This is a genomic window from Streptomyces sp. NPDC017943 (genome assembly GCF_044328425.1).
In the GTDB taxonomy this organism is placed as follows: Bacteria; Actinomycetota; Actinomycetes; order Streptomycetales; family Streptomycetaceae; genus Streptomyces; species Streptomyces djakartensis_A.
Genome location: NZ_JBIRHH010000004.1, coordinates 279,869 through 390,255 on the forward strand (window position 1 = coordinate 279,869; position 110,387 = coordinate 390,255).

113 protein-coding genes, 1 tRNA gene and 1 riboswitch (2 of these 115 running past the window's edge) are annotated in these 110,387 nt (G+C 73.3%); of the genes, 41 read left to right on the forward strand and 73 right to left on the reverse strand.

The annotated features are described in order from the left end of the window. The 6 genes in view from ACH4C6_RS14790 to ACH4C6_RS14815 are tightly spaced (at most 8 nt apart) and all read left to right on the forward strand, a layout consistent with a single transcriptional unit that may run on beyond the window. Window positions 1–129: the 3' portion of a DUF6907 domain-containing protein gene (locus ACH4C6_RS14790; RefSeq protein ID WP_398108961.1), read on the forward strand. It extends 252 nt beyond the left edge of the window; the window shows 129 of its 381 coding nt (coding positions 253–381); the start codon falls outside the window, past its left edge; the stop codon is at window positions 127–129. Further along, window positions 129–434, forward strand: a complete 306-nt coding sequence (locus tag ACH4C6_RS14795; RefSeq protein ID WP_398108962.1) for an HNH endonuclease — start codon at window positions 129–131, stop codon at window positions 432–434. Before ACH4C6_RS14790 ends, ACH4C6_RS14795 begins: the two co-directional genes overlap by 1 nt. Then, window positions 431–1,210, forward strand: a complete 780-nt coding sequence (locus ACH4C6_RS14800; protein ID WP_398108963.1) for a hypothetical protein — start codon at window positions 431–433, stop codon at window positions 1,208–1,210. The genes ACH4C6_RS14795 and ACH4C6_RS14800 overlap by 4 nt, the downstream gene beginning before the upstream one ends. Then, complete coding sequence (locus ACH4C6_RS14805; RefSeq protein WP_398108964.1) at window positions 1,207–1,353, forward strand: hypothetical protein; 147 nt, start codon at window positions 1,207–1,209, stop codon at window positions 1,351–1,353. Before ACH4C6_RS14800 ends, ACH4C6_RS14805 begins: the two co-directional genes overlap by 4 nt. A gap of 8 nt (window positions 1,354–1,361) precedes the next feature. Continuing rightward, window positions 1,362–1,883 carry a hypothetical protein gene (locus ACH4C6_RS14810; protein ID WP_398108965.1) on the forward strand — a complete coding sequence of 174 codons (522 nt, stop codon included), beginning with the start codon at window positions 1,362–1,364 and terminating at the stop codon, window positions 1,881–1,883. After that, window positions 1,880–2,296, forward strand: a complete 417-nt coding sequence (locus tag ACH4C6_RS14815) for a hypothetical protein (protein ID WP_398108966.1) — start codon at window positions 1,880–1,882, stop codon at window positions 2,294–2,296. Before ACH4C6_RS14810 ends, ACH4C6_RS14815 begins: the two co-directional genes overlap by 4 nt. A 913-nt stretch (window positions 2,297–3,209) precedes the next feature. Here ACH4C6_RS14815 and ACH4C6_RS14820 read toward each other — a convergent pair. Both ACH4C6_RS14820 and ACH4C6_RS14825 read right to left on the reverse strand, forming a co-directional pair. Next, complete coding sequence (locus ACH4C6_RS14820) at window positions 3,210–3,659, reverse strand: glycine-rich domain-containing protein (protein ID WP_398109346.1); 450 nt, start codon at window positions 3,657–3,659, stop codon at window positions 3,210–3,212. A gap of 158 nt (window positions 3,660–3,817) precedes the next feature. After that, entirely contained in the window at window positions 3,818–4,117 is a 300-nt protein-coding gene (locus ACH4C6_RS14825) for a hypothetical protein (RefSeq protein ID WP_398108967.1), read from the reverse strand. Window positions 4,118–4,367: 250 nt separating this feature from the next. Here ACH4C6_RS14825 and ACH4C6_RS14830 point away from each other — a divergent pair, with 250 nt between their 5' ends. Then, entirely contained in the window at window positions 4,368–5,132 is a 765-nt protein-coding gene (locus ACH4C6_RS14830) for a helix-turn-helix domain-containing protein (protein WP_398108968.1), read from the forward strand. Window positions 5,133–5,203: 71 nt separating this feature from the next. Here ACH4C6_RS14830 and ACH4C6_RS14835 read toward each other — a convergent pair whose 3' ends face one another. From ACH4C6_RS14835 to ACH4C6_RS14895, 13 genes are all read right to left on the reverse strand, one after another. Beyond that, window positions 5,204–5,944 (reverse strand): hypothetical protein, encoded by a 741-nt coding sequence (locus ACH4C6_RS14835; protein ID WP_398108969.1) that lies wholly within the window; start codon window positions 5,942–5,944, stop codon window positions 5,204–5,206. A gap of 14 nt (window positions 5,945–5,958) precedes the next feature. Continuing rightward, window positions 5,959–6,240, reverse strand: coding sequence for a hypothetical protein (locus ACH4C6_RS14840; RefSeq protein WP_398108970.1), 282 nt, complete (start codon window positions 6,238–6,240; stop codon window positions 5,959–5,961). A gap of 12 nt (window positions 6,241–6,252) precedes the next feature. Continuing rightward, window positions 6,253–6,960, reverse strand: coding sequence for a hypothetical protein (locus ACH4C6_RS14845; protein WP_398108971.1), 708 nt, complete (start codon window positions 6,958–6,960; stop codon window positions 6,253–6,255). Further along, complete coding sequence (locus tag ACH4C6_RS14850) at window positions 6,957–7,103, reverse strand: hypothetical protein (RefSeq protein WP_398108972.1); 147 nt, start codon at window positions 7,101–7,103, stop codon at window positions 6,957–6,959. The genes ACH4C6_RS14845 and ACH4C6_RS14850 overlap by 4 nt, the downstream gene beginning before the upstream one ends. Beyond that, the gene (locus ACH4C6_RS14855) at window positions 7,100–7,513 is read right to left on the reverse strand and encodes a helix-turn-helix domain-containing protein (protein WP_398108973.1); all 414 of its coding nucleotides are present in this window, start codon (window positions 7,511–7,513) and stop codon (window positions 7,100–7,102) included. The genes ACH4C6_RS14850 and ACH4C6_RS14855 overlap by 4 nt, the downstream gene beginning before the upstream one ends. Further along, window positions 7,497–7,874: a hypothetical protein gene (locus ACH4C6_RS14860; protein ID WP_398108974.1), complete on the reverse strand. Its 378-nt coding sequence runs from the start codon at window positions 7,872–7,874 to the stop codon at window positions 7,497–7,499. The genes ACH4C6_RS14855 and ACH4C6_RS14860 overlap by 17 nt, the downstream gene beginning before the upstream one ends. A gap of 86 nt (window positions 7,875–7,960) precedes the next feature. Then, window positions 7,961–8,155 carry a hypothetical protein gene (locus ACH4C6_RS14865; protein ID WP_398108975.1) on the reverse strand — a complete coding sequence of 65 codons (195 nt, stop codon included), beginning with the start codon at window positions 8,153–8,155 and terminating at the stop codon, window positions 7,961–7,963. After that, window positions 8,155–8,403: a hypothetical protein gene (locus tag ACH4C6_RS14870; RefSeq protein WP_398108976.1), complete on the reverse strand. Its 249-nt coding sequence runs from the start codon at window positions 8,401–8,403 to the stop codon at window positions 8,155–8,157. Before ACH4C6_RS14870 ends, ACH4C6_RS14865 begins: the two co-directional genes overlap by 1 nt. A 196-nt stretch (window positions 8,404–8,599) precedes the next feature. Continuing rightward, window positions 8,600–9,676 (reverse strand): AAA family ATPase, encoded by a 1,077-nt coding sequence (locus ACH4C6_RS14875; protein ID WP_398108977.1) that lies wholly within the window; start codon window positions 9,674–9,676, stop codon window positions 8,600–8,602. Then, window positions 9,673–10,521, reverse strand: coding sequence for a hypothetical protein (locus ACH4C6_RS14880; RefSeq protein WP_398108978.1), 849 nt, complete (start codon window positions 10,519–10,521; stop codon window positions 9,673–9,675). Before ACH4C6_RS14880 ends, ACH4C6_RS14875 begins: the two co-directional genes overlap by 4 nt. Continuing rightward, window positions 10,518–10,661 (reverse strand): hypothetical protein, encoded by a 144-nt coding sequence (locus ACH4C6_RS14885; protein WP_398108979.1) that lies wholly within the window; start codon window positions 10,659–10,661, stop codon window positions 10,518–10,520. The genes ACH4C6_RS14880 and ACH4C6_RS14885 overlap by 4 nt, the downstream gene beginning before the upstream one ends. A gap of 56 nt (window positions 10,662–10,717) precedes the next feature. Further along, complete coding sequence (locus ACH4C6_RS14890) at window positions 10,718–11,320, reverse strand: hypothetical protein (RefSeq protein ID WP_398108980.1); 603 nt, start codon at window positions 11,318–11,320, stop codon at window positions 10,718–10,720. Between the two features lie 135 nt (window positions 11,321–11,455). Next, window positions 11,456–11,821 (reverse strand): hypothetical protein, encoded by a 366-nt coding sequence (locus ACH4C6_RS14895; protein WP_398108981.1) that lies wholly within the window; start codon window positions 11,819–11,821, stop codon window positions 11,456–11,458. Between ACH4C6_RS14895 and ACH4C6_RS14900 the strand changes: the two genes are divergently transcribed. Together ACH4C6_RS14900 and xerC are read left to right on the forward strand one after the other, a co-directional pair. Beyond that, window positions 11,820–12,476: a helix-turn-helix domain-containing protein gene (locus ACH4C6_RS14900; protein WP_398108982.1), complete on the forward strand. Its 657-nt coding sequence runs from the start codon at window positions 11,820–11,822 to the stop codon at window positions 12,474–12,476. The genes ACH4C6_RS14895 and ACH4C6_RS14900 overlap by 2 nt on opposite strands. A 20-nt stretch (window positions 12,477–12,496) precedes the next feature. Beyond that, window positions 12,497–13,678 (forward strand): tyrosine recombinase XerC, encoded by a 1,182-nt coding sequence (xerC, locus tag ACH4C6_RS14905; protein ID WP_398108983.1) that lies wholly within the window; start codon window positions 12,497–12,499, stop codon window positions 13,676–13,678. 122 nt (window positions 13,679–13,800) lie between these two features. Here the strand turns inward: xerC and ACH4C6_RS14910 are convergent, their stop codons facing one another. Together ACH4C6_RS14910 and ACH4C6_RS14915 are read right to left on the reverse strand one after the other, a co-directional pair. Further along, a complete protein-coding gene (locus ACH4C6_RS14910) occupies window positions 13,801–14,280 on the reverse strand; it encodes a MarR family winged helix-turn-helix transcriptional regulator (protein ID WP_398108984.1) in 480 nt (159 codons plus the stop codon). After that, on the reverse strand, window positions 14,277–14,894 hold the full coding sequence (locus tag ACH4C6_RS14915) for a DJ-1/PfpI family protein (protein ID WP_398108985.1): 618 nt from the start codon (window positions 14,892–14,894) through the stop codon (window positions 14,277–14,279). Before ACH4C6_RS14915 ends, ACH4C6_RS14910 begins: the two co-directional genes overlap by 4 nt. 187 nt (window positions 14,895–15,081) lie before the next feature. Between ACH4C6_RS14915 and ACH4C6_RS14920 the strand changes: the two genes are divergently transcribed. The 3 genes from ACH4C6_RS14920 (at window position 15,082) to ACH4C6_RS14930 (ending at window position 18,026) form a co-directional block, all read left to right on the forward strand. Then, window positions 15,082–16,437 carry an aspartate aminotransferase family protein gene (locus ACH4C6_RS14920; protein WP_398108986.1) on the forward strand — a complete coding sequence of 452 codons (1,356 nt, stop codon included), beginning with the start codon at window positions 15,082–15,084 and terminating at the stop codon, window positions 16,435–16,437. Between the two features lie 115 nt (window positions 16,438–16,552). Further along, window positions 16,553–17,254, forward strand: a complete 702-nt coding sequence (locus ACH4C6_RS14925; protein WP_398108987.1) for a GntR family transcriptional regulator — start codon at window positions 16,553–16,555, stop codon at window positions 17,252–17,254. Between the two features lie 121 nt (window positions 17,255–17,375). After that, window positions 17,376–18,026, forward strand: coding sequence for a hypothetical protein (locus ACH4C6_RS14930; protein ID WP_398108988.1), 651 nt, complete (start codon window positions 17,376–17,378; stop codon window positions 18,024–18,026). A 9-nt stretch (window positions 18,027–18,035) separates the two neighbouring features. Here the strand turns inward: ACH4C6_RS14930 and ACH4C6_RS14935 are convergent, their stop codons facing one another. Together ACH4C6_RS14935 and ACH4C6_RS14940 are read right to left on the reverse strand one after the other, a co-directional pair. Further along, a complete protein-coding gene (locus ACH4C6_RS14935) occupies window positions 18,036–18,329 on the reverse strand; it encodes a hypothetical protein (RefSeq protein WP_398108989.1) in 294 nt (97 codons plus the stop codon). A gap of 136 nt (window positions 18,330–18,465) precedes the next feature. Next, on the reverse strand, window positions 18,466–19,749 hold the full coding sequence (locus tag ACH4C6_RS14940; protein WP_376326734.1) for an adenylosuccinate synthase: 1,284 nt from the start codon (window positions 19,747–19,749) through the stop codon (window positions 18,466–18,468). A 184-nt stretch (window positions 19,750–19,933) separates the two neighbouring features. Between ACH4C6_RS14940 and ACH4C6_RS14945 the strand changes: the two genes are divergently transcribed. After that, window positions 19,934–20,818 carry a diacylglycerol kinase gene (locus ACH4C6_RS14945; protein ID WP_398108990.1) on the forward strand — a complete coding sequence of 295 codons (885 nt, stop codon included), beginning with the start codon at window positions 19,934–19,936 and terminating at the stop codon, window positions 20,816–20,818. Window positions 20,819–21,107: 289 nt separating this feature from the next. On the opposite strand, the gene ACH4C6_RS14950 is transcribed toward ACH4C6_RS14945, so the two are convergent. The 19 genes from ACH4C6_RS14950 to ACH4C6_RS15040 all read right to left on the reverse strand — a co-directional run bounded on the left by ACH4C6_RS14950 (window position 21,108) and on the right by ACH4C6_RS15040 (window position 41,905). Then, window positions 21,108–22,328, reverse strand: a complete 1,221-nt coding sequence (locus ACH4C6_RS14950; RefSeq protein WP_398108991.1) for a cytochrome P450 — start codon at window positions 22,326–22,328, stop codon at window positions 21,108–21,110. Window positions 22,329–22,390: 62 nt separating this feature from the next. Beyond that, the gene (locus ACH4C6_RS14955; RefSeq protein ID WP_398108992.1) at window positions 22,391–23,056 is read right to left on the reverse strand and encodes a response regulator; all 666 of its coding nucleotides are present in this window, start codon (window positions 23,054–23,056) and stop codon (window positions 22,391–22,393) included. Continuing rightward, the gene (locus tag ACH4C6_RS14960) at window positions 23,053–24,387 is read right to left on the reverse strand and encodes a sensor histidine kinase (protein WP_398108993.1); all 1,335 of its coding nucleotides are present in this window, start codon (window positions 24,385–24,387) and stop codon (window positions 23,053–23,055) included. The genes ACH4C6_RS14955 and ACH4C6_RS14960 overlap by 4 nt, the downstream gene beginning before the upstream one ends. 95 nt (window positions 24,388–24,482) lie before the next feature. After that, on the reverse strand, window positions 24,483–25,166 hold the full coding sequence (locus ACH4C6_RS14965; RefSeq protein ID WP_398108994.1) for a response regulator: 684 nt from the start codon (window positions 25,164–25,166) through the stop codon (window positions 24,483–24,485). Next, window positions 25,163–26,539: a sensor histidine kinase gene (locus ACH4C6_RS14970; RefSeq protein ID WP_398108995.1), complete on the reverse strand. Its 1,377-nt coding sequence runs from the start codon at window positions 26,537–26,539 to the stop codon at window positions 25,163–25,165. Before ACH4C6_RS14970 ends, ACH4C6_RS14965 begins: the two co-directional genes overlap by 4 nt. Further along, window positions 26,532–27,740, reverse strand: a complete 1,209-nt coding sequence (locus ACH4C6_RS14975) for an acyltransferase (RefSeq protein ID WP_398108996.1) — start codon at window positions 27,738–27,740, stop codon at window positions 26,532–26,534. The genes ACH4C6_RS14970 and ACH4C6_RS14975 overlap by 8 nt, the downstream gene beginning before the upstream one ends. Next, window positions 27,733–28,650 (reverse strand): alpha/beta hydrolase, encoded by a 918-nt coding sequence (locus tag ACH4C6_RS14980; RefSeq protein WP_398109347.1) that lies wholly within the window; start codon window positions 28,648–28,650, stop codon window positions 27,733–27,735. The genes ACH4C6_RS14975 and ACH4C6_RS14980 overlap by 8 nt, the downstream gene beginning before the upstream one ends. A 245-nt stretch (window positions 28,651–28,895) precedes the next feature. Next, window positions 28,896–29,762: an alpha/beta hydrolase family protein gene (locus ACH4C6_RS14985; RefSeq protein ID WP_398108997.1), complete on the reverse strand. Its 867-nt coding sequence runs from the start codon at window positions 29,760–29,762 to the stop codon at window positions 28,896–28,898. 187 nt (window positions 29,763–29,949) lie between these two features. Further along, window positions 29,950–31,134: a kynureninase gene (gene kynU / locus ACH4C6_RS14990; RefSeq protein ID WP_398108998.1), complete on the reverse strand. Its 1,185-nt coding sequence runs from the start codon at window positions 31,132–31,134 to the stop codon at window positions 29,950–29,952. Then, window positions 31,127–31,957: a tryptophan 2,3-dioxygenase family protein gene (locus ACH4C6_RS14995; protein WP_398108999.1), complete on the reverse strand. Its 831-nt coding sequence runs from the start codon at window positions 31,955–31,957 to the stop codon at window positions 31,127–31,129. Before ACH4C6_RS14995 ends, kynU begins: the two co-directional genes overlap by 8 nt. Window positions 31,958–32,109: 152 nt before the next feature. Next, window positions 32,110–32,523 (reverse strand): DUF3151 domain-containing protein, encoded by a 414-nt coding sequence (locus tag ACH4C6_RS15000; RefSeq protein WP_369196665.1) that lies wholly within the window; start codon window positions 32,521–32,523, stop codon window positions 32,110–32,112. 418 nt (window positions 32,524–32,941) lie between these two features. Beyond that, entirely contained in the window at window positions 32,942–34,438 is a 1,497-nt protein-coding gene (locus tag ACH4C6_RS15005) for an MFS transporter (protein WP_398109000.1), read from the reverse strand. A 67-nt stretch (window positions 34,439–34,505) separates the two neighbouring features. Beyond that, entirely contained in the window at window positions 34,506–35,528 is a 1,023-nt protein-coding gene (gene fbaA / locus ACH4C6_RS15010; RefSeq protein WP_398109001.1) for a class II fructose-bisphosphate aldolase, read from the reverse strand. Window positions 35,529–35,665: 137 nt separating this feature from the next. After that, the gene (gene pyrE, locus ACH4C6_RS15015) at window positions 35,666–36,214 is read right to left on the reverse strand and encodes an orotate phosphoribosyltransferase (RefSeq protein WP_398109002.1); all 549 of its coding nucleotides are present in this window, start codon (window positions 36,212–36,214) and stop codon (window positions 35,666–35,668) included. Window positions 36,215–36,224: 10 nt separating this feature from the next. Further along, window positions 36,225–37,013 carry an aldose 1-epimerase gene (locus tag ACH4C6_RS15020; protein WP_398109003.1) on the reverse strand — a complete coding sequence of 263 codons (789 nt, stop codon included), beginning with the start codon at window positions 37,011–37,013 and terminating at the stop codon, window positions 36,225–36,227. A gap of 69 nt (window positions 37,014–37,082) precedes the next feature. Further along, window positions 37,083–37,979 (reverse strand): SRPBCC domain-containing protein, encoded by an 897-nt coding sequence (locus tag ACH4C6_RS15025; protein WP_398109004.1) that lies wholly within the window; start codon window positions 37,977–37,979, stop codon window positions 37,083–37,085. A gap of 122 nt (window positions 37,980–38,101) precedes the next feature. Further along, on the reverse strand, window positions 38,102–39,766 hold the full coding sequence (locus tag ACH4C6_RS15030; protein WP_398109005.1) for a polyamine aminopropyltransferase: 1,665 nt from the start codon (window positions 39,764–39,766) through the stop codon (window positions 38,102–38,104). A gap of 129 nt (window positions 39,767–39,895) precedes the next feature. Further along, window positions 39,896–40,423 (reverse strand): DUF2617 family protein, encoded by a 528-nt coding sequence (locus tag ACH4C6_RS15035; protein ID WP_398109006.1) that lies wholly within the window; start codon window positions 40,421–40,423, stop codon window positions 39,896–39,898. 1,200 nt (window positions 40,424–41,623) lie between these two features. Next, window positions 41,624–41,905, reverse strand: coding sequence for a hypothetical protein (locus tag ACH4C6_RS15040; RefSeq protein WP_398109007.1), 282 nt, complete (start codon window positions 41,903–41,905; stop codon window positions 41,624–41,626). 128 nt (window positions 41,906–42,033) lie between these two features. Between ACH4C6_RS15040 and ACH4C6_RS15045 the strand changes: the two genes are divergently transcribed. After that, window positions 42,034–43,233, forward strand: a complete 1,200-nt coding sequence (locus ACH4C6_RS15045) for a pyridoxal phosphate-dependent aminotransferase (protein ID WP_398109008.1) — start codon at window positions 42,034–42,036, stop codon at window positions 43,231–43,233. A 93-nt stretch (window positions 43,234–43,326) separates the two neighbouring features. On the opposite strand, the gene ACH4C6_RS15050 is transcribed toward ACH4C6_RS15045, so the two are convergent. Next, complete coding sequence (locus tag ACH4C6_RS15050; protein ID WP_398109009.1) at window positions 43,327–43,857, reverse strand: YbjN domain-containing protein; 531 nt, start codon at window positions 43,855–43,857, stop codon at window positions 43,327–43,329. Between the two features lie 177 nt (window positions 43,858–44,034). Between ACH4C6_RS15050 and ACH4C6_RS15055 the strand changes: the two genes are divergently transcribed. Continuing rightward, window positions 44,035–44,559, forward strand: coding sequence for a hypothetical protein (locus ACH4C6_RS15055; RefSeq protein ID WP_398109010.1), 525 nt, complete (start codon window positions 44,035–44,037; stop codon window positions 44,557–44,559). 22 nt (window positions 44,560–44,581) lie between these two features. On the opposite strand, the gene clpB is transcribed toward ACH4C6_RS15055, so the two are convergent. Beyond that, on the reverse strand, window positions 44,582–47,182 hold the full coding sequence (gene clpB, locus ACH4C6_RS15060) for an ATP-dependent chaperone ClpB (protein ID WP_398109011.1): 2,601 nt from the start codon (window positions 47,180–47,182) through the stop codon (window positions 44,582–44,584). Between the two features lie 138 nt (window positions 47,183–47,320). Here clpB and ACH4C6_RS15065 point away from each other — a divergent pair, with 138 nt between their 5' ends. Then, entirely contained in the window at window positions 47,321–47,737 is a 417-nt protein-coding gene (locus ACH4C6_RS15065) for a pyridoxamine 5'-phosphate oxidase family protein (protein ID WP_398109012.1), read from the forward strand. Between the two features lie 178 nt (window positions 47,738–47,915). Here ACH4C6_RS15065 and ACH4C6_RS15070 read toward each other — a convergent pair whose 3' ends face one another. Continuing rightward, window positions 47,916–48,251, reverse strand: a complete 336-nt coding sequence (locus tag ACH4C6_RS15070) for a hypothetical protein (protein ID WP_094054633.1) — start codon at window positions 48,249–48,251, stop codon at window positions 47,916–47,918. A gap of 370 nt (window positions 48,252–48,621) precedes the next feature. On the opposite strand from ACH4C6_RS15070, the gene ACH4C6_RS15075 reads away from it, so the two are divergent. Next, window positions 48,622–49,581, forward strand: a complete 960-nt coding sequence (locus ACH4C6_RS15075; protein WP_398109013.1) for a helix-turn-helix transcriptional regulator — start codon at window positions 48,622–48,624, stop codon at window positions 49,579–49,581. Then, window positions 49,578–50,564, forward strand: coding sequence for a helix-turn-helix transcriptional regulator (locus ACH4C6_RS15080; RefSeq protein ID WP_398109014.1), 987 nt, complete (start codon window positions 49,578–49,580; stop codon window positions 50,562–50,564). Before ACH4C6_RS15075 ends, ACH4C6_RS15080 begins: the two co-directional genes overlap by 4 nt. Here the strand turns inward: ACH4C6_RS15080 and ACH4C6_RS15085 are convergent. The 7 genes from ACH4C6_RS15085 to ACH4C6_RS15115 all read right to left on the reverse strand — a co-directional run bounded on the left by ACH4C6_RS15085 (window position 50,527) and on the right by ACH4C6_RS15115 (window position 58,535). Then, window positions 50,527–51,567, reverse strand: coding sequence for a LuxR C-terminal-related transcriptional regulator (locus tag ACH4C6_RS15085; RefSeq protein WP_398109015.1), 1,041 nt, complete (start codon window positions 51,565–51,567; stop codon window positions 50,527–50,529). The genes ACH4C6_RS15080 and ACH4C6_RS15085 overlap by 38 nt on opposite strands. A gap of 295 nt (window positions 51,568–51,862) precedes the next feature. After that, window positions 51,863–52,969 (reverse strand): sugar ABC transporter substrate-binding protein, encoded by a 1,107-nt coding sequence (locus ACH4C6_RS15090; protein ID WP_398109016.1) that lies wholly within the window; start codon window positions 52,967–52,969, stop codon window positions 51,863–51,865. A 281-nt stretch (window positions 52,970–53,250) separates the two neighbouring features. Beyond that, window positions 53,251–53,703, reverse strand: coding sequence for a heat shock protein transcriptional repressor HspR (locus ACH4C6_RS15095; protein WP_398109017.1), 453 nt, complete (start codon window positions 53,701–53,703; stop codon window positions 53,251–53,253). A 5-nt stretch (window positions 53,704–53,708) separates the two neighbouring features. Next, on the reverse strand, window positions 53,709–54,887 hold the full coding sequence (gene dnaJ / locus ACH4C6_RS15100) for a molecular chaperone DnaJ (RefSeq protein WP_398109018.1): 1,179 nt from the start codon (window positions 54,885–54,887) through the stop codon (window positions 53,709–53,711). A gap of 33 nt (window positions 54,888–54,920) precedes the next feature. After that, the gene (gene grpE, locus ACH4C6_RS15105) at window positions 54,921–55,577 is read right to left on the reverse strand and encodes a nucleotide exchange factor GrpE (RefSeq protein ID WP_398109019.1); all 657 of its coding nucleotides are present in this window, start codon (window positions 55,575–55,577) and stop codon (window positions 54,921–54,923) included. Beyond that, window positions 55,574–57,430, reverse strand: coding sequence for a molecular chaperone DnaK (gene dnaK / locus ACH4C6_RS15110; RefSeq protein WP_398109020.1), 1,857 nt, complete (start codon window positions 57,428–57,430; stop codon window positions 55,574–55,576). Before dnaK ends, grpE begins: the two co-directional genes overlap by 4 nt. Window positions 57,431–57,524: 94 nt before the next feature. After that, window positions 57,525–58,535: an undecaprenyl/decaprenyl-phosphate alpha-N-acetylglucosaminyl 1-phosphate transferase gene (locus ACH4C6_RS15115; RefSeq protein ID WP_398109021.1), complete on the reverse strand. Its 1,011-nt coding sequence runs from the start codon at window positions 58,533–58,535 to the stop codon at window positions 57,525–57,527. A gap of 243 nt (window positions 58,536–58,778) precedes the next feature. Between ACH4C6_RS15115 and ACH4C6_RS15120 the strand changes: the two genes are divergently transcribed. From ACH4C6_RS15120 to ACH4C6_RS15150, 7 genes are all read left to right on the forward strand, one after another. Continuing rightward, window positions 58,779–61,112 carry a (Fe-S)-binding protein gene (locus tag ACH4C6_RS15120; RefSeq protein ID WP_398109022.1) on the forward strand — a complete coding sequence of 778 codons (2,334 nt, stop codon included), beginning with the start codon at window positions 58,779–58,781 and terminating at the stop codon, window positions 61,110–61,112. 263 nt (window positions 61,113–61,375) lie between these two features. Next, window positions 61,376–62,896 (forward strand): VCBS repeat-containing protein, encoded by a 1,521-nt coding sequence (locus ACH4C6_RS15125; protein WP_398109023.1) that lies wholly within the window; start codon window positions 61,376–61,378, stop codon window positions 62,894–62,896. A 66-nt stretch (window positions 62,897–62,962) separates the two neighbouring features. Next, window positions 62,963–64,363 (forward strand): FG-GAP-like repeat-containing protein, encoded by a 1,401-nt coding sequence (locus ACH4C6_RS15130; RefSeq protein ID WP_398109024.1) that lies wholly within the window; start codon window positions 62,963–62,965, stop codon window positions 64,361–64,363. Window positions 64,364–64,398: 35 nt separating this feature from the next. Further along, window positions 64,399–65,817, forward strand: a complete 1,419-nt coding sequence (locus ACH4C6_RS15135) for an FG-GAP repeat protein (RefSeq protein WP_398109025.1) — start codon at window positions 64,399–64,401, stop codon at window positions 65,815–65,817. 131 nt (window positions 65,818–65,948) lie between these two features. Continuing rightward, the gene (locus tag ACH4C6_RS15140; RefSeq protein ID WP_398109026.1) at window positions 65,949–67,388 is read left to right on the forward strand and encodes an FG-GAP-like repeat-containing protein; all 1,440 of its coding nucleotides are present in this window, start codon (window positions 65,949–65,951) and stop codon (window positions 67,386–67,388) included. Window positions 67,389–67,440: 52 nt separating this feature from the next. Next, on the forward strand, window positions 67,441–68,868 hold the full coding sequence (locus ACH4C6_RS15145) for a VCBS repeat-containing protein (RefSeq protein WP_398109027.1): 1,428 nt from the start codon (window positions 67,441–67,443) through the stop codon (window positions 68,866–68,868). Between the two features lie 83 nt (window positions 68,869–68,951). Next, complete coding sequence (locus tag ACH4C6_RS15150) at window positions 68,952–70,001, forward strand: Yip1 family protein (protein ID WP_398109028.1); 1,050 nt, start codon at window positions 68,952–68,954, stop codon at window positions 69,999–70,001. 73 nt (window positions 70,002–70,074) lie between these two features. Here ACH4C6_RS15150 and ACH4C6_RS15155 read toward each other — a convergent pair whose 3' ends face one another. Next, window positions 70,075–70,572 (reverse strand): phosphoribosyltransferase, encoded by a 498-nt coding sequence (locus ACH4C6_RS15155; protein WP_398109029.1) that lies wholly within the window; start codon window positions 70,570–70,572, stop codon window positions 70,075–70,077. 52 nt (window positions 70,573–70,624) lie between these two features. After that, window positions 70,625–71,200, reverse strand: a complete 576-nt coding sequence (dcd, locus tag ACH4C6_RS15160; RefSeq protein WP_333932072.1) for a dCTP deaminase — start codon at window positions 71,198–71,200, stop codon at window positions 70,625–70,627. 545 nt (window positions 71,201–71,745) lie between these two features. On the opposite strand from dcd, the gene ACH4C6_RS15165 reads away from it, so the two are divergent. Further along, a tRNA-Gly gene (locus ACH4C6_RS15165) sits at window positions 71,746–71,819 on the forward strand. 139 nt (window positions 71,820–71,958) lie between these two features. Here ACH4C6_RS15165 and ACH4C6_RS15170 read toward each other — a convergent pair. Together ACH4C6_RS15170 and ACH4C6_RS15175 are read right to left on the reverse strand one after the other, a co-directional pair. Next, a complete protein-coding gene (locus ACH4C6_RS15170; protein WP_398109030.1) occupies window positions 71,959–72,402 on the reverse strand; it encodes a PIN domain-containing protein in 444 nt (147 codons plus the stop codon). Next, window positions 72,399–72,665, reverse strand: a complete 267-nt coding sequence (locus tag ACH4C6_RS15175) for a CopG family transcriptional regulator (protein WP_398109031.1) — start codon at window positions 72,663–72,665, stop codon at window positions 72,399–72,401. Before ACH4C6_RS15175 ends, ACH4C6_RS15170 begins: the two co-directional genes overlap by 4 nt. Before the next feature lie 152 nt (window positions 72,666–72,817). On the opposite strand from ACH4C6_RS15175, the gene ACH4C6_RS15180 reads away from it, so the two are divergent. From ACH4C6_RS15180 to ACH4C6_RS15190, 3 genes are all read left to right on the forward strand, one after another. Beyond that, on the forward strand, window positions 72,818–73,234 hold the full coding sequence (locus tag ACH4C6_RS15180) for a hypothetical protein (protein WP_398109032.1): 417 nt from the start codon (window positions 72,818–72,820) through the stop codon (window positions 73,232–73,234). A 44-nt stretch (window positions 73,235–73,278) separates the two neighbouring features. Next, window positions 73,279–73,866: a hypothetical protein gene (locus tag ACH4C6_RS15185; protein WP_398109033.1), complete on the forward strand. Its 588-nt coding sequence runs from the start codon at window positions 73,279–73,281 to the stop codon at window positions 73,864–73,866. A gap of 99 nt (window positions 73,867–73,965) precedes the next feature. Further along, a complete protein-coding gene (locus ACH4C6_RS15190) occupies window positions 73,966–74,184 on the forward strand; it encodes a hypothetical protein (protein ID WP_398109034.1) in 219 nt (72 codons plus the stop codon). A gap of 11 nt (window positions 74,185–74,195) precedes the next feature. Here the strand turns inward: ACH4C6_RS15190 and ACH4C6_RS15195 are convergent, their stop codons facing one another. From ACH4C6_RS15195 to ACH4C6_RS15210, 4 genes are all read right to left on the reverse strand, one after another. Continuing rightward, complete coding sequence (locus ACH4C6_RS15195) at window positions 74,196–74,420, reverse strand: hypothetical protein (protein ID WP_398109035.1); 225 nt, start codon at window positions 74,418–74,420, stop codon at window positions 74,196–74,198. A gap of 44 nt (window positions 74,421–74,464) precedes the next feature. Further along, window positions 74,465–74,698 carry a hypothetical protein gene (locus ACH4C6_RS15200; RefSeq protein ID WP_398109036.1) on the reverse strand — a complete coding sequence of 78 codons (234 nt, stop codon included), beginning with the start codon at window positions 74,696–74,698 and terminating at the stop codon, window positions 74,465–74,467. Window positions 74,699–74,786: 88 nt separating this feature from the next. Continuing rightward, window positions 74,787–76,139: a phosphatase PAP2 family protein gene (locus ACH4C6_RS15205; protein ID WP_398109037.1), complete on the reverse strand. Its 1,353-nt coding sequence runs from the start codon at window positions 76,137–76,139 to the stop codon at window positions 74,787–74,789. Window positions 76,140–76,255: 116 nt separating this feature from the next. After that, window positions 76,256–76,645: a MerR family transcriptional regulator gene (locus tag ACH4C6_RS15210; protein ID WP_398109348.1), complete on the reverse strand. Its 390-nt coding sequence runs from the start codon at window positions 76,643–76,645 to the stop codon at window positions 76,256–76,258. A gap of 372 nt (window positions 76,646–77,017) precedes the next feature. Here ACH4C6_RS15210 and ACH4C6_RS15215 point away from each other — a divergent pair, with 372 nt between their 5' ends. Continuing rightward, the gene (locus tag ACH4C6_RS15215) at window positions 77,018–78,562 is read left to right on the forward strand and encodes a SulP family inorganic anion transporter (RefSeq protein ID WP_398109038.1); all 1,545 of its coding nucleotides are present in this window, start codon (window positions 77,018–77,020) and stop codon (window positions 78,560–78,562) included. A gap of 146 nt (window positions 78,563–78,708) precedes the next feature. After that, a complete protein-coding gene (locus ACH4C6_RS15220) occupies window positions 78,709–78,993 on the forward strand; it encodes a DUF4190 domain-containing protein (protein ID WP_398109039.1) in 285 nt (94 codons plus the stop codon). Between the two features lie 105 nt (window positions 78,994–79,098). On the opposite strand, the gene ACH4C6_RS15225 is transcribed toward ACH4C6_RS15220, so the two are convergent. Beyond that, a complete protein-coding gene (locus ACH4C6_RS15225) occupies window positions 79,099–79,653 on the reverse strand; it encodes a CGNR zinc finger domain-containing protein (protein WP_398109040.1) in 555 nt (184 codons plus the stop codon). Window positions 79,654–79,698: 45 nt separating this feature from the next. After that, window positions 79,699–79,944 carry a hypothetical protein gene (locus ACH4C6_RS15230; RefSeq protein ID WP_398109041.1) on the reverse strand — a complete coding sequence of 82 codons (246 nt, stop codon included), beginning with the start codon at window positions 79,942–79,944 and terminating at the stop codon, window positions 79,699–79,701. A gap of 447 nt (window positions 79,945–80,391) precedes the next feature. Between ACH4C6_RS15230 and ACH4C6_RS15235 the strand changes: the two genes are divergently transcribed. Continuing rightward, complete coding sequence (locus ACH4C6_RS15235) at window positions 80,392–81,174, forward strand: TSUP family transporter (RefSeq protein WP_398109042.1); 783 nt, start codon at window positions 80,392–80,394, stop codon at window positions 81,172–81,174. A 233-nt stretch (window positions 81,175–81,407) separates the two neighbouring features. Here the strand turns inward: ACH4C6_RS15235 and cobN are convergent, their stop codons facing one another. Next, window positions 81,408–85,019 carry a cobaltochelatase subunit CobN gene (gene cobN / locus ACH4C6_RS15240; protein WP_398109043.1) on the reverse strand — a complete coding sequence of 1,204 codons (3,612 nt, stop codon included), beginning with the start codon at window positions 85,017–85,019 and terminating at the stop codon, window positions 81,408–81,410. A gap of 85 nt (window positions 85,020–85,104) precedes the next feature. Beyond that, window positions 85,105–85,178, reverse strand: a riboswitch (cobalamin riboswitch). 105 nt (window positions 85,179–85,283) lie between these two features. Between cobN and cobG the strand changes: the two genes are divergently transcribed. The 3 genes from cobG to ACH4C6_RS15255 are packed head-to-tail and all read left to right on the forward strand — an operon-like array spanning window position 85,284 to window position 88,896. Beyond that, complete coding sequence (gene cobG / locus ACH4C6_RS15245; protein WP_398109349.1) at window positions 85,284–86,741, forward strand: precorrin-3B synthase; 1,458 nt, start codon at window positions 85,284–85,286, stop codon at window positions 86,739–86,741. Next, window positions 86,738–87,412, forward strand: coding sequence for a precorrin-8X methylmutase (locus ACH4C6_RS15250; protein WP_398109044.1), 675 nt, complete (start codon window positions 86,738–86,740; stop codon window positions 87,410–87,412). Before cobG ends, ACH4C6_RS15250 begins: the two co-directional genes overlap by 4 nt. Continuing rightward, window positions 87,409–88,896, forward strand: coding sequence for a precorrin-2 C(20)-methyltransferase (locus ACH4C6_RS15255; RefSeq protein ID WP_398109045.1), 1,488 nt, complete (start codon window positions 87,409–87,411; stop codon window positions 88,894–88,896). The genes ACH4C6_RS15250 and ACH4C6_RS15255 overlap by 4 nt, the downstream gene beginning before the upstream one ends. 142 nt (window positions 88,897–89,038) lie before the next feature. On the opposite strand, the gene ACH4C6_RS15260 is transcribed toward ACH4C6_RS15255, so the two are convergent. Then, window positions 89,039–89,803 (reverse strand): cobalt-precorrin-6A reductase, encoded by a 765-nt coding sequence (locus tag ACH4C6_RS15260; protein ID WP_398109046.1) that lies wholly within the window; start codon window positions 89,801–89,803, stop codon window positions 89,039–89,041. 30 nt (window positions 89,804–89,833) lie between these two features. Between ACH4C6_RS15260 and ACH4C6_RS15265 the strand changes: the two genes are divergently transcribed. Beyond that, a complete protein-coding gene (locus ACH4C6_RS15265; RefSeq protein WP_398109047.1) occupies window positions 89,834–90,973 on the forward strand; it encodes a cobalt-precorrin-5B (C(1))-methyltransferase in 1,140 nt (379 codons plus the stop codon). A gap of 45 nt (window positions 90,974–91,018) precedes the next feature. On the opposite strand, the gene cobM is transcribed toward ACH4C6_RS15265, so the two are convergent. From cobM to ACH4C6_RS15305, 8 genes are all read right to left on the reverse strand, one after another. Next, window positions 91,019–91,768, reverse strand: coding sequence for a precorrin-4 C(11)-methyltransferase (gene cobM, locus ACH4C6_RS15270; RefSeq protein WP_398109048.1), 750 nt, complete (start codon window positions 91,766–91,768; stop codon window positions 91,019–91,021). Window positions 91,769–91,798: 30 nt separating this feature from the next. Then, the gene (gene cbiE, locus ACH4C6_RS15275) at window positions 91,799–93,040 is read right to left on the reverse strand and encodes a precorrin-6y C5,15-methyltransferase (decarboxylating) subunit CbiE (RefSeq protein ID WP_398109049.1); all 1,242 of its coding nucleotides are present in this window, start codon (window positions 93,038–93,040) and stop codon (window positions 91,799–91,801) included. Window positions 93,041–93,183: 143 nt separating this feature from the next. After that, window positions 93,184–93,627 (reverse strand): hypothetical protein, encoded by a 444-nt coding sequence (locus ACH4C6_RS15280; RefSeq protein WP_398109050.1) that lies wholly within the window; start codon window positions 93,625–93,627, stop codon window positions 93,184–93,186. Window positions 93,628–93,874: 247 nt separating this feature from the next. After that, window positions 93,875–94,978: a PucR family transcriptional regulator gene (locus ACH4C6_RS15285; protein ID WP_398109051.1), complete on the reverse strand. Its 1,104-nt coding sequence runs from the start codon at window positions 94,976–94,978 to the stop codon at window positions 93,875–93,877. Continuing rightward, window positions 94,965–96,287: a cation:proton antiporter gene (locus tag ACH4C6_RS15290; RefSeq protein WP_398109052.1), complete on the reverse strand. Its 1,323-nt coding sequence runs from the start codon at window positions 96,285–96,287 to the stop codon at window positions 94,965–94,967. The genes ACH4C6_RS15285 and ACH4C6_RS15290 overlap by 14 nt, the downstream gene beginning before the upstream one ends. Window positions 96,288–96,988: 701 nt before the next feature. Next, complete coding sequence (locus tag ACH4C6_RS15295; RefSeq protein WP_398109053.1) at window positions 96,989–98,485, reverse strand: SPFH domain-containing protein; 1,497 nt, start codon at window positions 98,483–98,485, stop codon at window positions 96,989–96,991. Between the two features lie 188 nt (window positions 98,486–98,673). Then, window positions 98,674–99,186 carry a hypothetical protein gene (locus ACH4C6_RS15300; RefSeq protein WP_398109054.1) on the reverse strand — a complete coding sequence of 171 codons (513 nt, stop codon included), beginning with the start codon at window positions 99,184–99,186 and terminating at the stop codon, window positions 98,674–98,676. Window positions 99,187–99,334: 148 nt separating this feature from the next. Further along, entirely contained in the window at window positions 99,335–100,009 is a 675-nt protein-coding gene (locus ACH4C6_RS15305) for a TetR/AcrR family transcriptional regulator (protein WP_398109055.1), read from the reverse strand. 115 nt (window positions 100,010–100,124) lie between these two features. Between ACH4C6_RS15305 and ACH4C6_RS15310 the strand changes: the two genes are divergently transcribed. Both ACH4C6_RS15310 and ACH4C6_RS15315 read left to right on the forward strand, forming a co-directional pair. Next, window positions 100,125–101,159, forward strand: a complete 1,035-nt coding sequence (locus tag ACH4C6_RS15310; protein ID WP_398109056.1) for a medium chain dehydrogenase/reductase family protein — start codon at window positions 100,125–100,127, stop codon at window positions 101,157–101,159. A gap of 124 nt (window positions 101,160–101,283) precedes the next feature. After that, the gene (locus ACH4C6_RS15315) at window positions 101,284–101,604 is read left to right on the forward strand and encodes a GYD domain-containing protein (RefSeq protein ID WP_398109057.1); all 321 of its coding nucleotides are present in this window, start codon (window positions 101,284–101,286) and stop codon (window positions 101,602–101,604) included. 44 nt (window positions 101,605–101,648) lie between these two features. Here ACH4C6_RS15315 and ACH4C6_RS15320 read toward each other — a convergent pair whose 3' ends face one another. From ACH4C6_RS15320 to ACH4C6_RS15330, 3 genes are all read right to left on the reverse strand, one after another. Continuing rightward, the gene (locus tag ACH4C6_RS15320) at window positions 101,649–102,326 is read right to left on the reverse strand and encodes a response regulator (protein WP_398109058.1); all 678 of its coding nucleotides are present in this window, start codon (window positions 102,324–102,326) and stop codon (window positions 101,649–101,651) included. After that, window positions 102,323–103,558 carry a sensor histidine kinase gene (locus ACH4C6_RS15325; RefSeq protein WP_398109059.1) on the reverse strand — a complete coding sequence of 412 codons (1,236 nt, stop codon included), beginning with the start codon at window positions 103,556–103,558 and terminating at the stop codon, window positions 102,323–102,325. The genes ACH4C6_RS15320 and ACH4C6_RS15325 overlap by 4 nt, the downstream gene beginning before the upstream one ends. 123 nt (window positions 103,559–103,681) lie before the next feature. Next, the gene (locus ACH4C6_RS15330) at window positions 103,682–105,889 is read right to left on the reverse strand and encodes an MMPL family transporter (protein ID WP_398109060.1); all 2,208 of its coding nucleotides are present in this window, start codon (window positions 105,887–105,889) and stop codon (window positions 103,682–103,684) included. Window positions 105,890–106,236: 347 nt separating this feature from the next. On the opposite strand from ACH4C6_RS15330, the gene ACH4C6_RS15335 reads away from it, so the two are divergent. Together ACH4C6_RS15335 and ACH4C6_RS15340 are read left to right on the forward strand one after the other, a co-directional pair. Next, window positions 106,237–106,440 carry a cold-shock protein gene (locus ACH4C6_RS15335; RefSeq protein ID WP_003991681.1) on the forward strand — a complete coding sequence of 68 codons (204 nt, stop codon included), beginning with the start codon at window positions 106,237–106,239 and terminating at the stop codon, window positions 106,438–106,440. Between the two features lie 149 nt (window positions 106,441–106,589). After that, window positions 106,590–108,026: a DEAD/DEAH box helicase gene (locus ACH4C6_RS15340; protein WP_398109061.1), complete on the forward strand. Its 1,437-nt coding sequence runs from the start codon at window positions 106,590–106,592 to the stop codon at window positions 108,024–108,026. 400 nt (window positions 108,027–108,426) lie between these two features. Here the strand turns inward: ACH4C6_RS15340 and ACH4C6_RS15345 are convergent, their stop codons facing one another. Beyond that, on the reverse strand, window positions 108,427–109,353 hold the full coding sequence (locus tag ACH4C6_RS15345) for an NAD(P)-binding domain-containing protein (RefSeq protein WP_398109062.1): 927 nt from the start codon (window positions 109,351–109,353) through the stop codon (window positions 108,427–108,429). A 52-nt stretch (window positions 109,354–109,405) separates the two neighbouring features. Between ACH4C6_RS15345 and ACH4C6_RS15350 the strand changes: the two genes are divergently transcribed. Next, window positions 109,406–109,756, forward strand: coding sequence for a winged helix-turn-helix transcriptional regulator (locus tag ACH4C6_RS15350; protein WP_398109063.1), 351 nt, complete (start codon window positions 109,406–109,408; stop codon window positions 109,754–109,756). A 152-nt stretch (window positions 109,757–109,908) separates the two neighbouring features. Here ACH4C6_RS15350 and ACH4C6_RS15355 read toward each other — a convergent pair whose 3' ends face one another. Further along, window positions 109,909–110,387, reverse strand: partial view of a MarR family winged helix-turn-helix transcriptional regulator gene (locus ACH4C6_RS15355; protein WP_398109064.1) — the 3' portion only. It continues 4 nt past the right edge of the window; 479 of the gene's 483 nt are visible here — the last part of the coding sequence; the start codon falls outside the window, past its right edge — the gene reads right to left on this strand; the stop codon is at window positions 109,909–109,911.

Below are 110,387 nucleotides of genomic sequence, written 5' to 3' on the forward strand. Positions count from 1 at the left end.
AACGGCGACAGCTACCCCTCGCAGCTGCACCGCCTGGAGGACATGGCGGCCGAGTTGGAGCGGCACGCCGAGGTGCTGCGGGAGTTCGCCCGCCGCCTGGCCGTGATCCTCGCCGGGGGTGAGTGGTGATGGGCACACACCGCCCCCGTGGCAGCGGCCACATGCGCGGCGCCAAGGGCCGCCGCAAGCGCCTGCGCCTCGCCGCACGAGACGGCGCGCGCTGCTTCTACTGCCGCGCCCCCTTCGGCGACGTGGCCGCCGAGGCAACGTTCGACCACTACGTGCCGTACGCCCTTTGGCCGACGAACCAGGCCTTCAACCTCGTCCTGGCCTGCGGCTCGTGCAACCTCCGCAAGGGCGACGCACTGCCGCTCGGGCTGCTCCTCGCACTGCGGCCGTGGCTCACCCGCCAGCAGATGGGGGTGGCGGCGTGAAGCGTGACCCCCTGCTCTGGGTCGCCACGGCGGCCGTGCTCACCGTGCTCGCCTCGGCTGAGTACGAGTTGGCCCGCGCGTGCGGGTTCGGCACCTACGTGGCCGCGGGCGTGCCGGCCGCGCTGGACGTGTACGCCCTCGCCGCCCTGCGGGCCCGCCGTGACGTCCTCGCGGTGGTGCTCTCGCTGATCGCCGTGAACGCTGCCTCCCACCTTGTCGAGGTCGGTCTGCTACCGGTGTCGGTGGCGCTCGTCGTGGCCGTGTCGGCGGTCGCCCCGCTCGTGCTGTGGCGCGTGCACCGGCTCTCGGAGCTGCGACCGGAACCGGCGGCGGAACCAGTTCCGGCCGTGGCGGAACCGGCACCGGAACCGGCGGAACCGATCACCGTGGAGCGCGCCCCGGAGCCTGTCGACATGGCCCCCGTCGGGCCCGTCCTCGGCCCCTGGCAGCCCGTGGCGGAACTCGCGGGCGGAACCGGCGGAACCGGCCCTGACCTGCTCGGCGATCACTTCGCGGCTGTCCGCAAAGCCATCGGCGAGGCCCCGGCGGAACCGGCAACGGAACCAGTTCCGCCCGCAGTTCCGCCGACCGGGACCGGCGCGGCCGACATCGTCTCCGAGGACACCGCGAACACCACCTTCGGCAAGCGCGTAGAGACCGTGCGGAACTGGCTCCAGACGGAACCGGAACTCACCGGCGGCGACATCGGAACTCGCCTCGGAGTCTCCGACGGCTACGGCCGGCGCCTGCTGCGCACCGCCCGAGGCGACTCGTGATCCCCGCCGCCTGCTTCGCGCTCGCCGCCCTCGCGGCCCTCGTCGGCCTCGTCCTGGTCGACACCCGCACCGTGCCCCCCGTGAGCGGCACGTGCGCCCTGATCCTCACCCTCGCCGCGCTCGGCGTGGCCCTCGTCCGATAGGACCCGCAATGCCTCCGCTCGACATCCCCACCTACGGGCTCGTCTCCCTCGGCGGCGTCACCGTCGGCCTGTCCCTCGCCGGATGGGACGTGACTTGCTGGTTCGCCTCCCACAAGAAGCGATTCACCATCAAGGCCCTGCGCCAGCTGCTGCCGTTCCTCGCGTGCATGGCCTACGGCACGCTGCTCATCCTCTCGGCCGGCGGACTCATCGGCGCTGCCGCCGACTGGTCGCTGTGGGGCACCAACCAGGTTGGCGAAGCCATCCTCGTGTACGGCGTCGGCGGCACCTCGCCGAACGTCACCCGCTCCTCGTTCCTCGCGCTCACCCCGGGCGGCCACGCGGTCGTCATCATCGCCACCGTGATCCTGCTCGCCGTGGCCTCCCGCCGCGGCTTCCGGCTCGACTTCGTGCGCGGCGTCCTCGCCGGGATCAGCCTCGGTCTGGCGTCCAGCGTCGCCGGGCTCGCCGGGTACGTCCTGGCGCCCGTGGTGAGCTACCTCGGTGACCTCGTCGCGGGGCTGGTGTGAAGGCCGGCCAGGCGGGCCGGACGCTCGCCCGCGGCACCTGGTTCTCGTTCGAGGCGTGGGCACGGTGGCTGTCCGGCGCGAGCCACAAGGACCGGTCTGGCGTCGTGCGCCTGGCGGTCGTCGTCGTGCGGCTGGTGCTGTCGCTGCTCGCCGCGTTGTTCTACGCGGGGACGCTGACCTACGCCCCGCACCTGATCTACGCGGCCCCCGTCGTGTGGGCGGTCACCGCGTGGCACATGTCCGATTGGTCCTCCCCTCCCCCACCGCCCTCTGAGCCCCTCTCTGGCGACGAATACGCAGTTGAGAGCACTCGTGTGCGCGAAGTGCGGCAGGGGCCGGGGGAGGGGATCACGATCTTCCCTGAGATCGAGTACGTCACCGGTCCGGCGCCTGCCGAGGAGGTGAACCGATGATCGCTCGACTCCTCGCCGCGGCCTACGACTACTGCGAGCACTGCGGCTGGTGGGTGCGGGACTGCCCGCACCGGTAGGACGCACGCACTACGGTTGTAGTGCCCATCCACGGCAACGGCCCCCGAGGCGGAGATTCTGTCCGCCTCGGGGGCCAGTCGCGTTACGGCTACGCGTGCGGATTCCTGCGGTCGCGGTACGCCTTCTGGCGGCACGCCGGACCGCAGTACCGGGAGTCGGCCCGGCCGGTGGTGATCTGCTGGCCGCACGCAGCGCACGGCCGCCCGCTCCCCTTCCCTCCGTTACGGCTACGCGTGAGAGACGTGGAGCATGCCCGCGAGCACGTCACTCGCTTGAGCAGGGGATCGCCGTTGCGCACCACCGGATGCCCGCAGGCGGCACACGGGGTGGGGGGTAGGGGGTCACCTCGGCCGACCATGCGCGTCCACACGTGCCGCGCCGTCCGTCGCTCCGATTCCGTTCGGGTTAGCCCCGTGTCGGGGTCGATGCCGCGGTCGTAGCAGGGCTGACAGATCAGCAGCAGGGCGCGGTAGAACTGGCGCCGGTGCTTGGTGGCGCCGTCGACGAGGTAGCCGGGGCCCTCGATGGCCGTCTCACACATGGGGCACTTTCTCTCACGCATAGCCGTAACGGTACTCGGGGTGGGAGTGTCTGTCACGCGTATCCGTAACGCGGAACGACCCCCGGGCGTACCGGGGGCCGTTCCTAGTGCTGTACCCGTCGCGCGGGCCGCGGGGGCTACTTCTGGTCAGGCTTCGGCGGGATGACGAACCCTCGCGCGGGCCTGGGCTGCGGGTCACGGGATTCCGGCTGCTGCGCGCGCTTCCACGCTGCGACCATCTCCGCATACCGCGCGTCGATCCATTCGGACACGGCGCCTCCCTTCACGGGCAGGCTATGCCACTCCGGGCTTCGGCTTGGGCGTGACGACGATGGTGCACTCCGGGGCGTGCTGGCACTTCGCCGCGACCGAGGCGAGTGTCTCATCCGAGGGCGGCCACCACAGCTCGCCGTCCGCCTCCCACCCGAGTTCCGCGATCTTCTCGCGGGTGCGGTCCAGGATCGGCGGATCGTAGTTGGTGGGGTCGTAGCCCGGGAAGTGGTGCACGAAGCCGCCGAGCGACTCGCACAGATCGGCGTACATCGCCGTGTGCAGGATGAGGGCGTGCCAGCCCTCGTCCACGATGCGCGACGGGGCGAGGCCGACGCCGGGGTTCTTCGCGCAGGCCGCGACGAACTTGAGGGCCTCGTCCACGATCCGGCCGGCCATCTCCTCGGACATGTCCGGGTTGGCGTCCATGACGGTGCCGCGGACGCTGCTGAACTGCTCGTCGGTGATGAGCATGCGGGCCAGTTCGGGTAACGCGTCGGGAGGCGTCGGGCCGGGGCCGGGGTTCGGGGGTACGGTCACAGTGATCTCCTTCGCTCGTGCGGATGGGGATGGCCCCGCCCGGGCCGGGGTTCTTCGCGGGACTCGCCGGCCCGGGCGGGGAGCTTGAGGGGTTACGGGCGGCGCCCCTGGCGAATGAGCCGGTTCAGGATCAGCCCGACTTCGCAGCGGCTCGCGTCGTCCGTGCACTGCTCGCACACGGGGGCGTGCTCGAACAGGCCGCGGTGCGCCCACGCGGCTGCGCAGCGCTGGCAGGCGCGAGGGAACCAGCTACCTGCCGGCGACTTCTGCTCGCCGAGGTCGACGGCCGTTGCCGCTTCCAGGGGGCCGTCCTCGCACCACACGCAGCGGGCGCCGCGTAGCTGGTCCTCGGTGGCGTCCGCGGCGGCGGGCAGCAGCAGGGCGGCTACCACGCTGGCGGGTACTTCGAGGGAAGCTCTGGGCGTTTCTGACGGCTGGGGTGCGGCGGCTGTACGGTGCGTCACGTCGACTCCTGGTAGTCGGCCAGCCCCGGGGCCGTTCGCGCGGTCGCCGGGGCGCTGTGTCACGGATCACGTTCGCGTGGTTACTCAGGGCGCGCGACGACACAGGGGGCGTCATACCGGCGACATGCGGGGCGTCATTTCGGTGTCACTCTGAGCGTGATCGGGCTACCGTCGAGGCATGGCCACTCCGAACGGAACCCTCCGAGCGGTCCGTATGGGTCTGCTCATGTCCCAAGACGAATTCGCCCGTGCGATCCGGGAGGCCGGCGACCAGGCGGGCGCCCCCAACGACGCCTCGAAGCGGCTCGTGCAGCGCTGGGAGTCCGGCACCACCACCGCGCCCCGCCCCGTGTACGCGCGCGCCCTGGAAGCCGTCACGGGCCTGCCCATCGAGGCCCTCGGCTTCCCCCCGGTCACCCTCGCCCGCATCGCCGACGACGGGCACGGCGGCCACGACCTCCAGGGCTCGCCCCTGGGCGTGCCGGTCGCCAACGGCTCACCGGCCCCGCAGACGGCGCCCCGCGGGAACTACTCGGGGATCTGGCTCAGCACCTACGAGTACGTCTCCAGCGGGCGCGGGAACCAGGTGTTCACCGGCAAGCACCACGTCGTGCTGCTCCAGCACGGCAACCGGCTCACCGGGCGCAGCCTGCCCGGCGCCTCCCTGAACCCGGACAGCCCGCTGACGCTCGACCTCCAGGTCGACGGGGGCACGGTCACGGGCACGTGGACGGAGCAGACGGCCAGCGAGGGCTACTACCGGGGCGCCCGGTACTTCGGCGCGCTACAGATGCTCGCCGAGCCCACCGGCCGCCGCATGGCCGGCAAGTGGGTGGGCTTCGGTAAGGAGTTCGACGTGAACACCGGGCCGTGGGAACTGCGGCTCCTGGACACGTCCACGGACAAGGGCACGCTCGCCTCGTACAACCGGCCACCCGAGTAGGCCCGCACACTCGGCGACGCAGCAGCGCCCGGCCCTCGAAGGTGAGGAGCCGGGCGCGGGTGCGTATGGGGTCAGGCAGCAGCGGGGGCGGTCGCGCGGGCGGCGTCGTTCGCCGCGTACGCCGCGGTGAGGGTGTCCAGCGGGGTGGCGGAGCCCGCCCCGGTGAGCCGCAACCCGTCGAGGGCCTGCCGCGTGGCGGTCAGGGCGCTCTCTGCGGCCAGGGTGGCGGCCAGTGCCTTCCCGGCCTCCCCCGGCAGCAGCGGCGCCAGGGCCTCGTCCAAGGCCCGTACGGCGGCCGTCGGGTCCGGGCGGTCACCCTGGGCCCGGTCCATGCCCTGGCGCTTGTCCTGCGCCCGCAGGTACGCCGGGTACTCCGCGCGCAGGGCGCGCAGCGTGTCCACGTCGGCGCCCTCGATGACCTCGGACAGGGCCGCGCCCGCGTCCAGTTGGCCACGCGCCCGCTCCCACGCGCGGGACAACCGCATCTCGGCGAGGAGCTGCTGTTGGGTGTCGCCGGGGGCGGAGTGCCGCTCGTAGGCGTCGCGGGCGATGGCGGCGGCCCGCTCCACCTCGTGGCCGATCCCGTCGGCCAGCGTGGCGCCGAGCTGCTGCGCCTGCTGCGCGAGTTCCCGTCGGCGGGCGTCCAGGCCCTCGGCCGAGAGGTTGGGGTCGGTGAAGCCCTGCGCGGTGCGGGCGGCGTCGGTGACGCGCTGCTGAGCCTGCGGCAGAACCGTGGTGGTGATCTGCCGTACGTGGTCGAGGGCGTCGGCCGCGGTGACCAGGTAGCGCTGAGAGAGGGCGTTGAGGTCCATGGGGGCCGTCCTGGTCAGTAGTTGCGGCGGTCGGGGTCGAGGGCGTCCTGTGTGGCCACGGCGGAGGCGTAGCCCTCGCGGTCGGCCTTCTCCTTCATCCATTCCACGCCGGTCAGGTACTCGGCGGGGGCCTCGGCGACGTCCTCCATGGGGTATCCGAGGTCGGCGAATCGGGCGATGGCCTCGGCGTCGTCGGTGTAGATCTCGCCGTGCACCCACCACAGGGCCTCAGCGCCGTGCAGCGTGTTCTCTGGGCCGTGGACGACCGGGCCAGCGGGGGCGGTGACCTTCTTCACGGGGGCTCCTGACTATGCGGCGGTGGACGCGGGCGCGTCCTCGGCGGTGGGCTGACGGGCGGTGTCGTGGGCCTGCTCGGCGAGCGTGGGCACGGCGGTGAACACCTGCTGCACGCGGTGCTCGGGGACGGCCAGGGCCTCGCCGACGGCGTGGGCCAGGCCGCTGGAGTGGGCGCCGAGGTGGACGGCTGCGGCGAGCAGGACGGCCGGCGGAACGGTGCGGGCCACGGTGCGGGGGTTGTAGACGATGACCTGTTCGCGGTCGCCGGCCACGCCGTAGCGCTCGCGCATGATGCGGAAGTCCCCGCCGAGCTGGTCGGTGATGGCGGTCAGCTCGGCGCCGAGTCCGGTGATCAGGTCGTGCCGCTGCTGCCCGATCGTGCACAGGCGGCCGATCGCGGCCACGGCGTTGCGCATGGCGTCGGCCAGTTCGCCCGCGTCGTCGTTCTTGACGAGGGTCACGGCCTGCTCGGCGACGGTGCGGGCGGTCTCGTGCCGGGCGGCGTCCTGCGCGGCGGCGTGCTTGCGTTCGGCGGCGGTGATGCGCAGTTCGGCGAAGCGGACGGCCTGGTGCGCCTCGGCGAGCTGCGCCGCGGTGACGTCTTGGTCGCCGTTCAGTACGCGTTCCTCCAGCGCGGCGGCGGTCTGCTCGGCCTTCTCCTTGTCGGCGTGCGCGGTGCGGATCGCGGCGGCGGCCTCGGCCGGGGTCATGGTGCTCACTTCGTGTTCTCCTTCCGGGCCCGGCCGGTGTCGCGGCTCATGGCCATGACCGCAGCGACGCCCCGCCGCAGCTCGGGGTCTGCGACGGGGCGTGTGGGCTTGCCCTGGTAGTGGCGGCCGATGGCCTCCTGAAGGTCCCTCATGGGCTTCTCCCGGTTCGGTAGGCGTCCAGGGACGCGGAGTCGATGAGCCAGGCCGGGCCGGCGCGGCGGGCCCGCACCCGGCCCGACCGGGCCAGCGTCCGCGCGTACTGGGCTGAGCACCCCAGGATCTCGGCGACCTGTCGCGCGGTCAGTTCCACGCTCGCAGCAGTCAGGGCGGGGGTTTCGGGGACGAAAGCGGGTCCGGCGCCCTGGCCTTGCACGGCGGCGGCGTGCAGCGCGTGCAGGACGCGGCGGGCTCCGGGGGACACCTCGCCCCCGTCGGCCCGCGCACGGGCCGTCAGGTCCCGCACGAGGGCCCGCAGCACCTCACCCGCGACCGAGGCCGGGACCATCACGGAGCCGTCCGGCCGCAGCAGGCGGGCGATGCCCGGGTCAGGCGGCGTCGTCATCGTCGGGCGCCACGGTGCGGCGGCCAGACGACCGCTCATCCAGCCGGGCGAGGATGCCGGCCGCGCGATGGTCGCCGCGGCGGGCGGCGGGCCGAAGCTGCGCCCTGAGCTTGTCTTCCTGCACCTTCAACGCGGCCTGGTGGCGGGCGCTCGTGTTCTCGGCGGCCTCAGCGTCGGCGGCGAGGCGGCCGAGGGTCTCGGCGGCCTCCCTGACGATGCGCTCCACCTCGGGCATGAGCTTCGGGTCGTGGCGGCCGGCCTCGCGGTTCAGGCGGGCGACCGCGCGGCGGAAGCGCGTGTTCGCAACGTCGAGCTGGTCACGGCCGGGGTAGTGGGGCCTGCGGGTCGGGGTGTCGGGCACGGGACGTCCTCCTTGTACATGTGCGCGGGCGACACGCGCGGGGGCAGCGGAACCGGATACGCGGCGGTTGGTGGTCGGGCTGTTGGTCATGGCTCGGTGGGTGGCTGGTTTCGGGTTTCGGCTTGTCGGCGGAGCTTGTTGGCGTGGCGTGCGGCGAGTCCTCGGCGGCGGGCGGCGGTGAGTTCGTCGCGGCGTTTCTTCGTGGCTTGGACGCGGATCTTGGCGGCGGCGATGCGGGCGGCTACGGCCTGCTCGACGGCTGAGTTCGACTCGGGGTTCATCAGGACTCCGTTTCTTCCGCGGGGTCGTGGTTGGGGCGGTAGACGACCTTCAGCTCGAACTCGGCGAAGCGCTGCGCGGGAACGAGCCAGGGGGTGATGCCTCGGCTGTCGGGGAGGATCGGTAGGAGGGTGGGGTTTCCCTCGTGGTCGGTGTCGGGTTGCCAGGCGATGACGGGTTCGAGTTCGCCGGCGCCGTCGCCCTGGAAGTGGACGTACCAGCCGGGGGCCGCGGGGATGAGGTCGGTCATGTGGACTTCCGTTTCGAGGGGGGGGTCACGCCCCCCTCCTTCTAAGAGGAGGGGGGAGCGTGAGACCCCTGGTGCGTGAGGGTGCGTGCAGGGGGGCGTGAGGCTGTGATCTGCGGTTTCCGTTTTGGCGTGAGGGTGCGTGAGGGGTGCGTGACCTTCTCGCCCGGTGAGGGGTGCGTGAGGGGGTCCGTGAGGGTCATGACGCCTGCTGTGACGGGACGTACGCCCGCCCGGGGAACCAGCGGGTTGGGTCTCCGGGCGCCGTGGGGTCGACCTTGGTCAGCAGGCCCTGGTCGACGAGCTTGTTGAGCCTGCGGCGGGCCTTCTCGCGGTCCGACGCGGTGGGCTTCTTGGTCTCGGCGAGGGCTGCGGCGGCGTCCACGGCAGTGAGGCCGTGGACGCCTTTGATCCGGGCCATGTCGAGGAGGTCGACGGTGTGCCGGACCGTGGTGATGCCGGAGGGGTGGTCGTGCAAGAGCTGGAAGGGCCCGACCTCATTCATCGGCTGTTTGAGGTGGCGAAAGGACACGATGGGGTCGCCCGCCTCACCCCACAGCATGATCACGGACCCTGAACCGGCCGTGATCCAGGTGGAGCCGTAGACGTCCTCCAGCTTGTTGGGCTCACCGCCGTTGGTGCCGGCCTTCTTCGTGTGGTGGTTCTCCAGCACCTGGACGCCCTCGGCGAGGGCCTTCTGCCGGGCGCGGTTGTACCCGGCGCCTACCTCGTCGGTCGAGATGCCGATCGCACCGTCCTTGATGGAGTCGACCAGGACCGTGTCGGCTCCGGCGCGCTCGCACATTGCGGCGAGGACTTCGGGCCGCTTCGCCAGGTCGTACGGCGGCGGCCCTTCCCAGATGACGAGGTGCTCGTTAAGGAAGGCTTCGTCATCCTCGCCGTAGATCCGGCGACCGGCCCGGCGTGCCTGCGCGGGCCGGTCCATGAGAAGCATGAGGACGCGCTTGCTGCCGGGCTGCACAGGCATGCCCAAGACGCTGTCCTGGAGCCCGAGGCGGCCGCGGATGATCTGGTGGGCGATCGTGGTTTTGCCGACGCCCTGGGGGCCCGCGAGGATCAGTGACTCACCCTCTGCCCACAGCACGTCACCGCCGTCCCCCCAGATGGCCGGGGGCGTCTCCGGGGCGTGCAGGAAGAACGTGCCGCCCGGGGTGAACGACTTGGGGAGGAGGTCCTCCTCCGGGGCGTTCTCGGCGGCCGTGTGGGCGTCGGATTCGGCCTTGACGTCCTCGGCCCACTCGGGGTTCTTCATCATGCGGCCACCCCCGGGTCCTGCGGGTGCGGGACCGGCGCCCACACCTGGAGGAACTCGGTGTCGGTGTGGCCGGCGGCGAAGTGGTCGTACGCGTCCTTGCCGGTGCGTGCCTGGACGACGTACACCGTGCGAGCCAGCCCGCGGAGGCTGTCCACGACGGCTACAGCGTGTTCCCGACCCTTCCCGTCCCGGTCGGCGACGATCGTGACGTCTGCGCCGTCGAGGTAGGCGGCGTGCTCGGCAGTCCACTTCCCGGCGCCGCCCGCGTTGCAGGTGGCGGGAAGTCCGTGGTCGACGAGCGCATGGACGTCCTTCTCCCCCTCGGCGATCCAGATGACCCGATCGGCTTCCTTGGCGGTGAGCAGCTCGGGGAGCCGGTACGGCACCAAGGGCACGAGGCGGGTGCCGTCCGGGCTGTTGAGGGACCAGCGGCGCCCGGACCGGGTGGACGTGTCGGGGCGCCACTGCGCGAAGTCCTTGTGATCGCATCGGGTGACACCGTGGACGACGGCGCCGTCGGCGTCGCGGTAGACGTACTGGGCGACGCGCTTGTGCCCATGCCGGCCGCAGGGCAGCCATGAGTCATCCGCCGGCCGATCGCGCTCGGGGAGGGGTTCGTCGTAGAGGTCCGCTTCGTTCCATCCGATCGCGGCGAGGAACTCCGTGTTCCCGCCGCACTTGTGGCAGTGGATGACGAGGGAGCCGTTGTTGCCGGGGCGGAAGGCCACGGTGTCCGGGGCGTCTCCGTCGTGGCAGATGCCCCGGGTGCGCATGGCCCCGCCCCGGTACAGGGTCGGTTCGCCCTTGTCCCGCAGGAGGTCGGCGAGCCGGTTGAAGGCGTTCACGTGGTGCGGTCCTTGCGGTCGTCGGCGAAGCGGTAGCGGATCTCCCAGAGCTGCCAGCCATGGGCGGACAGGCGGCGGATCTCGGCTTTCACCTCGCGGAGGGTGAGCCCGTACGGGTTGTGCAGGAGTGCGTCACGCATGCCGGAGGCCCCGGCGCCGCGGTGGGCGCCAGGGCTTCGGCGAGCGGAGCGGGCAGTCACGCGCCGGCCTCGTAGTCGTCCGCGGCGATCCCGTCCGCGACGTCGCACAGGGCCTCCAGCCGGGCGGCGAACGACCGCATCTCGGCGACGATCTCCCGCGCCTTCGCCGGGGTCACCGTGCCGGTGGTGTCGCCATAGCTCAGCCACAGCTGCGTGAACCGGCCGTCCACCGATCCTCCGGACACGAACCGGCCGTCGACCTCCACGGGCGGAAGCGTCTTCCAGTCGCTCACGACGACCTCGGCGGAGAACAGCGGCACGCCCGCGTTCTCCTCGGTCGTGTGCTGGTCGTCGATGTCCCGCATGGCCGACTCGATCGGGGCCGTGCGCCACGCGCCCAGCCCGTCGTCGTAGGTGAGGGTCTGCTGCGGCACGGTGAGCAGGCCGGCGGGCTGTACCGAACCGGTACCCCCTGCGGCGGGCTCGGCGAGGAGCGCGGCCACGTGCGGGTACTCGCGGGCGATGTACCGGTCAGCCGACTCCGCGGCCAGCTGGTCGGCGCGCTCCCGGGTGACCTCGGCGGCCTCGGCCGCGAGGAGCGGGTGCGGCCGGCCGGTCGGTGTGACAGCGGCGAGCATGCGGGCCCTGGTGTTCTGCATAATGGTGTCTCCGTCTCAGTTGAAGCCTCGGGGTCGCCGGCCAGCGATTAGTCCCGGGGCTTCGGCTGTGTGTGGGATGGAATGGGCCCCTGCCGCGTGGGTGCTGGAACACCTGCGGCCTGGTGGGGGCCCGCCTTACGCGGCTTCGAGCAGTCGCACGAGCGATGCGGTGACCACGCGCTTCGCGCCGTAGTCGAGGACCCTGACGGGGGCCTCGCCGCGCTTCACGAGCGCGTACATCTGGCTTCGGGAGATCCCGAGAGCGAGCGCGGCCCTGGTCATGTCCACCGTGGCTGGCCAAGTGCGGACTTCATCGAGTGTCGGCGGCGTCATCAGGCAGCCCTCTCGGTTGCGTGATCGATCTTCAGGCTCGTTGTACGTGTCAGAACGCGGACGATCTGGATTGAGAGTGCCCCACATGGATCGCCGAGTCAAGCGGCGGACGAAAATGCGTTTTCCTGCGTTGTGAAAACGCACGCCATATGGCAGGCTCAGGGGCATGGCAGATGAGTCGGAAGCGCCGCCCACAGTGGGCAGGGTCGTCGGAGAGAACCTGAGAGCCCTGCGCCAGGAGAGGCGCATCACCCAGGGGGCCCTGGCCGACAAACTGTTCCGCATGGGCCTCCCCTGGAAGCGCACGCAGGTCTCGGACCTTGAGAGCGGTAGGCGCGAGACCGTAGACCTGGGAACACTCGTGATCCTCGGGCAGACCCTCGGTGTGGAGCTTCGCGACTTCTTCGCGGGGGACAGCGACGTACTGCTCACCCCGCGGTCTAGCTACCCGGAGTCCTGGGCTAAGGCGAGCCGCGCCCAGCTGCGCGCCTGGCTTGCCGCTGAGGACTCAAGCCTCACCGTGATGGGCAGCGAGAACGTGCGAGCCGCGCTCGATCATTTCCGCCGGCAAGGACGGGACATCCCGATCGAGGCAGACCTTGCCTTTGCGGAGCGGTACGGCGTGGATGTCCGTGACGTCGTGAAGGCCGCCGAGCAGATGTGGACCGGCAGCCTCACAGAGGAACGCGACCGCCGGGTTGCCGCACTCGGCGACCTCCCAGTGGGAGAGCGCCAGGCGAAGCAAGGTCACATCACCCGGCAGCTGACCGCTGCCCTGGTGAAGTGGATGCGAGCTGATGGAACAGTCGGCGAAGAGGCGTAGCAGGGGCAGCAGGGGGAGTCGTGGCGGAGATCAAGAAGGTCACGCTGAAGAGCGGCAAGACCCGGTACCGCACGGTGGTCGACGCGGGCCGGGATGAGCACGGCAAGCGGATTCAGCTCACCATCACCCGGGACACCGCCAAGGAGGTGCGCGCCGAGCGCGACCGCATCCGCCACCAGCGCGACGCCGGCAGTCTCGTACTCCCCAGCAAGCTGACCTTGGCTGAGTGGATTGACGAGTGGCTGAAGCTGAAGGCACGCGACATCGAGGAGACCACCCTCAGCACCTACCGCTACGCGCTCACCCCGGCCCGCGAGCAGCTCGGGCACATTCGGGTCCAGGCGCTCACCGAGGACGACGTGCAAGCGTTCGTCGACCAGCAGGTGACCGGCGGCCGCAAGCGCGCCGGGGAGCCTGGCAGCACCCTGCGCGTGACGTACGTCAACGGCACGTTGCAGCGGCTCCGCGAGTGCCTCGCCCGCGCGGTCGTGCGCAAGGTGATCGTCTCGAACCCTGCGCAGTTCGTGAAGGTGTCCCTCGCGGACAAGAAGCGCGACCGGAGGGAGTACCGGCGCGAGAAGCCGTGGGGTGTCGCCGAGGTACAAGCGTTCATCAAAGGCATCGAGCAGGATCGGCTGTACGCCCCCCTGCTGCTAAGCCTCATGGGGCTGCGGCCGGCCGAGGTGGTCGGCATGCGCTGGTCGGACATCGACCTGAAGCTGGCCACGCTGGAGACAGCGAACACCCGGACCATGCTCGGCCCTCGGGTGATCGAGAAGGACGCCAAGACCGAAGCCGGTGAGCGGGTCCTGCCGCTGCCGTCCAAGGCCCTGGACGCGCTGAAGCGGTTCCGTGCCCTCCAGGCCCGGGAGAAGCTCGCCGCGGGCGAGGCATACAGCGAGTCGCCCTACGTGGCCGTGACCGAGCTTGGGGTGCCGCTGACGACGCGGCAGCTACGCGACTACGCGTACCGGCTCATGCGGAAGCTGGGCATGCGACGGGTGCGGCTGTACGACGCGCGGCACTCGTGCCTGACCTACCTCGCCGTCAACGGTGTACCGGACGTCGTCCTGGCTCGCTGGGCGGGGCACACATCGGCCACCTTCACCAAGGCCAAGTACGTCCAGCCGGACGTCGAACAACTGCGCTCAGCGGCGACCGCGTGGGACGCCTTCCACAGCGTAGATACCGCCGAGTCGTGAGAGATTGTGAGAGAGGAGCCCGTGAGTGCCACCCTAGATGGCCCCTGAGCTGCGCGAATCCCTCTGGTCGTTCTATCGATCGAGAATAGTGCCGGGCCGGGCCGGGGCGGCCCGGGCGATCTCTACGGTTCCGTAACAGGCGCGGCGGCCGGGCCCCGGGGCGGCCCCACCTGGTCGAGCACCTTGGACAGCCGCTCCAGCAGGGTCACGGCCCGGGCCAGCTCCGCCTCCCCGAACGCCTCGGCCAGCCGGTCGGCGAAGGCCGCGTGCCCGGGGTCGATCCGGGCCACCGCGGCCCGGCCCTCGACGGTGGGTGCGAGGAGCTTGGCGCGGCGGTGCGCCGGGTTGGGCCGGTACTCGGCGAGCCCCCGCTCCACCAGCAGGTCGGCGACGCGCTGCACGCTCTGCCGGGTGATGCCCATGGCGCGGGCGATGCCGGAGACCGGCAGCGGCTCGCCGAGGACCGCGCCCAGCACCTGCCACCAGGCGGCGGTGAGCCCGGCGGGCCGGGCCAGCTCCTCCGCCACGCCCAGGAACTGGCCGTTCAGCCGGAACACCCCGAGGGCACTGCGGCTGAGCAGGTCCTGCCGCTCGCCGCTCACAGCGCCCCGGCCCTCTCCAGCACGCCGTAGGCCGCGGCGTCGGAGTCGTGGAACAGCCGGTACCAGGCGTCCAGGACCTCGCCCTCGTGGACCCCGAGCAGGCCCAGGATCTCCCGGGCGAACGCGACCGGCTCGGTCGGTCCGGCGGTGACCAGGCCGCGGTCGGTGACGGCGTCCGCCTCGACGTACCGCCCGGCGCCCGCGTAGCCGGTCGCGGCCAGGTAGAAGGAGACCGCGCTGGTGTGGGCGCGGTCGTCGAGCAGGCCCTCGCGGGCGAGTCCGGCGGTGGCGCCGCAGATCGCGGCGACGGGCACACCCGCGTCGAGGAAGGACCGGGCCGTGCGCGCGAAGGGGGCCAGGTCGTCGCCCGTGTCCCAGAGGTCGGCGCCCGGCAGGATCAGCAGCGCGCTGTCCTCGGGCCGTACGTCGTCGAGGGCCAGGTCGGGCAGGATGCGCAGCCCGCCGGTGCTGCGGACGGGGGCGGTGGCCGGTCCGACCGTGCGGATCTCCCGGCCCGCCCGGGCGAGCTGGGCCGTGGCGTGGCCCGTCTCCCAGTCGGCCAGGGTGTCGTAGACGGCGAGATGGACGGGCTTGTGCTCTGCGGTGGGCTGCATGGCTCCTCCTCGGACCCTGCCGGGGGGTGCGGCCCTGCGACCGCGCCCTCTTGACAGCAAGCTGCCATCAAGACAGGACGCTGTCAATTGTCGGACGGTCCGCCTGGACAACCTGTCGCCAATTGCCGCCGACGGCAGACAGGCCGCCGATGTCACCGCCCGCCCCCCGGCGCCTACGCTCGCCCGCATGACCCCTCAGCCGAACCCCGAGGCCGGTGCCGCCGTCAAGGCCGCCGACCGAGACCACGTCTTCCACTCCTGGTCCGCGCAGGAGCTGATCGACCCGCTCGCCGTCGCCGGTGCCGAGGGGTCGTACTTCTGGGACTACGAAGGCCGCCGCTACCTGGACTTCTCCAGCGGGCTCGTCTACACCAACATCGGCTACCAGCACCCCGCGGTCGTCGCCGCGATCCAGGAGCAGGCGGCGCGGATGACGACGTTCGCACCCGCCTTCGCGGTGGAGGCGCGCTCGGAGGCGGCCCGGCTGATCGCCGAGCGGACCCCGGGCGACCTGGACAAGATCTTCTTCACCAACGGCGGCGCCGACGCCGTCGAGCACGCCATCCGGATGGCCCGGCTGCACACGGGCCGCCCCAAGGTGCTCTCGGCGTACCGCTCGTACCACGGCGGCACCCAGCAGGCCGTGAACCTCACCGGCGACCCGCGCCGCTGGGCCTCCGACACCGGCACGGCCGGCGTCGTGCACTTCTGGGCGCCCTACCTCTACCGCTCCCGCTTCTACGCCGAGACCGAGGAGCAGGAGTGCGCCCGGGCGCTGGAGCACCTGGAGACGACGATCCGCTTCGAGGGCCCCGCGACGATCGCCGCGATCATCCTGGAGACCGTCCCGGGCACCGCCGGGATCATGGTCCCGCCGCCCGGCTACCTCGCCGGGGTGCGCGAGCTGTGCGACACGTACGGCATCGTCTTCGTCCTGGACGAGGTCATGGCGGGCTTCGGGCGCACCGGTGAGTGGTTCGCCGCGGACCTGTTCGACGTCACGCCCGACCTGCTGACCTTCGCCAAGGGCGTGAACAGCGGGTACGTGCCGCTGGGCGGCGTGGCCATCTCCGGCGCGATCGCGGAGACGTTCGGCAAGCGCCCCTACCCCGGCGGTCTGACGTACTCCGGGCACCCCCTGGCGTGCGCCGCCGCCGTCGCGACCATCGACGTGATGGCGCGGGAGGGCGTCGTGGAGCACGCGGCCCGGCTCGGCGCGTCCGTCGTCGAGCCGGAGCTGCGGGCGCTCGCCGAGCGGCACCCCAGCGTGGGCGAGGTGCGCGGCGTCGGCATGTTCTGGGCGCTGGAGCTGGTGCGCGACCGCGAGACGCGGGAGCCGCTGGTGCCGTACAACGCGGCCGGTGAGGCGAACGCGCCGATGGCCGCCTTCGCCGCCGCCGCGAAGGGCAACGGCCTGTGGCCGTTCGTGAACATGAACCGGACGCACGTCGTGCCGCCCTGCAACATCGGCGAGGCGGAGCTGAAGGAAGGGCTCGCGGCGCTGGACGCGGCGCTGTCGGTCGCGGACGAATACACCGCGTAGACGGACACAACCCGTCAGTGGGCGACAAGCTCGGACGTCGTTCGAACGCGTAAGGTGGCGTGCTCGTAGTCAAGGACGAGCACGCCACCCCCCGCGACGAGGAGACGCCCTGACCATGCCCGGCAGCACCGGCAACGGCGCCGTGATGCGCAGCACCCTGCGCCAGCAGATCGCCGAAGCACTCCGCGACGAGGTGCTGGCCGGGCGGCTCCAGCCGGGGCAGGAGTTCACGGTCAAGGAGATCGCCGAGCAGTACGGGGTGTCCGCCACACCGGTCCGCGAGGCGCTCGTCGACCTCTCCGCGCAGGGGCTGCTCGACGCCGACCAGCACCGCGGCTTCCGGGTCCACGAGTACTCGGCCGAGGACTTCCGCGGCATGATCGAGGCCCGCGGCCTGGTCATCGAGGGGATGTTCCTGGCGCTGTCCGAGGGCCGCCCCAACGCCGTGCGGCCCCACGACCCGCGGGCCGCCTCCGTCGTCGCCGGGGTGCGCAGGCGCGGCGAGGAGGCGCAGCGAGCCGCCGCCGCCGGGGACCTCACCGTGCTGATCGGGTACGACCTGCGCTTCTGGCGGGAGCTGGGCGCCTGCTTCGGCAACCCCTACCTGGCCGACTTCCTGAACCGGCTGCGCGTGCAGACCTGGGTGTGCGCGGTGCAGCACCTGCGCCGGCTCACCGACCTGCGCGGCGCGCTGTGGGCGGGGCACACCGAGCTGGTCGACGCGCTGATCGCGGGCGACCACGACGCCGCCCGGGCGATCCTCACGGCCTACAACACGCACTCGCTCGCGCTGATCGAGCGGCTCGCCCCCCGGTGACCGGCGTCGAGGCGGTCCGTATGGGTATGGGACATGCACGGCGGGAGCCGTGACCGTGCCGCACCGCTACCCTTCTTGACCACCGTGCTACCCGACCACCGCGCTGAGCGAGGAGCCCTCTTTGGCCTGTGACCTGTGGCTGGTACCGCTCGTGGACGTCCTGTGCCACACGCCGGACAACCCCTTCGCCGAGGAACTCGCGCAATACGACAAGGTGCTCGCCGAGGCCGGGCTGCCGCCGGTGCCGGTGTACCAGTACATGCCGGGCCTGTCCGGCGACGTGGCCCCGGTCGCCGGCTTCGACTACGACGCGCTGCACTTCCTGCGCCGCGCCTACCTGTTGCAGGTGTGCGGGCTGCCGGTGACGCCCGTGGACGAACTGGGCGGCGACTACGAGCAGTTGCTGGAGATGTTCGAGTCGACGGCCCAGCAGTCGCACCTGGTGTGGCACTACGACCACGCGGGCGCCTACGTCCCGGTCGACTTCCCGAGTCCGCTCGCCGACGACGACCTCCTCGCGGGCGGCGGCCCGCTGGGCTCCTCGCACGCGCTGCTGCGGGAGCTGGAGGTGGTCGGCCCGGCCATCGGCATCGACCCGGCCAACCCGCCGGTGGCTCCCCGGCCGCCGCTCGCGCCCACGGAGCTGGAGGAGCCCGCCGTCCCGGCGCCCTACGACCCGAGTCCCTTCGCCCGGGAGCGGCACGTGTGGCTCGGGCTGCACGCGGCCGCGACCCGCAGCCTCGCGCAGGGCTCGATGATCGTCTTCAGCTGAGCCGGGCGCTCAGCGCCCCAGCTGGGACAGGCCCCTCTGGACGTCCTCGACGTTCATCACGGGCGTGTACGTGATCTCCGCGCCGAGGTTGAGGAAGAAGGGCTCGCTGAGGACCGGCATCTGGGCGCTGTCCTGCATGTCGAAGACCATGAAGGCCGTGCGCCTGCCGTTCTCGGAGGTGAAGTACGCCGCCTCCGGCTTGATCAGCTCCAGCGACTCCTGGAGGAGCTTGCCCATGGTGCCGTTCCGGATGGCCTCGTTGGCCTTCTCGGTGTCCATGCAGGCCTTGAGCAGTACGCGCATCGCACTCACCTTCCTCTGTGTCGACGCACGCGGGGGTGCCGCTTTCAGCCTATGCCCGTTCGGGGCGGGCCACCCGGCGGGAAGGAGCGCCGGCCGCCCCCCTGGGCAGGGGAGCGGCCGGCGGACGCGGAGCGGCTCAGAGGAACGAGTTGATCTCGATCGTCTCGTCGCGGCCCGGGCCCACGCCGATCGCGGAGATCGGGGCGCCGGACATCTCCTCCAGCGCCTTCACGTACGCCTGGGCGTTCTTCGGCAGGTCGCCGAAGGACTTGGCCTTGGAGATGTCCTCGCTCCAGCCCGGCAGCATCTCGTAGACCGGCTTGGCGTGGTGGAAGTCGGTCTGCGAGTAGGGCAGTTCCTCGACGCGCCTGCCGTCGATCTCGTAGGCCACGCAGACCGGGATCTGCTCCCAGCCGGTGAGGACGTCGAGCTTGGTGAGGAAGAAGTCGGTCAGGCCGTTCACGCGGGTCGCGTAGCGGGCGATGACCGCGTCGAACCAGCCGCAGCGGCGGTCGCGGCCGGTGGTGACACCGCGCTCGCCGCCGATGCGCCGCAGCGCCTCGCCGTCCTCGTCGAACAGCTCGGTCGGGAAGGGACCGGCGCCGACGCGGGTGGTGTACGCCTTGAGGATGCCGATGACCCGGCTGATCTTCGTCGGGCCGACTCCGGCGCCGGTGCAGGCGCCGCCGGCCGTCGGGTTGGACGAGGTGACGAAGGGGTACGTGCCGTGGTCGATGTCGAGCAGGGTGCCCTGACCGCCCTCGAACAGCACGACCTTGTCCTCGTCCAGCGCCTGGTTGAGGACCAGCACGGTGTCGGCGACGTACGGCGCGAGCTTGTCGGCGTAGCCCAGCAGCTCCTCGACCACCTGCTCCACGGCGATCGCCCGCCGGTTGTAGAGCTTGGTGAGCATCTGGTTCTTGACGTCGAGGGCCGCTTCGACCTTCTGCGTCAGGATCGACTCGTCGTAGAGGTCCTGCACCCGGATGCCGACGCGGTTGATCTTGTCCGCGTAGGTCGGGCCGATACCGCGTCCGGTGGTACCGATCTTGCGCTTGCCGAGGAAGCGCTCGGTCACCTTGTCCACCGTCACGTTGTACGGCGTGATGATGTGCGCGTTACCGCTGATGAGGAGCTTGGACGTGTCGACGCCTCGCTCGTTCAGCCCGTTCAGCTCGGAGAACAGGACCGACGGGTCGACGACGACGCCGTTACCGATGACCGGCGTGCAGCCGGGGGACAGGATTCCGGAAGGGAGGAGGTGGAGGGCATACTTCTGGTCGCCCACGACCACCGTGTGGCCGGCGTTGTTACCGCCCTGGTAACGCACCACATAGTCCACCGAGCCACCGAGCAGGTCGGTGGCCTTTCCCTTGCCTTCGTCACCCCACTGAGCACCGAGCAGCACAAGTGCGGGCACGCGCGTACACCCCTTCCGGGCGGGGCATGTCCATGGTCGAGGGCGTACGCGGAGGTCTCCGCCGCGTGCACCGCGACCACCGTTGGCCGCCAACCGTCGGACCGGATGCCCCGGAATAGACGAAGCCCCTGGCGCAATAGCGCAAGGGGCTCTTGCACAAAGATGCTACCCGAGGAAGCGAGGCATGGCCGAGGTGGCGACTTCCACGACGTCCGAGCAGCTGCTGGTGGTGGTCGACCCGGTCGCCCGAAGGTCGGACGGCGAGTCCGTCCGGATCGCGAAGGACGTGCTCGGCGCGGGCGCCGGCATGAAGCTGTGCCTGCCGGACGGCCCGGAGGAGTTCGCCCGGGCGCTGGCCCGCCGAGGCGCCCGGCGCCCGGTGGTGGTGGGCGACGACCGGGCCCTGCTGCGGGCGGTGTCGGTGCTGCACCGGCAGCGGGAGCTGGCGGCGTGCGGACTGTCGCTGGTGCCGGTCGGGGGCGCCCTGTCCCTGGCCCGGTCCCTGGGGGTGCCGACCGGGACGGTGGCGGCCGCGCGGGCGGTGCTCGACGGGGTCGAGCGGCGGATGGACCTGATGGTCGACGACAGCGACGGGGTGGTGCTGGGCGCGCTGCGCATACCGCCGCTGTCGCCCTCGCCGGGCGGGGCGGGCGAGCGGGAGCCGGTGGCCGACGCGGAGGACGCCGCGGGGCGGCCGTGGCTGCGGACCTGCCAGTCGCTCGTGCGCACCCTGGTCCCGGCGTCCCGCCCCGCGCGGCCGGTGTCCCCGCCGGAGCCCGGGCCGTCGCGGCTGCGGGTCGAGGTGGACGGGGAGACCCTCGTGGATCTGAACCAGCCGGTGGAGGCGGTGTCGGTGGCCCCGTCCGCCTCGGGCGTGGCAGCGGTGGAGGTCAGGCCGGTGTCGGTGGGCGCGGAGGCCTCACCGCTGCTCGCCGAGGGCCGCACCGTCACGGTCTCCGGGGCGCACTTCCGCTACCGGGCGGACACCCAGGTCTCGGGCCCGGTGCGCACGCGCACCTGGGTGGTGCGCGAGGGGGCGTGGAGCCTGACGGTCCCGGCGGGAGCGTGAGGCGGACCCGGCGGGAGCGTGAGGCGGACCCGGCGCGGGGCCCCTGGGCGACCACCGGCACCGGCACCGGCACCGGCGCCGGCGCCGGCGGGCGGTACCCGGCGCGGGCGTGAGGCGGACCCGGCGAGGGCGTGAGGCGGACTCGGCCGCGGGCCCTTGGGCGACCAACCACCGGCACCGGCGGGCGGTACCGCCCGCTGACCGGGCTGGCGGCGGTGCTCGTGGCGGGTGGGCTGGCGGCTCTGCGGCGGCGGGACCTGGTCGCGTGAGCCGTCTGCCCCCGCTCCGGTCACGCCACCTCGACGGCCAGCCCTTCCAGCCCCCTGATCACGAAGTTGGGCTTGCGGACGGGCTCCGCCGCCAGGCGCAGCGTGGGGGTCCGCTCCAGCAGGGCCCCCATCGACGCGGCCAGCTCGATGCGGGCCAGCGGGGCGCCGATGCAGTAGTGGATCCCGGCGCTGAAGGAGATGTGGGGGTTGTCCCGGCGGGTCAGGTCGAGGGCCGAGGGGTCGTCGAACACCGCCGGGTCGTGGTTGGCGGAGCCGAACAGCATGGCGATCTCCGCGCCGCGCGGGATCGTCGTGCCGGCGATCTCGATGTCGTCCAGGACCCAGCGCTCGAACAGCTGCAACGGGGTGTCGTAGCGCATCAGTTCCTCGACCGCGGAGGGGACGAGCGAGGGGTCGGCGCGCAGCAGCTCCAGCTGGGCGGGGTTGCGGAACAGGGCGTACCAGCCGTTGACCGTGGCGTTCACGGTGGCCTCGTGGCCGGCGTTCAGCAGCAGGACGCAGGTGGAGATCATCTCCTGCTCGGTGAGGCGGTCGCCCTCGTCGTGGGCCGCGATGAGACCCGAGACGAGGTCGTCGCCGGGTTCCTTGCGGCGCGTGGCGATCAGTTCGCGCAGGAAGGCGGAGAACTCCACGGACGCGCGGACCGCCCTGGCCGCCGTCTCCTCGGACGGGTTCAGCTCGTACATGCCGCAGATGTCGGCCGACCAGGGCCGCAGCGGGGCCCGCTCGGACTCCGGGATGCCGAGCATCTCCGCGATGACGGCGACGGGCAGGGGCTCGGCGACGTCCCTGAGCAGGTCGCCGCCGCCCGCGTCGGCCAGGGCGGAGACCAGCCGGTCGGCCAGGGCCCGCACGTAGGGCTTGAGGCGTTCGACCGTGCGCGGGGTGAACGCCTTCGACACCAGACGGCGGATGCGGGTGTGGTCCGGCGGCTCCAGGTCGAGCATGCCGTGGTCGTTGAGCGTGTGGAACGGCTCGTGCTCGGCCGGGGGCGCGCTGCGGCCGAACTCCTCGTGCGTGAAGCGGTGCTGGTACGTCCGGCCCAGACGCCGGTCGCGCAGCAGGGCCGAGACGTCCGCGTGGTGCGGGACCAGCCACTGGTTCGTGGGCTCGAACCGGTGCACGCGGCCGGCGGCCCGCAGCTCGGCGAGGGCGGGGTACGGGTCGGCCAGGAACGCCGGGTCCCACGGGTCGAACCCGGTGTCGGAGACAGCTGCCATGCACGGACGCTAGCCCGGCACACCCCGCGGTGACCAGGGGTGGCGCCCGCCCCTCCCGCCCGTCAGCCCGGGGTGACCAGCCGGGCCTCATAGGCGAACACCGCCGCCTGGGTGCGGTCGCGCAGGCCCAGCTTCACCAGGATGCGGCTGACGTGCGTCTTGATCGTCGACTCGGCGACCACCAGCCGCCCGGCGATCTCCGCGTTCGACAGCCCCTGGGCGATCAGGACCAGCACCTCCGTCTCCCGCTCGGTGAGGTCCCCGTAGGCGGCCTGGGCGGAGGGCATCAGGCGCGGGGTCTCGGAGAGCTTGGAGAACTCCGTGATCAGGCGCCTGGTCACCGAGGGCGCCAGCAGGGCCTCGCCCGAGGCCACCACGCGGACGCCGTCGGCGAGCTGGCGGGCCGAGGCGTCCTTCAGCAGGAAGCCGGAGGCGCCCGCCCGCAGCGCCTGGTACACGTACTCGTCGAGGTCGAAGGTGGTGAGCACCAGGACCTTCGCCGCGCTGTCCGCCGCGACGATCTCGCGGGTCGCCTCGATGCCGTTCAGCTCGGGCATGCGGATGTCCATCAGCACGACGTCGGGGGCGAGGTCGCGGACCTTGGCGACGGCCTCCAGGCCGTTCACCGCCTCTCCGACGACCTCCATGTCCGGCATCGCGTTCAGCAGCACCGAGAAGCCCTCGCGGACCATCATCTGGTCGTCCGCGATCAGGACGCGGATCGTCATGCCTCGTCCTCGTCCGGCAGGGCGACCGGCAGGAACACCGTCACCTCGTACCCTCCGTCGTCCGTGCGGCCCGTCGTCATCTCGCCGTTGAGCATCGTCACCCGCTCGCGCATGCCCGTGATGCCGTGCCCGGCGCCCGGGGAGGGCTTGATGAGGCCCGGCTCGGGCGGCGGGCCGTTGACGACGCGCAGCCCCAGGCCCCCGAGCACGTATCCGATCTCCACCCGGGCGGTCGCGCCGGGGGCGTGGCGCAGAGTGTTGCTCAGAGCCTCCTGGACGATCCGGTACGCCGACAGCTCCACGCCCGGCGGCAGCTCCCGCACGGCGCCGGTCACCGCCTTGTCCACGGCCGTCCCGGCCTCGCGCACATTGGCCAGCAGCGCGTCGAGGTCGGCGAGCGTGGGCTGCGGGGCGTCCGGGGCCTCGTAGTCCTCGGCGCGCACGACGCCCAGAACCCGGCGCAGCTCCGTCAGGGCCGCCACCGCGTTCTCCCGGATCGTGACGAACGCCTTCTCCAGCTCGGGCGGCGGGTTCTCCACCCGGTAGGGGGCCGCCTCGGCCTGGATGGCGACCACCGACATGTGGTGGGCCACCACATCGTGCAGCTCGCGGGCGATCGTGGTGCGCTCCTCCAGCAGGGTGCGCCGGGACCGCTCGTGCGCGGTGACCGTCTGCTGGGCGGTGACCTCCTGCGCGGCGCTCCGGCGGGTGTGCCACACGGTGACGCACAGCAGGATCAGGGCCGACAGGATCAGCATGGGCGCCGAGTTGGTGCCGTACATGTGGCTCGAGCCCATACCGGCGTCCGCGATCAGCGCGTACAGCGCGGTCAGCGCCCACATCCAGCCGGCGGTGCGGGGCCGGGTGCGTATCGCCACGACCGTCAGCACCGTCAGGTGGCACAGGAAGCTGCCGGCCTGCCAGGGCCAGTCGCTCCAGGTACTGCCGAGGGCGCCCGCGACGGGGGTGGCGGCCATGGACAGCCAGAACGCCATCACGGGCCGGACCATGGTGGCCAGCACCGGCAGCACGGTCAGCAGCGCCATGAACAGCACCGGGCCGTCGACGGTCCCCAGCAGCAGGCAGAACAGGGCCGCCGTGACGATCAGCGCGTGCGGGGTCCAGGTCGCGTACTCCCGCAGCCGTGGCGGCAGCCGCCGCACCCACCGGCCGTCCGGGCTCCTGCGGGGCAGCGGCCGGTAGGCGAAGGCGTCGTGGAAGAGGTCCTGCCGCAGTCCGCGCAGGGAGTCCACGGCCACCCGGTACTCCGGGCTGCGCGAGGGCGTCCCGTCCCCCGGCGCGGTGCTGTGCAGGTGAGTCGTCTCGGTCACGTACAGAACGGTAGGGGCACCCCGGGGTCGCGGTCGTCCCCAGTGAGAGGGGTCACCGCGGGTCCCTCTCAGGTACTACGCGCTCCCCCGGGGCGTCAGTAACCCGACGGCCGCACCAGCCCCGACTCGTAGGCGAACACCGCCGCCTGCGTCCGGTCCCGCAGGCCCAGTTTCACCAGGATGCGTCCCACGTGCGTCTTCACGGTCTGCTCGGCGACGCACAGGTGCCGGGCGATCTCCGCGTTCGACAGGCCCTGCGCGATCAGCGCGAGCACCTCGGTCTCCCGCCCGGTCAGCTCCCCGACGCGGTCCTTGAGCGGGGCGCGGGGCCGGTCGTCGAGTCGGGAGAACTCCGCGATCAGCTTGCGCGTGATGACCGGCGCGAGCAGCGCCTCCCCGGACGCCACCACCCGGACCGCCTCGGCGAGCTGCTCGGCGGAGGCGTCCTTCAGCAGGAACCCGGAGGCTCCCGCGCGCAGCGCCTCGTACACGTACTCGTCGAGGTCGAAGGTGGTGAGGACCAGCACCCGCACCCCGGGGTGAGCGGCCGTGATCACCCCGGTGGCCTCGATGCCGCCCATGCCCGGCATGCGGATGTCCATGAGGACGACGTCCGGGCAGGTCTCGGCGGTGCGGGTCACGGCCTCGGCGCCGTCGCACGCGTCGCCGACGACCTCGATGTCCGGCTGGGTGCCGAGCAGCACGGTGAAGCCCTGCCGGACCATCGCCTGGTCGTCGGCGATGAGGACCCGGATGGGGTCGCCGGTGCGGCTCGTCATGGTCGTCCTTTCCTGGGGGTGGTGGTGCGGCCGGTGCCCGGGGTGTCCGCGGGCGGGGTGCCGGGCAGGAACGCGGCGATCTCGAACCCGCCCCCCTGCGCCGGGCGCGCGGTCAGGGTGCCGCCCAGCATCGCGACGCGCTCGCGCATGCCGAGCAGCCCGTGGCCCGCGCCGGAGGACGGCGGCGGGGGCGCCGTGGGGCGGCCGTTGACGACCTCCACGCGCAGGCCGTCGGGCCGGTAGCCGAGCCGGACGGTGACGGCGGCGCCGGGCGCGTGCCGCAGGGCGTTGCTCAGCGCCTCCTGCACGATGCGGTACGCCGACAGCTCCACCCCCTGCGGCAGAGGGCGCCGCTCGCCGCTGATCTCGGTGGTGACCTCGCGGCCGGCGGCCCGGGTGTTCTCCACCAGCGCGCCGAGCCGGTCGAGGGTGGGCTGCGGGGCGTGCGGGACGGCCTCCTCGCCGGGTCCGGCCGGCGCGTCCCCGGGCCCGGGGTGCTCCGAGCGCAGCACGCCCAGCACCCGGCGCAGCTCGGTCAGCGCCTCCAGCGCGTTCTGCCGGATGCCCGCGAGGTTCTCCTTCAGCTCCTCGGGCGGGTCCTGCACGAGGTGCGGGGCGACCTGCGCCTGGATGGAGATGACCGACATGTGGTGGGCCACCACGTCGTGCAGTTCGCGGGCGATGCGGGTGCGCTCCTCCAGCAGGGTGCGCCGGGTGCGCTCCTCGGAGGTGAGCGTGGTCTGCTCCACGAGCTGGGCCCGGGCCACGCGGCGGCCGCGCAGGGCGGTGCCGACGACGACGACGACGGTCGCCAGGGACAGCATCAGGGGCCCGGTGTCGTCGTGCGCCACCCCGGCCGCGGCGCCCTGGGCGAGCCAGGTGACCAGTGCGGTCACGGCCAGGGCCGCCACCGCCGCGCGGGTGGGCACCCGCAGCGCCAGCAGCAGCAGCACGAGCAGCCCGGCGACGATCGCCGCCGCGGTCCAGGGCCAGGTGTAGGTCTCCGGGCCGTCCCCCAGCCGGGCCCGCACCACCGCGGCGCACAGCACGAACACGCCCAGCGACAGCCACCACGCCGGGACCGGCCGCCGCAGGCCGAGCACGACGGAACCGCCCTGCCCGATCGCGACCAGCAGGGCCGGGCCGAAGTCCAGATGCCCGTTGCCCTGGAGGTCGGCCGCGCTCCCGACCGTGACACCGAACGCCGCCAGGCACAGCAGGCCGTGCGGCAGCCACCGCAACCAGGTGGAGCGCGGCAGCGGATCGCGGCGGACGGTCCACAGGTCCGCGCGCAGCGCCCGCAGCCAACCGCCGGCGCGCGCCCGCAGCGCGCGGCCCACCCCCGTGTCCGTCACACGGCTCAGCCTAGACATGGCGGACCCCCGTCGCCGCACCCCGGTCGGCGGGCCGGTGCGCGCGCACCACCCGTGACCCACCGCCCGGCCCGCCGCCCCGCTCGAAGGACCGGAACGCGGCCGCGCACAGGGCGAGGGCGGCGGCGAACACCGGCAGCCACAGCAGCCGGGCCGCGACCCAGCCGGGGCCGTCGGGCACGGTGTGCAGCCCGGGGAGGCGGCCGGCGAGCAGGCCGGTGGCGGTGGTGGCCATGAGGGCCGTCTGGTGCCACAGGAAGACGGTCATCGCCGAGAGGTTCAGCAGCGCCACGGCCGCCCAGGCCAGGGGCCGGCGCAGGGCGCGGCGCAGCGGCCCGCGCAGCAGGAGGGCGAGGCCGCACTGGCCGAGCCCGAAGGTGACCGCTGCCAGGGTCGGCGGGTCCAGGTTGGACACGTCCTGGCCGGGGACGCCGACCATCGACGCGGGGTAGCCCGCGAGGGCGACCAGGGCCGTGGTCGTCACCGCCCCGCCCGCCAGCAGGATCCAGCCCACGCGGCGGCCCTCCAGCTCGCCCCGGCTCCAGGCGGCGCCGAGCGTGTAGGGCACGGCCCAGCCCGCCGCCACGTTCGCCCAGCCCAGCCAGGAGGGCCCGCCCGGGCCGAAGCGCAGCAGGTCCACGTGCAGGACGACGGCCAGCGGCCACAGTGGGGAGAGCCGGGCCAGCAGCGGGGTCGCCGCGGTCAGGCCCGCGAACACCACGAGGAACCACAGCGGGGACAGGGCGAGTTTCACCAGCGTGCGGACCGTCCCGAACTCGGCGCCCGACAGCAGCAGGGCGAGCGCGGCGCCCGTCCACAGGGTGAGGACGGCCGCCACGGGGGTGAACAGCCGGGCCAGCCGGGCCGCCAGCCAGCGGCGGTACGGCACCCCGCGCGCCCGCGCCGCGGCGTGCCCGCGGGTGGCGACGTGCCCGCCGACCAGGAAGAACACGGCGAGGGTCTGGAAGACCCAGGAGACGGGCGCGAGGGCGGGCAGGTGCTGGAGCGGGCTCGCCGCGCGCAGGGTGCCGCTGTCCGACACCAGCGCCGTGACCAGCCAGTGCCCGAGGACGACCCCGAGGACGGCGGCCGCGCGCAGGCCGTCCACGGCCCGGTCGCGGCCCGCGGGTGTGGCCGCGTCGATCCGCGCGGCGCGCGCGTGCAGCACCCGCCGGATCGCTCCTGCTCGCCTGTCAGTCACGGGTCACCGCCCCGGTCTCGCCCAGGACGATCCGGGCCAGGTTGGCCAGGGAGTCCGTCCCGGGCCGGAAGTAGTCGCTGTGGCCGCCGTCGCCCGCCGTGAAGACGCGGGCGCCGAACTCCGGCGAGACGGGGTCGGTGCCGAAGCCGACGGTGGTGCCGAACAGGCCGGCGTCGAGGTGCGGGACGTGCTCCACCCAGTCGTCGCCGCCGCGCGCCGCCCAGATCCGGGCGCGCGTGCCCAGAGCGGCGGCGGTGTCGGCGCCGGTGCCGGGGCTGCCGACCAGCGCGATGTCGTCCACGTCCAGGCCGGGCGCGGCCCGCCCGCACACCACCGAGCCGTAGGAGTGGCACAGCAGGGAGACGCGGGCCGCGCCGCCCGTCACGGCGCGCAGGTCCGCGACCAGGGCGCGCAGCCGCGGGGCCGCCCGTTCGGCCCGGCCGGTGGTGGCGACCGCCGTGCTGACCGTGCCGGGCGTCGCGTAGCCGAGCCAGGCCACCACCGCCGTGCGCGGACCGCCCGGCCCGCCGCGCCGGGCGAGCTGCCGTTGCAGGGCGGTGGCGGCGGCGCGGAACCGGCCGTAGGTGTCCAGGCTCGTGTCGGAGCCGGGGACCAGGACGGCGACGCGCTCGGCACGGCGGAGGTCGCCGAGGACCTCGGTCACCCGGCCGGGGCCGCGGCCGTCGAAGGCCAGGAGCCGGCGGGCCGGGGCGGCCAGGGCCCGGTCGGCGGCGGCCCGGTGCCGGTCGTGGTGCGCGGCGGCCATGCGGGCCGCCTCGGCGGCGTTGGCCCGGTTGGCCGCGTACGCCGCCTCCAGCGTCGTCGCGCCGGGCGGGGGGAGGGCGGCGGGGGCCGGAGCGGGTATCCCGGGCCGGACGGCCCCGGTCAGCGGCAGCACCAGCGCGCCCATGACCAGCGCCGCGAGCGCCGCCCGCCGCCCCCGTCCGGCCCCGCGGCGGTCCTCGTGTGCGCGTCCCACGCTCGTTCCCCCTCCCGCGCGCCCGGCGGTCGGGCGGCATGGAAGGGAAGGTACGGAGGCGGCGGTGTCGTCCGCGTCCCGCCGCGGAGCTCACCCGCGGGGTGGCTCTCAGGTACTACGGGTATGACCGGGGCCGGCTCATCGGGGCCGGCTCACCGGCGCGCCGCCTGCCCTGCTCACCAGGCCAGTTGGGCGATCTCCTCGACCACCACCGCGCAGGCGTCGGCCACCGGGTCGATCAGCGGGAAGTGCCCCACGTCCTCCAGCAGCGTCAGCCCGACCACTTCGCCGGCCTTCGCCGCCGCGTCCGCGTACGACTCGGCGACCGCCTGCGGCACGTCGAGGTCCGCGCGGCCCTGGACGACGGTGGTGGCGATGCCGGTGGGCAGCAGCAGGGCCGGGTCCGCGTACGGCTGCCGCTCGGCGACGTGCTCGTCACCGCCCAGGAGCTGGCGTACGGCGCCGTCGCACACGCCGAGCTTGTCGGCGACGCCGAGGTCCGCGATCGGGGCGAGGGCGACCACGCCGCGCAGGGCCGCCGGGGTGCCGCTGCGCCAGGGCGAGCCGGCCGGCAGGACGTGCCGGGCCACACCCCACAACGCCAGGTGGCCGCCCGCCGAGTGGCCGGTGAGGACCGTACGGCGCGGGTCGGCCTGCGGGAGCTGCGCCCGCACCAGCGCGGGCAAAGCGTCCAGCGCCGCGGCCACGTCGTCGAGGGTGTCGGGCCAGCGGCCCGCGACGGAGGCGTCGCCGGTGCCCCGCCGGTACTCGACGCTCGCCACGGCGAAGCCGTGCCGGGCCAGGAACCCGGCGAACGGGCTGATGTGCCGCCGGTCGTGCGGCGCCCGCCAGGCACCGCCGTGCAGCACCACCACGACCGGGGCGGGACCGCCCGGGCCGCCCTCGCCGCGCGGGGCGAAGAAGTCGATCACCTGGTCGGGGTGGTCGCCGTAGGCCGCGGTGGCGTCGGGGTCTACGGGCGCGTGGGAGAGGGCCGACTCCTCCTCGGCGGCGGCCCGTGCCGCTGCGGCGTCGTCCGTCATGCTCCACCCTTCCAGCGATGAGCCGTACACGGCGAACCGGTCGAGGGGGGTGCGCCGTTGGCCGGGACGGTACCAGGCCCGTGACATGCGCGGACCCGGGGATGTCACGCTCGGTGAGGACGGGTTGGGCGGTCCGCCGGCGGGCGGTGGGGCCGGGTCCGCGCGGCGCGTTCCCGGCCCCGGCCGCTCACCCCAGGGTCCGGGCCAGCACGCCCGCCGCCCGCTCCACGTCGGCGAAGCCCACGTACAGCGGCGTGAAGCCGAAGCGCAGCACGTCCGGCGGCCGGAAGTCGCCCACCACACCCCGCTCGATCAGGGACGTCATCACGTCCCCGGCGTCGGGGCAGCGCAGCGCGACCTGGCTGCCGCGCTCCGCGTGGGCCAGGGGCGTCAGGCACTCGACGCGTCCCTCGGGCACGTACTCCGCGACGCACTCCAGGAAGAAGTCCGTCAGGGCGAGGGACTTGGCCCGCACCGCGTCGACGGACACCCCGTCCCACACCTCCAGGGCCGCCTCCAGGGCGAGCATGGAGAGGATGTCGGGTGTGCCGACCCGGCCGCGCAGGGCACCGGCGGCCGGTTCGTACCCCGCCCGCATCCCGAACGGCTCGGCGTGCGAGTTCCAGCCGGGCAGCGGCGAGTCGAAGCGGTCCTGCAACTCGGCGCGTACATACAGGAAGGCCGGTGAACCCGGCCCGCCGTTGAGGTACTTGTAGGTGCAGCCGACCGCGAGGTCCACCCCGTGCTCGTCGAGCCCCACGGGCAGCGCGCCGGCGGTGTGGCACAGGTCCCATACCACGTACGCCCCGGCCGCGTGCACGGCGGCCGTCAGCGCCGGCAGGTCGTGCAGCCGGCCGGTGCGGTAGTCCGCGTGGTTGAGCAGGACCGCGGCGGTCCGCCCGCCCAGCACGCCCGGCACCTCCGCGGGGGTCACCGGCCGCAGGGTGCAGCCGGTCATGCGCGCGGCGGACTCGGCGATGTACCCGTCGGTGGGGAAGGTCGTGGCGTCCACGACGATCTCGTCCCGGCCCTCACCGGCCAGGCGCACCGCGCCCACCAGCGCCTTGAACACGTTGACGCTGGTGGAGTCGCCCACCACGACCTGCCCGGGCGCGGCCCCGACCAGCGGGGCGATCCGGTCGCCGATCCGCTCCGGCGCGGCCCACCAGCCGCTCTCCTCCCAGGACCGGATGCGCAGTTCGCCCCACTGCCGGCGCACGACGTCCGCCACCCGGCCGGGGACGACGGCCGGGAGCGCGCCAAGGGAGTTGCCGTCGAGGTAGACGACGTCGTCGGTGACGAACTCCGCCCGCTTGCCCGCCAGTTCGTCGACGGAGTCCAGCTTCTCCGCGCGCATGCTCAGCTCAGACATACGACCGCGCCGTCCACAGCTCGGGGAACACGTTCTTCTGCGCGCGCTTCTCCAGCCAGGCCACCCCGGCGGAGCCGCCCGTGCCGGTCTTGGCGCCCATCGCGCGGCGGGTGGCGACCAGGTGGTCGTTGCGCCAGCGCCACACCAGCTCGGCGACGTCGCTCAACGCCTCGCCCAGCCGGGCCAGTTCGTCGCTCTCGTCCCCCGAGTAGACGGCCGTCCAGGCGGCCTCCACCTCCGGCGCCGGCTCGTAGCGCCGTGCGACGTCGCGCTTCAGCACCGCCTCGGGGATGTCGTACCCGCGGCGGGCGAGCAGCCGCACGACCTCGTCGTACAGGCTCGGCTCGTGCAGCGCCTTCTCCAGCTCCGCGTGCACGCGCGGGGAGCCGCGGTGCGGGACGAGCATGGACGCCGACTTGTCCCCGAGCAGGAACTCCATGCGCCGGTACATCGCCGACTGGAAGCCGGACCCCTCACCGAGGGCGCTGCGGTACGAGTTGAACTGGGCCGGCGTGAGCTGGCCGAGCGGCTTCCAGGACGCGTCGAGCGCCTCCAGCTCGCGCACCGACCGCTTCAGCGCGGCCCTCGCGGTGGGCACGTCGTCGCTCCTCAGCGCGCGGGCCGCCGTCTCCCACTCGTGGACGATGACCGTGAACCACAGCTCCATTACCTGGGTGGTCACCAGGAAGACCATCTCCCCGGGATCGTCGGAGAGGGTGTGCTGGAGGTGCGTGAGCACGTCCGCCTTGACGTAGTCCTCGTACGGCGTCGTGCCGTGGAAGTCGAGATGCGGGGTCTCGGGCTCGTGAGCCTCGTGGGACATCGCTGTCTCCTGCAGATAACTCCGGGTAGCGGTCCGCCCCTGCCGATGCCGGCACGGGGGCCCCGGTCCCCACGGGGAATACTCCGCAATCGTGCCCCGGAACCGCAAGGCCCGCCTCCTGAGAGACGGGCCTCATACCGCCGGGGGGCCGTTCAGCCCAGGACCTGCGCCGCCGTGGGCGAGGAGTCCTTGAGGAACTGCGCGCAGCGCTCGTACTCCTCCTGCTCGCCGATCGCCTGCGCGGCGCGGGCGAGGGCGTGCAGGGCGCGCAGGAAGCCGCGGTTCGGCTCGTGCTCCCACGGCACCGGGCCGTGTCCCTTCCAGCCGTTGCGGCGCAGCGCGTCCAGACCGCGGTGGTATCCGGTCCGGGCGTACGCGTACGACTCCACGGCCGCGCCCCGCTCGAACGCCTCGTCGGCGAGCTGCGCCCAGGCGAGCGAGGAGGTGGGGTGCGCGGCGGCGACCTCGGCGGACGCGGCACCCGACGCGAGCATCTCGCGCGGCCCGGGGTCGTCGGGCAGATGGGTGGGGGGCGGGCCCCCGAGCAGGTTCTCGTGAATGGACATGCCCCAAGTCTGCGGCATCCGCCCCGCCGGGACCGCCGAGGCCACCCGGCACCGCCCCTTGGACGGCCATGGCCCCTCGCACCCGCAAGAGGCCCGCGCCCCTGCCGGGCCTCCCCCACCCCGGACCGTGACCGATCCGGCCCGCGCGACGAGCCACGGGCTGCGAGCTGCGAGCTGTGGGCAGGCCTTCCCCGGCCCGGGTCCCCTCCGCCTCGACGGCAGCCCCGGTTCGCCGACCGATCCGGCCCGCGCGACGAGCCACGGCCACGGGCTGCGGGCGATTCCGCCCCGCGGAGAGGGCTGCCGCCCCTGCCCGAGCCCCTCCCCCCCGGCAGCGGCCCAAGGCCGCCGGCCGGTGCTGCCCGCGCGACGAGCCACCGGCTGCGGGCTGCGCGTTGCGGGCGAGACCGCCCCCGCCCTACCCCAGCCTCCTCCTCGCCGGCTCGCCCTCCAGGGGCGGTGCCGTCACGCCGGCGTGCCGCAGGCACTCCGGGCGCCTGCACCCCGGCGGCGGCCTGCGGACCACCGCGGCGGACACCACCGCGCCTGCCACCAGCGCACCGGCGCACCACCCCATCGCCCGTCCGAAGGCCGCGTCGAAGGCCTCCGGCTCCCGGTACGCCTCCTCGCCCATTCCCGTGAGCAGCGGCAGCGCCGCCACCGCGACCAGCCCCGCCGCGCGGGCCGCCGCGTTGTTGACGCCGGACGCCAGCCCGGCCCGGGCCACGCTCACCGACCCGAGGACCGCCGCCGTCAGCGGCGCCACCAGCGTCACCATCCCCAGCCCGAGCACCAGCAGCGCGGGCAGCACGTCGGGCACGTACGACGCCCCCGGCCCGGCCCGCAGCATCAGCAACATCCCGGCCGCGCACAGCAGCGGCCCCACCGTCAGCGGGATCCGCGGCCCGATGCGGTCGGCCAGTTCCCCGGAGCGCGCGGACAGCAGCAGCATCAGCGCGGTCGTGGGCAGCAGGGCCGTACCGGCGGCGAGGGCCGAGTAGCCCACGACGACCTGGAGCTGGAGCGCGGCGAGGAAGAAGAAGCCGCCGAGGGCCGCGTACACGCACAGCGTCACCACGTTGACGGCCGTGAACTGCCGGGACGCGAAGATGTCCGGCGGCAGCATCGGGTCGGGCCGCCGTCGCTCGGTCACGACGAACGCGACGGCCGCGGCCAGCCCGGCCACCCCCGAGACCACCACCACCGCGCCGCCCTCCGGGGCCTTGATCAGCGCGTACGTCACCAACGCGAGCGCCGGCGCCCCGAGCACCGCCCCCGCCACGTCGAACCGCCCGTGGGCCCGCCCTCCCCCGGCGCCCTCCGGCCCGGCGGAGCCGCCGCCCGACTCGGGGACGTGCCGCAGCGCCACCGGCACGCACACCAGCGCCAGCGGCACGTTCAGCAGGAACACCCAGCGCCAGCCCGGCCCGTCCACCAGCCAGCCCCCGACGAACGGCCCGACGGCCGCGCCGACCCCGCCGAACCCGGACCACAGCCCCACGGCCCGCCCCCGGTCGTCGGGGTGGAAGGACGCCTGGATCAGCGCCAGCGACCCGGGCGTCAGGAGCGCGCCGCCCACCCCTTGCAGGGCCCGCGCGGCGATGAGCACGCCCGCGTTCGGCGCGATCCCGCACAGCAGCGAGGCCGCCGCGAACCACGCCACGCCGACGACGAACACCTTCCGCCGCCCGAACCGGTCCCCGAGCGCCCCGCCCAGCAGGATCAGCCCGGCCAGCGTGACCATGTACGCGTTGACCGTCCACTGCAGGACGGCCAGGTCCGCGTCGAGGTCGCGGCCGATGCGCGGCAGGGCGACGTTGACGACGGTCGAGTCCAGCATCGCCATGCCGGAGCCGAGCACGGTGGTGAGCAGGACCCACTTGCCCTGCGGGGAGGCCAGCCGGACGTCGGGCATGCAGGGAGCATACGGAAGAGCCCGGCACCCTGCCGGGTGCCGGGCTCGACGCGAGCGGGACCGGGGACTACTTGATCTTCGTGCCGGTCGAGCGCAGGTGGCCGCAGGCCTCGACCACGCGGGCGGCCATGGAGGCCTCGGCCAGCTTGCCCCAGGTGCGCGGGTCGTAGGTCTTCTTGTTGCCGACCTCGCCGTCGACCTTCAGCACGCCGTCGTAGTTGCGGAACATGTGGTCCGCGACCGGGCGCGTGAACGCGTACTGGGTGTCCGTGTCGATGTTCATCTTCACGACGCCGTTCTCCAGCGCGGTGCGGATCTCCTCCTCCGTGGAGCCGGAGCCGCCGTGGAAGACGAAGTCGAACGGAGCGGCCTTGCCGTACTTGGCGGCGACGCCCTCGTTCAGCTCCTTCAGCAGCTCGGGGCGCAGGACGACGTTGCCCGGCTTGTACACGCCGTGCACGTTGCCGAAGGACGCGGCGAGCAGGTAGCGGCCCTTCTCGCCCAGGCCCAGGGCCTCGGCGGTGCGGAGCGCGTCGTCGACCGTGGTGTAGAGGGAGTCGTTGATCTCGTGCGAGACGCCGTCCTCCTCGCCACCGGTCGGGGTGATCTCCACCTCGAGGATGATCTTCGCGGCGCGGGCCTGCTCCAGCAGCTCCTGCGCGATGGAGAGGTTGTCGGCGAGGGTCTCGGCGGAACCGTCCCACATGTGCGACTGGAACAGCGGGGCCAGGCCGGCCTCGACCCGCTTCTTCGACAGGGCCAGCAGCGGGCGTACGTACCCGTCGAGCTTGTCCTTGGGGCAGTGGTCGGTGTGCAGCGCGATGTTCACCGGGTACTTCTCGGCGACGATGTGCGCGAACTCGGCCAGCGCGACGGCGCCGGTGACCATGTCCTTGCTGTACTGGCCGCCAAGGAACTCGGCGCCACCCGTGGAGATCTGGACGATGCCGTCGCTCTCCGCCTCAGCGAACCCGCGCAGGGCCGCGTGCAGGGTCTGGGTGGAGGTCACGTTGATGGCCGGGTAGGCGAACTTTCCTGCCTTCGCCCGGTCCAGCATCTCGTTGTAGACCTCGGGAGTTGCGATGGGCATGCGTCCGCTCCTTGTATCTGCGGGTTGACGTACTGCTGTGTCTAACGGCCCTGACCTAGACCTTGGGGTGCGACGTCATCGTCGGCCCCATCTTTCCAGACTCGGCCGGGAGGTCCAGGTCGCTGTCCACGCCCTGGTCAGTCCAGGCCCAGCTCGTCCTTGGAGAAGGCGAAGAGGTACGGCACACCGGCACCCTCGCGGATCTTCTCCGCGGCACCGGTCGCCCGGTCGACGATGGTCGCGACGGCGACGACCTCCGCCCCGGCCTCGCGCACGGCCTCGACGGCGGTGAGCGGGGAGCCGCCGGTGGTGGAGGTGTCCTCGACGACCAGCACGCGGCGGCCGGCGATGTCCGGGCCCTCGACGCGGCGCTGGAGGCCGTGCGCCTTGGCGGCCTTGCGCACGACGAAGGCGTCCAGGCGCCTGCCGCGGGCGGCGGCCGCGTGCAGCATCGCGGCGGCGACCGGGTCGGCGCCCATGGTCAGCCCGCCGACGGCGTCGAAGTCCAGCTCCGCGGTCAGGTCCAGCAGCACCTGCCCGACCAGCGGGGCGGCCTCGCCGTCGAGCGTGACGCGGCGCAGGTCCACGTAGTAGTCGGCCTCGAGACCCGACGACAGGGTCACCTTGCCGTGCACCACGGCCTTGTCCTTGATCTGCTGCAGCAGCGCGCCGCGTGTGTCCGTCATGCCGCCCAGCTTAGAGGCGGCGCCAGCTCCAGGTGGTGGTGGCCTCCAGCGGCTCCAGGGGCGTGACCAGGCGCGGCAGGGTGTTGAGCCCGTTGGGCGGGCCGGTCTGCGGCTCCACGCACACCGCCTCCCGCTGCTCGTCGTAGACGACGACCCACTCCGCCCGGCTGGACACGGTCAGCTCCAGCTGCCCGGGCCAGGTCAGGGTGGCCTCGACGCCGCCGGGCATGCCGAAGCAGTCGTCCCAGGGGCCGGGCTTCGGGTCGAGGCGGTTGCCGGTGGGCAGGTGGTCGTCGCCGCGCTCCTCCTGCCAGGCGGGGGCGAAGTCGAGGGTCACGTCCTCGCCGCCGAGGTTGCGGTTGAACCAGGGGTGCCAGCCGATCTGCGCCGGGAAGGACGACGCGTACGTCTCCACCGAGATCGTCAGCGTCAGGGAGTCCGGGGTGAGGGCGGCGACCTGGGTGACGCGGCCCGGGTGCGGCCAGGGGTCGGTGAGCTCGCAGGTGATGACGGCCTCGGACGCGGACCGGCGGGCGGTGCGCCAGGCGGTGTCGCGGACGGTGCCGTGGATGGCGTGGGGCGGCGCGTTGAGCGGCAGCTGCCGCATCTCGGCGCCGTCGAGGAAGCGGCCGTCGCGGGTGCGTCCGCACCACGGCACCATCGGGAAGCAGCCGAACCGCTCGCCCTGGCGCAGCAGTTCCGCACCACCGATGCGCAGCCCACCGATCCGGCCGCCGTTGCCCGGCTGCACCGTCGCCTCCGCGTCACCCGCGGTCAGCGTGATCTCTTCGTCGCTCACGGGACGACCCTACTGGGGTGGATCAAGAGGGCCCGGGCTCATGGCGGGTGTCCGCGGCCGGAGGGGGGGTCAACGGCGGCGGCGCAGGGCCCGGACCGCGACGACGGCCGAGGCCAAGGCTAGGGCCGCCGCCGGGGCCGCCCAGCGCAGCGGGGCCGGGGGCGACACGGTCTGCGGGGCGGGCACGGGGGCGTACCGGCCGCGCGGCGGGGCGTGGTCCACCTCCTCGGCACTGCGCCCGATCATGGTCCGGCGGGCGTGGGCCGCCTCGGCCATGCCGTCCTCGTCCTCGTCGTCGTCCTCCCCCGGCGGTGCGGCGGCGGAGGGCGGGAGTCCGGCGCCGAAGGCGGGGCGGGGTTCCTCGGTGAGACCGGGCCCGGCGGGCTCGCCGTCGCCCTCCCCGGCCGCGGTGTCCTGCCCCGAGGGCGCCGGGGGCGGGGGCGGGTCGTCCGCGTCGGGGGTCGTCTCGTGATCGGTCGTGGCGCGGGGTTCGAAGTCCTGCGTGACGGGCGGTGTCGTCGGCCCGGGCCGGGCCGCCGGCTCGGGGGCGGCCCCGGCCAGGTGCTCCGCGAAACGGTTCAGCAGCCGGGTGACGGCACTGTCCACCGCGTCCGCCGGGAGGTCCTTGATGCGGCCGTCGGCGGTCGCCGTGCCGTCGAAGACGACCGTGCAGCCGTCCTCCGACTCCCGCAGGGCGATCCGCAGCGCGAGCGTGACGGTACCGCTGCCGCGCGCCTCCTCGGCCTGCCCGTCGGCGGTGTACGAACCGTCGTCCCCCCGGGACAGCCGGACGGCACCGCGGTAGGTGACGGAGTGACTGCCGACCCGGAGCTTCAGCCGGCCGGCGACGGGCTCGGCGCCCGCGTCCTGCTGGAGCCCGGGAACGGCCCGGGCGACCCGCGCGGGGTCGTCCAGCACCCCCCTGAGCCGCTCCGCCGGGACCGGAACGAACACCTCGTGCTCCATGTCGACGGACTCTACCCAGCACGCGCCGGATCGCACCCCCGACCGAGGGATTCACCCCCGATCCACCCCCACCGGGCGTATGCTCCCGCCCCTCTTCGCGAGGCCGCGCCGCGCGCGTCCCGTCAGTACCGGGGGTGCAGCAGGGTGGAGGCCGGCAGGCCGCCGACCCGCGTCGCGCGGACCTGCCGGGTCCCCGCCCGCAGCGCGGCCGGTGTCAGGACCGCGGGCCGCGGCCCCGCCGGGTCGATCCGCGGCCGCGGCTGTGCCCGGGCGGCCAGGACGAAGCCGTGGTCACGCGGAGGCCCGGGGCGCCCGGCCCGGCCGGGGCGGGGCGCGCTCACGCCGTAGGGGGCGGTGCGCAGGCCGGCGGCGCGGACGGACGCCTCGACGGTCCAGAAGACGCGCGGCCCGGCCGTGACGCCCCCGGCGTGCACGACGAGCCGGCCACCGGGGGCCAGGGCGCGCCGTGCCAGGCCGTAGAACTCCTGCGAGTACAGCTTCGTGCCGGGCGTGAGGTCCGGGTCCGGCAGGTCGCAGACGATGACGTCGTACGCCTGCGGGGGTGTGGCGCGCAGCCGACCGAAGGCGTCGTCGATCGTCACGTGTACGCGGTGGTCGCCGAAGGCGTGCCGGTTCAGCGCGGACAGGCCCGGGTCGGTGCGGGCGAGCCGGACCACCTCCGCGTCGGCGTCGACGACGTCGATCCGCTGAACCCCCCGGTGGCGCAGCACCTCGCGGAGCGCCAGGCCGTCCCCGCCGCCGAGGACGAGCACGCGCGCGTGCGGCCCGGCCATGGCCGGATGGACCAGGGCCTCGTGGTGGCGCCGCCCGTCGGGCCCGCCGGCCCGCAGCCGCCCGTCGAGGAAGAGGTGCAGGGGCCGCCCGCCGGTGCCCCCGGCCAGGACGATCTCCTGCACGCCGCTGCGCAGGGCCACCCGTACGTCCGTGCCGTACACCGCGTGCCGGGCGGCCCGTTCGAAGTCGTCGGCGAGGAGGGCCGCGGTGGCGAGGAGCGCGAGGACGAGGACGTTGGCGAGCAGCAGCAGCCGGCGGGCGCGCCGGCTCAGGTCCCGCCGGAACAGGCCGCACACCAGGGCGCAGCCGACCACGGCGTTGACGGCACCGGTGAGGAGCGCGCCGGTCAGCTGGCCGAGGCAGGGCAGCAGCAGGAAGGGGAACGCCAGTCCGCCGACGAGGGCGCCGACGTAGTCCGCGGCGAACAGGTCGGCGACCGCGCCGCCCGGGTCCTGGCGGCGGATGCGCTGGATCAGCTCCATCAGCAGCGGGATCTCGGCGCCGATGAGCAGTCCGGTGGCGAGGGAGAAGGCGACCAGGAGCCCGCGCGACCCGTCGCCCTCCATGCCACCCCCGTCTCCGGTCCAGGCGAACACCGCGTACAGCGCCATGGCGCTGGAGCCGCCGACCAGGGCCAGGAGGGCCTCGACGGCGCCGAACCCGGCCGCGGCCAGCCCGCGCAGCCGCTTGGCGGCGAGGGAACCGAGGCCCATCGCGAAGACCATGACGGACAGCACGACGGAGGCCTGCGTGACGGAGTCGCCCATCAAGTAGGAGGCGACGGCGACCAGTTCCAGTTCGTACACGAGTCCGCAGGCCGCGCAGACGAACACGCCCGCGAGGACGAGGAACCGTCCGGTGCCGGGGCGCACGGGCAGCCGCACCGGGTCCGCCGGACCGCCCGCCGCGTGCGGAAGCCCGCCCACCGGGCCGCCCGAGTCGCTCCGGGGCAGCCGGGAACCGGGCGGGGCGGGCGCGTGCGGCTCGATCACCCTGCGACGTTACGTCACGCACCGACGACGGTTCGTCACCCACAGGAGTGGTGCTGGTTTGCATGGCCGGCCGCCGGTACGGGGGCGTCCGGACCGCCCGGCACCTTCCGCACTCCCCGGCCGTGGGTGTCACAGGACGGGGACGGCCGTCCGGCTGCGCACCCCCACCCGGGTCCGGGTCGCCACCAGTTGCCCCTCCTGCGGATAGGCGTGCCAGGTCCGCCAGTGCACCTGCCCCTCGTGGTGCTGGGCGAGCAGGGCGGTGAAGGCGTGCGGGCTGCCGGGGAAGACTCCGGCCAGCCCGTGCGGGTGGTCGGAGACCAGGTCGAGCAGTTCCTGGGCCCGGCCCGCGAAGGAGCCGGGCGAGAGGACCTCGACCCGGGCCGCGAACTCGTACTCCCAGTCGCCCACCCGCTTGGCGACGCCGAGCGGGAGCGGGGCGCTGCTGCCCGGGATGCAGGCCACCGTCTCCGAGCGGATGCCGCCCTGCTCCTCCAGTACGACCTGGTGCGACGCGCCGAGCAGCCTCAACTGGAGTTTTATGCCCGTCAGTTCGAGGTCGAGCGTGGCCAGCGCCGGGAGCGGCTCGCGCCCCAGGGCCCAGGCGAGATCGTCCGCGCGTGTGTCGGTGTAGGAGGTGTTCAGGGTCGTGAGCATCGATCGGCTCCGCAAGCACACAAGGAGAGCGAGGAGGGGAGTTGGGTCCGTGGCGCCCCGGACGTACCGGAGGATGTCGGCCCGGTCAGCGCGGTCGGCCGGTTACTGGGAGGTGTCCGCAGAACGTCCGAGAGGCTGCGTCGGTTGATTCAGAGGGAATCATGAACCCTGCCCTCGTCACAGCGTTTTTACCCAAGTTCGGAGGGTTTCCATCCCTCAGAGGGCTCCTTTGCTCACCTGTTCAACAACGGCGCGCGCAGGGACCGGAGGCGTGCGCCGGTGCGCGGCGCGGCCGCGCACGCGGCGGGCGGGGACGGACGCCCGTACGCACCGGTGGCCGGCCGAAGTCATCGGCCACGAGCCGTAGTTGCCGAGGCGACGGCGAGGGCCCCGCGTCCCTGTCCCGGGCCGCCCCTGTGCCCGGACACGACCGCGGGCCCACCCGTGACGCATGGGGCCAGAGGTTCGAGACATCCGCCGCACGGGGAGCGACAGCCCGGGAGGCGTGCGCCGCACGGGAGCGGCGGGCCCGGAGGCGTGCACCGCACGGAAGCGGCAGGCCCGGAGGCGTCCGCCACACGGGAACGACAGGCCGGAAGGCGTGCACCGCACAGGAGCAACCGGCCCGGAGGCATGCACCGCATGGGAGCAGCAGGCCGAGACCCATGCACGCACGGGAGCGACATTCCGGGAAGCGTCCACCACATGGGAGCAGCAGGCCGGAAGGCGTGCACCGCACAGGAGCGACCGGCCCGGAAGCGCCCGCCGCACGGAAGCAGCAGGCCGGGATGCGTGCACCGCACAGAAGCGACAGGCCGGGATGCGTGCACCGCACAGAAGCGACAGGCCCAGCGGCGTCCGCCACCCGGGAGCGACAGGCCCGGAGACATGCACCGCCGGGAGCGGCAGGCCGAGCCTCGTCCGCGGCACAGAAGCGGCAGGCCGGGAAGGCGACCGCCGCACAGAAACAGCAGGCCGGAAGGCACCCGCCACACGCGAGCGGCAGGCCGGGAGGCGACCGTCGCACAGGAGCGACCGGCCTTGAAGCGTCCGCCGCACGGAAGCGACCGGCCGGGAAGCGTGCGCCGCCGGTGCGCGTCCGCGTGGCGTCCGGGCGCGGCGACGCGGGGTCCGCCCCAGGTGCGGGCCCCGCGTGTGGTGGCCGCGGCCCGGCCCTCCGGCCGGGAGGGCGCGGCTCGGTCAGCTGCCTCCGCCGCCGCAGCCGCCGCCTCCGCCGCAGGACGACCCGCCTCCGCAGGACGAGCCTCCGCCGCAGGAGCTTCCCCTGTGGTGGCTGTCGCCACCGCCGGACGTGCCGGTGTCTCCCCCGCCCGCCCACCAGCTCGTGCTGCCGCTGTCGCGGGACGACCTGCCGCCCGTCCGCGCCGCCGCCGGACGGCGGGAGCCGCCCCGGCGGGCGAGCGACACCAGCGCCCCCACGAACAGGATCGCGATCACCGCCAGGATGATGCCGAGGAACATGGCGTCACCCTCCTTCCGTTTCCCCCGAAGCGGCCCCCCGTGGGCGCCTCGCTCTTGCGTGACCGGGAGATGCCCGTCCGCCGCGCGCGCCAAAGCAGAGTTGAGGAACTCCAGAGCTTCGGCGCAGGATGGCCGGCATGACCTCCAGCGCGCGCCCCCTCCTCAACCGCCGGCTCGCCGAGTTCGGGACGACGATCTTCGCCGAGATGTCGGCCCTGGCCCTGAGCACCGGGGCGATCAACCTCGGCCAGGGCTTCCCCGACACCGACGGCCCCGAGGAGATCCGGGAGGCGGCCGTGCGGGCCCTGCGCGACGGCCGCGGCAACCAGTACCCGCCCGGCCCCGGCGTCCCCGAGCTGCGCACCGCGATCACCGCCCACCAGCAGCGCCGCTACGGCCTGTCCCTCGACCCGGACACCGAGGTCCTCGTCACCGCGGGCGCCACCGAGGCCATCGCGGCCGCCCTGCTGGCCCTGGTGGAGCCGGGCGACGAGGTGGTCGCCCTGGAGCCGTACTACGACTCCTACGCGGCGTGCATCGCGATGGCGGGCGGGCGCCGGGTGCCGGTCACCCTGCGCGCCGACGTCGAGGAGGGCCGCTTCCGCCTCGACCTGGACGAGCTGCGCGACGCCGTCACCGATCGCACCCGGCTGCTGCTGGTCAACACGCCGCACAACCCGACCGGCACGGTCCTCACCCGCGCGGAGCTGGCCGCGATCGCCGAGCTGGCGGTCGAGCGGGACCTGCTGGTGGTGACCGACGAGGTCTACGAGCACCTGGTCTTCGACGACGCCGAGCACGTGCCGCTGGCGACGTTCCCCGGGATGCGCGAGCGCACGGTGACGATCTCCAGCAGCGGCAAGACCTACTCGTTCACCGGCTGGAAGGTCGGCTGGGTGACGGCGGCCCCGGCCCTGGTCACGGCGGTGCGCTCGGCGAAGCAGTACCTGACCTACGTCTCGGCGGGGCCGCTCCAGTACGCGATCGCCGAGGCGCTGTCGCTGCCCGAGTCGTACTTCACGGACTTCCGCGCCGACATGCAGGCCAAGCGGAACCTGCTGGCCGCGGGACTGGAGGAGGCCGGCTTCCGGGTCTTCCGCCCGTCGGGCACGTACTTCGTCACCACCGACGTCCGGCCCCTCGGCGAGAGCGACGGGTTCGCCTTCTGCCGCGCCCTGCCGGAACGCGCCGGGGTCGTCGCGATCCCGAACGCGGTCTTCTACGACCACCGCGAGGAGGGCGCCCCGTTCGTCCGCTTCGCCTTCTGCAAGCGGACCGAGGTGCTTCAGGAGGCGGTGCGGCGGCTGAAGGGCGTCGCCGGCGGCTGACGCGCCCGGCGCCCGGGGTGCGGAACGGCAGACGGCGCGTGCGGCGCGCACGGTTCGTGCGTGCCGACGCGCCGTGAGAGGCCGTCCGCGGGACTACTGCTCGTCGTCCCCGGGCTTGTCCGCCTCGTCGATCTCCTGCTCCAGGCCGAGCTGCTCGACGAGCCACTTGTCGAACTCGATCGCGGCGCGGACCCAGCTGACCGTCGAGGAGACGAAGTGCTCCAGGCTGACGCCCATGCCGATCAGCATCTGGGCCTCGCCGATCAGGCGGACCGTGCCGTCGTCGTGGGTGTGGCTGTAGACCTTGGGCCACAGGGTGCGGCGGTTCCAGTCGTCGATGGACTCCAGGATCTGCGGCTTGGCCTCGATCTCGTGGGGCCGGTCGTAGAAGGTCCGCACGGAGAAGACCTGCTGGTCTCCCTCTCCACGGAACATGAAGTAGGTGCGGAACTGCTCCCACGGCGCCGCGAGGTCTCCCTCGTCGTCGACGACGTACTTGAGCTCCATCTGGTCGAGGAGCTGCTTCACGAGGTCCTGATCCGGGACGACGGGGCCCGCCGGTCCTTGCGGCTGCGGCTCGGGCTGGCCCCCGAAGTTCGGAATCGAGGACGGGTCGATGGTCACCGTGATTTTCCCTTCGTACGGATCCCGCCATCCTCCCCCATGCGGGGAGGGGGGTGGCAAGCCCCGACAGGCCCTGTCAGCCCTCGGCTGACACGATCCGGTCACCCGCCGGGGGCCGGACAACCTCCGCCCCCGCGGCACCGTCCTCCCGGGTGGCGGAGGAAGGGGGCGGTGGTCATGGCGGCACCGGAGCGAGGCCGTACCCGGTGGGAGCTGCTCCTGCCGATCCTCGCGGTGCCGGTGATCGTCCTCGGGGCCCTGGTCGCGGGCATCGCCCTGTTCGCGTTCACCGGCGACGAGGACGGCGGACGTACGGACGGCGGGCGTAAGGACGGCGGACGTACGGACGGCGGGCGTACCGGCGCCGCGGCCGGGGTCCCCTGCGCCGAGGCCCTGGCCTTCGGGGCCGCCGAACGCCCGCCGGGCGCGACCGTGCGCGACTGCACGGTGCAGCGCGGCATCGACACCTCCTACAGCGCGGTGCTGCGCATGCCCCGAGCGGACGTGCGCGGCTGGCTGCGCGCGACGTACCCGGACGCGCCGCGGCCCCGCACGGGCGGGGGCGTGTGCGGCGCCCTCTGCCTGGACGTGACCCGGGAGAACGGGCTGCCCGGCACGGCCGGGGCGCACGTCGTGCAGGTGCGCGTGGAGCACGAGAACGCCGAGACGGCGCTGGTGCGCTTCTCGGCGTTCACGATGTGACGTCCGGCCCCGGGGCCCGTTCCTAGAGCGTCTTGCCGCCGGTGGCCGGTCCCACCAGGAGGCCGTCCTCGAAGCGGTCCACCCGGACGGTGTCGCCGTCCTTGATCTCCCCGGACAGGATCTCCTTGGCCAGCCGGTCGCCGATGGCGGACTGCACCAGCCGCCGCAGCGGCCGGGCCCCGTACGCCGGGTCCAGGCCCTCCTCGGCGAGCCACGCCAGGGCCTCCGGCGTGATGTCGAGGCTGAGGCGCCGCTCGGCCAGGCGCTTGGCCAGGCGGTCGATCTGGAGCTTGGCGATGCGCTCCAGCTCGGGCTTGGTCAGCGCCGAGAACACGACCAGGTCGTCCAGGCGGTTGAGGAACTCCGGCTTGAAGGAGGCCCGGACCACCTCCAGCACCTGCTCCCTCTTCTCCGTCTCGCTGGTCAGCGGGTCGACCAGGAACTGGCTGCCGAGGTTGGAGGTCAGCACCAGGATGGTGTTGCGGAAGTCGACCGTGCGGCCCTGCCCGTCGGTGAGGCGCCCGTCGTCGAGCACCTGGAGCAGGATGTCGAAGACCTCGGGGTGGGCCTTCTCCACCTCGTCCAGCAGGACGACGGAGTACGGACGCCGGCGCACGGCCTCGGTGAGCTGGCCGCCCTCCTCGTAGCCGACGTACCCGGGCGGGGCGCCGACCAGCCGGGACACGCTGTGCTTCTCGCTGTACTCCGACATGTCGATGCGGACCATCGCCCGCTCGTCGTCGAAGAGGAAGTCGGCGAGGGCCTTGGCGAGTTCGGTCTTGCCGACGCCCGTCGGGCCGAGGAAGAGGAAGGAGCCGGTGGGGCGGTCGGGGTCGGCGATCCCGGCGCGGGAACGGCGTACGGCGTCGGACACCGCGCGCACGGCCTCGGTCTGGCCGATGAGCCGCTTGCCCAGCTCGTCCTCCATGCGCAGCAGCTTCTGCGTCTCGCCCTCCAGCAGCCGCCCGGCGGGGATGCCGGTCCAGGAGGCGACGACGTCGGCGATGTCGTCGGCGCCGACCTCCTCCTTGACCATGGTGTCCTTGGCGACCTCCTCCTCGGCCTCGGAGGCGGCCTCCAGGTCCCGCTCCAGGGTCGGGATCTCCCCGTACAGCAGCTTGCTGGCGGTGTCGAAGTCTCCGTCGCGCTGGGCGCGCTCGGCCTGGCCGCGCAGCTCGTCGAGCTTCTCCTTCAGCTCGCCGACGCGGTTGAGGGACTGCTTCTCCTTCTCCCAGCGGGCGGTCAGGCCGCGCAGCTCCTCCTCCTTGTCGGCGAGGTCGCGACGCAGCTTCTCCAACCGCTCGCGGGAGGCGGCGTCGGTCTCCTTGCCGATCGCCAGCTCCTCCATCTTCAGCCGGTCGACGGCGCGCTGGAGCTCGTCGATCTCGACGGGCGAGGAGTCGATCTCCATGCGCAGGCGCGAGGCCGCCTCGTCGACGAGGTCGATGGCCTTGTCGGGCAGGAAGCGGGAGGTGATGTACCGGTCGGAGAGGGTGGCGGCGGCGACCAGCGCGCTGTCGGCGATCTGCACCTTGTGGTGGGCCTCGTAGCGGCCCTTCAGTCCACGCAGGATCGCGATGGAGTCCTCGACGGTCGGCTCGGCGACCAGCACCTGCTGGAAGCGGCGCTCCAGGGCGGGGTCCTTCTCGATCCGCTCGCGGTACTCGTCCAGGGTCGTCGCGCCGACCATGCGCAGCTCACCGCGGGCGAGCATCGGCTTCAGCATGTTCCCGGCGTCCATGGCGGAGTCGCCGCCGGCGCCGGCGCCCACGACGGTGTGCAGCTCGTCGATGAAGGTGATGATCTGCCCGTCGGAGTCCTTGATCTCCGCGAGCACGGTCTTCAGCCGCTCCTCGAACTCGCCCCGGTACTTGGCGCCCGCGACCATCGCGCCCAGGTCGAGCGCGACGAGCCGCTTGTCCTTGAGCGACTCGGGCACGTCGCCCTTGACGATCCGCTGGGCGAGCCCTTCCACGACGGCGGTCTTGCCGACGCCGGGCTCACCGATCAGCACCGGGTTGTTCTTGGTGCGCCGGGACAGCACCTGCACGACCCGCCGGATCTCGGTGTCCCGCCCGATGACGGGGTCGAGCTTGCCCTCGCGGGCGGCGGCGGTGAAGTCGGTCCCGAACTTCTCCAGGGCCTTGTACTGGCCCTCGGGGTCGGCGGTGGTCACGCGGCGTTGTCCTCGTGTCTTCTGGAAGGCGGCCTGCAGCTTCCGGGCCTCGGCGCCCTGGCGGGCGAGCACCTCGCCGGCCGCGCCGCCCTTGGCGGCGATGCCGATGAGCAGGTGCTCGGTGGACAGGTACTCGTCGCCCAGTTCCTTGGCGCGGGACTGCGCGTCGGCGACGACGGCGAGCATCTCGCGGTTGGGCTGGGGCGGCGCCACGGTCGACCCGGCGACGCTGGGCAGCCCGGCGAGCACGCGCTCGGCCCCGGCGCGCACGGCCGCCTGGTCGGCGTCGACCGCGGTGAGCAGGTCGGTGATGTTCTCGTTGTCCTGCCCCTGGAGCAGCGCGAGGAGCAGGTGGGCGGGGGTGAGGTCGGGGTGCCCCTCGGTCACGGCCCGGTTGCTGGCAGCGTTGATCGCGTCCCGGCTCCGGTTGGTCAGCTCGGCGTCCACGTTCGCGTTCTCCTCCTTGCGTGCAGCGGTGTGCGACGTCTCCTCGGGCAGTCCGTACTGACTGGGCCAACGTCCACAAAGTTGAGTCTATTCCACTCAAGGCCGATCCCGGGAGGGTCGGAGCGCTAAGTTCCGTCCATGGCGACCAAGTACTCCGTCGATCCGGGTGCGCCCGACCCGTCGTACCTCGGCTTCTGGCGGGAACGGCACGTGTGCACCCTGACGACTCCGCGTCCGGACGGCACACCGCACGTAGTACCCGTCGGGGTCACATACGATCCCGAGGCCCGTCTGGCTCGGGTGATCGCCAACGGGGCGAGCAGGAAGGTGCGCAACGTGCTGGCCGCGGGCGAGGAGGGCGCGGCCGTCGCGGTCTGCCAGTTCGAGGGCCGCCGCTGGGCGACGCTGGAGGGCCGGGCCGTCGTGCGCCGGGAACCGGAGCGGGTCGCGGAGGCGGAGCGGCGGTACGCGGAGCGCTACGGCAGGACGCCGTCGCCCAATCCGGCCCGGGTGGTCATCGAGATCCGGCTGACGCGGGCGTTGGGGCGGGGTTGAGCCACGAGGACGCCCCCGGGCCGGCACCGGCCGGATCCGGCCACCGCGCGAGGCGGCCCGGCGGCGGCGATACCCGGACATGTCCCGGAAAACTGCAGCGGCGTCACCGTGTTCAGGTCACGGTGACGCCGCTGCGGGGGGAAGCACCTGAGCGATCTGTTACGACGGGGGAATCGCGTCAGGCACTGCGGGGGGTGGCAGAGATGGTCCGCGGGACAGGGGAGTCGGCCTCCACCTGCTGATGGTCCCGCTGGTCCAGGTTCACAAAGATCATTCCGTACCGTACGGCGCACCGGACGGGCTGCGGCGCCCCCCGGGGCCGCCGCAGACACCGGTAGGCCCGTACGTCGCCGTCCTCGTCCCGCGTGACGACGACCGGCTCTCCGAACACGGTCACCATCAGGGAGTCACCGCTGTGGGGGATGGCGGTGACCAGGTCGATGAAGTGCCAGCCGGAGCGGTAGGCGGTGGCCATCTCACGACGGAAGGAGCGGTCGTCGGGTGGAGTGGTCACGATCAGCCCCCGGCTCCGTCGGACCCGGGACTCGGCCAGCTGCTGTTCTCGGCTCCGTGAGCACTGTTCACGGCGACGGACGGCCAGCTGCTGTTGGCCCGGGCATCGTCCTTCACATCGGAGAAGCCACTCAGCGCGCCGAGGGCTGCAACGGCGGAGAAGGCAACGACAAGCACCGAGCGAAGCATTCTGTTACGCATAGTCGGCTTCGTCCTCACTTGAAGGTCCCCTTTTCCCCCGTCGAGTACGACGATGGCTCATTCGGGCACGTCATGGCCACACAATCGATGCATCATGTTCCTGCATGTTCAGGACCCTGGGGGGTGGAGATTTGACATCAAATCGGACTAAGGAGACACATCCCCATGCGATGACTCACTGGTGCGACGAGGGCGGCCGTCTGTATGCCACCGCACTGCGCGCCGGACGCATCGCACGCGAGGACGTGGCACCGGCTCCGTGCCTGATCGAGTTCGCCCTGCTCCACCCCGACCCGGACGACCCGGGCTGGCTGCGGCCGGTCCCGCCCGCCGTCGCCCTGTCACGGCAGCTCAACCCGCTGGAGCAGGAGATAGCCGACCGCCGGCGGCTGGCGACCGGCCTGACCGAGACCTTCGAGCCGTTCATGGCCCTGGGTACCCAGCTGACCGCCACCAGTGACTCCATCACTGTCCTCGAAGGCGGCGAACGAATCAACGCGGCGCTCAACATGGCCACTTTGCAGTGCCAGACCGAGATGCTGACCGTCCAGCCCACCGACCGGATGTCGGAGCGCAGCCTCCTGCTCGGCCTGGAGCGCGACCGGCCGCTGATCGAACGTGGTGTGCGCATCCGCACCCTGTACCAGCACACCGCGCGCTACAACCCCGAGCAACTGGCCTACGCCGCCCAGCTCTCCAACGGCAAGGCCGAGTACCGGACCATCGACGAACTCGTCGAGCGCCTGATCATCTGCGACGAGTCCGTCGCCTTCATCCCCGCCCGCGACGACCAGCAGGTCGCCCTGGAACTGCGCCACCCCGGCCTGGTCCGCTACCTCATCAAGCTCTTCGAGTACCTGTGGGACCGGTCGGTGCCGCTCAGCACCGGCACACCGTACGGGACCTCCCGCGACGGCATCACGGAGATCCAGTACTCCATCGCCAAGCTTCTCGTCGAAGGACACGTCGACGAGGCCATCGCACGGCGGCTCGGCATGAACGTGCGCACCTGCCGGGCCCACATCGCCAAGCTGGCGTCCGCCCTCGGCAGCGGCAGCCGTGCCCAACTCGGTTACCTGATCGCCCAGTCCGGCATCCTGAACCAGGACGAGGAAGGACTCGGCGGTTGACCCCATCGGCCCACCGGCCACATGACGACGACGAGTTGTGCGCAGCGGGAACGGAGTTGTACGCACATGCCCTGCGCGAGGGTCGCGTCCCCGCCGGAGAAGCGCTCACGGCTCCGTGTCTGATCGACTTCGGTCTGCTGCACCCGGCGGCCGACGATCCGAGCCGGCTGGAGCCCGCCGCACCGGCTGTCGCGCTGCACCGCCTGCTGCGGGTCTCCGCGCACCGGATAGCCCGGGAGCGCCTGCGCGAGGAGCGGCTCGCCGAGCTGTTCCAGCCGCTGATGCGGATCGACACCGCCGCCGGTACGGGTGAGACTCCCTCGCTGACCCTCCTCAGCGGCCCGGAGCGCATCAACCGGGCCATCACCGAGGCCATGGCCGACGCGACGGAGGAACTGCTCTGCATCCAGCCCAACACGCACTACAGCGATCAGCGCGGGCAGGCGGCCCACCCCGTCGCTCTCGCCCGTGACCAGGCCCTGCTGGACCGAGGCGGCCGCATCCGCACGCTCTATCCGCACACGATCCGTCATGTGCCCATCGCCCTGGCCCGCTACGAGCGACTGCGCGGGGACGTCGAGGCCCGCACGCTGGACGAGGTCACCGACCGCCTCATCGTCGTGGACGGCTCGGTCGCCTTCATCCCCGCCGACAAGGACGCGGGCCTCGCCCTGGAAGTCTGCCATCCGGCCCTCACGAGCCACTTCACGACCACGTTCGACCGCTTCTGGCGACTCGCGACACCCATGCACCCGCAAGCCGCCCCCGAGCCCTCCCCCGGCGATGTCACCGCCCGGCAGCACGCCATCGCCGCGCTGCTCGTGGAGGGGCACACCGACGCCGTGATCGCCGAGCGGCTCGGGATGAACGTCCGTACCGCCCGGGTCCACATCGCCAAGCTCGCCGCGGCCCTGGGGAGCGGGAGCAGGGCCCAGCTCGGCTATCTCATCGGGCGGTCCGGGATCCTCGACCGGGGGCACTGAGCGTCGGCGAGGCGCCCGCCCGCGGCCCGTCCAGGCCCGCCTGGGCGATGCGCACGCCCAACTGCGTACGGCTGGCGGCCCCCAGCGTCTCCGACAGGCGCGCGATGTGCGCCCGGCACGTCCGCACGCTGATGCCCAGCCGCTCCGCGATGACCGCGTCCTGGTGCCCCTCCGCCAGCAGCGCCGCGATGGACTGCTCCCGGTGCGAGATGCCCTCGATGCCCGTGTCGGGCAGCGGCGCGGTCAGCGGGATCGCCAGGCGCCAGAGCCGTTCGAAGACCGTCACGAGGTAGGCGACGAGCGCGGGGTGCCGCAGTTCCAGGGCCATCGTGCGGTCGCTGTTGGCGGGGACGAACGCCACCGTCCGGTCGAACAGGATCAGCCGGTCGATGACCTCGTCCAGCGTGCGCGCCTCCACGGCGTCGCCCATGATCTCCAGATACGTCAGCAGGCCCTGGCCGTGCCGGGCGACGTGCGTGTAGAGGTCCCGCATCCGCACGCCCCTGCCGCGCAGCGCCAGCGCCCGGTGCAGGCCCTCGGAGAGCTCCGCCTCGCGCCGGATGCCACCGGGCTGGACGGTGAGCACCTCGGTCGTGCAGGCCTCGGTGGCCTCGTCCATCGCGGCCTGGATACGGGCGAGTCCGTCGAGGACCCGGATCGCCGAACCCTCACCTGCCGACGGGGCGGGCCGGACCTGGCGGCCGAGTCCGGCGTACCACTCGACGGCGGCCACGGCCGAGCCCACCCGCCGCTGGTTCGCGCTGACCTCGTCGTACATCCCGCGCAGCAGCCGGGTCATGACCTCCTGCGGGGAGGTCGGCACCAGCCAGTCCATGTCGTCCGGGTCGGGGTGCAGCAGGGCGAGTTCCAGCAGGCAGGGCACCGGTTCCGCGTCCCGGCGCGGCACCCGGCCGCGCCGTACGGCCCGGGAATACACGCGATCCCCGGCCTCGCACAGTCGGTCGGCACCATGTGGATGCTGCTCCGCCCCGTGCCCGGCCATCGCCCATCCCACCCCCGGTTTCGCGTCTCGCCGCAGCGGCAACTATGCGCGGCCGGACGGTGGTCCGCAACACGGCTCCGTCCCGGCGGCGATGCGTTTCCACCCGTTTGAATCCGGTATCCGCATGCCCGTCGACGGCCTGCTTCAACGCCGGGGACGGCGGTCGGCGGCGACCCTACGGGGCACCGGTGCGTGCCGGGCAGAGCCGCCGCGAACCCTACGGAGGGGGGTGGTGGCGTGCGCCGAGGACGAGCAGCGAAGGGAGGAGAGCCGCCCGGAGGTGCCGGGCCCCCGCCTACTTCAGGCCCGCCGCCGCGCAGTCCGCCTTGTACTTCGCCGTGCAGATGTCGGACACCTTGTAGATGTCGTCGGCGACGACCGTGTCCTGGATGTTCTCCTTGGTGAGCGCGACCACCGGCACGAGCTGGGCCGGGATGCCCTTGTCCGTGGGGCTGTCGACCCGGTCGCGGGTGAGGGCGGCGAACTGGATGTCCCGGCCCTGGACCTTCGCGACCGCCATCTCCGCGGCGTTCTCGGCCTCCTGCGGGTACGACTTGTACACGCTCATGTACTGCTCGCCGGAGACGATCCGCTGCACCGCGGCCAGTTCCGCGTCCTGCCCGGTGATGGGCGGCAGCTTGGTCACGCCCGCGGCCTCCAGGGCGTTGACGATGCCGCCGGCCATGCCGTCGTTGGCCGAGTAGACGGCCGCGATGTTGCCCTTGCCGATGGCGGCGATGGCCTGGGCCATGTTCGCCTGGGCGTTCTCGGGCTTCCAGTCCGTGGTGTCGTAGGACTTCGCGATCGTGACCTTGCCGTTCAGCTCGGACAGGGCACCGGCCTTGAACTGCTTGGCGTTCGGGTCCGTCGGCGAGCCGTTCATCATCACGATCTTGTCGGAGACGCTCACGTCCTCGCCGATGGCCTCCAGCAGGGTGCGCCCCTGCACCTCGCCCACGAGTTCGTTGTCGAAGGAGATGTACGCGTCGATCGGGCCCTCGGCCAACCGGTCGTAGGCGATGACCGGAATGCCGGCCTCCTTGGCCTTTTTCACGCCACTCGCGATGGCATGCGAGTCCACCGCGTCCAGCAGGATCACGTCGACCCGGTCGTCGATCATCTGCTGGAGCTGGTCGGCCTGCTTGTCCGCGCTGGCCTCGGCGTTCGCGTACTCGACGCGGCCCTTGTCGTTGGTGAGGGACTCGACCTTGCGCTTGATGATGGGGTAGTCGAAGTTCTCGTACCGGGTGTTCGCCTTCTCCGGCAGCAGCAGGCCCACGGTGATGTCGTCGCCCTTGGCCGGGCTCGCGTCGTCACTGCTCCCGCTCGCGTTGAGCACGCCGCAACCGGCCAGCGTGACGGACATCGTGGCGGCTGCCACGGATATGGCGATACGACGCATCGGGAAGCTCACTTCGCGTGTGATTCGGACGTGGGCACAGCTTTGTGGCCCATGTGACTGAAAAGCCAACGCCGACGCGCCCCCAGCGTCAAGCGGAACCACTTAACGAGATGGCAACACCACGCTCCGCAGCAGTTGTGAAGACTCTGCGGAATCATCTCCAAGTGCTCTGCACCACACGGTCATCGACAGGAGGACGGGCGAAACCGTCTCAAGACGCGCGAAAGGGACCGGGGGTCAACTCCCGGTCCCTCCGCGATGCTTTCGCGGGCGCGGCCGCCTCAGTCGGTCTGCTGCTGCCGCTTCGGCCGCCACACCACCAGGGCGCTGGTCTGCTGCACCTCCTGGTACGGCACCAGGTCACGGCGGTAGGAGGCGTGCACCGCCGCCTCGCGCTGGCGCATGGCCGCCGCCGCGCCGTCGAGCGCGTCCTGCATCTCGGCGACCCGGGCCTGGAGCGCAGCGACCTGGTTCTCCAGTTCGATGATGCGCTTGATTCCGGCCAGGTTGATGCCCTCGTCCTGCGACAACTGCTGCACCTGCCGGAGCAGTTGGATGTCGCGGGCCGAGTAGCGCCGGCCCCGGCCGGCCGTACGGTCCGGGGAGACCAGGCCGAGCCGGTCGTACTGGCGCAGGGTCTGCGGGTGCAGGCCGGACAGCTGGGCCGCCACCGAGATGACGTAGACCGGGGTCTCCTCGGTCAGTTCATACGGGTTGCGTCGACGACCGTCCATCTGCCTCATGCTCCCTTCGCGGCCTGGAACAGCTCCGCCCGCGGATCCTCGTCCGCGGTCGCCTCGCGATACGCCTCCAGCGCGTCACGAGCCTTCCCCGTCAGGTCCTTCGGGACACTCACCTCGACGGTGACCAGGAGGTCGCCGCGGGTGCCGTCCTTGCGGACCGCGCCCTTGCCCCGGGCGCGCATCGTACGGCCGTTCGGCGTGCCGGGGGGCAGCTTGAGCGTGACGGGCGGGCCGCCCAGCGTCGGCACCCGGACCTCGCCGCCGAGGGCCGCCTCGGTGAAGGTGACCGGGACGGTGACGGTGAGGTTGTCGTCCTTGCGGCCGAACACCGGGTGGGAGTCGACGTGCACGACCACGTACAGGTCGCCCGCCGGACCACCGCGCTCGCCCGGCGCGCCCTTGCCGCGCAGCCGGATCCGCTGGCCGTCGCTGACGCCCGCGGGGATGCGCACCTGCATCGTCCGCGAGGACTTGGCCCGGCCGCTGCCCTTGCAGACCTCGCAGGGGGTCTCGGCGATCAGGCCGCGGCCCTTGCAGTCGGGGCAGGGGTCGGTGAGGGAGAACCCGCCGCCGCTGCCCCGGGCGACCTGCCCGGTGCCGACGCAGGTCGGGCACACGCGCGGTGTGCCGTTCTTGTCGCCGGTGCCCGAACAGGCCTTGCAGGGCGACTGCGAGGACATCCGCAGCGGGACGGTCGCGCCCTCGATCGCCTCCGTGAAGGTGAGGGTCACCTCGGACTCGATGTCCTGGCCGCGCCTGGGCTGCGTCCGCGTGCCCGGGCCGGCGCCGCCGCGGTTGAACAGGCCCCCGAAGACGTCACCGAGTCCGCCGCCGAACCCGCCGGCGCCCTGCCCGCCCTGGGCGCCCCCGAAGAGGTCGCCCAGGTCGAAGTTGAAGGAGCCGCCGCCCGCGCCCGGCCCCGGGCGGAACCCGCCGTTGCCGAAGAGGGCGCGTGCCTCGTCGTACTCCTTGCGCTTCTTGGGGTCGCCGAGGATGTCGTTGGCCTCGGAGATCTCCTTGAAGCGCTCCTCCGCCTTGACGTTCCCCTTGTTGGCGTCCGGGTGGAACTCGCGGGCGAGCTTCCGGTACGCCTTCTTGATCTCGGCCTCGGTGGCGTCCTTGGGGACGCCGAGGACCTTGTAGTAGTCCTTCTCGATGAAGTCCTTGGTGCTCATCCCCGACGCCCCTCCTTCCCTTCGTACGTGACGTCAGCCCTCGTCCGGGCCACCGCTCTCCTTGTCGTCGGCGTCGGCGGACTCCTCCGCCTTGACCGTCTGCGCGCCCGGCTGGGGCTCGGCCACGGCCACCCGCGCGGGGCGGATGGTGCGCTCGCCGATCCGGTACCCGGGCTGCAGGATCGCCACGCAGGTCGTCTCGGTGACGTCCGGGGCGTAGCTGTGCATCAGGGCTTCGTGGATCGTCGGGTCGAAGGGCTCGCCCTCCTTGCCGAACTGCTGCAGGCCCATCTTCGCCGCGGTGCTCTCCAGCGACTCGGCGACGGACTTGAAGCCGCCCACCAGCTCGCCGTGTTCGCGCGCGCGGCCGATGTCGTCGAGCACGGGCAGGAGCTCGGTCAGGAGGTTCGCGATGGCGATCTCCTTGACCGCGATCCGGTCGCGCTCGACCCGGCGGCGGTAGTTCTGGAACTCGGCCTGGAGGCGCTGGAGATCCGCCGTGCGCTCGGTGAGCGCGGAGCGGGCCTGGTCCAGCTGGGCCACCAGGGCCACGTCCTGGCCCGTGTCCCCGGCCGGGGCCGCCCCCTCCTCCGCGGAGGGGGAGGCGGCCTTCGGCTCGGCGTCGTCGGAGGTCGCGCCGGAAGGGACGTCGGGCTGCTGCTCGTCGAAGCCCGGGGTCTCCTCCGTCACGCGGCACCGTCCTTGCGGTCCTCGTCGACGATCTCGGCGTCGACGACGTCGTCGTCGGCCTTGGCGCCACCGGCGGCGGCACCGGCGTCACCGGCGGGACCGCCGGCGGCCTGGGCGGCATTGGCGTCCGCGTACATGGCCTGGCCGAGCTTCTGCGAGACGGCCGCGACCTTCTCGGTGGCGGTGCGGATCTCGGCGGAGTCCTCGCCCTTGAGCTTCTCCTTCAGCTCGGCGACGGCCTCCTCGACCTCGGTCCTGATCTCGCCCGGGACCTTGTCCTCGTTGTCCTTGAGGAACTTCTCGGTCTGGTAGACGAGCTGCTCGCCCTGGTTGCGGGTCTCGGCGGCCTCGCGGCGCTTGTGGTCCTCCTCCGCGTACTGCTCGGCCTCCTGGCGCATGCGGTCGACCTCGTCCTTCGGCAGCGAGGAGCCGCCGGTGACGGTCATCTTCTGCTCCTTGCCCGTGCCCAGGTCCTTCGCGGTCACGTGCATGATGCCGTTGGCGTCGATGTCGAAGGAGACCTCGATCTGCGGGACGCCGCGGGGCGCCGGCGGCAGACCGGTCAGCTCGAACATCCCGAGCTTCTTGTTGTACGCCGCGATCTCGCGCTCGCCCTGGTAGACCTGGATCTGCACGGACGGCTGGTTGTCCTCGGCGGTGGTGAAGATCTCGGACCGCTTGGTCGGGATCGTCGTGTTCCGCTCGATGAGCTTGGTCATGATGCCGCCCTTGGTCTCGATGCCGAGGGACAGCGGGGTGACGTCGAGGAGCAGGACGTCCTTGACCTCGCCCTTGAGGACACCGGCCTGGAGGGCGGCACCGATGGCGACGACCTCGTCCGGGTTGACGCCCTTGTTGGCGTCCTTGCCGCCGGTCAGCTCCTTGACGAGCTCGGCGACGGCGGGCATGCGGGTCGAGCCGCCGACCAGGACGACGTGGTCGATCTCGCTGATGGAGATGCCGGCGTCCTTGATGACGTTGTGGAACGGCGTCTTGCAGCGCTCCAGGAGGTCCGCGGTCAGCTGCTGGAACTGGGCGCGGGTCAGCTTCTCGTCGAGGTGCAGGGGGCCCTCGGCGGAGGCGGTGATGTAGGGCAGGTTGATCGAGGTCTCGGTGGACGAGGACAGCTCGATCTTCGCCTTCTCGGCGGCCTCGCGCAGACGCTGCAGGGCCATCTTGTCCTTGCCCAGGTCCACGCCGTGGCCGGACTGGAACTGCTGGACGAGGTAGTCGACGACGCGCTGGTCCCAGTCGTCACCACCGAGGTGGTTGTCACCGTTGGTGGCCTTCACCTCGACGACGCCGTCGCCGATCTCCAGCAGCGAGACGTCGAACGTACCGCCACCGAGGTCGAAGACCAGGATGGTCTGGTCGTCCTTGTCGAGGCCGTACGCCAGGGCGGCCGCGGTGGGCTCGTTGACGATGCGCAGGACGTTCAGACCGGCGATCTCGCCGGCCTCCTTCGTCGCCTGGCGCTCGGAGTCGTTGAAGTACGCCGGGACGGTGATGACCGCGTCGGTCACCTTCTCGCCCAGGTACGCCTCGGCGTCCCGCTTCAGCTTCTGCAGCACGAAGGCGCTGATCTGCTGCGGGTTGAAGGGCTTGCCGTCGAGCTCGATCTTCCAGTCGGTGCCCATGTGGCGCTTGACGGACCGGATGGTCCGGTCCACGTTCGTGACCGCCTGGCGCTTGGCGACCTCGCCGACGAGCACCTCACCGTTCTTGGCGAAGGCGACGACGGACGGCGTGGTCCTGGCGCCCTCGGCGTTGGTGATGACGGTGGGCTCGCCGCCCTCCAGAACGCTGACGACGGAGTTAGTCGTGCCCAGGTCGATGCCGACCGCACGTGCCATGGTTGGTTCCTCCAGCTGACTTGAGTGCAACGGACTCAAGTGTGCACGACGGTTCGCGACCGGTCAACAGAGCTGAGTCGAGCGGGCTCAACTCTTATCCGTTCCTTACGCGCAATGGCGCTCCGACCTGCGGCGATACGCTGCGTCGAGGGGCGTACACAGGGACACGCGAAAGAGCGAACGCGACCAGGAGGGCCGCTCCCGCCACCCACCACAGGGCATCCGCCCCGACCCACCCGGCATGGACCAGTACCCCGGCGAGCACCCCGCACAACGCGAGGGCGCCGAGCAGCAGGGTGACGCCCGGCACGGTCAGCCCGAGCCGGCGCAGCCGGTGGGCGAGGTGGTCCGGCCCGCTGCGCCCCGGGGGCCGCCCGGCCAGCCGCCGCGACAGCAGCACGAGGACGACGTCGGCGCCGGCCAGGGCACTCAGCGCGAACAGCACCCCGGCGCTCTCCAGCAGCCCGAACCCGGCCCGGACCTGCACGGCACCGGCGGCGATCACGAACCCGGCCGCCATGGACCCGCAGCTGCCGAGCCCCGCGCGCGCCGGGTGCCAGTTGTGCAGCAGGAACCCGGTCAGCGCGGCGGCCAGCACGCTCAGCAGCCCGGCGATGCCGTCCATGACGTCGACGGCGGCGCAGGCGGCCGCCCCGAAGGCGGCGACCACCCCGACGGCCCCGGCCAGCCCGTCGGCGTGATCGAGCCCCCGGAGGCCCAGCGTCACCCCGACGACCCACAGCGCGCCGAGCAGTCCCGTCGCCACGCCCGCCTCCGCGTACGGCGCGACGCAGAGGGCCGCGACCGCCGTACCGCCGGCCAGCACGCGGCGCCGCAGCCGCCAGACGTCGTCGGCGAGTCCGAGGAGGGCGACCGCGCCGCCGGCGGCGAGCAGCCCGCCCGCGCCGCTCGGGGCGGACGACCAGTCCTTCACCGCCACCACCGCCCCGGTGACCGCGACGACGGCCACCCCGCCGGACAGCGGCACCTCGCGCCGGGACCGCCGATCGCACAGGCGCAGCCGCCGGGCGGGCACCCGCAGGGCGGCCGCGAGCAGCGCGGTGAGCAGCAGGGCGGTGGCGGCGGCGACGATCCCGTAGAGCACGGATATAAGTTAGGCGTCACTATGACAATTCGGTACGAATAACACGAGGGGAACGGGACCGGATTCCGCACCGCTCCTGAGGCGACCCTCAGCGATTCAGATCACTGCCCACCCGGCTACAGTGCGGCGGAAGATAGGGGTAGTCTCAGACGGACTGCATAAGTTACCGCTTAGTAATTTCGGGTAGGCCTGAAGAACGACAGGTCACCCCGACGAAACCCCTCGCAGGCCCGAGGAGCCCCCATGCAACTCGCCGCGATCATCGTGTCGCTGGTTCTGACCGTGGTCGGCGTCGCGCTGCTCGCACGCGCGATCGGCCAGTTCGTCCGGTACTTCAAGCTGGGCCAGCCGGTCCCGGCCGGCACCCGGACCGACAACCCCTACCAGCGCAGCGTCACGCTGGTGAAGGAGTTCCTCGGCCACACGCGGATGAACCGGTGGGGCATCGTCGGCGTCGCGCACTGGTTCGTCGCGATCGGCTTCCTGACGCTGCCGCCGACCCTGGCCCAGGCCTTCGGCCAGCTGTTCCAGGCCGACTGGGTGCTCCCGGTCATCGGCACGTTCCTGCCGTTCGAGCTCTACATCGAGTTCATCGGCGTGATGACGGTCCTGGGCATCGCGGTGCTCATCGCGATCCGCCTGGCCAACCTGCCGAACCGGCCCGGCCGCAAGTCCCGCTTCGCGGGCTCGAAGGCCGGCCAGGCCTACTTCGTCGAGTACGTCATCCTCACCATCGGCCTGGCGATCTACGTCCTGCGGGGCCTGGAGGGCGCGCTCCACCACGTCGACCACTACGAGGCCTCCTACTTCGCCTCGTACCCCCTGGTCCTCGCCTTCAAGGGCCTGTCGGTCACGGCGCTGCAGAACCTGGTCTACCTGGTCGCCATGATCAAGATCGGCACCTCGTTCGTCTGGATGATCGTGGTGTCGCTCAACACCAACATGGGCGTGGCCTGGCACCGCTTCCTGGCGTTCCCGAACATCTGGTTCAAGCGCGAGGCGAGCGGCGGCACGGCCCTCGGCGCGCTGCAGCCCATGACCTCGGGCGGCAAGCCGATCGACTTCGCCGACCCGGGCGACGACGACGTCTTCGGCGTCTCGCAGGTCGAGCAGTTCTCCTGGAAGGGCCTGCTGGACTTCTCCACCTGCACCGAGTGCGGCCGCTGCCAGTCGCAGTGCCCGGCCTGGAACACGGGCAAGCCCCTCTCCCCCAAGCTGCTGATCATGTCGCTGCGCGACCACGCGCACGCCAAGGCGCCCTACCTGCTGGCCGGCGGCGGCAAGACGATGGAGGGCGAGGAGAAGGCGTCCGAGGAGCAGCTGGCGGGTGTGCCCGCGGCCGCCCTGGCCGAGGCCGAGCGTCCCCTGATCGGCACGCTGGAGGACAACGGCGTCATCGACCCGGACGTCCTGTGGTCCTGCACGACCTGCGGTGCCTGCGTCGAGCAGTGCCCGGTGGACATCGAGCACGTCGACCACATCGTCGACATGCGCCGCTACCAGGTGATGATCGAGTCGGCGTTCCCGTCCGAGGCGGGCACGATGCTCAAGAACCTGGAGAAGAAGGGCAATCCCTGGGGCCTGGCGAAGAAGCAGCGCCTGGAGTGGCTCAAGGAGGTCGACTTCGAGGTCCCGGTCGTCGGCAAGGACATCGAGGACCTGACCGAGGTCGAGTACCTGTACTGGGTCGGCTGCGCCGGCGCCCTGGAGGACCGCGCCAAGAAGACCACGAAGGCCTTCGCGGAACTGCTGCACATCGCGGGCGTCAAGTTCGCGATCATGGGCGGCGACGAGAAGTGCACCGGTGACTCCGCCCGCCGCCTGGGCAACGAGCCCCTGTTCCAGGAGCTCGGCATGGAGAACGTCATGGCACTGAACATGGCGTTCGGCGAGGAGATGGACGACGAGGGCAAGGTCGTCCCCGAGTCGGCGAAGCCCAGGTCGGCCAAGAAGATCGTCGCGACCTGCCCGCACTGCCTGAACACCATCGGCAACGAGTACCCGCAGCTCGGCGGCGACTACGAGGTCATCCACCACACGCAGCTGCTCCAGCACCTGGTGGACGAGGGCAAGCTCATCCCGGTGACGCCGGTCGAGGGCATCATCACGTACCACGACCCGTGCTACCTGGGCCGCCACAACAAGATCTACACGCCGCCGCGCGAGATCATCGCCGCCGTCCCGGGCGTGCGCAACGAGGAGATGCACCGCCACAAGGAGCGGGGCTTCTGCTGCGGCGCGGGCGGTGCGCGGATGTGGATGGAAGAGCGCATCGGCAAGCGCATCAACAACGAGCGCGTGGACGAGGCCCTGTCGGTCAACCCCGACATCGTCTCGACGGCCTGCCCGTTCTGCCTGGTCATGCTGACCGACTCGGTCAACGGCAAGAAGAACGACGGCAAGGCGAAGGAGTCGATCACGGTCGTCGACGTCGCCCAGCTGCTGCTGGACTCGGTGAAGACGCCGGTCCCGGCGGAGACCGCCGAGGACGGCCCGGACGACTCCGGCGACGACGGCGAGCCGCCGGCGGGCACGTCGGACTCCGCGGACACGCCGACGCCGGAGCCGGTGAAGTAACCCCGGCCCACCTCACGTCGGACACCCCCTGCCCGGGTCATCGGGCAGGGGGTGTCGGCGTTCGGGTCGGGCCGGCCGGCCTCGCGCCCCACGGGTCCGAAAATTCACCGAACTCACGTACAACCCTTACGCCCCCGCGCAGGTCTCTTGATCGCCGACCGCCCGTGAACGCCCGGACAACTCCCGGCGAACCGGACGGCACCGGCCCCACATCGACTGCGGATGTCGGCCAGACATCCCCCGCATGCAGCAGGAGACCTCGCATGCACCAGCACGAGCGCCCCGCCGGGCGCCCGCACCCCTCCCCGCGCCTCGGCCTGCACCCCCGCCTGCGCCTCGCCCTCGCGACGGCCGCCGCCGCGGCGCTGACCGGCACCCTGCTGACGGCCAGCGCCGGCACGGCGGCCGCCGCCGACGCGACGCACACCCCGCAGGCCGACTTCAACCACGACGGCATCGGCGACGTGGCGTTCTCCGCCGTCGGCGCGTACGTGGGCGGCAGGAAGGACGCCGGTCAGTTCGTCGTCCTGTACGGCACGAAGAGCGGCGTGACCTCCGCGAAGCGGTCCGTGCTCAGCCAGGACACCGCCGGCACCCCGGGCACCGCCGAGGCGGGCGACGTGTTCGGCACCGACAGCGCCTACGCCGACTTCAACGGCGACGGCTACGACGACCTCGCCGTCTCCGCCCCCATGGAGGACGTCGGCAGCGACAAGGACGGCGGCACCGTCGCGGTCCTGTGGGGCTCGGCGCAGGGCATCACCGGCAAGGGCGTCACCATCGCGGACGCGGCCCCCACCAAGCACGACCGCTGGGGCAGGAAGCTCGCCGCCGGCGACTTCGACGGCGACGGCAAGGCGGACCTGGCCGTCGGCACGACCTCCAACGTCGTCTACGTGCTCAAGGGCGGCATCAGCCCCACCGGCACCGCCGTCAAGGGCCGCGCCTCGGTGAAGGCGCCCGTGGACACGGGGGGCGGGGCGATCAACCTCACCGCCGGCGACGTCAACGGCGACCACCGCACCGACCTCGTCGTCGACGGCTTCGAGACGGAGACCGGCCGCTACTGGAACGCCAACTACCTGCTGATGGGCACGAGCACGGGCCTGTCCGCCGCCGGGGCCCGGCAGCTGAAGGCCGGTCCCGTCACCGGCATCGGTGACATCGACGGGGACGGCTTCGGCGACATCGTCAGCGGCATGTACTGGAACAAGGCGGACGACGGCGTGGAGTTCCCCGGCGCCGCCGACGGCGGCAAGGTGTGGATCACCTACGGCGCCGCGGACGGCGTCGGCTCCACCACCGGCATCACCCAGAACACCGGGAACGTGCCCGGCAGTTCGGAGAAGAACGACTACTTCGGCTACGAGCTGGACCTGGGCGACGTCAACGGCGACGGCAAGCAGGACCTGGTCATCGGTGTCGCGGGCGAGAACATCGGTTCCGTCACCGACGCCGGGCAGCTGGTCGTGCTGTACGGCTCCGGCTCCGGCATCGACACGGCGTCCGGCGCGCAGTCGTTCGCCCAGAGCACCGCGGGCGTCCCCGGCTCGGACGAGAAGGGCGACATGCTCGGCGCCGACGTCAAGCTCGACGACGTCAACGGCGACGGCCGCGCCGACCTGCTCGCCGGCACCTTCGAGAACGCCGGCGACGGCTCGGTCCTCTACCTGCCGTCCACCGGCACGAAGATCACCGCGACCGGTTCGCGGGCGGTCGGTCCCGGCGCCTCGGGCGTCTCCACGACCGGCTACCCGAACTTCGGCGCGAACTTCGGCGACTGAGCTCCCCGTTCACCCCTCCGGGGCCGGGCCGCCCAGGTCCGGTCCCCTCCTCACCGGAGCACTCCCTTGCGCAAGCGCACCCTCCTGCTGGCCGCCGCCCTCACCACCGGCCTCCTCACCACCGCCGGCCCCGCCTCGGCCGCCCCCTCCCGGCTCTCCGGGGACTTCAACGGCGACGGGTACCGGGACTTCGCGGCCGGCGCCCCGTGCGCCGACGTCGGCTCGGCCTCCTGCGCGGGTGCCGTCGTCGTGCTCTACGGCTCGTCGTCCGGCGTCTCGGCCGCCCGCAAGGCCATCATCACCCAGAACTCCGCGGGCGTACCCGGCACGGCCGAGGCGGGCGACCTGTTCGGCTCCGCGCTCGCCGCCGGCGACCTGGACCGGGACGGCTACTCCGACCTCGTGGTCGGCGCCTCCAACGAGAGCGTCGGCGACCGCGACGGCGTCGGCTCCGGCACCGTCCTGTGGGGCGGCAAGTCCGGCCTGACCAGCGGCAAGAGCCTGCCGCAGCCGAGCACCCTCGCGGAGTACGGCAACTTCTCCCGGGGCATCGCCACCGGTGACTTCGACGGCGACGGCGACACGGACGTCACCCTCACCGGCCAGAGCCACACCCGCCTCTACAACGGTCCCTTCACGCGCACCTCGGGCCCGGTGAGCCACGTCCGTGTCGGCGAGGTCGGCACCACCTTCGAGGTGATCGCGGGCGACCTCACCGGCGACGGGACGGCCGAGCGCGTCTACCCGTTCAACGTGGACGGCGACACCGGCGGCCAGATCAACTGGTTCCGCTGGACCGGCATGACGTACAAGATGGACGAGCTGACGACGGCGGACGGCTACGCCGGTGCGATCGGCGACATCAACCGCGACGGCTTCGGCGACCTCGTCCTCGGCGACGCGTCCGACCTCACGCCCGGCGGCCACCAGGGCGGCCGGATCACCGTCTGGTACGGCGGCCCGAACGGCCCCGACCCGGCGCAGCAGCCGACCGTCGTCCACCAGGACACGGCGGGGGTGCCCGGCGCGGGCGAGGCCGACGACGCCTTCGGCTCGGCGGTGAGCACCGGCGACATCAACGGCGACGGCTACGCCGACGTCGTGGTCTCCGCCCCCGGCGAGGACGTCGGCACGGCGCGGGACGCGGGCTCGGTCACCGTGCTGTTCGGTTCCGCCTCCGGCCTGAGGACGGCCACCGGCGTGAAGTCGTACACGCAGAACACCGCCGGTGTGCCCGGAACCGCCGAGGCCGGGGACCGCTTCGGCTCGTCGCTCGGCCTCACCGACGTGACCAAGGACGGCAAGGCGGACCTGGCCGTCGGCGTCAGCGGCGAGAACGACACGGGCGGCCTGTGGACGCTGCGCGGCTCGGCCTCCGGCCTGACCACGAGCGGCGCCCAGGGCATCACGGCCACCGGCGCCGGTCTGAAGGGCTACGCCGGCCTCGGTTCCGTCCTCGCCCCGTGACCCCCCGACGACTCCCCAGCGAGGCACCCACCCCCATGCGCACCCGTATCGCCGCCGCGGCGCTCGCGGCCGCCCTCACCCCGCTCGCCCTCACCGCCACCGCGCACGCCGCCCCGGTCGCCGCCGCCCCCTGGGACTTCAACGGCGACGGCCGCGCCGACCTCGCGATCGGCGCACCCGGCGCCACCGTCGCCGGGAAGGCCCGGGCGGGCGCGGTGAGCGTCGTCTACGGCGCCACCGGCGGGCCGAAGACCGCGACGCGCACCCTGCTCACCCAGAACACCGCCGGCATCCCCGGCACCGCCGAGGCCGACGACGCCTTCGGCTCGGCCCTGGCCTCCGCGGACCTCGACTCCGACGGCTATGCCGACCTGCTGGTGGGCGTCCCCGGCGAGGACTCCTACGACACCAACAACGGCACGGTCGCCATCGTCTGGGGCTCCAAGTCCGGTCTGAGCGGCGCCCGTTCGCTGTACAGCCCGTTCGACACCGACTACGACCGCTACGGCCGGACCCTGACGGCGGGCGACCTCGACGGCGACGGCGACCTCGACGTCGCCGCCGGATCCACCGGCCCGGTCACCCTGACCCTGGTCAACGGGCCCATCACCAGGACGAGTCCGCCCGTGGGCGCCTCGGGCGGCCGCAACTCCTGGTGGTCCTCCTCCGCGGGCGTCAGCCACCTCTCCTCCGGGGACGTCGCCGGTGACGGCCACCCCCGCGTGGTGCTGCACGGCCGCACCGCGCACGACGGCGCCGCGGCCACCGGCCTCGCCGACCTGAAGATCGGCAACTACAACGATTGGCTCCAGAAGCTGCCCGGCGGGCAGGTCTCCGCCGTGGGCGACATCGACCGGGACGGTCACGCCGACATCGTCGTGGGGAACGACCGCGAGGCCTCCGCCGACGCGGGCGGCGCCCTCGGCGGCAAGGTCACCGTCGTCTACGGCGGCCCCGAGGGCCTCGCCGCGGACCGGGCGCCGCTCGTCCTGACGCAGGACACCCCCGGCGTGCCCGGGGCCGCGGAGAAGGGCGACCGGTTCGGCAGCGACGTGGCCCTCGGCGACGTCGACGGCGACGGTCACGCCGACCTGGTGGTCGGCACCGCGGGCGAGAACGACTCCTCGGGCGCCGTTACCGTGCTGTACGGCTCGCCGTCCGGCCTCACCACCGGGGGCTCCACGTCGTACACCCAGAACACCGCGGGTGTGCCCGGCGGTTCGGAGCCGGGCGACCGGTTCGGCGAGCGCGTCACGCTCACCGACGTCACCGGCGACCGCCGCGCCGACCTGTCGGTCGCGGCGCCGGGCGAGAACTCCGGCGACGGCGCGGTGTGGTTCCTGCGCGGCACCGCCACCGGCCCGGCGACGTCCGGCTCGACGAGCTTCGGCCCGGCCGCGACCGGCGTCTCCACGGCCGGCACCCCGGGCTACGGCACGGCCCTCGACTCCTGACCACCGGCCCACGCCGACACCACCGACCCACCGGCGACCCGCGCGACGAGCGCGACCAGCGCCACCGACGAGACAGCCCACGACAAGACAGCCCACGACCAGACAGCCGACGACGGGGACCGAACGAACCGATGCGCACCCGCACCCTCCTCCTGGCCACGACCCTCACCACGGGCCTCCTCACGGCCCTCCCGGCGACGGCGACCGCCGCGCCCACCGCCCCCTCCGGCCTGTCCGGCGACTTCAACGGCGACGGCCACCGCGACCTGGTGATCGCCGCGCCGCTCGGCAAGGTCGGCGGCAGGACGGCGGCCGGGTACGTCGCCGTCGTGTACGGCACCTCCGCCGGCCTGAACAGCTCCAAGCGGCAGATCATCAGCCAGGCCACCGACGGCGTCCCGGGCGTGCCCGAGGCGCAGGACTACTTCGGCGACCGGATGACCACCGGCGACCTGGACGGCGACGGCTACACCGACCTGATCGTCGGCGTGCACGCCGAGCGCATCGGCTCCACGGACGACTCGGGCGTCATCACCGTCGTCTGGGGCGGTGCGGGCGGTCTCACGACGGCGACGGACCTGACCGGTCCGCTCCCCGAGTACCGCAACGAACTGGGCTGGTCCGTGGCCACCGGCGACTTCGACGGCGACGGCGACACGGACCTGGCCGCGGCCAACGTGGCCTCCCCCGAACTGAACCTCTTCAAGGGGCCGTTCACCCGCGCCGGCAGGGCCGCCGGACACACCGGCATCGACACCCAGGCCCGGTCCGGCGTCAACACCGACCGGATCGTCGCGGGAGACGTCACCGGCGACGGCCGCGCGGAACTGCTGGTCATGGGCCAGGAGGCGTCCGGCGACGACTACCGCACCCGCAGTGTGCTCTACAAGGGCACCGCCACCGGGCTGACGCCGGGCAGCAAGGTCGCCGGCGGCTACGACGCCGTCATCGCCGACGTGAACAAGGACGGCTTCGGCGACATCGTCACCGGCAACTTCATGGAGAAGTCGGCGACCGAGCCGAACGGCGGACCCGGCGGCGCGATCACCGTGACCTACGGCGCGGCCGGCGGGCTGAGCACCCGCACCCCCGTGCGCATCACCCAGGACACCACCGGTGTGCCCGGCGCCGCCGAGAAGAACGACCGCTTCGGCTGGAGCCTGTCGGCCGGTGACAGCAACGGCGACGGCTACGCCGACATCGCGGTCGGCGCCCCGTACGAGGCCATCGGCTCGCGGCGGCAGGCGGGCGCGGTCACGGTCCTGCGGGGCTCGGCGTCCGGCCTGACCGGCAGCGGCGCCAGGTCCTTCACCCAGGACACCGCGGGCGTCCCCGGCACCGCCGAGGCCTACGACTCCTTCGGCTCCGCCGTGCGGCTCACCGACGCGAGCGGCGACGGCCGCGCGGAGCTGGTGTCCAGCGCGCCCTTCGAGAACGACGGCAACGGCGCGGTGTGGCTGCTGAAGTCCACCTCGTCCGGCGTCACGGCCACCGGGTCCACGTCCTTCGGCGCCGCGACGGTGGCCGGCCCGGTCACGGGCGCCGCCTTCGGAGACGTCCTCGCGGGCTAGGGCCCGGGTCGGGGCCCCCACCCGCACACACCCCCAACCAGGAAGGTCACGCATGCGCAGGCACACAGCAGCCGCCCTGGCCGCCACCCTGCTGGCGGCCGGGCTCACCCCGGTGCTCCTCGCCGGACCGGCCTCCGCCGCACCCGCCGAATACGCCGACGACTTCAACGGCGACGGCTTCCGCGACCTGGCCACCGCCGCCCCCTACGCCCCCGTCGGCGGCCGGACCGACGCCGGTGCCGTGGTCGTCACCTACGGGTCTGCGAACGGCATCAGCGCCGCCCGGCGCACCGTCCTCACCCAGAACACCACCGGCATCCCCGGCACCGCCGAGCAGGGCGACCGCTTCGGCAAGGCCCTCACCTCCGGCGACCTGAACGCCGACGGCTACGCCGACCTCGTCATCGGCAGCACCGGCGAGGACGTCGGCTCCGACGCGGACGGCGGCTCCGTCACCGTCGTCTGGGGCGGCAAGAACGGCCTGTCCGGCGGCAGAACCGTCCCCGACCCGGCCGTGGCGGCCCACGACGAGTACGGCATGTCCCTGGCCGTCGGCGACTTCGACGGCGACCACCGCCCCGACCTCGCGACCGGCAGCACCGGCAGCGACGTCTGGATCCACCGCGCCTTCACCAAGACCTCGGGCTCCACGGCCCGCGTCGAGCTCGCCACCGGCCTCCAGCCCGGCAACAGCATCCGCGGCGCCCAGCACCTCGCCGCCGGGGACGTCGACGGCGACGGCACGGACGACCTGGTCGCCACCGGCAGCAGGGCGTCCACGTACGAGGACGGCAGCTTCGTCTACCTGGGCGGCGCCTCCGGCCTCACCGAGCAGACGTTCCTGGTGAGCGGCGGCTGGGAGGTCGCCGCGGTCGGCGACCTGGACAAGGACGGCTTCGCCGACGTGGTCACCGCGGCCTACGGCGGCGACGGCCGCAGCCTCGGCGGCTCGGTCAGCGTCTGGCCCGGCAGCGCCGACGGCGTCCGCAGCCGCCCGCAGACCACGATCAACCAGGCCACCGCCGGGGTCCCGGGCGCTGACGAGGAGGACGACTGGTTCGGCAACGACCTGTCCATCGCCGACGTGAACGGCGACGGCTACGGCGACCTGGCCGTCGGCACGATCCACGAGACCGTCGGCTCGGCGAAGATCGCCGGCAGCGTCACGGTGCTGCGCGGCTCGGCGGCCGGCCTGACCGGCACCGGCGCCCGGTCGTTCACGCAGAACACCGAGGGCGTCCCCGGCACCGCCGAGTCCGCCGACCGCTTCGGCTCCGCCGTCCGCCTGTCCGACCTCACCGGCGACGGCAAGGCCGACCTGTCGATCGGCTCCGACGGCGAGAACCACCCCTCCGGCGCGATCTACAGCCTGCGCGGATCCGCGTCGGGCATCACCACGAAGAACGCGGTCAGCTTCGGCCCCGGCTCCTTCGGCATGTCCACGACCGGCTACCTGAGGCTCGGCCAGGACATGCTCTAACCCACACCGGCGGGCGCCGGGCGACCCCCGTACGGCGGAACCCCGACGCCCCACCGACGCCCAAGGCCCCTGCCCCTTAAGGGATGTCACAGCTCGGCCGCAAAGCCGGGCCCGGAACCCCGGGCCCGGCACGCCACCGCGCGGGACCAGGTACGTTCGAAGACGTGGCTGGATTCAGGATCGGACGCGGCCGTAACAACGGCGCTCCTCAGACGCGACCGCACAACCCTCCGTACGGGCAGCAGACGCCGCAGGGGCCGTCCTACGGCTACCCGCAGGCGCCGCAGCCGTACCCGCAGCAGCCTCCGTACGGCGGCGGCAGCGGCGGCGGCCCGGGCTGGCCGCAGCCGAACGCCGGCCACGGCGGTCACGGCGGCGGGCACGGCGGTCACGGCGGTGGTTACGGCGGGCAGGGCGGCGAGCCGGAGTACTTCGGCGACGGCGCGTACCCGCCCGGCCCGCAGGGCCCGCAGGACCCGTACGCGGCCAACAACCCGGGCCACACCCAGGCCTTCTCCGTCGGAGAGGACCCCTACACCCAGGGCGACACCTACCGCGCCGGCTCCGCGGCCCCGCCGACCGGCCCGGTCGGCCCGCGCCTGCACTGGAAGGCCCTGCTGAAGGGGATCGTCCTCGCCCCGAACCAGACCTTCCTGCAGATGCGGGACTACGCCATGTGGGGCCCGGCCCTCATCGTGACGTTCCTCTACGGCCTGCTCGCGGTCTTCGGCTTCGACGGCGCCCGCGAGGACGCGATCAACGCGACCCTGTCGAACGCCATCCCCATCGTGCTGACGACGGCCGTCGCGATGGTGCTCAGCGCCTTCGTCCTGGGCGTGGTCACCCACACCCTGGCCCGCCAGCTCGGCGGCGACGGGGCCTGGCAGCCCACGGTCGGCCTGTCCATGCTGATCATGTCCCTCACGGACGCGCCGCGCCTGGTCTTCGCGATGTTCGCCGGCGGCGACGCGACGTTCGTGCAGCTGCTGGGCTGGGCCACCTGGGTCGCGGGCGGCCTGCTGCTCACGCTCATGGTCGGCCGCTCCCACGACCTGCCCTGGCCGAAGGCGCTCGGCGCGTCGGCGATCCAGCTGATCGCCCTGCTGTCGATCGTGAAGCTGGGCACGGTCTGAGACACCCGCACACGCGGGAAGGGGCTCCCCGAGGGGAGCCCTTTCCCGCGTCTCGTACCGCCCCGCGCTCGGCTCAGGCGTCGAGCACCTGCCCGTCCCGCCGCACGACGGGCGGCTCGACGGACCACGGGAAGTTGATCCACTCGTCGGTGCGCTTCCAGACGTACTCGCACTTCACCAGCGACTGCGACTTCTCGTAGACGACGGCGCTGCGCACCTCGGCGACGGTGTCGAGGCAGAAGTCGCGCACCAGCTTGAGTGTCTTGCCGGTGTCGGCGACGTCGTCGGTGATCAGCACCTTCTTCTGCGAGAAGTCGATCACGTTCGGCACGGGCGCCAGCATGACCGGCATCTCCAGGGTGGTGCCGACGCCCGTGTAGAACTCCACGTTGACCAGGTGGATGTTCTTGCAGTCCAGGGCGTAGGCGAGCCCGCCGGCCACGAAGACACCGCCGCGGGCGATGCTGAGCACGACGTCGGGTTCGTAGCCGTCGTCGGCGATGGTCTGCGCCAGCTCGCGCACGGCGACGCCGAACTTTTCGTAGGTCAGGTTCTCGCGTACGTCACTCATGCCGGTATCCCCTCGCCCGTCCTCTTGCCAGCGTCGCTCATCACCGGTCGGCTCACACCTGGGTCCGGTGGAAGTTCAGGAACGACCGGGAGGCGGTCGGCCCCCGCTGCCCCTGGTACCGCGACCCGTACCGCTCGCTGCCGTACGGGAAGTCGGCGGGCGAGGTCAGCCGGAACATGCACAGCTGCCCGATCTTCATGCCCGGCCAGAGCTTGATGGGCAGGGTGGCGAGGTTGGACAGCTCGAGGGTGACGTGCCCGCTGAAGCCCGGGTCGATGAAGCCGGCGGTGGAGTGCGTCACGAGGCCCAGCCGGCCGAGCGAGCTCTTGCCCTCCAGCCGGGAGGCCAGGTCGTCGGGCAGGGTGATGACCTCGTAGGTGCTGGCGAGGACGAACTCGCCGGGGTGCAGGATGAACGGCTCGTCCCCCTCCGGCTCCACGAGCCGGGTCAGATCGGCCTGCTCGATGGCCGGGTCGATGTGGGGGTGGCGGTGGTTCTCGAACACCCGGAAGTAGCGGTCCAGCCGCACATCGATGCTCGACGGCTGCACCATCGCGTCGTCATACGGATCGATACGCACCCGCCCGGCGTCGATCTCGGCCCGGATGTCCTTGTCTGAGAGAAGCACGCCCCGAGGATACGCAAGGCGCGCGGAGCGCCCGCAACCGGACGACTCCACGCGCCTGTGTACTGCCGTATGCCGGCGTATGCCTGCTTTGTCCGCTACGCCTGCGCTCCGCCGGGTTACTGCTTCTGCAGGGTCACCGGCACGACGCTCCGAAGCCGCGCACAACGCGGGCACCGGAGCAGCCGGCCGGGGCCGAGTCGCTCGGCCTTCTGCATCGGGAACGAAGCGGTGCTGAACACGTGCCCATCGGCACAACGGACGACGGTGCGCTCCATCAAGTCCAAGAGTCCCTTCCCCAAGAGCCGCGTCGGGCTGCTGCTCACCTGACGACAAAAGCCACAGTACGGGATCAAAGGGACGGCCCTCCAGGCGGCACTCCGGTGCCGTCGGGGGCCTCTTCGACCGCACCACCGTACGCTCCAACTCGGTTCCCCCGCAGCCGCATCCCATGCCTGAAACGGCCTCAGGCCCCACGGCATCAACACCGGGGGCCTGACATGAGGTAAAGTGGCGATCGCTCGGACACCGACTCGTCGGCGTCTTACGCGGGTGTAGTTTAATGGTAGAACATCAGCTTCCCAAGCTGAGAGCGCGAGTTCGATTCTCGTCACCCGCTCCATGCGAAACCCCCAGGCCAGAGGCCCGGGGGTTGTTTCATTGGGTGGCGTCGCTGCGGTCTGTCCGTCGACCGTGAACCCTGCCCCTCCATATACGTAAGCCCCCTGTCAGAACGGTGACTTGACCGCCGATGGGTCGCTTCAGAGGGGGAGGTCGTCAGGGAGCACTCGGAACGCCTTGTAGCGGCCCAACGGGCGTACGGCTCGGAAGTCCCGTCGGTCGAGGGTGAGGATCGCGTCCGTGTCGTAGTCGGCCGCGAGCGCCACGTTCACCGCGTCGGCGAGGTCGAGGTCCAGGGCGCGGTAGCGGACCCGGACGGACTGGGCGGCGCCGAGGTGGTCATCCGTGATCTCCGGCATCACGACCCGGCCCCGGCTCATCCAGCGTCGCAGATCGTCGACCGCACTGAGGGCAGCATCTCTGCCAAGCTCACGCGTCGCCACGTGATCCAGTTCGGCCAGCAGGAGCGGGGACATGACCAGCAGGCCGGCCGCCATGATCGCCTCGTTCGCCGCCCGGTGTTCCGGATGCGCCGAGTCCAGAGCTGCCAGAAGGCCGGACGTATCGGCGATGACAATGATCACGCTGCGGGTCCGGAGTCCGCGCCGGTCTCGCGTCGGACGGCTTCGGCGACCGTGTCCCGGACGTCCGACGTGGACAGCGTGCGCCCCGGCCCCGCGAAGGTGCGGGAGAACAGCGGCTCGTCCCAGACCCGGTTCGCCATGGCTGCGAGGTGGATGCCCTGACGGATGATCTCGGCCTCGCTGATGCCGCGGCGCTTGGCGGCCTCTTTGATGATCGCCAGGTCCTCGGGGTCGGCATATACGTTGGTGCGCTTCATGGACATGTACTAATTGTAGTCCATGTACCACAATGATGTATTCAGATGCAGCACCGTTTGTGAAGCGGCAGCCGAAGGGGGAGATGCGCGTGAGAGTTGGCCTACCGGCTGCTGGGCAACGAAGCGCCCGCGTCCCATGGGTCCGGCATCTCCTTGCCATGCATCTGAGCGGCGTCGTCCTGCTGCTCACCTTCCTCCTGCCGCCGCTGTGGATGCTGGATGCCGGTTACGCGGGCTCGGGCAGTAGCTCTACCGGTGATGCTCCCTTTGTTCTGCTTCTCGCCGTGCCGGTCGCGTGCGTGGGTCTCCACGTGTTCGTGCAGGTTCCCGCCGGGCTCGTCGGCGCGTGGTGGGGCAGGGGCCGCTCGGCGTTCGTCCGGTACGGCTGCGCGGTCCTGGTGGCGGGCGCCCTCGGTCTGCTCGCGTTGTGGAGCCTCGGGTGGGGTTCCTGGAGCAGCCTGGTGCCGGCGTGGGCCGACGCCATGGTGCGGGTCTCGCTCGGTCTGGCCGTGTACACGTGGGCCGTGCGAGCGCGGCCCGCATCGGTGCGGCGCGGGCGGCTCTCGAAGCGCTAGCTTGGAGCCTTCTTGCGGGTCTTCGTGCGAGGAAGGCAGGTTGCGTGGGCGGGAGTTGGGCCGGGCTGGTCGTCGCCGTCGTCGGTGTGGTGGGCACCCTGGGGGCCGCGCTGCTGACGCAGAACCGTGCCGATCGCACCAAGCGGCTGGAGTTGCAGGCCGCCGCCGAGCAGCGGCGTGAGGAACGGCAGCACGCCGAGGCGCTGTTGCGGGCCGAGCAGGCCCAGGTACGGCAGCGCGAGAGCCTCGACCTGCGGCGGCGGTGTTACATCGAGCTGAACACCGCGTCCCGGCAGTTCCTGACCACCATGAACAACTATCTGCACGCCCTTCGGCGCGACGGTGATGCCGACGCCGCGCTGGCGGAGTTGGAAGCCAGTCGGGCGGCCTACCGGGACCGCTACTCGGAGGCGCAGATGATCGCGCCACAGCCCGTGCTGCGCGCCTGCAGTGTCGCCAAGCACCGGCTGAATGCCGCGTACGGGAAGATCAAGCAGCAGGCGCCCGCCCTGTCCGGGTCGGCGGCCGGGCTCCAGGCTCTCGAGGACGAACTGCATCAGCAGGTCTGGCCCTGCGTGGGGGCGCAGAAGGACGCCATGCGTGCCGACCTCGGTGTCGACGACTCCCCTTAGCCGGCGCGCCCGTTTCGGCGAGTGGCCGTCGCATCCGTGGGGAAGGCTGCCCGTACGTCCTCGTGCGGGGCGCTGCCGGACCGATGGGGGGGAAGTCGCGTGCTGGAGATCGGCATGCTGTTCGGCGGGCTCGCGGGGATCGTCGTCGTGCTCGTCGTCGTGCTGCTGCGGCGGGGCAATAGCGCGACGGAGAACGCCGACGGGCTGCTCATCGAGCAGGCCCGGCGGATCGACGTCCAGGAGCAGCGGGCGAAGATCACCGGCTACGCCGTCAACGGGTTCCTGCCCTGGGACACCGACCGCCCTCGTCGTCCGTAGGACAGGCGGGCTCAGTCCGTCGGGTCCGGGCCCCAGACGTCCGGGCCCGTGCCGCGCCAGTCGATCCACGGGGCCCGCGCCACGTCCGACGGCTCCACGTCCAGGCCCGCCCGGCGGAGGAACTCCGCCACGTCGGCCAGGTTGTGGGCGAGGCCGAGGATCTCGCCGTCCACGCGCACGCGCCGGCCCCCGGAAGGTGACGGGGGGTGCACGATCACCCGGATCGGTCCGGCCATGTCTTCAGGATCGTCCGCGGTGTGGTCACCCGCATGCCGGCGCGTCATCGGGCGACCCGGCCGGACGTGTCCCCGGCCCGGTGGGCCAGCTCGCGCAGTTCCCACCAGGCGGCGGGGCTGGGGCGCCGCTGCCGCCAGTAGGGGTGGAAGAACGCCCGGACCGAGAGGCGGTGCAGGCGCCGGCGCAGTTCTGTGCGGCCGGGGCGGTCGGCGAGCTGACGGTAGGTGGCGCTCCACTCCCGCTGCACTCGGACGAGGTCGTCGGGAAACGTTCGCATGCTTCGAATTCAATCATGTGTTCGATTTTCGAGGCCAGCGGAAGCATCCGGGCGGTGGCTGTGCGGGCTCGGGGGGGTGCGGAGGCCGTCAGGCAGGTTCCGGTTGGGGTTCCGGACGCGGGGCCGGGGCGGGGGCCGGGTCCCACTGCCTGGTCGTGCGGAGGTAGCCGTAGACGACCGACACCATCGCCAGGACGAGGAGGGGTCCGGACACCTCCGGGTACCGGGCCAGCTGCATCGGCAGGTAGCGGTACGACAGCAGGAGCGCGACGAAGACGGCGGTGCCGTAGGCGACCAGCTGGATGCCGCGCCGGTCCCAGCCGTGCTGCGTGGCGCGCAGTGCCGCCTCGACCGTGAGGGCGAAGACGACACCGGCGATGAGGTCGACGCCGTAGTGGTAGCCGAAGCCGAGGGTCGCGGCGAGCGTGGTGACCAGCCAGAACGTGCCGGCGTAGCGCAGCAGCCGCGGGGCCCTGCGGGTGTGGACGAAGATCGCCACCGCCCAGGCCGTGTGCAGGCTGGGCATGCAGTTGCGCGGGGTGAGCCCGTCGTACGTCATGGGCAGCGGGGCCGTGAGCTGCGGTGACGTGTGGGGCCACAGGTCGGCCACGGCCCACTCGACGCCGCCCGTGCCGGAGGCGCCCGGGCCGTAGGCGAAGACGGGTCCGACGACCGGGAAGAGCATGTAGACGCCGGGCCCCAGAAGGCCGATGAGCAGGAAGGTGCGGACCAGGTGGTGGCGCGGGAAACGGCGCTCGACGGTCACGTGGCGCAGCTGGTAGGCGGCGACGACGACGGCCGCCACGGCGAGCTGGGCGTAGATCAGCTGGAGCACGTGCGTGCTGACCGGGTGGGTCGCCTCGACGATCCGGCCCGCGAGCCACGACGGGTTGCCCAGGGCGTGGTCGGCGGTCGCGACGTACTGGTCGAGCACGGCCGGGCGGGTCTTGGCGGTGATGAACAGCCAGGCGTCACCGGTCTTGCGGGCGGCGACCAGCAGCAGGCCCAGCCCCACGCCCTTCAGGAGCAGGACGCGCTCCTCGCCGGTGCGGCGCGTGACGGCGACGAAGGCCGTGGCCAGCATCACCCACAGCGCGCCGGTGCCGGCGGAGTGGCCGTCGGGCGCCTCGGCTCCCGCCGCCCAGCGCACCAGCAGCAGGACGGCGTCGATGCCGAGCGCCGCGCCGGCCGCCAGGAACCGCTGCCGCCAGGTGAGCACCACCATCATCAGCACCAGGCCGCCGTACAGCGGGCCCGGCTTGGGGGCGAGGACCAGGGCGCTCACCTGGGTGGTGAGCGGTCCGGGTTCGCCGTAGCGGCGGGAGGCGATCTCCAGTGCGGTGAGGAAACCAAGCGCCACCACGGCCGCCGCGCCCCAGAGCACCGCGCGTCCGTGGCGCCACGGGGCCGACGAGGCCGTGCCGCCTATTCGCGAAACCACGCGCGCTGCTCCTGCTGTCGATCCGACGGCCGGTCCGTGCGGACCGCCGAGTGGAGGGGAGGCGATGGGGGCGCCATCGCGGGCTCGAACATGCTATCGGCGAGGCGAAGGGGGCGTCAGTGGCCCGCGGAGGCGGCCAGGCGCTCCGCCAGCGTCGCGGCGAAGTCCTCGGCCCGGGACAGCTGGACGCGCAGGTCCTCCACCCTGCGCCGGGCTGCCTGTTCGTAGCCGCGGAGGCGGTCGAGGAGTTCCCCGCGCGCCTGCGGGCCGAGCTCCTCGCCGGAGTCGAGGCGGTCGGTGGCCTCCAGCAGGGCGCGCATCTCGTCGAGGGTGAAGCCGAGCGGCTTCATGCGGCGGATGACCATGAGGCGGGCGACGTCGGCCTCGGTGTAGAGGCGGAATCCGCCCTGGGACCGCGCCGACGGGATGACCAGGCCGGTCTCCTCGTAGTGCCGGATGGTGCGCAGCGACAACTCGGTCCGGGCGGCGACCTCGCCGATCTGCATGTGCTCGCCGGTCCGCATCTGCTCACCGGCCCGCATCTGCTCGCCGGTCCGCAAGTGCTCGCCGGCCCGCATCTGCTCGCCGGTCCGCAAGTGCTCGCCGGTCCGCATGTGCTCGCTGCTCACGCCGTGCCTTCCTCGTCTCTCGCCGGGCCGGCCCCGGGCCGGGAGGTCCCGCTTCGATCTCTACCCTAACGTCAGGGTAGAGTTGCCCCGGTCGGGGCCGCCGGCTGTCCGCCGTGTCCGTTCCCGTCGCGTCCTCAGGTCCTCATGGTGCGGGACGCCGTCCCGCCGCCGTGCGTTGCCTCGGGGCCGACTTCGCCCCCGCCCCCGCCGCCGCCGTCCGCCGCATCCCTCCTCCGCGCGCCCGTCCCGATGCCGGGTGCCCGAGCACGACAGGTGTCCTTCGTCTTGTCCTTTCCCGCCCTCTCCCCGACCGGTCGGCTGCGCGGCCTGCGGCGTCCGTCCTGGCTGTCCGACCCGAAGGTGCTGCGCACCGAGGTGCTGGCCGGGCTGGTGGTCGCCCTGGCACTGATCCCGGAGGCGATCTCCTTCTCGGTCATCGCCGGGGTCGACCCGGCCGTCGGGCTGTTCGCCTCGTTCACGATGGCCGTGACGATCGCGGTCGTCGGCGGCCGGCCCGCGATGATCTCGGCGGCCACCGGCGCCGTCGCGCTGGTGATCGCCCCGCTCAACCGGGAGCACGGCTTCGGCCATCTCGTCGCCGCGGTCATCCTGGCCGGCGTCCTGCAGATCGTGCTCGGCGCGCTGGGCGTGGCGAAGCTGATGCGGTTCGTGCCGCGCAGCGTGATGGTCGGGTTCGTCAACTCCCTCGCCGTTCTGATCTTCATGGCGCAGGTGCCGGAGATGACGGACGTGCCCTGGCCGGTCTATCCGCTGATCGCCGCGGGGCTGGCGCTGCTGATCCTCTTCCCGAGAGTCACACGCGTGGTGCCGGCGCCGCTGGTGTCGATCGTCGTCCTCACGGTCCTCACCGTCGCCGCGGGCATCGCCGTGCCGACCGTGGGCGACCGGGGTGAGCTGCCGTCCTCGCTCCCGGTGCCCGGGCTGCCGGACGTGCCGTTCACGCTGGACACGCTCAGGACCGTCGCGCCCTACGCGCTCGCCATGGCCCTGGTGGGGCTGATGGAGTCGCTGATGACGGCCAAGCTGGTCGACGACATCACCGACACGCGCTCCTCCAAGACCCGCGAGTCCGTCGGGCAGGGCGTGGCCAACATCGTCACCGGTCTGTTCGGCGGCATGGGCGGGTGCGCCATGATCGGCCAGACGATGATCAACGTGCGGGTGTCCGGCGCGCGGACGCGGCTGTCGACGTTCCTGGCCGGGGCGTTCCTGATGGTGCTCTGCGTCGTCTTCGGGCCGGTGGTCTCCGACATCCCGATGGCCGCACTCGTCGCCGTGATGGTGATGGTGTCGGTGGGGACGTTCGACTGGCACTCCGTCGCGCCGAGGACGCTGCGGCGGATGCCGGCCGGGGAGATCGCGGTGATGGCCGTCACCGTGGTGTGCGTGGTCGCGACGCACAACCTCGCCATCGGGGTCGTCGTCGGCTCGGTGACCGCGATGGTCGTCTTCGCCCGGCGCGTCGCCCGGTTCGCCGACGTCACGGCGGTCACCGACCCCGACGGCGGATCCGTCGTCTACCGCGTCACCGGTGAGCTGTTCTTCGCCTCCTCCAACGACCTCGTCGGCCGCTTCCGGTACGCCACCGATCCCGACCGGGTCGTCATCGACCTGTCCGCCGCGCACATCTGGGACGCCTCGTCGGTGGCGGCACTGGACGCCGTCGAGACCAAGTACGCCCAGCGCGGCAAGGCGGTCGAGATCACCGGCCTGAACGAGGCCAGTGCCCGGATGCACCGCTCGCTGAGCGGTGAGCTCACGGGCGGTCAGTGAGCCGCCGCCCCGAGCGTCACTCCGCAGGAGCTTCACAGTTGCGGATCCATGGACATGGGACCGTCACACAGGGGCATTCGGATGTCGTCAAGAGTGAGGAGAGTGCGGCCCGTTCGGTCCGTGCAACCGACAACTGGGAGTATCCAATGGCGACTTACGGCGGTTCCTCTGCCGCGTCCGGATCGCGCACCAACGGCCTGGCCATCGCGAGCCTGTGCTGCGGCATCATCGGCCTGTTCTTCCTGAACATCATCCTGGGCCCGCTGGCCATCGTCTTCGGTGCCGTCGCCCGCCGCCAGGCGTCGGTCAAGAACGGCGCCGGCATGGCGAAGGCCGGCATCATCCTCGGTGTCGTCGACGTCGTCCTGTGGCTGATCCTGCTGGCCGTCGCCGCCAACAACGGTGGATTCAGCTGGTACGTGGGCGGCTGACGCAGCGCCCCGCAGACCCGGGGTCCGCGGGCGGGCGCAGGCCGGACACCGGCCGCCCCCCGCACGACCCGGCAGCCGCGGTCACGGACGGACCGGACGGGTCCGTCAGTGGGCCGCGGCTGTCTTCTTGCGCGCGCGGTACGCCGCCGCCTTGATCTTGTTGCCGCACGAGTCCATCCCGCACCACTGCCGGCGCATCCCGCGTGAGCGGTCGAGGTAGACGCGGGTGCACTCGGGATTGCCGCACTCCTTCAGCAGCGGCACGTCCTCGCCGCTCAGCAGCTCGACGGCGAGCCGGGCCACCGTCGACAGGGCCTCCTCGGGCGTCGCCTGCGTCCACCGGCCCGCCGGGGTGAGCTGGGGGACGGCGGGTGGCCTGCGTGCCGCGTTGTTCAGGACGGTCAGCGCCGTCTTCTCGTACTCCTCGCCGAGCCGGCGGGCCGTGACCAGCCGGTACACGGCCTCGCGCACGGCTTTCGCGTCCTCCACGTCCGCCTCGCGGCACGGGGAGACCGCGTCGACGACGCCGGACTCCACGTACCAGGCGTTCAGCCGGTCCGGCGTCGCGAACATCTCGAACCGCACCGTCCGGCGCGCCCGGAGCGTGGCCGCGAAGTCGAGGGCCGGGTTCCCGCACACGAAGACATGATCGAGATTCACATCACCATCCTGGCCGGTGAGCGTCGCCGGTGGCAAGGCGAGGGTTCACAGGCCGAGGTCGGCCGCGAGGCAGGCGAACACCCGCCAGGACCCCTCGGGATCCGAGCCGTACCGGGCCGGGTCGTTCGGGGCGGCGGGCCTCTCCTCGACCAGGTCCTCGGGCCTGATCCGGGCGGGCAGCGCGCCGAACCGGGCGCGGCGGGCCGCCGCGGCGACATCCGGTGGGCGGGGGATGCCGGGGGTGCGGAAGGTGCTGGTGCGGGTGTCCGTCCCGGTGCCGAGCTGATCCATGAGCGTGAGCTCCCTTCGGGTGCTGCCGAGTGCGTGACCGGTCGTGCGGGCGCGGGGTGCCGAGCGGTACGTCACCTGTCGAACAGGTGGTCTGCCCCGGGGCACCCGTCGCGCCCGCCGACTGAGGGAATCCGCCTCTCCCCGGCCGTCCTGCGCACGACCGGTGCCACGCCCCGACTGTGACACGCCGCGAGTCACCGGTCAAGGCAGTGACTCAGTCCCTATCAGCGCCATAAGTACGGATGAGGTCACCGGCTCGACAGGTGATGCTCGGCACCGTGCGGCCGTCTCCGCGGAGGTCGTCCCCCACGCCGGGAACGACGAGTCCGGCCCGGCCGCCCTGCGCCGCGGCCGGATACTGGCGGGGTGGCCGGGTGGCCGAGGGGCCGGGTGGCCGAGGGGCCGGGCTCGAACGGTCCGGGCCGCCCGGGCGGTGAAGGAGGCGCGGTGGAGTGGGGAAGCGGAGCGTTGGGGTTCGCGGCGGGCGTGGTGATCTCGCTGGTCACCGCACCCGTCGGGGTCTCCGGGGCGGTGTTCCTGCTGCCCGTGCAGCTCAGCGTGCTCGCCGTGCCCAGCCCGTCGGTCACGCCGACGAACCTGCTGTACAACGTCGTCGCCGGTCCCGGTGCGCTGCTGCGCTACCGCCGGGACGGGGTGCTCGGCGGTCCGCTCACCCGGCGGCTCGTCGCGGGGACCGTGCCCGGGGTGGTCCTCGGCGCGCTCGTCCGCGTCTTCGCGCTGCCCGGCCCGGTCGTCTTCCGGGCCCTGGTCGCCGTGCTGCTGCTCCCCCTCGGGCTGTGGCTCGTCGTGCGTACGCTGCGCCCGGCCCGCCGGCGCGGGCCCGCGGAACCGTCCGGCCGGTCGGTGAGCGCGGTGGCCGTGGCGGTCGGCGTGGTCGGCGGCGTGTACGGCATCGGCGGCGGTTCCCTGCTCGGGCCGCTGCTGGTCGGCCGGGGCATGCCCGTGGCCCGGGTCGCCCCGGCCGCGCTCGCCGCGACCTTCGTGACCTCGCTGGTGGGTGCCGGCACGTACGCCGTGCTGTCGCTGACCGGAGGTGAGGACATCGCGCCCGACTGGCTGCTCGGGTGCGCCTGCGGCCTGGGCGGTCTGACCGGCGGCTACCTCGGCGCCCGCCTCCAGCCCCTCCTGCCCGAGCGGTTCCTGAGGCTGTTGCTCGGCACCCTCGCCGCGTCCGTCGGCGCGCTCTATGCGGTGCAGGCGGTGCGCTGACGTGCACGGACGCGCAGCGCGGACGCACAGCGCGGGCTAGCGGCGCGGGCGAGCGGCCGCGTGGCCGACGGGGACGGCGGGGGGAGGCGGCGCGACGCCCCCCGCTCAGCCCGGCGCGCCGTGGGCAGATCGGCGGCTGACCTGGAGTGGAGTGGGGTGGAGTGGGGTGGCCGGGCCGCCGGTGCGTGCCGGCGGCCGCCCCCACCGTCGGCGGGACCGGCGGACGGGCCGGTTCAGTCCTCGTCCTCCAGGTTGCCCTCGGTCTCCAGGTACACCTGCCGCAGCGCCTCCAGCACCGCCGGGTCCGGCTTCTCCCACATGCCGCGCGACTCCGCCTCCAGCAGCCGCTCGGCGATGCCGTGCAGCGCCCAGGGGTTGGCCTGCTGGAGGAACTCGCGGTTGGCCGGGTCCAGGACGTACGCCTCGGTGAGCTTGTCGTACATCCAGTCGGCGACCACGCCGGTCGTGGCGTCGTAGCCGAAGAGGTAGTCGACCGTGGCGGCGAGTTCGAAGGCGCCCTTGTAGCCGTGGCGGCGCATCGCCTCGATCCACTTGGGGTTGACGACCCGCGCGCGGAAGACGCGCGAGGTCTCCTCGACGAGGGTGCGGGTGCGGACCGTCTCCGGCCGCGTGGAGTCGCCGATGTACGCCTCGGGCGCCGTGCCGCGCAGCGCGCGGACCGTGGCGACCATGCCGCCGTGGTACTGGAAGTAGTCGTCGGAGTCGGCGATGTCGTGCTCGCGGGTGTCGGTGTTCTTCGCCGCGACCGCGATCCGCTTGTACGCCGTCTCCATCTCCTCCCGGGCCGGACGGCCGTCCAGTTCCCGGCCGTAGGCGTAGCCGCCCCAGACGGTGTACACCTCGGCGAGGTCGGCGTCGGTGCGCCAGTCGCGGGAGTCGATCAGCTGCAGCAGGCCCGCGCCGTAGGTGCCGGGGCGGGAGCCGAAGATGCGGGTGGTGGCGCGGCGTTCGTCGCCGTGGTCCGCGAGGTCGGCCTGGACGTGTGCGCGCACGTGGTTGGCCTCGGCCGGCTCGTCCAGCGACGCGGCCAGCCGCACCGCGTCGTCCAGCAGGCCGACGGTGTGCGGGAACGCGTCGCGGAAGAAGCCGGAGATGCGCAGCGTGACGTCGATGCGCGGGCGGCCCAGCTCCTCGTACGGCACGGCCTCCAGGCCCGTGACGCGGCGGGAGGCGTCGTCCCAGACGGGGCGCACGCCGAGCAGGGCGAGCGCCTCGGCCACGTCGTCGCCGGCGGTGCGCATCGCGCTGGTGCCCCACAGGGACAGGCCGACGGACGTGGGCCACTCGCCGTTGTCGGTGCGGTAGCGCTCCAGGAGGGAGTCGGCGAGGGCCTGGCCGGTCTCCCAGGCGAGGCGGGAGGGGACGGCCTTGGGGTCGACGGAGTAGAAGTTGCGGCCGGTCGGCAGCACGTTGACCAGGCCGCGCAGCGGCGAGCCGGACGGGCCCGCCGGGACGAAACCGCCGTTCAGGGCGTGCACGGCGTGGTCGATCTCGCCGGTGGTGGCCGACAGGCGCGGGACGACCTCGCCGGCCGCGAACCGCAGGATGGCCGCCACCTGTTCGGCGCGTCCGGCGTCGACTCCGGCCGCCACGACCGCGGGTACGGCGGCCGGGTCCCAGTCCGCGTCCTCCATGGCCTGGACCAGGGCGCGGGCCTGCTCCTCCGCCTGGTCGGCGGTGGTGCGGGTCGCTGCGGACTCGTCCAGGCCGAGGGCCTCGCGCAGACCGGGCAGGGCGGTGGTGCCGCCCCAGATCTGGCGGGCGCGCAGGATGGCCAGGACGAGGTTGACGCGGTCGGCGCCGGCGGGCGGGTTGCCCAGCACGTGCAGGCCGTCGCGGATCTGGGCGTCCTTGACCTCGCACAGCCAGCCGTCGACGTGCAGCAGGAAGTCGTCGAAGCCGTCGTCGTCCGGGCGGTCCTCCAGGCCGAGGTCGTGGTCGAGGCGGGCGGCCTGGATGAGGGTCCAGATCTGGGCGCGGATCGCCGGCAGCTTGGCCGGGTCCATCGCGGAGATCTGGGCGTACTCGTCGAGGAGTTGCTCCAGGCGGGCGATGTCGCCGTAGGAGTCGGCGCGGGCCATGGGCGGCACCAGGTGGTCGACGAGGGTGGCGTGCACGCGGCGCTTGGCCTGGGTGCCCTCGCCGGGGTCGTTGACCAGGAACGGGTAGATCAGCGGCAGGTCGCCGAGGGCCGCGTCGGGGCCGCAGGCGGCGGACAGGCCGGCGTTCTTGCCCGGCAGCCACTCCAGGTTGCCGTGCTTGCCGAGGTGGATCATCGCGTCGGCGCCGAAGCCGCCGTCCTCGGCGCGGGCCGCGATCCAGCGGTAGGCGGCGAGGTAGTGGTGCGAGGGCGGCAGGTCCGGGTCGTGGTAGATGGCGATGGGGTTCTCGCCGAAGCCGCGCGGCGGCTGGATGAGGACGAGCAGGTTCCCGAACCGCAGTGCGGCCAGGACGATGTCGCCCTCGGGGTTGCGGCTGCGGTCGACGAACATCTCGCCGGGCGCCGGGCCCCAGTGCTCCTCCACCGCCGTGCGCAGCTCCTTCGGCAGCGTGGCGAACCAGCGGCGGTAGTCGGCGGCGGGGATGCGGATCGGGTTGCGGGCGAGCTGCTCCTCGGTGAGCCACTCCTGGTCGTGGCCGCCGGCCTCGATGAGCGCGCGGATCAGCTCGTCGCCGTCGCCGGAGACCAGGCCGGGGATGTCGGCGTCGCCGAAGTCGTAGCCCTCCGCCCTCAGCCGGCGCAGCAGCGCGACGGCACTGGCGGGGGTGTCCAGGCCCACCGCGTTGCCGATGCGGGAGTGCTTGGTCGGGTAGGCGGACAGCACCAGCGCCAGGCGCTTGTCCGCGGCCGGGATGTGCCGCAGCCGGGCGTGGCGTACGGCGATGCCGGCGACGCGGGCGGCGCGCTCCGGGTCGGGCACGTAGGCGGGCAGGCCGTCGGCGTCGATCTCCTTGAAGGAGAACGGGACGGTGATGAGGCGGCCGTCGAACTCGGGGACGGCGATCTGGGTGGCCGCGTCGAGCGGGGAGACGCCCTCGTCGTTCTCCTCCCAGGCGGCGCGCGAGCCGGTGAGGCACAGGGCCTGGAGGATCGGCACGTCCAGGGCGGCGAGCGCCCCCGCGTCCCACGACTCGTCGTCCCCGCCCGCGGAGGCGGCGGCCGGCTTGGTGCCGCCGGCGGCGAGGACGGTGGTGACGATGGCGTCGGCGGAGCGCAGCGCGTCGACCAGTTCGGGCTCGGGGGCCCGCAGGGACGCCACGTACAGCGGCAGGGCCCGGCCGCCCGCGTCCTCGATCGCCTCGCACAGGGCGCCGACGAACGCGGTGTTGCCGCTCATGTGGTGGGCGCGGTAGTAGAGCACGGCGACCGTGGGGCCGTCGAACGTGCGGGCATCGCGCTCCAGCGGGCCCCAGGTCGGCGCCGCCGCCGGGGCCTCGAAGCCGTGGCCGGTCAGCAGGACCGTGTCGGACAGGAAGCGGGCGAGCTGCTCCAGGTTGGCCGGGCCGCCGTGCGCGAGGTAGGCGTGCGCCTCGGCGGCGATGCCGACGGGGACCGTGGAGGCGGCCATCAGCTGGGCGTCCGGGGCCTGTTCACCGGTGAGGACGACCACCGGGCGGCCGTCGGCGAGGAGCAGGTCGAGGCCGTCCTGCCAGGCGCGGACGCCGCCGAGGAGGCGGACGACGACCAGGTCGACGCCGTCGAGGAGGCCGGGCAGGTCCTCCAGGGGCAGCCGGGCGGGGTTCGCGAAGCGGTAGGGCACCGGGCCGTTCGCCGCTCGGGCGCTGAGCAGGTCGGTGTCGGACGTCGACAGCAGGAGGATCATGCGGCGTCGGCCTTCCTCGGGGTGTCCGCGCCCCGGGTGGTGGTGTGAGGTCCCGGCTCCTGCGGAGGGGGGAGCCGGGGGAAGGGAGTTCCTGACTTGCCCGGGTTGTGGCCGGGTTCACAGTGGCGGGACCGCGCCGGATTCACACCGGGCTTCCTCCCCTGGTCGCCGTGGTGGCGGTGGTGACGGACCTGATGATCCGCCGACGAGCATAGTAAGGGGCGAGGGAAAAGGGCAGAGCGTACAGCCGGTGTGATGGTCGGTATGCTCGCCGCCATGTCCACGGCTGCCCCTCGTCCATCGCCCCAGGCCACAGCGGCCTCACGGGCCCGTGGTGACGCATGCCCGGGGACGCTGCGGCTGCACGCGGCGGACGACGGGGCGCTGGCCCGGGTCCGGATCCCCGGCGGTGTGCTCACCGTCGCGCAGGCCGGGACCCTGGCGGAGGCGGCCGGACGGCTGGGCGACGGGGAGTTGCATCTCACCTCGCGCGGCAACGTGCAGCTGCGGGGCCTGCGGGAGTCGTGCGGCGCGGAGCTGGCCGGGCTGCTGGACGCGGCCGGGCTGCTGCCGTCCCCCGCGCACGAACGGGTGCGCAACGTCGTCGCCTCACCGCTGTCGGGCCTGGACGGGCGGGGCCTGCGGGACGTGCGGTCCTGGCTGACGGAGCTGGACGCGGCCCTGTGCGCGAGCGCGTCCGCGACCGCCCTGTCGGGCCGTTTCCTGTTCGCGCTGGACGACGGGCGCGGGGACGTGGCCGGGCTCGGGGCCGACGTGACCGTGCGGGCGGTGCCAGGCGGCGGGGCGCTGCTCGCGCCGGGTTCGGGCGACGACGTGCTGTACGTGTCCGGGGACGACGCGGCGCGGGCCGCGCTGCTCGCGGCGGAGGCGTTCGTCGACCTCGTGCGCGAGAGCGGGGCCCGGGTGTGGCGGGTGGACGAACTGCCCGGTGGGCCGGGTGTGTTGTTGCGTGCGGTTCGCGACCGGCTGGCCGGGGCGGGCATCGCCTTCCGGGACGGCGTCCCGGAGCTCACCGAGACCGCGGGACCGCCGTCGCCCGGGGTAGCCGAAACGGCGGGGCCGCCGTCGCCGGGGGTAGCCGAAGCCGCTGGGCTGTCGTCGCCCGGGGTAGCCGAAACCGCGGGGCCGCCGTCGCCAGGGGCAGCCGAAACCGCGGGACCGCCGTCGCCAGGGGTAGCCGAAACCGCGGGGCCGCCGTCGCCGGGGGTCGTCGGGTCCGCCGTGTCCGTGCATGTCCCCCTCGGCCGTCTCACGGCCGTGCAGTGGCGGGAGTTGACGGAGGTCGCCGAGGGGGAGCTGCGGCTGACGCCCTGGCGCGGTGTCGTCGTGCCCGTCCCCGCACCGGGCGACGCGGCCGCCGCGCTCCCCCGCCTGTCCGCCACCGGCCTGGTCACCGAGCCCGGCTCGCCCTGGCTGCGCGTGGGGGCGTGCATCGGCCGGCCCGGGTGCGCCAAGTCCCGGGCGGACGTACGGGCCGACGCGGCGCGCACGCTGGCCGCCGCCGGCCGCTCCGCCCTCCCTCTGTACTGGTCGGGCTGCGAACGCCGGTGCGGGCACCCCCCGGGCCGCCGGATCGACGTGGTGGCCGCGCCCGGCGGTGGCTACGAGCTGTCCGCCGTCACCCCCGGCCGCCCGGCGCGCACCGCCTCCCTGGACGACCCGTCCGACCTCGCCACCGCCCTGGCGGCGATCACCCCATGAGCCGTAGGCCGACGACCGAGAGCAGCGAGAACACCACCGTGACCACGTACGACTACGAGAAGGACGGGGCGGCCATCTACCGCCGGTCCTTCGCCACCATCCGCGCGGAGTCGGACCTCGCGGGACTGCCCGCCGACGTCGGCCAGGTCGCGGTCCGGATGATCCACGCCTGCGGCATGGTCGACCTGGTGCGGGACCTGGCCTACTCGCCGGCAGTGGTGGCCCGGGCCCGGGAGGCGCTGCGCGCCGGGGCGCCGATCCTCTGCGACGTGCAGATGGTGGCCAGCGGTGTGACCCGCAAGCGGCTGCCCGCCGACAACGAGGTGCTGTGCACCCTGTCCGACCCGTCGGTCCCCGAACTGGCCGCGAAGCTCGACACGACGCGCAGCGCCGCCGCGATGGAGCTGTGGCGGGACCGGCTGGAGGGCTCGGTCGTCGCCGTGGGCAACGCGCCCACCGCGCTGTTCCGGCTGCTGGAGATGATCGACGCGGGGGCGCCCCGGCCCGCCGCGGTCATCGGTGTCCCGGTCGGGTTCATCGGGGCCGCCGAGTCCAAGGACGCCCTGGCCGCACACCCCTCCGGCCTGGAGCACCTGGTCGTCCGGGGCCGTCGCGGAGGCAGCGCCATCGCCGCCGCCGCGCTCAACGCGATCGCGAGTGAGGAAGAGTGAGCGGGAAGCTGTACGGGGTGGGGCTCGGCCCCGGTGACCCGTCCCTGATGACCGTACGGGCCGTCGAGGTCATCGCCGAGGCGGACGTGATCGCGTATCACAGCGCCCGGCACGGGCGGTCCATCGCCCGCTCGATCGCGGCGCGGCACATCCGTGCCGACCACATCGAGGAGAAGCTGGTCTACCCGGTCACCACCGAGACGACCGACCACCCGGGCGGCTACCAGGGCGCCATGGACGACTTCTACGCGGAGGCGTCCGAGCGGCTCGCGGCGCATCTCGACGCCGGGCGCACGGTCGCCGTCCTCGCCGAGGGCGACCCGCTGTTCTACGGCTCCTACATGCACATGCACAAGCGGCTCGTGGACCGTTACGACACCGAGGTGATCCCCGGTGTCACCTCGGTGTCCGCCGCCGCGGCCCGGCTGGGCACGCCACTGGCCGAGGGCGAGGAGGTGCTGACGATCCTGCCGGGCACGCTGCCCGAGGAGGAGCTGACGGCCCGGCTCGCCGCGACGGACGTGGCGGTGGTGATGAAGCTCGGCCGCACCTTCCCCAAGGTCCGGCGGGCACTGGAGAGTTCGGGGCGCCTGGAGCAGACGCGCTACGTCGAGCGGGCCACGATGGCCGGGGAGCGGCTGGCCGAACTGGCGGACGTGGACCCGGAGTCGGTGCCGTACTTCGCGGTCGCGGTGCTGCCGAGCCAGGTCGACGCCGAGCCCGTCGTGCGGGAGCGGGGCGAGGTCGTGGTGGTGGGCACCGGGCCCGCCGGGCCGCTGTGGCTGACACCGGAGTCGCGGGGCGCGCTCGCCGCCGCCGACGACCTCGTCGGCTACACCACCTACCTCGACCGGGTGCCGGTGCGGGCCGGGCAGCGGCGGCACGGCTCCGACAACCGGGTCGAGTCCGAGCGCGCCGAGTTCGCGTTGCAGCTCGCGCAGCGGGGGCGGCGGGTGGCCGTGGTCTCCGGTGGCGACCCGGGGGTCTTCGCGATGGCGACGGCCGTGCTGGAGGTCGCGTCGCAGAAGGAGTACGCGGACGTGCCGGTGCGGGTGCTGCCCGGGGTGACCGCGGCGAACGCCGCCGCGGCCCGGGCCGGGGCGCCGCTCGGCCACGACTACGCCACGATCTCCCTGTCCGACCGGCTCAAGCCCTGGGAGGTCATCGCCGAGCGGCTGCGCGCGGCAGCCTCGGCGGACCTGGTGCTGGCCCTGTACAACCCGGGCTCGCGCAGCCGCACCTGGCAGGTGGGCAAGGCGCGCGACCTGCTGCTGGAGTACCGGGACGCGCAGACGCCGGTCGTCGTGGCCCGGGACGTCGGCGGCCCCGGCGAGCAGGTCCGCGTCGTCCGGCTCGGCGAACTCGTCCCGGAGGAGGTCGACATGCGCACGATCCTGCTGGTCGGCTCCACCCAGACCCGGGTGGTGCGCCGGGGCGGCGGCGAGGAGATCGCCTGGACGCCGCGCCGCTACCCGGAGGACTGACCGGACCGTGCCGGGACGGCGCGGGCCCGCCCCCGCGCCGTCCCGGCCGTGCCATCGGCCGGGCTGTGGTCCCATGCGCCCGGGCGGAGACGCGGTCGCGTGGCCGAGCCGGGCTCGGCAGGCCCGGCAGGCGTCGGGGCGGCTAGTGGGTCGGGCCGTGCTGTGCGGCCAGGCGGGTGATCCAGGCCGCTGCCTCGGGGGCGTCCGTGGCCACCGGGACGTCCTCGGGGGCCGGGGGTCTGCGCACCACCACCACGGGCACGCCCGCCTCCCGCGCCGCGGTCAGTTTCGGGGCCGTGGCCGTGCCCCCGCTGTCCTTCGTCACCAGCACGTCGATGCGGTGCCGGCGCAGCAGCTCGCGTTCGCCGTCCAGGGTGAACGGCCCGCGGTCGAGCAGCACCTCCATGCGGGGCGGATGTGGCGGGGTGGGCGGGTCGACGGACCGTACGAGGAACCACGGGCCGTCGAGGCCGGCGAAGGCGGCCAGGCCCATCCGGCCGGTGGTGAGGAACACCCGCCGGCCCAGCGCGGGCAGCAGCGCCGCGGCCTCCTGGAGGGAGCCGGCCTCGTGCCAGTCGTCGCCCGGCGCGGGGACCCAGCCGGGACGCCGGAGCGCGAGCAGGGGAACATGGGCGGTGGCGGCGGCCCGCGCCGCGTGGAAACTGATCGTCCCGGCGAAAGGATGCGTGGCGTCGATGAGCGCGTCCACCTCATGCTCGCGCAGCCAGGCTGCGAGCCCCTCCGTACCGCCGAAGCCGCCCACCCGCACCTCGCCGGGCGGCAGCCGGGGCGTGGCGACCCGCCCGGCCAGGGAGTTCGTCACCCGCGTGCCGGGCGGCGCCCCGGCCGCCAGGAGCTCGGCGAGGCGGCGGGCCTCCGTGGTCCCGCCGAGGATGAGTACGTGCACGACAGTCCGGTCCCTTCCGAAGAGCCAGCCGTGACCAGCGAGGCCGAGGGCGGTCGCAGCGCCCAACTCAAGCACACCGGTCTGCGGCCCGGCTGGACGACCGGTGCCTGCGCGACCGCCGCGACGACGGCCGCCTACACCGCCCTGCTCACCGGTGAGTTTCCCGACCCGGTGACGATCACCCTGCCGAAGGGGCAGACCCCGGCGTTCGCGCTCGCCGCGGAGGAGCTGACCGGCGCGTCGGCGATGGCGGGGATCGTGAAGGACGCCGGTGACGACCCGGACGTCACGCACGGCGCGCTGGTGCGGGCGACCGTGCGGTTGCTGCCCGAGGGGTCCGGGGTGGTCTTCCGGGCGGGCCCCGGGGTGGGCACGGTCACCCGTCCGGGCCTGCCGCTGGACGTCGGTGAACCGGCCGTGAACCCGGTGCCGCGCCGGATGATGCGCGACCACGTCGCGGAGGTCGCCGGGCGGCACGGCGGCACCGGGGACGTGGAGATCACGCTCTCCGTCGACCACGGCGAGGAGATCGCCCGCTCCACCTGGAACCCCCGGCTGGGCATCCTGGGCGGGCTCTCCATCCTCGGCACGACCGGGATCGTCGTGCCGTACTCCTGCTCGGCGTGGATCGACTCGATCCGGCGCGGGGTGGACGTGGCCCGGGCGGCGGGCCGTACCCATGTGGCGGGCTGCACGGGCTCGACCTCGGAGAAGACGGTCGTCGCCGAGTACGGGCTGCCCCTGGACGCGCTGCTGGACATGGGCGACTTCGCGGGCGCCGTGCTGAAGTACGTCCGCCGCCACCCCGTGGACCACCTCACCATCTGCGGCGGCTTCGCCAAGCTGTCCAAGCTGGCGGCGGGCCACCTGGACCTGCACTCGGCCCGCTCCCAGGTCGACAAGGGCTTCCTGGCGTCGCTGGCCCGCGAGGGAGGGGCGGACGAGGCGCTGGCCGCCCAGGTCGCCGACGCCAACACCGGCCTCGCCGCACTCCAGTTGTGCCTCGCGGCCGGGGTCCCGTTGGGCGACCTGGTCGCGACGACGGCCCGCGACGAGGCACTGGCCGTCCTGCGCGGCGCACCCGTGGCGGTGGACGTCATCTGCATCGACCGGGCCGGCACGGTGGTGGGACGCAGCGAGGTGGCCGGCCCGGGTCCCGGCCGGCCCTGAACCCCGGCCGGAACCGGGGCGGCCGGAACCGGGGCGGCCGGTGCCTCAGCAGGCGTGGCGGTCGCGTTCCGGGGAGTACAGGTGGCTGTCGCGGAAGTGCTCCGCGCCCAGCGTGCGGCCGACCATGATGACCGCCGTGCGCAGCACCCCGGCCTCCTTCACCTGCCCGGCGATCTCGTCGAGCGTGCCGCGCAGGACCAGCTCCTCGGGGCGGGAGGCGTAGGCGACGACGGCGGCGGGGCAGTCGGCGCCGTAGTGCGGGAGCAGTTCCGCCACGACGCGGTCCACGTACCGGGCGGCCAGGTGCAGCACGATGAGCGCGCCGCTGCGGCCGAGGGTGGCGAGGTCCTCGCCCTCGGGCATGGCGGTGGCCTGCTGGGCGATCCGGGTGAGGATGACGGTCTGGCCGACGGTCGGCACCGTCAGCTCCCGCTTCAGCGCGGCCGCCGCGGCGGCGAAGGCGGGCACGCCGGGCACCACCTCGTAGGGCACCCCGGCCGCGTCCAGCCGCCGCATCTGCTCGGCGACCGCGCTGAACACCGACGGGTCCCCGGAGTGCAGCCGGGCCACGTCGTGGCCCTCCTCGTGGGCGCGCACCAGTTCGGCGGTGATCTGGTCCAGGTCGAGCCGCGCGGTGTCCACCAGGCGCGCGCCGGGCGGGCACTCGGCCAGCAGTTCGCGCGGCACCAGGCTGCCCGCGTACAGGCAGACCCGGCAGGCGGCCAGCGTCCGGGCGCCGCGCACCGTGATGAGGTCGGCGGCGCCGGGGCCGGCACCGATGAAGTACACGGTCATCTGTCTGCTCCTGGGAGGATCGGAGGGTTCCTACGCGTCCTTGCGCACGGCCCACTGGGTCACCGGCATCGCCTGCCGCCACCCGGTGAAGCCGCCCACCGGCACCGCGTGGGACACGGCGAGCCGCACCAGCTCACCGCCGTGACGCCGGCGGGCGTCGGCGAGCAGCGCCTCCGACTCCAGCGTCACGGTGTTGGCGACGAGCCGCCCGCCTGCGGGCAGAGCCGCCCAGCAGGAGTCGAGGAGTCCGGGCGCCGTGAGCCCGCCGCCGATGAACACCGCGTCCGGCGGCGGCAGTTCGGCCAGGGCCTCCGGGGCGGCGCCGGTGACGACGCGCAGGGCGGGCACGCCGAGGCGCTCGGCGTTGCGCCCGATGCGCGCGGCCCGCACCGGGTCCCGTTCGACGCTGACCGCCCGGCAGGAGGGGTGAGTGCGCATCCACTCGACGGCGATGGACCCGGACCCGCCGCCGACGTCCCAGAGCAGTTCTCCGGGGGCCGGGGCGAGGACGCCCAGGGTGACGGCCCGCACGTGCCGCTTGGTGAGCTGCCCGTCGTGCTCGTACGCCTCGTCCGGCAGGCCCGGTGCGGCGCCCAGGCGCGGGGCGTGCGGAGCGCGGCGGCACTCCACGGCGACGACGTTGAGGGGGTCGCCGGGCGCCAGGGAGAAGCCGTCGGCGGTGACGGCGTCGCCCACCCGCTCCCCCGGTCCGCCGAGTTGCTCCAGGACCCGCAGGCGGCTGGGCCCGTAGCCGCGGTCCCGCAGGAGGGCGGCGACCTCGGCGGGGGTGTGAGCGCCGGCGCTCAGGACGAGGATCCGCCGCCCCTGGTGCAGGGCGGCGGCGAGCCGGGCGGCCGGGCGGCCCACCAGGGTGACGACCTCGGTGTCCTCGACGGGCCAGCCGAGCCGGGCGCAGGCGTGGGACACCGAGGAAGGGTGCGGCAGCACGCGGACGGGCCCGTGCACTTCGGTGAGGGTGCGTCCGATGCCGTGGAACATGGGGTCCCCGCTGGCCAGTGCGGCGATCCTGCGGCCGGCGTGCGCGGCGAGCAGGCCGGGGACGGCCGGGCGCAGGGGCGAGGGCCAGGCGACGCGTTCACCGGCGCACTCGGACGGCAGCAGGTCCAGCTGGCGCGGGCCGCCGAGGAGGACCTCGGCGTCGCGCAGCACGGCTCGGGAGCCGTCCGGGAGTCCCGCCCAGCCGTCGGCGCCGATCCCGACGACGGTCACGGCGGCCGGCGCGGCGGGGTCGGCGGGGCGTTCGCGGGTCACGGCTCGGTACCTCGGGGCTCGGGGACGACTCCGAGGCACTTTACGGGGCGGTGGCCTGCGCTCCCGCGCTCGGGTGCGCCCTGGACGGACCGCCGCGCGGCCCCCCGCCGCCCGGCCGCGGCCCCGGGCGGCCCCCGGCGGTCTCAGGCGTCGTACGGCCCGTCCGCATCCCGGACGCCGGGCCCGGGGCGGGCGGGGGCGAGGCGGCGGTAGGCGGCCCGGGCGTGCACGAGCCGGGCCAGGCCGGTGCCGACGAGGGCGGCGGTGCACAGGCAGACCAGCCAGGAGGTGTCCCGGTGCCCGGTCCAGGTGAGGACACCGGCGGGCGGGATGGCGAACCCGTTGAGGAACAGCCAGCACAGGACGGCCGTCCCCGGGGCGGCCGTGAACCGGGCGCACAGGCCCAGCACCGCGGCGAGCAGGGACAGCGCGGCCAGCGCGAGGTCCGCACGGCCCGGCCCGGCCACCGTGTTCAGCAGCGCCACCAGCAGCAGGGCCCCGACGCCCGCCCCGACCCAGACCAGCGGGGTGGCCACGGGCTGCGGCACGGGTCTGGCTCCGGCTCCCAGCGGCTTCCACTCGATCATGCCGGTACTCCCTTCCGGTGCTCCTGCACGGGAATTGTCCCTCCGCCCGTCCGCCGGGCGTGGGCGGACGGTTCGCGGGTGCTCGCCAGAGTGCCAGGACGGCGGTTCGCCGGAAACGGCCGAACCAGCCGAACCGGCCGACCTCGATGGCCCGGTCGAACCGGATGGCCCGGCCGTCCCGGAGCCCGGCGGCGGCACGGCGACCCGGGCCCCCGGTCCGTTCCCTCTGTTCGCTCCGTTCGCTCCGTCACGACTCGGGGACCGCCCCGCTCCACAGCTCCCTGGCCGGCCAGTCGAGCAGCCGGGCGCCGAGGACGGCCGTCTGAAGGGCGTAGCGGTGGTCGGGGTCGGTGGCGTCGTTGCCGGTCAGGCTGTGGATGCGCTCCAGCCGGTAGGTCAGCGCGCGCACACTCAGCGACAGCTGCCGGGCGGCCGCCGCGGCCACGCACCCGGAGTCGAAGTACGCGCTGAGGGTGTCGAGCAGCGGCCTCGCCCCGCCGCGGGCCCGCTCCAGCGGCCCGAGCGTGTGCTGGACGAGGTCCATCAGGGCCTGCCGGTCCCGGGCCAGGACGGGGAAGACCAGCAGGTCGGCGGCGCGCAGCAGCGGGTCGTCGAAGCCCATGCGCTGCGCGACGTCGAGGGCGTTGAGGGCTTCCTCGTAGCTGTGCCCGATGCCGACCGCGCCCTTGCGCGGCCGCCCCAGGGCGACCTGACCGGCCCCGGTGACGGCGTGCACGAGCCGGGCGAAGTGCGTGAGGACGTCCTCCTGGTCGCCGGGGGCGATGCACACCATGCGCCCGTCCTTGGTGGTGAACAGGATGCGGCGGTTCTCGAACCGGGCGAACAGCTCGCCCGCGATCTGCCGGGCGACGGGGTCGGTCTCGTCGCAGGGCTCCGGTGCCTCGGCCACGGCGACCGCGTGGGCGCGGGACAGGCGCAGCCCGAACCGCTCGGAGCGCGCGGCCAGTTGGCCCGGGTCGCCCCGCCCGTGCAGCAGGTCGTCGATGAACTCCCGCCGGGCGGCCTCCTCCTTGCGCACGACGATGCGCTGCGCGCGTTCGTAGCCGTCGGCGAAGGCGTCCACCGCCTGCTCGACGACGGCGAGGACGCTGTCCGGGTCGGCGGCCGGGGGACGGCAGGCCCGGCCGACGGCGAGGTGGGCGCGCACCAGCGCCCGCCAGCCGTGCCCGGCCTCGGCCGCCCGGGCACCAAGGGCGCGGCGCGACTCGATCTCGTCGCGGGTCAGGCGCCGGCCCGTGGCGCAGGCGTCCCGCAGGATCTCCTCGAAACCGTCGAGGAAGACCTCGGCGGTCCCGGCGAGTTCCTGCCGCCCGGTGTCAGCGGTGCGCATGGACGACCTCCTGACCGGGCCCGGACCGACGCCCGGCGGTGGCGTCCCCTTCAGGGGGTCCGGGGGGTCCGGTGCGTCCGGCGGGCCCGGGGGTCGGGTCAAGGGCCCGGTCCGGTCCGGCCGTCGTGTCCGGGACTGCCGTCCCGGGGGCCGGGGCGGGGCGGTGGGTCAGGCGCAGGGCGAGGGGTTCGGTCCAGCGGGCCGCGAGCGGACCGAGGATCACCAGGATCAGGACGTAGGCGGTGGCCAGGGGACCGACGCGGGGCTCCGCGCCGACGGCGAGCCCGGCGATGACGATGGAGAACTCGCCGCGCGCGACGAGGGTGCCGCCCGCCCGCCAGCGGCCCCGCGCCGAGACGCCCGCCCGGCGGGCGGCCCAGTAGCCGGTGGCGATCTTCGTCAGGGTGGTGACGACGGCCAGCGCGAGGGCCGGCGCCAGCACGGGCGGAATGGCGCCGGGGTCGGTGTGCAGGCCGAAGAAGACGAAGAACACCGCGGCGAACAGGTCCCGCAGCGGGGTGAGGAGGCTGCTGGCGCCCTCGGCGACCTCGCCGGACAGCGCGATGCCGACCAGGAACGCGCCGACGGCGGCGGAGACCTGCAACTGCTGGGCGAGGCCCGCCACGAGGAGGGTCAGTCCCAGCACGACCAGCAGGAGCATCTCGGCGTTGTCGGAGGAGACCGCGCGGCTGACCAGGCGACCGTGACGCAGCGCCACGTAGAGGACGGCGCCCACGGTGCCGAGCGAGATGAGCAGGGTGACGGCGCCGCCCGCCAGGCTCACCCCGGCCAGCAGGGCGGTGAGGATCGGCAGGTAGACCGCCATGGCCAGGTCTTCCAGGACCAGCACGCCGAGGACGACGGGTGTCTCGCGGTTGCCGAGCCGGCGCAGGTCGCCGAGCACCTTGGCGATGACGCCGGAGGAGGAGATCCAGGTGACCCCGGCCAGGGCGACGGCGGCCACCGGTCCCCAGCCCAGCAGGAACGCCATGGCGGCTCCCGGGGCGGCGTTGAGGACGAAGTCGACGGCTCCGGAGGGGTATTGCGTCTTCAGGGTCGTGACGAGCTCGGAGGCGCTGTACTCCAGGCCGAGCAGGAGCAGCAGGAGGATGACGCCGATCTCGGCGCCGGTGGCGACGAACTCCTCGCTGGCCTGCAACGGCAGGATGCCGCCCTGACCGAAGGCGAGTCCGGCCAGCAGGTACAGGGGTATGGGCGAGAGGCCCACGCGTCCGGCGAGGCGCCCGAGCAGGCCCAGGGCGAGGATGATGGCCCCGAGTTCGATGAGCAGGGCGGTGGTGTCGTGCACGGGCGTCTGACCTCCGTGATCGGGTCTGCGGCGTCTGTGCCGGGGCGGGTGGCGACGGCCGGGCGCGGGGCCGGGCGTCGCGCACCCCACCGCGGTGCGGCTGCGGCGGCGGCGGCCGCGGGGCCGGTGGCGTGACCGGGGCTGCGGCCGGTGGGCGTGGGTGAGCGTTGGGCGAGCGGTGGGGTGTGCCGGGCGACGGTGGTGACGGGGCCGGGGGCGGCGTCCGGGACGCGGAGCCGGGACCGGCCGGGCACGGACCGGCCGGGCAGGTCCGGGGCGTCGCGGGGGCGTTCGGGCCGTGCCGTTCAGCGGGGCGGGCGGATCGCCGCGGCGGTCGCCGCCGGGGTGCGCGCCTCGGCCGAGGAAGAGCGGGTCACACGGCCCGGTCGGTATCGGGAACGCCGTCACGGGCGGCGTTGTGGACGCGTACGCGCATCACACGACCCATGTCACGCTCCCTCATCAGCCGGCCCGGGACCGGGCGACCACCTTGCGACGATGCGAACGAGCGGCCGGGCGACGGGGCGCGGTGGCGCTCAGCGGAGCACGAGGCTCGTGACGGAATCCTAGCGCACGTCAACGGACGGTGATCGTTCACGTGTTCTGCCAGGGGGCGGGTCCGGGGCCGGACGGGAGGCGCCGCCCCGCCCGGCGTGCGGGCGGGGAACGGCGCCTCGGTCCACTCCCGACGGGGTCGCGGGTCAGCCGGTGACGGCCTGGGCGCCGCCGTTGACCCTCCGGGTGACGCCCTGGAGCAGTTCGGCCAGGTCGACCCCGGTGGTGGAGCCGAGCAGTTCGATGCCCTGCGCCACGTTGTCGGCGACCGTGCGCGTCAACTGGCTCGCCCCGTCCGTGGAGATGACGGTCATCTTGTCCACGGCGGCGAGCGGTTCGGACGCCTTCGCGACCACCTGCGGCAGCACCTCCACCAGCATCTGCAGGACGGCCGCGTCGCCGTACTGCGCGAACGCGTCGGCCTTCTTGCGCATCGCCTCGGCCTCCGCCGCACCCTTGGCGCCGGTCGCCGCGGCCTCTGCCTCGCCCTCCAGCCGGACGGCCTCCGCGATCGCCGCGCGCCGGGACCGCTCGGCCTCGCCCTGCTTGAGGCCCTCCACGGCCTGGGCCTCGGCCAGCGCGCTGCGGCGCTGCTTCTCGCCCTCGCCGGTGAGCCGGGCCCGCTCGGCCTCCGCCTGGGCCGCGGCGATCTGGGCCAGCCGCTCGGCCTCGGCCTGCTTGACCCGGGCCACGCGCCGGGCCTCGGCCTCCTGCTCGGCCGCGTAGCGCTGGGCGTCGGCGGGCTTGCGGACCTGGGTGTCGAGCTGGCGGTCGGTCAGCGCGGCCTGCCGTTCGGCGACCTTCTCCTGCTGGGTGAGGATCTCCTGCTGCCGGGCCGCCTCGGCGAGGGGCCCGGCCGCGGCGGCACGGGCCGTGGCCTCGTCGGTCTCCGCCTTGATCTCCGCCTGCTTCAGGGAGAACGTGCGCTGGGCGACGGCGATCTCCTCCTCGGCCTTCAGCCGGGCCTGCTCGGCGGCCCGGCGGGCGACCGCCTCGGCGATGTCGGCCTCCTGCTTGGCCCGGGCGGCCTCGGGCCGGCCGAGGTCCTCCAGGTAGGAGCCCTCGGTGGTGATGTCCTGGATCTGGAAGGCGTCCAGGACGAGGCCCTGTCCCGACAGGCTGGCCTCGGCCTCCTCGGCGACCTGCCCGGCGAAGGCGGCCCGGTCGCGGATGATGTCCTCGACCGCCATCCGGCCCACGATCGCGCGCAGGGCGCCGGACAGCACCTCCTGGGTGAAGCCGACGATGCCGTCCTGCTGCATGAGGAACCGCTGGGCGGCGGCCCGAATGGAGTCCTCGCTGCCGCCGACCTTGACGATGGCGACGCCCTCCAGGTTGGCCTTCACCCCGCGCAGGGTGACCGCGCCGCGCACGGCGACGGGGATGTGCCGGGAGGACAGGTCGAGGGTGAACTTCTGCTGCACGAACGGCACGACGAAGACTCCGCCGCCGACCACGACCTTCTGGCCGCTGTTGTCGGTGAAGATCCGCCCGGTCTCCGGGTCGGTGGCCTTCTTGCCGCGCCGCCCCGTGACGATGAACGCCTCGCTGGGCCCGGCGACCTTGTACCGGCTGACGACGACCAGGGCGACGAGGACGAGGAGGACGACGACCCCCGCGACGGCTATGACGACAGAACTCATTCCGGGTCCCTTCGGCCCGCCCATGTGGACGGTGATGACGATGAGCGGTGGGGATGGCGGTGCCGCGGCTCACGGCGGCAGGTGGTGCGGGGCGACGGACGGGACGCCCCGGCCGAGGTCGGCGAGTCCCGGCTTGCGGACGGGCCGGCCGATGATGTCCGGCGCCCGACGAGCGGGCCCGTCTCCGTCTACCGCTCGACGACGCGCACGGTCACCGCGGTCGACGACAGCGCCTGCTCGACCCACACCTCGGCGCCGCGGGCGATCGGCACCGCGCTGCGGGCCGCGAGCTTGACGGGCTGCCCCGACAGCCGGACCAGCACCTCGCCGTAGCCGGCGGCCGGGATCGCGGTCACGACGGAGCCGCAGACGCCGACCAGGTCGTCGTCACGCGGTGCCGCGCCGGACCGGTCGTCCATGAGCGCCCGCCCGAGGCGGTAGGCGAGCCAGCCGGTGACGGCACCGGCCGGTACCCCGACTCCGATCGCACCGGCCACGCCCCACCCGGTCGTCTCCAGCGCGATCGCCCCGGAGAAGCCGAGCATCGAGACGAAGGCGGCGACGACCGGCAGCGACAGCAGCCCGTCGAGTGCGTCGACGGCGTCGACGGCGCTGAGGAAGCCCTCGAGCACTCCGTCGAGGACCAGGGACAGCACGAGGAGGACGACCCCCGTGATACCGAGACCCAGAAACCAGGCCATGCGTTCTCACCGCCTCCCCGTGCGGTCCCTGCCCGCTCCCCCGTGGTGAACGCATGCTCACACGCCGGCGCGGCGGCGGACATTGCCCGATCCCGGCAACGTTCCCCCCGTCTTCCCTGCCGCCGGCCCCACCCGCCGGGGGCGCCGGTCAGGCGGTGCCGTCGGAGGACGACCCTTCGGTGAGGGCGTCGAGTTCGGCCTCGTAGAGGCGGGCCGGGTCGAAGCCCATGCCCGTGAAGTGGCCTGCCAGTTCGAGGGAGAGGACGCCGTGCAGGCGGGTCCAGAAGGTCAGGGCGCGGTGGAGGACGGCGGGCGGGGCGGGGTGGTCGGCGGCCCAGTCGCGGTGGCCGGCGAGGTGGGCGTCGAAGGAGGTGCCCGGGCCGTCCCCCGGCAGCTTCGCGCAGGCGTCGAGCAGCGTCGCCATGACCTCGGAGGCGATCGCTGTGATGTCGTCGGGCGCGTGGTAGCCGGGGATCGGCGTGCCGTAGACGAGGAAGTAGCGCTGGGGGTCGGTCAGGGCCCACTCGCGCAGGGCGTGGGCGAGGACGGCCACGTCGGCGCCCCCGTCGGCGGCGGCTCCGCCGATCGTGTCGGCGAGGCTGCGGTAGGCGTCACGGACGAGCTCGGTGATCAGTTCGTCCCGGCCGCCGAAGTAGCGGTAGAGGGCCGGGCCGCTCATGCCCATCTGCTTGGCGATCGCGTTCAGGGAGAGCGCGGACGCCCCCGCCGTGGCGATCTGCTCCCACGCGCGCTGCTTGATCTCCGCCCGGACCTGGGCGCGGTACCGCTCGCGGGGCGTCGTGCCCTTCTCTGCCTCCGTCATGGTTAGAGGCTATCACTCTCGTTATTGACACTCACTCCACGCCTGAGTTACAACCTATAACGAACACGAGAAGCAATAGCTCACCTCAGATCCGAGGCGCCGCACGGAGGCCGTCATGAACCCCACCGAGGAACTCGTCGAGATCGTCCTGCCGGGCAAGGTCGAACCCGAGGGACTGGCCATGAGGCGCGGTCCCGTGCCCGTCCCCGGCCCCGGGCAGGTCCTGGTCCGCACGGAGGCGACCGGCGTCTCCTTCGCCGAGCAGCAGATGCGGCGCGGCCGCTACTACGACCAGCCCCCGTTCCCGTTCGTGCCGGGCTACGACCTCGTCGGCACGGTCCTGACGGCCGGCGAGGGCGTCGATCCGGCGCTGGCCGGCACCCGGGTCGCCGCCCTGGTCAAGGTCGGCGGCTGGGCGAGCCACGTCCTGGTGGACGCGGCCGACGCGGTGCCGGTGCCCGACGGGATCGGGGCGGCGGAGGCGGAGACCCTGGTCGTCAACGGCGTCACCGCCTGGCAGATGCTGCACCGCAAGGCCCGCGTGCGGCCCGGCCACACCGTCGTCGTCCACGGGGCGAACGGGGGCGTCGGCTCGGTGCTGGTCCAGCTCGCCCTGGCGGCGGGAGCCCGGGTGATCGGCACGGCGTCCCCCCGCCACCACGAGGCCCTGCGCGCCCAGGCGGTGGTGCCCGTCGACTACCGCGCCGGCGACCTCGCCGCCCGGATCCGCGCCCTGGCCCCCGACGGCGTCGACGCGGTCTTCGACCATGTCGGCGGCCGCGGCATCGTCGACTCCTGGCGGCTCCTCGCCCCCGGCGGCACGCTCGTCTCCTACGGCAGCGCCTCCACCCGGGACGCCGAGGGCTCCAGGCAGTGGCCCGTGCTCAAGCTGCTCGGGCGGGTGTGGCTGTGGAACGCGCTGCCGAACCGCCGCCGCGCGTACTTCTACAACGTCTGGGCCGGGCGGTCCCTGTCCCGCAACCGCTTCCGCGCCCGGCTGCACGCCGACCTCACGCAGGTGTTCGCCGCGCTGGAACGCGGCGAGGTCGGTGCGCACATCGCCGCGCGGCTACCGCTCGACCGCGCGGCCGATGCCCTGCGACTGGCCGAGTCCGGCACGGTCGCCGGGAAGGTCGTCCTCGTCCCGTAGCGCGCGCCGCCGCGCCCGGCCATGAGGGGCCGGCGGGTGAATTGCGGGGTCGGGGGGTGAGCGGCGGCGAGGGGACGGGGAAAGGTGGGGCGTACCGCACCTTCGACGGGCAGGACGGTCCCCCATGCCGAAGTTCCTCATCCAGGCCACCTACACGTCCGAGGGCACCAGGGGGCTGCTCCGGGAGGGCGCGAGCGGCCGGCGCGACGCCGTCGAGCAGGTCGTGACCGGACTCGGCGGCCGCCTCGAGGCGATGTACTTCACCTTCGGGGGCGACGACGTCGTGCTCGTCGTGGACTTCCCCGACGCCGTCTCCATGGCCGCCGTCAGCCTCACGGTCAAGGCCAGCGGCGCCCTGCGCACCCGGGCCACCCCTCTCCTCTCCCTCGACGAGATCGACGAGGCCACCCGCCGTCAGGTCGTCTTCCGCGCACCCGGCGCGTGACCCGGCGCCGTCAGGTGACGGCCCACGGGTGGACCCCGGAGCGCTCAGTTCGGGGGTGCCGCCCGGACCAGGCCCGTCTGGTAGGCGATGACGACCAGCTGGGCGCGGTCGCGGGCGCCGAGTTTGGTCATCGCGCGGTGGATGTGGGTCCGCACGGTCAGCGGGCTGACGGTCAGGTCGTCGGCGATCTCGGCGTTGGAGCGGCCCTCCGCGGCCAGGGCCATGACCTCCCGTTCGCGCGTGGTGAGGTCGGCGAGGCGCTCGGGGGGTGCCAGGTGGGTGCCGGGGGCGGGGGCGGTGAGGAAGCGGGTGATGAGGGAGCGGGTCGCGCCGGGCGACAGCAGGGCCTCGCCGGAGGCGACCGTGCGCAGGCCGCTCAGCAGGGTGTCGGCGGTGACGTCCTTGCCGAGGAAGCCGCTGGCGCCGGCGCGCAGGGCCTGGGCGACGTAGTCCTCCGTCTCGAAGGTGGTCAGGATGAGGACGCGGGTCGCGGACAGCTCCGGGTCCGCGCACAGCACGGAGGTCGCCGTCAGCCCGTCGGTGCCCGGCATGCGGATGTCCATCAGCACGATGTCCGGGCGGTGGGCCCGCGCCAGTTCGACCGCCTCGGCCCCGTCGGAGGCCTCGGCGACCACCTCCATGTCGGGGCAGGAGTCGACGAGGATCCGGAAGGTGGCCCGCAGCAGGGCCTGGTCGTCGGCGAGCAGCACCCTGATGGTCATGCGGGGGTGGTTCCTTCCACGAGGCGGGCGGCGGGTGGCAGCGGCAGCGCGGTGGCCACCTCGAAGCCGCCCTGGGGCCGGGGCCCCGCGCACAGTTCACCGCCGATGGACCGGGCCCGTTCGCGCATCCCCACCAGGCCGAAGCCGCGCCCCGTGGCCTCCGGCCTCCCGGCGCCCTCGTTGGTGACGGTGATCAGCAGGCGGGAGCCGGTGTAGGCGAGGCGGACGTGGGCGTCGTCGTCCGCGGCGTGCTTGCTGACGTTGGTGAGCGCCTCCTGCACGATCCGGTACGCCGTCAGGTCCACGCCCGGGGACAGCGGCTGCGGCTCGCCGTCGGTGGTGACCGTGACGCGCAGGCCCGCCGACTCGAACGCGGAGACCAGCTCGGGCAGCCGGGACAGACCCGGCGACGGTTCGAGGCCCGCCGGGCCGGACGTCTCGCCGTCGTCGCGCAGCAGGCCGAGGGCCGCCTTCAGCTCCCGCAGCGCGGAGGACGTCGTACCGGTCAGGTCGGTGAGGATTTTGCGGGTCTGCTCGGGGTGGGTGCGGGCCAGGTGTGCGGCGGTGCCGGCCTGGGCGTTGGCCAGGGCCATGTGGTGGGCGACGACGTCGTGCAGCTCCCGGGCGATGCGCACCCGCTCCTCGGTGACGCGCAGCCGGGCCTCCTCCTCCCTGGTGCGTTCGGCGTGCTCGGCCCGGGCCTGCACGGACGCGAGGTGGGCGCGTCGCGCCTGGGTGCCCTGCCCGGCGGCGAGGGGCAGCATCAGCCAGAAGAACGGGCCGATGGTCCGCAGCAGCAGCGACAGGTGGTTCATGGAGTCGGCGAACACGGCGGCCACGATCACCGCGACGAGGGTGGTGACGCCGTACGCGCGCGTGGTCCGCGCATCGGTGGAGGCGGCCAGCCAGTACAGCGCCGCCATGACCGGCGCCAGCAGCAGCGGGGTGATCAGGTAGCCGAAGGCGACCGCGACGACCGTGCACAGCGTGGTGACGACGACGCCGGTGCGCGGGTAGGCGCGGTGCTTCAGCAGGGCGAGGCAGGAGACGACCATGAGGACGGTGGCGGCCTCGTCCCGGTCCGGCGGGTTCGTGCCCGGCAGGGTGAGCGAGCCGCCGTACGCGGCGCAGCCCATCAGCGCGAGCACCGTCGTCAGGTCGACGAGGAAGGCGTGGCGGTCGGTGAACTCGCCGAGGCGATCCGCGTAGCGCCGCTCCGGGGTGAGGATCATGGGGTTCTCCGGGTGGGTGGGCCGACGACCATCGTGGCCGCCCGCGGGCGCGCCCGCCCGGTGACCGCCCGTGTCCTTCGCCACGGGCGGTCCGGGCAGGGCCCGAGGAGCGGCCGGTCCGCCTCAGGTGCGGGCCGGCTCCGGTTCCGGCGCGCTGTCCGCGGCCGGTCCGGCGGGCGCCCGGCCGAGGGCCTCGCCCTCCACGTCGACGCGGGGCAGGATCCGGTCCAGCCACGCCGGCAGCCACCACGCCTTGTCGCCGAGCAGGGCCAGGACGGCCGGCACGATCGCCATGCGGACCACGAAGGCGTCGAAGAGGACGGCCGAGGCGAGCCCGAAACCGATCATCTTGATCATGGAGTCGCTCTCGCCGACGAACCCGGCGAACACCGCGATCATGATGAGGGCCGCGGCCACGACCACCCGGGCGCTGTGCCGGAAGCCGGTCGTGACGGCCCGGCCGGGCGAGGCGCCGTGCACGTACGCCTCCCGCATCCGTGAGACGAGGAACACCTCGTAGTCCATCGCCAGGCCGAAGACGATGCCCACCAGGAAGATCGGCATCAGGCTCATGATCGGGCCGGTCTGCTCCACGCCGAGGAGCCCGGCGCCGTGCCCCTGCTGGAACACCACGACGACCGCGCCGAGGGAGGCCAGCACCGACAGCAGGAAGCCCACCGCCGCCTTCAGCGGGACGAGCAGGGACCGGAAGACCACCATCAGCAGCACGATGGCCAGACCGACCACGACCACCAGGTACGGCACCAGCGCGGCCTGCACCTTCGCCGCGATGTCGATGTTCATGGCGGTGGTCCCGGTGATCTCGTAGCTCGCGCCGGTGGCGGACTCGATGCCGGGGCGCTCGTCCCGGATCGTCGTCACCAGGTCCTCGGTCCTCGGGTCGGTGGGCGCGGTGGCGGGCACCACCGAGAGGACGGCGGTGTCCCCGCTCCGGTCGAACCGGGCCGGCGAGACGGTCACCACGCCCTCGGTGGAGCCGATCTCCCGGGCGACCCTGGCGGCGGCGCCCTGGGGGTCGGCGGCGTCCCGGGCGTCCACGACGACGGTCAGCGGCCCGTTGAAGCCCGGCCCGAAGCCCTCGGCGAGCGCGTCGTAGGCCCGTCGCTCGGTGGCCGAGGTGGGCTTGGCCTCGTCGCCGGGCATGCCCAGCTGCAGATCGGCCGCGGGCAGGGCGAGCGCGCCGAGGCCCACGACGCCGAGGAGCAGCACGGGTATCGGCCGGCGCAGCACCAGGGAGGCCCAGCGGGTGCCGCCGTTCGCCCGGCCGTCCTGCCCGGTGCGGCCGCCGCGGCGGGAGCGCCTGCTCAGCACGGCGTCGGGCCACAGGCCGAGGAACGCCGGGACGAGGGTCAGGGCGACCAGCACGCCGACGACGACCGCGCCCGCGGCGGCCAGTCCCATCCTGGTGAGCATCGGGATGCCGACCACCGCCAGCCCGGCCAGGGCGATGACGACGGTCAGACCGGCGAACACCACGGCGGAGCCGGCCGTTCCGACGGCGGTCGCGGCGGCCTCCTGCGGGGCGCGCCCCCGGGCGCGTTCCTCGCGGTAGCGGGAGACGACGAACAGGGCGTAGTCGATGCCGACGGCCAGCCCCAGCATCATCGCCAGGGTCCCGGTCGTGGTGGACAGACCCAGGGCGTCGGACAGGGCGAGGATCGTGGCCATGCTGACGCCGACACCGGCGACGGCGGTCAGCAGCGGCAGCCCCGCGGCGGCCAGGGAGCCGAAGGTGACGAGGAGCACGACGGCGGCGATGGCGACGCCGATCACCTCGGCGGAGCCGCCCGGCCCGCCCTCGGTGGCGAGCGCGTCGCCGCCGGCCTCCACGGTCAGCCCCGAGTCCCGTGCCCGCTCGACGGCCCGTTCCAGCTGGGCGCGGCTGGCGTCGGTGAGGTTCCCCGCCCCGACCTCGTAGGTGACGGTCGCGAAGGCGGTCGAGCCGTCCCGGCTGACCGTCTTCGCCCGGAACGGGTCGACGGCGCTCGCGACCTGGGCGCCGTCGCCGAGATCCCGTACGGCCTTCTCGACGGCCTGCCGGTGCTCGGCGGCGGTCACCTTCTCCCCGCCCGGGGCGATGAACACCACCCGGGCGGTCGCGCCGTCGGCCGTCGTGCCGGGGAAGCGCTCCTCCAGCAGGTCGTAGGCCTGCTGGGACTCGATGCCGGGCATCGAGAACTCCTCCTCGGCGGGCCCCGGCGCCTTCAGGGCGCCCAGTCCGACGGCGGCCAGGACGGCCGCCCAGACCAGGACGACGGACCAGCGTCGCCGGAAGGCCAGACGGCCCACGCGATACAGGAATTCAGCCACGGCAGAGGGTCTCCACATCCGGTGTCGATCGTCCGCCCAGCCTGTCCGCTCGCCCGCCGTCCCGTCGTCGTGCGGCTGCCGACAATCCGCGGTACTCGAAACGCAGTAGGGGCGGGGCTGCGGATCAGCCTCGGGTACGACAAACCCGGGCCATGTGCCGACGCCTGTGCTACCTTCGATGGCGTTGCAGTTTTGGTTCCCAGAGACTTCGAGTGCTCTTTCGACCTCCGTCGACGAGCACTCTTTTTGTTTCCGAGGATTTTCGGATCTCTCCACAGGGTGATCATTTCGGCGACTACGGGTCCGCGAGGTGCGGATCTGAGTACTGCCCCTCAAGGGAGATTCCTATGGCTACCGGCACCGTGAAGTGGTTCAACTCGGAAAAGGGCTTCGGCTTCATCGAGCAGGAGGGTGGCGGCCCCGACGTCTTCGCCCACTACTCGAACATCGCCACCTCGGGCTTCCGTGAGCTCCAGGAAGGCCAGAAGGTGACCTTCGACGTCACGCAGGGCCAGAAGGGCCCGCAGGCCGAGAACATCGTTCCCGCCTGACGCTGACGCGCATGCCCTGACCGGGGCCCGCACCCCTGCGGTGCGGGCCCCGGTTCTTTTCCGTCCGTTCCGGCTCGCTCTTGCGAATCCGCGGCCCTCAGGCGCCGTCGCGCATTCCCCGATACGTGCCGCATCGAGGAAGGCCTTCCATGGACCGCACCGCTCGCAGGAACAACCCCTCCCGCTCCCGGGACCACGGGCACCGCACCCGCAAGAACACGGGCCGCGCCCCCGCGCCCCGCTCCGGCGGCGGTGGCCGCCGCCCGGCCGCCGGCCGGGAGTTCGCCCCGCCCGTCACCGTCACCCCGGCGCTCCCGGCCGTCGAGGCGTTCGCCGACCTCGACCTGCCCGCGCCGCTGCTCACCGCTCTGGCCGCCGAGGGCATGACCGAGCCGTTCCCCATCCAGGCGGCGACCCTGCCGAACTCGCTGGCCGGCCGGGACGTCCTGGGCCGCGGCCGCACCGGCTCCGGCAAGACGCTGGCCTTCGGCCTGGCCCTGCTGGCCCGGCTCGACGGCCGGCGCGCCGAGCCGCGCCAGCCGCTGGCGCTCGTCCTGGTGCCCACGCGGGAACTGGCCCAGCAGGTCACCGACGCCCTCACCCCGTTCGCCCGCGCGCTGCGCCTGCGGCTCGCCACGGTGGTCGGCGGTCTGTCGATCGGCCGGCAGGCGCACGCCCTGCGCTCCGGCGCCGAGGTCGTCGTCGCCACGCCCGGTCGCCTGAAGGACCTCCTGGACCGGGGCGACTGCCGGCTGGACCAGGTCGGCACGACCGTCCTGGACGAGGCCGACCAGATGACCGACATGGGCTTCATGCCGCAGGTCACCGCGCTGCTGGACCAGGTGCGCCCCGGGGGCCAGCGGATGCTGTTCTCGGCCACCCTGGACCGCAACGTCGACAAGCTGGTCCGGACCTACCTGCACGACCCGGTGGTGCACTCGGTCGACCCGTCCGCGGGCGCGGTCAGCACGATGGAGCACCACCTGCTGCACGTGGAGGACGACGACAAGCACGCCACGACGACCCGGATCGCCGCCCGCGACGGCCGGGTGATCATGTTCCTGGACACCAAGCACGCCGCCGACCGGCTGGCGAAGAAGCTGCTGGCGGTCGGCGTGCGCGCCTCGGCGCTGCACGGCGGCAAGACCCAGTCCCAGCGCACCAAGACCCTGGAGCGCTTCAAGGACGGGCACGTCACGGTCCTGGTGGCGACCAACGTGGCGGCGCGCGGCATCCACGTCGACAACCTCGACCTGGTCGTCAACGTCGACCCGCCCGGCGACCACAAGGACTACCTGCACCGGGGCGGCCGCACGGCCCGGGCCGGTGAGTCCGGCACGGTCGTGACGCTGGTCCTGCCGCACCAGCGGCGCGAGATGAACCGGCTGATGGCCGACGCGGGCATCGCCCCGCAGGTCACGCGGGTCCGTCCGGACGAGGCCGAGCTCAGCCGCATCACCGGCGCGCGGGAGCCGTCCGGCGTGCCGGTCGTCCTCACCCCGCCGCCCGCCGAGAACCGCCCCGCCCGCACGGGCTCCGGCCAGGGCCCCCGCCGCGGCGGCCCGACCCGCCGCCGCCGCCGCTGACACCGGCCCCGGCCGATGAGCCGCCCGGGCACCCGGGCGGCTCGCGCGTGACGCGGATCGGCCGCCGGGCCGAGCCGCCGCATGCCGACCGGGCCCAGGGCCGGGCCGTCCCGACCCCGACCGGGTCACCCTCGGCCGTGGACCGGCCGGACACGTCCGGGAGCCGACCGCCGTCACGGGTCCGCTCCCTGAACGCCGACCGGGGCCCGGGCAGGCCGCCGGACCCCGGCCAGGGAACCCTCGGCCGTGGGCCGGCCGGAGGCGGCCGGGAGGCGGTCGGTCCCTGTGACGGCGAGGGCCCGGGTGCCGTCGTCGCCTGGTCGGTCCGGTCCGCTCGGTGGCGTTCTCGCGCCGGTCGCACAGCCGCCGGGCGTTCACAGAGGGGAAGGCGGCTCCGCCGTCATCGGCGGCCGATGACCTCCGCGATGCGGAGGAAGCCGTCCTCGCCGTGGCCGAGACCGACCGCGCGGCGGGCCATGCCCTCGGCCGCGCGCATGACGCCCGCGTCGATGCCGTGCGACTCGGAGACGTGCACGATGTGGGCCATCGACGACACGGCGGAGGTCAGCGGGTTGCCCTCGCCGCTGTACGTGCCGGCGTCGGCGTCCGCGGCGGTCTGCGCGAACACCGGCGGCAGGATCGCGCCGATCCCCTGCGCGAACGGCGCGAGTTCGCCCGCGGTGACGCCCTCCGCCCGGGCCACCGCCACCGCGTGCGCGTACCCCGCCATCGCCGTCCAGAAGATGTCCAGCAGGGCGATGTCGTAGGCGGCGGCCCGGCCCACGTCCTCACCGAGATGCGTGTGGCTGCCGCCCAGCGCCCGCCGCACGGGGGCCGTTTCCTCGTAGAGGTCCGACGGTCCGCTGTACAGCAGGACCGCGTCGGCCGTGCCGATGGTGTCGGTCGGCGTCATGATCGCGCCGTCGAGGTAGCGGATGCCGTGGGCGGCGGCCCAGGCGGCGGTGTCGCGGGCCCGGGCCGGGGTGTCGGCGGTCAGGTTCACGACCGTACGGCCCCGGAGCGCGGCGGCGGCCCCGGCCTGGCGCAGGACGGCGTCGGCGGCGTCGTAGTTCACCACGCAGACGATGGTCACGGCACTGGCCGCCACCGCCTCCGCCACTGACGCGGCACCCTGCGCGCCCCGCTCGACGAGGTCCTTGTCCCGGCCCGGGGTGCGGTTCCAGACCGTGGTGCGCAGACCCGCGGCCAGGAACGCCCCGGCCAGGGCCCGGCCCATCGGCCCGAGACCGAGGACCGTGACGGCGGCGGGGGCATCGGGCCGGGCGCCGGAATGCGCGGGGGAGGCGGACGTGCTGTACGTGGACACGGAGGAACTCCTCGGGAATCACGGAACGGAACGAACGGGAGACGGGGTCCGGATGACGCGACGACGCCAGGACACGGACGTGTGCGGAGTGACCGCCGCGATCGGGGTGATCGACGGCAAGTGGAAGACGGCCCTGCTGTGGCTGCTGGAGTCAGGCCCGCACCGGCCCGCGGAACTGCGCCGGAAGCTGCCCGGCCTCACCGAGAAGGTGCTGACCGAGGCGCTGCGGGAGATGGAGGCGGACGAACTGGTGCACCGGCAGGTGTACGACGTGCTGCCGCCGAAGACCGTCTACTCCCTGACCGGGTTCGGCCGCGAACTCTCCGAGGCGCTGGCCCCGTTGGCCGACTGGGGCCACCGCCGCCTGGAGCGGCTCACCGGCTCCGGCCGGCCGGTTGCCTGAGCGGTGTCCGCCTCCTTCCCCGATCGTGTCGCCCCTGCCTCCGGACGCCCCTCACCAGCTTCCCCGGACGGCCGCACGCTGCCCAGTACGCACAAAAAAGTGGGTGGGGCCGGCCCCGCGGCACCGGGGTGCTCCGAACGGCAGGCGCCGGGTCACCCGCGCCGCTCCCGGGCGGAGGCGAGGCGCTCGCGGAGCGGGCGGCGGGTCACCGCCTCCACCGTCTCCGTCAGCACCCGGGCCAGCGGTACGGACAGTTCCGCGTCCAGTTCCGCCATCGCCGCCCTCGTCGCCTCCCACTCCTCCTCGATCCGCGGCAGGAGTTCCCGGGCTTTGGCGGTGAGGACGACCAGCCGGCGGCGCGCGTCGGAGGGGTCCGGGGTGTGGGTGACCAGGCCCGCCCGGGTCATCTGCGCGGCCGTCTGGCTCGCCGCCGAGTGCGTGACGCCCATCGCTCCCGCCAAGTCCCCCACGGACAGCGGGCCTTCGCTCACCAGGGCTCGGACCGCCGGGGAGAAGCGAGGGCGGTACTCGGGAACGCCCTGCTCCGCGTAGACCTCGGCCACGCCGCCGTCGAGCAGTTCCAGGACATGGCGCAGCAGCGTGCCGACGGCGGAGGGGTCGGGGTGACCGG

Bases quoted from the DNA above. Each gene is read 5' to 3' on its own strand.
- ACH4C6_RS14810 (WP_398108965.1), top strand. From the start codon at position 1,362: ATGCCTCCGCTCGACATCCCCACCTACGGGCTCGTCTCCCTCGGCGGC.
- ACH4C6_RS15335 (WP_003991681.1), top strand. From the start codon at position 106,237: ATGGCTACCGGCACCGTGAAGTGGTTCAACTCGGAAAAGGGCTTCGGC.
- ACH4C6_RS15040 (WP_398109007.1), bottom strand. From the start codon at position 41,905: ATGTTCCTCGGCATCATCCTGGCGGTGATCGCGATCCTGTTCGTGGGG.
- ACH4C6_RS15090 (WP_398109016.1), bottom strand. From the start codon at position 52,969: ATGCGTCGTATCGCCATATCCGTGGCAGCCGCCACGATGTCCGTCACG.
- fbaA (WP_398109001.1), bottom strand. From the start codon at position 35,528: ATGCCCATCGCAACTCCCGAGGTCTACAACGAGATGCTGGACCGGGCG.
- ACH4C6_RS15200 (WP_398109036.1), bottom strand. From the start codon at position 74,698: ATGCGAACGTTTCCCGACGACCTCGTCCGAGTGCAGCGGGAGTGGAGC.
- ACH4C6_RS15315 (WP_398109057.1), top strand. From the start codon at position 101,284: ATGCCGAAGTTCCTCATCCAGGCCACCTACACGTCCGAGGGCACCAGG.
- ACH4C6_RS14985 (WP_398108997.1), bottom strand. From the start codon at position 29,762: ATGACGGACGACGCCGCAGCGGCACGGGCCGCCGCCGAGGAGGAGTCG.
- ACH4C6_RS15085 (WP_398109015.1), bottom strand. From the start codon at position 51,567: ATGGCCGGGCACGGGGCGGAGCAGCATCCACATGGTGCCGACCGACTG.
- ACH4C6_RS15320 (WP_398109058.1), bottom strand. From the start codon at position 102,326: ATGACCATCAGGGTGCTGCTCGCCGACGACCAGGCCCTGCTGCGGGCC.
- ACH4C6_RS14920 (WP_398108986.1), top strand. From the start codon at position 15,082: ATGACCCCTCAGCCGAACCCCGAGGCCGGTGCCGCCGTCAAGGCCGCC.
- ACH4C6_RS14870 (WP_398108976.1), bottom strand. From the start codon at position 8,403: ATGACCGACCTCATCCCCGCGGCCCCCGGCTGGTACGTCCACTTCCAG.
- kynU (WP_398108998.1), bottom strand. From the start codon at position 31,134: ATGTCTGAGCTGAGCATGCGCGCGGAGAAGCTGGACTCCGTCGACGAA.
- ACH4C6_RS15035 (WP_398109006.1), bottom strand. From the start codon at position 40,423: ATGCTCACGACCCTGAACACCTCCTACACCGACACACGCGCGGACGAT.
- ACH4C6_RS15000 (WP_369196665.1), bottom strand. From the start codon at position 32,523: ATGTCCATTCACGAGAACCTGCTCGGGGGCCCGCCCCCCACCCATCTG.
- ACH4C6_RS15095 (WP_398109017.1), bottom strand. From the start codon at position 53,703: ATGGACGGTCGTCGACGCAACCCGTATGAACTGACCGAGGAGACCCCG.
- ACH4C6_RS15220 (WP_398109039.1), top strand. From the start codon at position 78,709: ATGGCGACTTACGGCGGTTCCTCTGCCGCGTCCGGATCGCGCACCAAC.
- ACH4C6_RS15025 (WP_398109004.1), bottom strand. From the start codon at position 37,979: ATGGAGCACGAGGTGTTCGTTCCGGTCCCGGCGGAGCGGCTCAGGGGG.
- ACH4C6_RS14820 (WP_398109346.1), bottom strand. From the start codon at position 3,659: ATGCTCATCACCGACGAGCAGTTCAGCAGCGTCCGCGGCACCGTCATG.
- cobG (WP_398109349.1), top strand. From the start codon at position 85,284: ATGCTCGCCGCCATGTCCACGGCTGCCCCTCGTCCATCGCCCCAGGCC.
- ACH4C6_RS14965 (WP_398108994.1), bottom strand. From the start codon at position 25,166: ATGACGAGCCGCACCGGCGACCCCATCCGGGTCCTCATCGCCGACGAC.
- ACH4C6_RS14950 (WP_398108991.1), bottom strand. From the start codon at position 22,328: ATGGCAGCTGTCTCCGACACCGGGTTCGACCCGTGGGACCCGGCGTTC.
- ACH4C6_RS15045 (WP_398109008.1), top strand. From the start codon at position 42,034: ATGGCCGGCATGACCTCCAGCGCGCGCCCCCTCCTCAACCGCCGGCTC.
- ACH4C6_RS14945 (WP_398108990.1), top strand. From the start codon at position 19,934: ATGGCCGAGGTGGCGACTTCCACGACGTCCGAGCAGCTGCTGGTGGTG.
- ACH4C6_RS14885 (WP_398108979.1), bottom strand. From the start codon at position 10,661: ATGCGTGACGCACTCCTGCACAACCCGTACGGGCTCACCCTCCGCGAG.
- dnaJ (WP_398109018.1), bottom strand. From the start codon at position 54,887: ATGAGCACCAAGGACTTCATCGAGAAGGACTACTACAAGGTCCTCGGC.
- ACH4C6_RS14935 (WP_398108989.1), bottom strand. From the start codon at position 18,329: ATGCGCGTACTGCTCAAGGCCTGCATGGACACCGAGAAGGCCAACGAG.
- ACH4C6_RS14830 (WP_398108968.1), top strand. From the start codon at position 4,368: ATGGCCACTCCGAACGGAACCCTCCGAGCGGTCCGTATGGGTCTGCTC.
- ACH4C6_RS15280 (WP_398109050.1), bottom strand. From the start codon at position 93,627: ATGATCGAGTGGAAGCCGCTGGGAGCCGGAGCCAGACCCGTGCCGCAG.
- ACH4C6_RS14850 (WP_398108972.1), bottom strand. From the start codon at position 7,103: ATGAGGGACCTTCAGGAGGCCATCGGCCGCCACTACCAGGGCAAGCCC.
- ACH4C6_RS15125 (WP_398109023.1), top strand. From the start codon at position 61,376: ATGCACCAGCACGAGCGCCCCGCCGGGCGCCCGCACCCCTCCCCGCGC.
- ACH4C6_RS15150 (WP_398109028.1), top strand. From the start codon at position 68,952: ATGTCACAGCTCGGCCGCAAAGCCGGGCCCGGAACCCCGGGCCCGGCA.
- ACH4C6_RS14895 (WP_398108981.1), bottom strand. From the start codon at position 11,821: ATGCCCCTGAGCCTGCCATATGGCGTGCGTTTTCACAACGCAGGAAAA.
- ACH4C6_RS15065 (WP_398109012.1), top strand. From the start codon at position 47,321: ATGGCGACCAAGTACTCCGTCGATCCGGGTGCGCCCGACCCGTCGTAC.
- dnaK (WP_398109020.1), bottom strand. From the start codon at position 57,430: ATGGCACGTGCGGTCGGCATCGACCTGGGCACGACTAACTCCGTCGTC.
- cobM (WP_398109048.1), bottom strand. From the start codon at position 91,768: ATGACCGTGTACTTCATCGGTGCCGGCCCCGGCGCCGCCGACCTCATC.
- ACH4C6_RS15230 (WP_398109041.1), bottom strand. From the start codon at position 79,944: ATGGATCAGCTCGGCACCGGGACGGACACCCGCACCAGCACCTTCCGC.
- ACH4C6_RS15340 (WP_398109061.1), top strand. From the start codon at position 106,590: ATGGACCGCACCGCTCGCAGGAACAACCCCTCCCGCTCCCGGGACCAC.
- ACH4C6_RS15295 (WP_398109053.1), bottom strand. From the start codon at position 98,485: ATGAGTTCTGTCGTCATAGCCGTCGCGGGGGTCGTCGTCCTCCTCGTC.
- ACH4C6_RS14875 (WP_398108977.1), bottom strand. From the start codon at position 9,676: ATGATGAAGAACCCCGAGTGGGCCGAGGACGTCAAGGCCGAATCCGAC.
- ACH4C6_RS15305 (WP_398109055.1), bottom strand. From the start codon at position 100,009: ATGACGGAGGCAGAGAAGGGCACGACGCCCCGCGAGCGGTACCGCGCC.
- ACH4C6_RS15175 (WP_398109031.1), bottom strand. From the start codon at position 72,665: ATGTCCATGAAGCGCACCAACGTATATGCCGACCCCGAGGACCTGGCG.
- ACH4C6_RS15195 (WP_398109035.1), bottom strand. From the start codon at position 74,420: ATGGCCGGACCGATCCGGGTGATCGTGCACCCCCCGTCACCTTCCGGG.
- ACH4C6_RS15300 (WP_398109054.1), bottom strand. From the start codon at position 99,186: ATGGCCTGGTTTCTGGGTCTCGGTATCACGGGGGTCGTCCTCCTCGTG.
- ACH4C6_RS14915 (WP_398108985.1), bottom strand. From the start codon at position 14,894: ATGCAGCCCACCGCAGAGCACAAGCCCGTCCATCTCGCCGTCTACGAC.
- ACH4C6_RS15120 (WP_398109022.1), top strand. From the start codon at position 58,779: ATGCAACTCGCCGCGATCATCGTGTCGCTGGTTCTGACCGTGGTCGGC.
- ACH4C6_RS15055 (WP_398109010.1), top strand. From the start codon at position 44,035: ATGGCGGCACCGGAGCGAGGCCGTACCCGGTGGGAGCTGCTCCTGCCG.
- ACH4C6_RS15155 (WP_398109029.1), bottom strand. From the start codon at position 70,572: ATGAGTGACGTACGCGAGAACCTGACCTACGAAAAGTTCGGCGTCGCC.
- ACH4C6_RS14970 (WP_398108995.1), bottom strand. From the start codon at position 26,539: ATGTCTAGGCTGAGCCGTGTGACGGACACGGGGGTGGGCCGCGCGCTG.
- ACH4C6_RS14835 (WP_398108969.1), bottom strand. From the start codon at position 5,944: ATGGACCTCAACGCCCTCTCTCAGCGCTACCTGGTCACCGCGGCCGAC.
- ACH4C6_RS15350 (WP_398109063.1), top strand. From the start codon at position 109,406: ATGACGCGACGACGCCAGGACACGGACGTGTGCGGAGTGACCGCCGCG.
- ACH4C6_RS14995 (WP_398108999.1), bottom strand. From the start codon at position 31,957: ATGTCCCACGAGGCTCACGAGCCCGAGACCCCGCATCTCGACTTCCAC.
- ACH4C6_RS15145 (WP_398109027.1), top strand. From the start codon at position 67,441: ATGCGCAGGCACACAGCAGCCGCCCTGGCCGCCACCCTGCTGGCGGCC.
- ACH4C6_RS15005 (WP_398109000.1), bottom strand. From the start codon at position 34,438: ATGCCCGACGTCCGGCTGGCCTCCCCGCAGGGCAAGTGGGTCCTGCTC.
- ACH4C6_RS15210 (WP_398109348.1), bottom strand. From the start codon at position 76,645: ATGCAGATCGGCGAGGTCGCCGCCCGGACCGAGTTGTCGCTGCGCACC.
- ACH4C6_RS14900 (WP_398108982.1), top strand. From the start codon at position 11,820: ATGGCAGATGAGTCGGAAGCGCCGCCCACAGTGGGCAGGGTCGTCGGA.
- ACH4C6_RS15135 (WP_398109025.1), top strand. From the start codon at position 64,399: ATGCGCACCCGTATCGCCGCCGCGGCGCTCGCGGCCGCCCTCACCCCG.
- ACH4C6_RS14980 (WP_398109347.1), bottom strand. From the start codon at position 28,650: ATGGGCGCGCTGGTGCTGCCGCTGACCGGGGCCGTCCGGCCCGGGATA.
- ACH4C6_RS15215 (WP_398109038.1), top strand. From the start codon at position 77,018: ATGCCGGGTGCCCGAGCACGACAGGTGTCCTTCGTCTTGTCCTTTCCC.
- ACH4C6_RS15250 (WP_398109044.1), top strand. From the start codon at position 86,738: ATGAGCCGTAGGCCGACGACCGAGAGCAGCGAGAACACCACCGTGACC.
- ACH4C6_RS15325 (WP_398109059.1), bottom strand. From the start codon at position 103,558: ATGATCCTCACCCCGGAGCGGCGCTACGCGGATCGCCTCGGCGAGTTC.
- ACH4C6_RS15180 (WP_398109032.1), top strand. From the start codon at position 72,818: ATGCATCTGAGCGGCGTCGTCCTGCTGCTCACCTTCCTCCTGCCGCCG.
- ACH4C6_RS14795 (WP_398108962.1), top strand. From the start codon at position 129: ATGGGCACACACCGCCCCCGTGGCAGCGGCCACATGCGCGGCGCCAAG.
- ACH4C6_RS14865 (WP_398108975.1), bottom strand. From the start codon at position 8,155: ATGAACCCCGAGTCGAACTCAGCCGTCGAGCAGGCCGTAGCCGCCCGC.
- pyrE (WP_398109002.1), bottom strand. From the start codon at position 36,214: ATGACGGACACACGCGGCGCGCTGCTGCAGCAGATCAAGGACAAGGCC.
- cobN (WP_398109043.1), bottom strand. From the start codon at position 85,019: ATGATCCTCCTGCTGTCGACGTCCGACACCGACCTGCTCAGCGCCCGA.
- ACH4C6_RS14890 (WP_398108980.1), bottom strand. From the start codon at position 11,320: ATGCAGAACACCAGGGCCCGCATGCTCGCCGCTGTCACACCGACCGGC.
- ACH4C6_RS15310 (WP_398109056.1), top strand. From the start codon at position 100,125: ATGAACCCCACCGAGGAACTCGTCGAGATCGTCCTGCCGGGCAAGGTC.
- ACH4C6_RS15075 (WP_398109013.1), top strand. From the start codon at position 48,622: ATGACTCACTGGTGCGACGAGGGCGGCCGTCTGTATGCCACCGCACTG.
- ACH4C6_RS15140 (WP_398109026.1), top strand. From the start codon at position 65,949: ATGCGCACCCGCACCCTCCTCCTGGCCACGACCCTCACCACGGGCCTC.
- ACH4C6_RS14955 (WP_398108992.1), bottom strand. From the start codon at position 23,056: ATGACGATCCGCGTCCTGATCGCGGACGACCAGATGATGGTCCGCGAG.
- ACH4C6_RS14855 (WP_398108973.1), bottom strand. From the start codon at position 7,513: ATGACGACGCCGCCTGACCCGGGCATCGCCCGCCTGCTGCGGCCGGAC.
- ACH4C6_RS15285 (WP_398109051.1), bottom strand. From the start codon at position 94,978: ATGCGCACCGCTGACACCGGGCGGCAGGAACTCGCCGGGACCGCCGAG.
- ACH4C6_RS14925 (WP_398108987.1), top strand. From the start codon at position 16,553: ATGCCCGGCAGCACCGGCAACGGCGCCGTGATGCGCAGCACCCTGCGC.